General features: G+C 50.8%; 104 protein-coding genes, 3 tRNA genes and 1 pseudogene (1 of these 108 running past the window's edge). 60 read left to right on the forward strand and 48 right to left on the reverse strand.

Annotation, left to right across the window (positions count from 1 at the left end):
- Positions 1 to 420: 420 nt before the first annotated feature.
- From ACT6RZ_RS08750 to nudB, 3 genes are all read right to left on the reverse strand, one after another.
- Positions 421 to 849 (reverse strand): HIT family protein, encoded by a 429-nt coding sequence (locus tag ACT6RZ_RS08750; RefSeq protein WP_444701740.1) that lies wholly within the window; start codon positions 847 to 849, stop codon positions 421 to 423.
- Positions 849 to 1,946, reverse strand: a complete 1,098-nt coding sequence (gene nadA, locus ACT6RZ_RS08755; protein ID WP_444701741.1) for a quinolinate synthase NadA — start codon at positions 1,944 to 1,946, stop codon at positions 849 to 851. Before nadA ends, ACT6RZ_RS08750 begins: the two co-directional genes overlap by 1 nt.
- Positions 1,947 to 2,077: 131 nt before the next feature.
- Complete coding sequence (gene nudB, locus ACT6RZ_RS08760; protein WP_444701870.1) at positions 2,078 to 2,533, reverse strand: dihydroneopterin triphosphate diphosphatase; 456 nt, start codon at positions 2,531 to 2,533, stop codon at positions 2,078 to 2,080.
- Between the two features lie 201 nt (positions 2,534 to 2,734).
- Here nudB and ACT6RZ_RS08765 point away from each other — a divergent pair, with 201 nt between their 5' ends.
- From ACT6RZ_RS08765 to ACT6RZ_RS08775, 3 genes are all read left to right on the forward strand, one after another.
- Positions 2,735 to 4,012, forward strand: a complete 1,278-nt coding sequence (locus ACT6RZ_RS08765) for a TolC family protein (protein ID WP_444701742.1) — start codon at positions 2,735 to 2,737, stop codon at positions 4,010 to 4,012.
- 2 nt (positions 4,013 to 4,014) lie between these two features.
- Positions 4,015 to 5,181, forward strand: a complete 1,167-nt coding sequence (locus ACT6RZ_RS08770; RefSeq protein WP_444701743.1) for an efflux RND transporter periplasmic adaptor subunit — start codon at positions 4,015 to 4,017, stop codon at positions 5,179 to 5,181.
- A gap of 67 nt (positions 5,182 to 5,248) precedes the next feature.
- A complete protein-coding gene (locus tag ACT6RZ_RS08775; protein ID WP_444701745.1) occupies positions 5,249 to 8,341 on the forward strand; it encodes an efflux RND transporter permease subunit in 3,093 nt (1,030 codons plus the stop codon).
- Positions 8,342 to 8,728: 387 nt separating this feature from the next.
- On the opposite strand, the gene ispH is transcribed toward ACT6RZ_RS08775, so the two are convergent.
- Positions 8,729 to 9,706 carry a 4-hydroxy-3-methylbut-2-enyl diphosphate reductase gene (ispH, locus tag ACT6RZ_RS08780; protein ID WP_444701746.1) on the reverse strand — a complete coding sequence of 326 codons (978 nt, stop codon included), beginning with the start codon at positions 9,704 to 9,706 and terminating at the stop codon, positions 8,729 to 8,731.
- Positions 9,707 to 9,812: 106 nt separating this feature from the next.
- On the opposite strand from ispH, the gene purU reads away from it, so the two are divergent.
- Complete coding sequence (gene purU, locus ACT6RZ_RS08785) at positions 9,813 to 10,667, forward strand: formyltetrahydrofolate deformylase (protein WP_444701747.1); 855 nt, start codon at positions 9,813 to 9,815, stop codon at positions 10,665 to 10,667.
- Between the two features lie 72 nt (positions 10,668 to 10,739).
- Here the strand turns inward: purU and lysA are convergent, their stop codons facing one another.
- Positions 10,740 to 11,984, reverse strand: a complete 1,245-nt coding sequence (gene lysA / locus ACT6RZ_RS08790) for a diaminopimelate decarboxylase (RefSeq protein WP_444701748.1) — start codon at positions 11,982 to 11,984, stop codon at positions 10,740 to 10,742.
- Positions 11,981 to 12,115, reverse strand: a complete 135-nt coding sequence (gene lptM / locus ACT6RZ_RS08795) for an LPS translocon maturation chaperone LptM (RefSeq protein WP_379058604.1) — start codon at positions 12,113 to 12,115, stop codon at positions 11,981 to 11,983. The genes lysA and lptM overlap by 4 nt, the downstream gene beginning before the upstream one ends.
- A 167-nt stretch (positions 12,116 to 12,282) precedes the next feature.
- On the opposite strand from lptM, the gene ACT6RZ_RS08800 reads away from it, so the two are divergent.
- The 6 genes from ACT6RZ_RS08800 to ACT6RZ_RS08825 are packed head-to-tail and all read left to right on the forward strand — an operon-like array spanning position 12,283 to position 19,489.
- Positions 12,283 to 12,696, forward strand: a complete 414-nt coding sequence (locus ACT6RZ_RS08800; protein WP_444701749.1) for a type IV pilin protein — start codon at positions 12,283 to 12,285, stop codon at positions 12,694 to 12,696.
- Positions 12,697 to 12,713: 17 nt separating this feature from the next.
- Positions 12,714 to 13,223: a GspH/FimT family pseudopilin gene (locus ACT6RZ_RS08805; RefSeq protein ID WP_444701750.1), complete on the forward strand. Its 510-nt coding sequence runs from the start codon at positions 12,714 to 12,716 to the stop codon at positions 13,221 to 13,223.
- Positions 13,217 to 13,627, forward strand: coding sequence for a type IV pilus modification PilV family protein (locus tag ACT6RZ_RS08810; RefSeq protein WP_444701751.1), 411 nt, complete (start codon positions 13,217 to 13,219; stop codon positions 13,625 to 13,627). Before ACT6RZ_RS08805 ends, ACT6RZ_RS08810 begins: the two co-directional genes overlap by 7 nt.
- Positions 13,624 to 14,763 carry a PilW family protein gene (locus ACT6RZ_RS08815; RefSeq protein WP_444701752.1) on the forward strand — a complete coding sequence of 380 codons (1,140 nt, stop codon included), beginning with the start codon at positions 13,624 to 13,626 and terminating at the stop codon, positions 14,761 to 14,763. The genes ACT6RZ_RS08810 and ACT6RZ_RS08815 overlap by 4 nt, the downstream gene beginning before the upstream one ends.
- Positions 14,753 to 15,442, forward strand: a complete 690-nt coding sequence (locus tag ACT6RZ_RS08820; protein ID WP_444701753.1) for a pilus assembly PilX family protein — start codon at positions 14,753 to 14,755, stop codon at positions 15,440 to 15,442. Before ACT6RZ_RS08815 ends, ACT6RZ_RS08820 begins: the two co-directional genes overlap by 11 nt.
- Before the next feature lie 12 nt (positions 15,443 to 15,454).
- A complete protein-coding gene (locus ACT6RZ_RS08825) occupies positions 15,455 to 19,489 on the forward strand; it encodes a pilus assembly protein (protein ID WP_444701754.1) in 4,035 nt (1,344 codons plus the stop codon).
- A 393-nt stretch (positions 19,490 to 19,882) separates the two neighbouring features.
- On the opposite strand, the gene ACT6RZ_RS08830 is transcribed toward ACT6RZ_RS08825, so the two are convergent.
- Entirely contained in the window at positions 19,883 to 20,038 is a 156-nt protein-coding gene (locus tag ACT6RZ_RS08830; protein WP_444701755.1) for a hypothetical protein, read from the reverse strand.
- A gap of 322 nt (positions 20,039 to 20,360) precedes the next feature.
- On the opposite strand from ACT6RZ_RS08830, the gene ACT6RZ_RS08835 reads away from it, so the two are divergent.
- Positions 20,361 to 20,768 (forward strand): hypothetical protein, encoded by a 408-nt coding sequence (locus ACT6RZ_RS08835; protein WP_444701756.1) that lies wholly within the window; start codon positions 20,361 to 20,363, stop codon positions 20,766 to 20,768.
- Between the two features lie 4 nt (positions 20,769 to 20,772).
- On the opposite strand, the gene ACT6RZ_RS08840 is transcribed toward ACT6RZ_RS08835, so the two are convergent.
- The 5 genes from ACT6RZ_RS08840 to ACT6RZ_RS08860 all read right to left on the reverse strand — a co-directional run bounded on the left by ACT6RZ_RS08840 (position 20,773) and on the right by ACT6RZ_RS08860 (position 26,498).
- The gene (locus ACT6RZ_RS08840; RefSeq protein WP_444701757.1) at positions 20,773 to 21,276 is read right to left on the reverse strand and encodes a DUF1993 domain-containing protein; all 504 of its coding nucleotides are present in this window, start codon (positions 21,274 to 21,276) and stop codon (positions 20,773 to 20,775) included.
- An 11-nt stretch (positions 21,277 to 21,287) separates the two neighbouring features.
- Positions 21,288 to 21,890, reverse strand: a complete 603-nt coding sequence (locus tag ACT6RZ_RS08845) for an ATP-binding protein (protein ID WP_444701758.1) — start codon at positions 21,888 to 21,890, stop codon at positions 21,288 to 21,290.
- Positions 21,891 to 21,967: 77 nt separating this feature from the next.
- Positions 21,968 to 22,372 (reverse strand): DUF4160 domain-containing protein, encoded by a 405-nt coding sequence (locus ACT6RZ_RS08850; RefSeq protein ID WP_444701759.1) that lies wholly within the window; start codon positions 22,370 to 22,372, stop codon positions 21,968 to 21,970.
- 38 nt (positions 22,373 to 22,410) lie between these two features.
- Positions 22,411 to 26,157, reverse strand: a complete 3,747-nt coding sequence (locus ACT6RZ_RS08855; RefSeq protein ID WP_444701760.1) for a hypothetical protein — start codon at positions 26,155 to 26,157, stop codon at positions 22,411 to 22,413.
- Positions 26,158 to 26,216: 59 nt separating this feature from the next.
- On the reverse strand, positions 26,217 to 26,498 hold the full coding sequence (locus tag ACT6RZ_RS08860; RefSeq protein WP_444701761.1) for a helix-turn-helix domain-containing protein: 282 nt from the start codon (positions 26,496 to 26,498) through the stop codon (positions 26,217 to 26,219).
- A gap of 218 nt (positions 26,499 to 26,716) precedes the next feature.
- Between ACT6RZ_RS08860 and ACT6RZ_RS08865 the strand changes: the two genes are divergently transcribed.
- The 3 genes from ACT6RZ_RS08865 (at position 26,717) to ACT6RZ_RS08875 (ending at position 28,224) form a co-directional block, all read left to right on the forward strand.
- Positions 26,717 to 27,145: a hypothetical protein gene (locus ACT6RZ_RS08865; protein WP_444701762.1), complete on the forward strand. Its 429-nt coding sequence runs from the start codon at positions 26,717 to 26,719 to the stop codon at positions 27,143 to 27,145.
- A gap of 248 nt (positions 27,146 to 27,393) precedes the next feature.
- A complete protein-coding gene (locus ACT6RZ_RS08870; RefSeq protein ID WP_444701763.1) occupies positions 27,394 to 27,789 on the forward strand; it encodes an AbrB/MazE/SpoVT family DNA-binding domain-containing protein in 396 nt (131 codons plus the stop codon).
- A gap of 15 nt (positions 27,790 to 27,804) precedes the next feature.
- Positions 27,805 to 28,224 carry a hypothetical protein gene (locus ACT6RZ_RS08875; RefSeq protein WP_444701764.1) on the forward strand — a complete coding sequence of 140 codons (420 nt, stop codon included), beginning with the start codon at positions 27,805 to 27,807 and terminating at the stop codon, positions 28,222 to 28,224.
- Between the two features lie 162 nt (positions 28,225 to 28,386).
- On the opposite strand, the gene ACT6RZ_RS08880 is transcribed toward ACT6RZ_RS08875, so the two are convergent.
- The 7 genes from ACT6RZ_RS08880 to ACT6RZ_RS08910 form a co-directional block, all read right to left on the reverse strand.
- Positions 28,387 to 29,082, reverse strand: coding sequence for a hypothetical protein (locus ACT6RZ_RS08880; RefSeq protein WP_444701765.1), 696 nt, complete (start codon positions 29,080 to 29,082; stop codon positions 28,387 to 28,389).
- 791 nt (positions 29,083 to 29,873) lie between these two features.
- Positions 29,874 to 30,338, reverse strand: a complete 465-nt coding sequence (locus tag ACT6RZ_RS08885; protein WP_444701766.1) for a hypothetical protein — start codon at positions 30,336 to 30,338, stop codon at positions 29,874 to 29,876.
- A gap of 165 nt (positions 30,339 to 30,503) precedes the next feature.
- A complete protein-coding gene (locus tag ACT6RZ_RS08890) occupies positions 30,504 to 31,169 on the reverse strand; it encodes a hypothetical protein (RefSeq protein ID WP_444701767.1) in 666 nt (221 codons plus the stop codon).
- Complete coding sequence (locus ACT6RZ_RS08895; RefSeq protein WP_444701768.1) at positions 31,159 to 31,428, reverse strand: hypothetical protein; 270 nt, start codon at positions 31,426 to 31,428, stop codon at positions 31,159 to 31,161. Before ACT6RZ_RS08895 ends, ACT6RZ_RS08890 begins: the two co-directional genes overlap by 11 nt.
- Before the next feature lie 154 nt (positions 31,429 to 31,582).
- Positions 31,583 to 32,191, reverse strand: a complete 609-nt coding sequence (locus ACT6RZ_RS08900) for a hypothetical protein (RefSeq protein WP_444701769.1) — start codon at positions 32,189 to 32,191, stop codon at positions 31,583 to 31,585.
- Between the two features lie 40 nt (positions 32,192 to 32,231).
- Positions 32,232 to 32,825, reverse strand: a complete 594-nt coding sequence (locus ACT6RZ_RS08905; protein WP_444701770.1) for a hypothetical protein — start codon at positions 32,823 to 32,825, stop codon at positions 32,232 to 32,234.
- A gap of 12 nt (positions 32,826 to 32,837) precedes the next feature.
- Entirely contained in the window at positions 32,838 to 33,545 is a 708-nt protein-coding gene (locus tag ACT6RZ_RS08910) for a hypothetical protein (RefSeq protein ID WP_444701771.1), read from the reverse strand.
- 182 nt (positions 33,546 to 33,727) lie between these two features.
- Between ACT6RZ_RS08910 and ACT6RZ_RS08915 the strand changes: the two genes are divergently transcribed.
- From ACT6RZ_RS08915 to ACT6RZ_RS08935, 5 genes are all read left to right on the forward strand, one after another.
- Entirely contained in the window at positions 33,728 to 34,288 is a 561-nt protein-coding gene (locus ACT6RZ_RS08915; RefSeq protein ID WP_444701772.1) for a hypothetical protein, read from the forward strand.
- 42 nt (positions 34,289 to 34,330) lie between these two features.
- Positions 34,331 to 36,268 (forward strand): ATP-dependent nuclease, encoded by a 1,938-nt coding sequence (locus ACT6RZ_RS08920; RefSeq protein WP_444701773.1) that lies wholly within the window; start codon positions 34,331 to 34,333, stop codon positions 36,266 to 36,268.
- 5 nt (positions 36,269 to 36,273) lie between these two features.
- Positions 36,274 to 38,607, forward strand: coding sequence for an nSTAND3 domain-containing NTPase (locus ACT6RZ_RS08925; protein ID WP_444701774.1), 2,334 nt, complete (start codon positions 36,274 to 36,276; stop codon positions 38,605 to 38,607).
- Between the two features lie 89 nt (positions 38,608 to 38,696).
- Positions 38,697 to 39,608, forward strand: coding sequence for a DUF2971 domain-containing protein (locus ACT6RZ_RS08930; protein ID WP_444701775.1), 912 nt, complete (start codon positions 38,697 to 38,699; stop codon positions 39,606 to 39,608).
- A 14-nt stretch (positions 39,609 to 39,622) separates the two neighbouring features.
- Positions 39,623 to 40,426: a S1 family peptidase gene (locus ACT6RZ_RS08935; protein ID WP_444701776.1), complete on the forward strand. Its 804-nt coding sequence runs from the start codon at positions 39,623 to 39,625 to the stop codon at positions 40,424 to 40,426.
- A 101-nt stretch (positions 40,427 to 40,527) separates the two neighbouring features.
- Here the strand turns inward: ACT6RZ_RS08935 and ACT6RZ_RS08940 are convergent, their stop codons facing one another.
- The 6 genes and pseudogenes from ACT6RZ_RS08940 to ACT6RZ_RS08965 form a co-directional block, all read right to left on the reverse strand.
- On the reverse strand, positions 40,528 to 41,943 hold the full coding sequence (locus ACT6RZ_RS08940) for a tyrosine-type recombinase/integrase (RefSeq protein ID WP_444701777.1): 1,416 nt from the start codon (positions 41,941 to 41,943) through the stop codon (positions 40,528 to 40,530).
- Complete coding sequence (locus ACT6RZ_RS08945; protein ID WP_444701778.1) at positions 41,927 to 42,481, reverse strand: hypothetical protein; 555 nt, start codon at positions 42,479 to 42,481, stop codon at positions 41,927 to 41,929. The genes ACT6RZ_RS08940 and ACT6RZ_RS08945 overlap by 17 nt, the downstream gene beginning before the upstream one ends.
- A gap of 3 nt (positions 42,482 to 42,484) precedes the next feature.
- Positions 42,485 to 44,599 (reverse strand): hypothetical protein, encoded by a 2,115-nt coding sequence (locus ACT6RZ_RS08950; protein ID WP_444701779.1) that lies wholly within the window; start codon positions 44,597 to 44,599, stop codon positions 42,485 to 42,487.
- Positions 44,592 to 46,895, reverse strand: a complete 2,304-nt coding sequence (locus ACT6RZ_RS08955; RefSeq protein WP_444701780.1) for a hypothetical protein — start codon at positions 46,893 to 46,895, stop codon at positions 44,592 to 44,594. The genes ACT6RZ_RS08950 and ACT6RZ_RS08955 overlap by 8 nt, the downstream gene beginning before the upstream one ends.
- 95 nt (positions 46,896 to 46,990) lie before the next feature.
- A pseudogene (locus tag ACT6RZ_RS08960) lies at positions 46,991 to 47,905 on the reverse strand (YifB family Mg chelatase-like AAA ATPase); the annotation flags it as partial.
- A 38-nt stretch (positions 47,906 to 47,943) separates the two neighbouring features.
- Positions 47,944 to 48,243 carry an accessory factor UbiK family protein gene (locus tag ACT6RZ_RS08965; protein WP_444701781.1) on the reverse strand — a complete coding sequence of 100 codons (300 nt, stop codon included), beginning with the start codon at positions 48,241 to 48,243 and terminating at the stop codon, positions 47,944 to 47,946.
- A gap of 224 nt (positions 48,244 to 48,467) precedes the next feature.
- Between ACT6RZ_RS08965 and ACT6RZ_RS08970 the strand changes: the two genes are divergently transcribed.
- The 6 genes from ACT6RZ_RS08970 (at position 48,468) to ACT6RZ_RS08995 (ending at position 56,090) form a co-directional block, all read left to right on the forward strand.
- A complete protein-coding gene (locus ACT6RZ_RS08970; protein WP_444701782.1) occupies positions 48,468 to 49,415 on the forward strand; it encodes a TorF family putative porin in 948 nt (315 codons plus the stop codon).
- A gap of 76 nt (positions 49,416 to 49,491) precedes the next feature.
- Positions 49,492 to 49,830: a P-II family nitrogen regulator gene (glnK, locus tag ACT6RZ_RS08975; protein WP_018986930.1), complete on the forward strand. Its 339-nt coding sequence runs from the start codon at positions 49,492 to 49,494 to the stop codon at positions 49,828 to 49,830.
- Between the two features lie 15 nt (positions 49,831 to 49,845).
- A complete protein-coding gene (locus tag ACT6RZ_RS08980) occupies positions 49,846 to 51,249 on the forward strand; it encodes an ammonium transporter (RefSeq protein ID WP_444701783.1) in 1,404 nt (467 codons plus the stop codon).
- 128 nt (positions 51,250 to 51,377) lie between these two features.
- Complete coding sequence (locus tag ACT6RZ_RS08985; RefSeq protein ID WP_444701784.1) at positions 51,378 to 53,054, forward strand: ATP-binding cassette domain-containing protein; 1,677 nt, start codon at positions 51,378 to 51,380, stop codon at positions 53,052 to 53,054.
- Positions 53,023 to 54,351, forward strand: a complete 1,329-nt coding sequence (locus tag ACT6RZ_RS08990; RefSeq protein ID WP_444701785.1) for an HlyD family secretion protein — start codon at positions 53,023 to 53,025, stop codon at positions 54,349 to 54,351. Before ACT6RZ_RS08985 ends, ACT6RZ_RS08990 begins: the two co-directional genes overlap by 32 nt.
- Complete coding sequence (locus ACT6RZ_RS08995) at positions 54,348 to 56,090, forward strand: TolC family protein (RefSeq protein WP_444701786.1); 1,743 nt, start codon at positions 54,348 to 54,350, stop codon at positions 56,088 to 56,090. The genes ACT6RZ_RS08990 and ACT6RZ_RS08995 overlap by 4 nt, the downstream gene beginning before the upstream one ends.
- Positions 56,091 to 56,151: 61 nt before the next feature.
- On the opposite strand, the gene ACT6RZ_RS09000 is transcribed toward ACT6RZ_RS08995, so the two are convergent.
- Together ACT6RZ_RS09000 and ACT6RZ_RS09005 are read right to left on the reverse strand one after the other, a co-directional pair.
- Positions 56,152 to 56,796 carry a hypothetical protein gene (locus ACT6RZ_RS09000; protein ID WP_444701787.1) on the reverse strand — a complete coding sequence of 215 codons (645 nt, stop codon included), beginning with the start codon at positions 56,794 to 56,796 and terminating at the stop codon, positions 56,152 to 56,154.
- 22 nt (positions 56,797 to 56,818) lie between these two features.
- Positions 56,819 to 59,242 carry a penicillin-binding protein 1A gene (locus ACT6RZ_RS09005; protein ID WP_444701788.1) on the reverse strand — a complete coding sequence of 808 codons (2,424 nt, stop codon included), beginning with the start codon at positions 59,240 to 59,242 and terminating at the stop codon, positions 56,819 to 56,821.
- Positions 59,243 to 59,451: 209 nt separating this feature from the next.
- Between ACT6RZ_RS09005 and ACT6RZ_RS09010 the strand changes: the two genes are divergently transcribed.
- The 8 genes from ACT6RZ_RS09010 to ACT6RZ_RS09045 all read left to right on the forward strand — a co-directional run bounded on the left by ACT6RZ_RS09010 (position 59,452) and on the right by ACT6RZ_RS09045 (position 67,362).
- Complete coding sequence (locus ACT6RZ_RS09010) at positions 59,452 to 60,525, forward strand: pilus assembly protein PilM (protein ID WP_444701789.1); 1,074 nt, start codon at positions 59,452 to 59,454, stop codon at positions 60,523 to 60,525.
- Complete coding sequence (locus tag ACT6RZ_RS09015) at positions 60,522 to 61,115, forward strand: PilN domain-containing protein (protein ID WP_444701790.1); 594 nt, start codon at positions 60,522 to 60,524, stop codon at positions 61,113 to 61,115. The genes ACT6RZ_RS09010 and ACT6RZ_RS09015 overlap by 4 nt, the downstream gene beginning before the upstream one ends.
- Before the next feature lie 8 nt (positions 61,116 to 61,123).
- The gene (locus ACT6RZ_RS09020; protein WP_444701791.1) at positions 61,124 to 61,771 is read left to right on the forward strand and encodes a type 4a pilus biogenesis protein PilO; all 648 of its coding nucleotides are present in this window, start codon (positions 61,124 to 61,126) and stop codon (positions 61,769 to 61,771) included.
- Entirely contained in the window at positions 61,771 to 62,298 is a 528-nt protein-coding gene (locus ACT6RZ_RS09025) for a pilus assembly protein PilP (RefSeq protein ID WP_444701792.1), read from the forward strand. Before ACT6RZ_RS09020 ends, ACT6RZ_RS09025 begins: the two co-directional genes overlap by 1 nt.
- Positions 62,295 to 64,529, forward strand: a complete 2,235-nt coding sequence (pilQ, locus tag ACT6RZ_RS09030; RefSeq protein WP_444701793.1) for a type IV pilus secretin PilQ — start codon at positions 62,295 to 62,297, stop codon at positions 64,527 to 64,529. Before ACT6RZ_RS09025 ends, pilQ begins: the two co-directional genes overlap by 4 nt.
- An 82-nt stretch (positions 64,530 to 64,611) precedes the next feature.
- A complete protein-coding gene (locus tag ACT6RZ_RS09035) occupies positions 64,612 to 65,154 on the forward strand; it encodes a shikimate kinase (RefSeq protein ID WP_444701794.1) in 543 nt (180 codons plus the stop codon).
- On the forward strand, positions 65,142 to 66,221 hold the full coding sequence (aroB, locus tag ACT6RZ_RS09040; RefSeq protein WP_444701795.1) for a 3-dehydroquinate synthase: 1,080 nt from the start codon (positions 65,142 to 65,144) through the stop codon (positions 66,219 to 66,221). Before ACT6RZ_RS09035 ends, aroB begins: the two co-directional genes overlap by 13 nt.
- A 19-nt stretch (positions 66,222 to 66,240) precedes the next feature.
- Positions 66,241 to 67,362, forward strand: a complete 1,122-nt coding sequence (locus ACT6RZ_RS09045) for a deoxyguanosinetriphosphate triphosphohydrolase (RefSeq protein ID WP_444701796.1) — start codon at positions 66,241 to 66,243, stop codon at positions 67,360 to 67,362.
- A 167-nt stretch (positions 67,363 to 67,529) separates the two neighbouring features.
- Here the strand turns inward: ACT6RZ_RS09045 and dksA are convergent, their stop codons facing one another.
- Together dksA and folD are read right to left on the reverse strand one after the other, a co-directional pair.
- A complete protein-coding gene (gene dksA / locus ACT6RZ_RS09050) occupies positions 67,530 to 67,952 on the reverse strand; it encodes an RNA polymerase-binding protein DksA (RefSeq protein WP_379033123.1) in 423 nt (140 codons plus the stop codon).
- Positions 67,953 to 68,092: 140 nt separating this feature from the next.
- Positions 68,093 to 68,950 (reverse strand): bifunctional methylenetetrahydrofolate dehydrogenase/methenyltetrahydrofolate cyclohydrolase FolD, encoded by an 858-nt coding sequence (folD, locus tag ACT6RZ_RS09055; RefSeq protein ID WP_444701797.1) that lies wholly within the window; start codon positions 68,948 to 68,950, stop codon positions 68,093 to 68,095.
- An 82-nt stretch (positions 68,951 to 69,032) separates the two neighbouring features.
- Between folD and ACT6RZ_RS09060 the strand changes: the two genes are divergently transcribed.
- The 13 genes from ACT6RZ_RS09060 (at position 69,033) to ACT6RZ_RS09120 (ending at position 80,828) form a co-directional block, all read left to right on the forward strand.
- Positions 69,033 to 69,109: transfer RNA gene (locus ACT6RZ_RS09060), tRNA-Pro, on the forward strand.
- 37 nt (positions 69,110 to 69,146) lie between these two features.
- A tRNA-Arg gene (locus tag ACT6RZ_RS09065) sits at positions 69,147 to 69,223 on the forward strand.
- A 17-nt stretch (positions 69,224 to 69,240) separates the two neighbouring features.
- Positions 69,241 to 69,316 (forward strand) — tRNA-His (locus ACT6RZ_RS09070).
- A gap of 144 nt (positions 69,317 to 69,460) precedes the next feature.
- Positions 69,461 to 70,474, forward strand: coding sequence for a GGDEF domain-containing protein (locus ACT6RZ_RS09075; RefSeq protein WP_444701798.1), 1,014 nt, complete (start codon positions 69,461 to 69,463; stop codon positions 70,472 to 70,474).
- 125 nt (positions 70,475 to 70,599) lie between these two features.
- Positions 70,600 to 72,528: a type II secretion system protein GspD gene (locus ACT6RZ_RS09080; RefSeq protein WP_444701799.1), complete on the forward strand. Its 1,929-nt coding sequence runs from the start codon at positions 70,600 to 70,602 to the stop codon at positions 72,526 to 72,528.
- Positions 72,529 to 72,608: 80 nt separating this feature from the next.
- Complete coding sequence (locus tag ACT6RZ_RS09085; RefSeq protein WP_444701800.1) at positions 72,609 to 73,211, forward strand: hypothetical protein; 603 nt, start codon at positions 72,609 to 72,611, stop codon at positions 73,209 to 73,211.
- A 2-nt stretch (positions 73,212 to 73,213) separates the two neighbouring features.
- Complete coding sequence (locus ACT6RZ_RS09090; protein ID WP_444701801.1) at positions 73,214 to 74,932, forward strand: GspE/PulE family protein; 1,719 nt, start codon at positions 73,214 to 73,216, stop codon at positions 74,930 to 74,932.
- Positions 74,929 to 76,128 carry a type II secretion system F family protein gene (locus ACT6RZ_RS09095; RefSeq protein WP_444701802.1) on the forward strand — a complete coding sequence of 400 codons (1,200 nt, stop codon included), beginning with the start codon at positions 74,929 to 74,931 and terminating at the stop codon, positions 76,126 to 76,128. The genes ACT6RZ_RS09090 and ACT6RZ_RS09095 overlap by 4 nt, the downstream gene beginning before the upstream one ends.
- Positions 76,129 to 76,131: 3 nt before the next feature.
- Positions 76,132 to 77,634, forward strand: a complete 1,503-nt coding sequence (locus ACT6RZ_RS09100) for a hypothetical protein (RefSeq protein ID WP_444701803.1) — start codon at positions 76,132 to 76,134, stop codon at positions 77,632 to 77,634.
- Positions 77,634 to 78,257, forward strand: coding sequence for a hypothetical protein (locus ACT6RZ_RS09105; RefSeq protein WP_444701804.1), 624 nt, complete (start codon positions 77,634 to 77,636; stop codon positions 78,255 to 78,257). The genes ACT6RZ_RS09100 and ACT6RZ_RS09105 overlap by 1 nt, the downstream gene beginning before the upstream one ends.
- Before the next feature lie 42 nt (positions 78,258 to 78,299).
- A complete protein-coding gene (locus ACT6RZ_RS09110; protein ID WP_444701805.1) occupies positions 78,300 to 79,313 on the forward strand; it encodes a hypothetical protein in 1,014 nt (337 codons plus the stop codon).
- On the forward strand, positions 79,310 to 80,056 hold the full coding sequence (locus tag ACT6RZ_RS09115; RefSeq protein WP_444701806.1) for a type II secretion system protein: 747 nt from the start codon (positions 79,310 to 79,312) through the stop codon (positions 80,054 to 80,056). Before ACT6RZ_RS09110 ends, ACT6RZ_RS09115 begins: the two co-directional genes overlap by 4 nt.
- 19 nt (positions 80,057 to 80,075) lie before the next feature.
- Positions 80,076 to 80,828, forward strand: coding sequence for a HesA/MoeB/ThiF family protein (locus ACT6RZ_RS09120; RefSeq protein ID WP_444701807.1), 753 nt, complete (start codon positions 80,076 to 80,078; stop codon positions 80,826 to 80,828).
- On the opposite strand, the gene ACT6RZ_RS09125 is transcribed toward ACT6RZ_RS09120, so the two are convergent.
- Positions 80,816 to 81,061, reverse strand: coding sequence for a (2Fe-2S)-binding protein (locus ACT6RZ_RS09125; protein ID WP_444701808.1), 246 nt, complete (start codon positions 81,059 to 81,061; stop codon positions 80,816 to 80,818). The two genes, ACT6RZ_RS09120 and ACT6RZ_RS09125, sit on opposite strands and share 13 nt — an antisense overlap.
- 134 nt (positions 81,062 to 81,195) lie before the next feature.
- Here ACT6RZ_RS09125 and ACT6RZ_RS09130 point away from each other — a divergent pair, with 134 nt between their 5' ends.
- On the forward strand, positions 81,196 to 82,227 hold the full coding sequence (locus ACT6RZ_RS09130) for a serine endopeptidase (RefSeq protein ID WP_444701809.1): 1,032 nt from the start codon (positions 81,196 to 81,198) through the stop codon (positions 82,225 to 82,227).
- Between the two features lie 98 nt (positions 82,228 to 82,325).
- Here ACT6RZ_RS09130 and ACT6RZ_RS09135 read toward each other — a convergent pair whose 3' ends face one another.
- Positions 82,326 to 85,223, reverse strand: coding sequence for a valine--tRNA ligase (locus ACT6RZ_RS09135; RefSeq protein ID WP_444701810.1), 2,898 nt, complete (start codon positions 85,221 to 85,223; stop codon positions 82,326 to 82,328).
- Positions 85,224 to 85,364: 141 nt separating this feature from the next.
- Here ACT6RZ_RS09135 and ACT6RZ_RS09140 point away from each other — a divergent pair, with 141 nt between their 5' ends.
- The 5 genes from ACT6RZ_RS09140 (at position 85,365) to ACT6RZ_RS09160 (ending at position 93,790) form a co-directional block, all read left to right on the forward strand.
- Complete coding sequence (locus ACT6RZ_RS09140) at positions 85,365 to 85,838, forward strand: NfeD family protein (RefSeq protein ID WP_444701811.1); 474 nt, start codon at positions 85,365 to 85,367, stop codon at positions 85,836 to 85,838.
- 106 nt (positions 85,839 to 85,944) lie between these two features.
- Positions 85,945 to 86,784, forward strand: coding sequence for an SPFH domain-containing protein (locus ACT6RZ_RS09145; RefSeq protein WP_444701812.1), 840 nt, complete (start codon positions 85,945 to 85,947; stop codon positions 86,782 to 86,784).
- 187 nt (positions 86,785 to 86,971) lie between these two features.
- The gene (locus ACT6RZ_RS09150; protein ID WP_444701813.1) at positions 86,972 to 90,259 is read left to right on the forward strand and encodes a transglutaminase family protein; all 3,288 of its coding nucleotides are present in this window, start codon (positions 86,972 to 86,974) and stop codon (positions 90,257 to 90,259) included.
- 96 nt (positions 90,260 to 90,355) lie between these two features.
- A complete protein-coding gene (locus tag ACT6RZ_RS09155) occupies positions 90,356 to 92,893 on the forward strand; it encodes a circularly permuted type 2 ATP-grasp protein (RefSeq protein WP_444701814.1) in 2,538 nt (845 codons plus the stop codon).
- 9 nt (positions 92,894 to 92,902) lie between these two features.
- Complete coding sequence (locus ACT6RZ_RS09160) at positions 92,903 to 93,790, forward strand: transglutaminase family protein (RefSeq protein ID WP_444701815.1); 888 nt, start codon at positions 92,903 to 92,905, stop codon at positions 93,788 to 93,790.
- A gap of 26 nt (positions 93,791 to 93,816) precedes the next feature.
- Here ACT6RZ_RS09160 and ACT6RZ_RS09165 read toward each other — a convergent pair whose 3' ends face one another.
- A complete protein-coding gene (locus ACT6RZ_RS09165) occupies positions 93,817 to 94,725 on the reverse strand; it encodes an N-acetylmuramoyl-L-alanine amidase (protein WP_444701816.1) in 909 nt (302 codons plus the stop codon).
- Positions 94,726 to 95,022: 297 nt separating this feature from the next.
- Here ACT6RZ_RS09165 and ACT6RZ_RS09170 point away from each other — a divergent pair, with 297 nt between their 5' ends.
- Positions 95,023 to 95,682 (forward strand): HAD family hydrolase, encoded by a 660-nt coding sequence (locus ACT6RZ_RS09170; RefSeq protein ID WP_444701817.1) that lies wholly within the window; start codon positions 95,023 to 95,025, stop codon positions 95,680 to 95,682.
- Here ACT6RZ_RS09170 and tmpT read toward each other — a convergent pair.
- From tmpT to hpf, 10 genes are all read right to left on the reverse strand, one after another.
- Positions 95,675 to 96,343, reverse strand: a complete 669-nt coding sequence (tmpT, locus tag ACT6RZ_RS09175) for a thiopurine S-methyltransferase (RefSeq protein WP_444701818.1) — start codon at positions 96,341 to 96,343, stop codon at positions 95,675 to 95,677. The genes ACT6RZ_RS09170 and tmpT overlap by 8 nt on opposite strands.
- 60 nt (positions 96,344 to 96,403) lie before the next feature.
- Positions 96,404 to 97,666 carry a hypothetical protein gene (locus ACT6RZ_RS09180; RefSeq protein WP_444701819.1) on the reverse strand — a complete coding sequence of 421 codons (1,263 nt, stop codon included), beginning with the start codon at positions 97,664 to 97,666 and terminating at the stop codon, positions 96,404 to 96,406.
- A 206-nt stretch (positions 97,667 to 97,872) separates the two neighbouring features.
- Positions 97,873 to 98,175: a hypothetical protein gene (locus ACT6RZ_RS09185; protein WP_444701820.1), complete on the reverse strand. Its 303-nt coding sequence runs from the start codon at positions 98,173 to 98,175 to the stop codon at positions 97,873 to 97,875.
- Between the two features lie 81 nt (positions 98,176 to 98,256).
- Positions 98,257 to 100,287 (reverse strand): M3 family metallopeptidase, encoded by a 2,031-nt coding sequence (locus tag ACT6RZ_RS09190; protein WP_444701821.1) that lies wholly within the window; start codon positions 100,285 to 100,287, stop codon positions 98,257 to 98,259.
- Between the two features lie 141 nt (positions 100,288 to 100,428).
- Complete coding sequence (gene ptsP, locus ACT6RZ_RS09195; protein ID WP_444701822.1) at positions 100,429 to 102,180, reverse strand: phosphoenolpyruvate--protein phosphotransferase; 1,752 nt, start codon at positions 102,178 to 102,180, stop codon at positions 100,429 to 100,431.
- Entirely contained in the window at positions 102,181 to 102,450 is a 270-nt protein-coding gene (locus ACT6RZ_RS09200; protein ID WP_055830364.1) for an HPr family phosphocarrier protein, read from the reverse strand.
- 12 nt (positions 102,451 to 102,462) lie between these two features.
- A complete protein-coding gene (locus ACT6RZ_RS09205; protein ID WP_379033058.1) occupies positions 102,463 to 102,870 on the reverse strand; it encodes a PTS sugar transporter subunit IIA in 408 nt (135 codons plus the stop codon).
- A 23-nt stretch (positions 102,871 to 102,893) separates the two neighbouring features.
- Positions 102,894 to 103,775, reverse strand: a complete 882-nt coding sequence (rapZ, locus tag ACT6RZ_RS09210) for an RNase adapter RapZ (protein WP_444701823.1) — start codon at positions 103,773 to 103,775, stop codon at positions 102,894 to 102,896.
- A gap of 19 nt (positions 103,776 to 103,794) precedes the next feature.
- Positions 103,795 to 104,745, reverse strand: coding sequence for an HPr(Ser) kinase/phosphatase (hprK, locus tag ACT6RZ_RS09215; RefSeq protein WP_444701824.1), 951 nt, complete (start codon positions 104,743 to 104,745; stop codon positions 103,795 to 103,797).
- Between the two features lie 138 nt (positions 104,746 to 104,883).
- Complete coding sequence (gene hpf, locus ACT6RZ_RS09220) at positions 104,884 to 105,210, reverse strand: ribosome hibernation-promoting factor, HPF/YfiA family (RefSeq protein WP_379058759.1); 327 nt, start codon at positions 105,208 to 105,210, stop codon at positions 104,884 to 104,886.
- Between the two features lie 293 nt (positions 105,211 to 105,503).
- On the opposite strand from hpf, the gene ACT6RZ_RS09225 reads away from it, so the two are divergent.
- A complete protein-coding gene (locus tag ACT6RZ_RS09225) occupies positions 105,504 to 106,133 on the forward strand; it encodes a PEP-CTERM sorting domain-containing protein (RefSeq protein ID WP_444701825.1) in 630 nt (209 codons plus the stop codon).
- Positions 106,134 to 106,257: 124 nt separating this feature from the next.
- On the opposite strand, the gene alkB is transcribed toward ACT6RZ_RS09225, so the two are convergent.
- The 6 genes from alkB to ACT6RZ_RS09255 form a co-directional block, all read right to left on the reverse strand.
- Positions 106,258 to 106,893: a DNA oxidative demethylase AlkB gene (gene alkB, locus ACT6RZ_RS09230; RefSeq protein ID WP_444701826.1), complete on the reverse strand. Its 636-nt coding sequence runs from the start codon at positions 106,891 to 106,893 to the stop codon at positions 106,258 to 106,260.
- A 54-nt stretch (positions 106,894 to 106,947) separates the two neighbouring features.
- Positions 106,948 to 107,868 carry a hypothetical protein gene (locus ACT6RZ_RS09235; RefSeq protein ID WP_444701827.1) on the reverse strand — a complete coding sequence of 307 codons (921 nt, stop codon included), beginning with the start codon at positions 107,866 to 107,868 and terminating at the stop codon, positions 106,948 to 106,950.
- Positions 107,852 to 108,262, reverse strand: coding sequence for a hypothetical protein (locus ACT6RZ_RS09240; protein WP_444701828.1), 411 nt, complete (start codon positions 108,260 to 108,262; stop codon positions 107,852 to 107,854). Before ACT6RZ_RS09240 ends, ACT6RZ_RS09235 begins: the two co-directional genes overlap by 17 nt.
- An 87-nt stretch (positions 108,263 to 108,349) precedes the next feature.
- Complete coding sequence (locus tag ACT6RZ_RS09245) at positions 108,350 to 108,949, reverse strand: hypothetical protein (protein ID WP_444701829.1); 600 nt, start codon at positions 108,947 to 108,949, stop codon at positions 108,350 to 108,352.
- Between the two features lie 57 nt (positions 108,950 to 109,006).
- Positions 109,007 to 109,573, reverse strand: a complete 567-nt coding sequence (locus tag ACT6RZ_RS09250; RefSeq protein ID WP_444701830.1) for a hypothetical protein — start codon at positions 109,571 to 109,573, stop codon at positions 109,007 to 109,009.
- Between the two features lie 420 nt (positions 109,574 to 109,993).
- Positions 109,994 to 110,371, reverse strand: a complete 378-nt coding sequence (locus tag ACT6RZ_RS09255) for a DUF6232 family protein (protein ID WP_444701831.1) — start codon at positions 110,369 to 110,371, stop codon at positions 109,994 to 109,996.
- A 186-nt stretch (positions 110,372 to 110,557) separates the two neighbouring features.
- Between ACT6RZ_RS09255 and ACT6RZ_RS09260 the strand changes: the two genes are divergently transcribed.
- The 6 genes from ACT6RZ_RS09260 to ACT6RZ_RS09285 form a co-directional block, all read left to right on the forward strand.
- The gene (locus ACT6RZ_RS09260) at positions 110,558 to 110,713 is read left to right on the forward strand and encodes a PEP-CTERM sorting domain-containing protein (RefSeq protein ID WP_444701832.1); all 156 of its coding nucleotides are present in this window, start codon (positions 110,558 to 110,560) and stop codon (positions 110,711 to 110,713) included.
- A 495-nt stretch (positions 110,714 to 111,208) separates the two neighbouring features.
- On the forward strand, positions 111,209 to 112,441 hold the full coding sequence (locus ACT6RZ_RS09265; RefSeq protein WP_444701833.1) for an MFS transporter: 1,233 nt from the start codon (positions 111,209 to 111,211) through the stop codon (positions 112,439 to 112,441).
- Between the two features lie 16 nt (positions 112,442 to 112,457).
- Positions 112,458 to 112,814 carry a DUF4186 domain-containing protein gene (locus ACT6RZ_RS09270; RefSeq protein ID WP_444701834.1) on the forward strand — a complete coding sequence of 119 codons (357 nt, stop codon included), beginning with the start codon at positions 112,458 to 112,460 and terminating at the stop codon, positions 112,812 to 112,814.
- A gap of 281 nt (positions 112,815 to 113,095) precedes the next feature.
- Entirely contained in the window at positions 113,096 to 113,419 is a 324-nt protein-coding gene (locus ACT6RZ_RS09275) for a hypothetical protein (protein ID WP_444701835.1), read from the forward strand.
- A gap of 276 nt (positions 113,420 to 113,695) precedes the next feature.
- A complete protein-coding gene (locus ACT6RZ_RS09280; protein WP_444701836.1) occupies positions 113,696 to 114,775 on the forward strand; it encodes an efflux RND transporter periplasmic adaptor subunit in 1,080 nt (359 codons plus the stop codon).
- A gap of 22 nt (positions 114,776 to 114,797) precedes the next feature.
- A protein-coding gene (locus ACT6RZ_RS09285) for an efflux RND transporter permease subunit (protein ID WP_444701837.1) crosses the window boundary here: on the forward strand, positions 114,798 to 115,343 show its 5' end (the start). Its footprint extends 2,646 nt past the window's final position; 546 of the gene's 3,192 nt are visible here — the first part of the coding sequence; its start codon is at positions 114,798 to 114,800; its stop codon lies beyond the right edge, outside the window.

Below are 115,343 nucleotides of genomic sequence, written 5' to 3' on the forward strand. Positions count from 1 at the left end.
TAGCGCAGTCAGCGTGGGAGGGGTCGGCCAGCGTCTGTTCGAGTTCCGCGGTGGCTTGCGCAGTGTGCAAGCCGCTAGGGCGAGTTTCGTTGGACGCCCACGCTGATGAGCAACGCAGGAAACAAGCGGAAGCTAGGGTGCATTTCTTTTGGTTACGTTTTCTTTGGGCAAGCAAAGAAAAGTAACTCGCCTAGAGGCGAAAGAAAATGCCGAAACAGAGCTCGAACATACCTCAAACAGAGCGCTGAGCCATTCAAAGAAATACCGATTAGAACTTCACAGATAGAGCATCACTCACTTTGCAAGGTCGGCATAGTTTGTGAAAGCAAAGAAAAGAAACTTACGTAGAGACGAAAAGCAGCGGTAAAAGATCGCGATGAACAAACGTATATTACAAAAGTGTAGATTGCAAAAGTCTACCTAACCCTCTAGCGCACATTCCACCCGCTCCGACACCACCCTCTGCAACTGATCCCTAACCGCCTTACTCAGCCCTTGCACCTCGGAATCCCTGACTGGCTCTGCCCAATGGCTATTCGGAAAGTGCCTGTCACTCTCGAATCGTGGGATCACGTGCCAATGCAGATGTGGCGTCTTATTGCCTAAACTGGCCAGGTTGACCTTGTCCGGCTGTATGGTCTCCCGCAGTGCTGCCTCTACCGCAAACACCACGCGCATGGTGCGTGCGCGGTCTGCCGGGGGCAGGTCGGTCATTTCCTTGATATGCGCTGATAATTCGACACGGCAGTAAGCCGGGTAATCAGCATCATTGAGCAGCACTACGCGGCAGAAGTCATCCTGCCACAGGATATCTTGCGGGGCAGGCGCGCACAGCGCACAGTCTGTCATCAGGAGACCGCCAGCATTCTGTCCAGCGTCAATTTAGCCAGTTTGGCTTCATGTTCCGGTACTTTGATCTGGTTTACGACATTGCCTTCTGCCAGGTTTTCCAGGCACCAGGCCAGGTGTTGCGGGTCGATACGGGCCATGGTCGAGCATTCGCAGACGACGTGGCTCATAAACTGCACCAGTTTGTTTTGCGGTTTCATTTCTTCGGCCAGGCGGGTGACCAGGTTGAGTTCGGTGCCGACCAGCCATTTAGTGCCGGGCTCGGCTTCGCTGACGGTGCGCAGTATATATTCGGTGGAACCGACATAGTCAGAGTTGATACACACTTCAAAAGCGGTTTCAGGGTGCGAAATGACTTTGCCATCCGGGTGCTGAGCGCGGAATTGTTCGATATTCTGTTTGCGGAACATCTGGTGCACCGAGCAGTGGCCTTTCCATAACAGGATCTTGGCATCCCTGATCTGCTGCTCGGTCAGGCCGCCCATGGGCAGGTCTGGGTCCCACACCGGCATTTGCTCCAGCGGGATACCCATTTTGTAGCCACTCCAGCGACCCAGGTGCTGGTCGGGGAAGAACAGGATCTTTTCGCGCTGGCTAAAACCCCATTCCAGAATCTTGGGTGCGTTGGTGCTGGTGCAGACGATGCCGCCATGCTCGCCGCAGAACGCTTTCAGGTCGGCAGCGGAGTTGATGTAGGTGACCGGGGTGATGGTCTGGTCAAAGTCCAGCACTTTGCTCAGCTCGCGGTAGCTGCGCTCTACTTTGGCCAGGTTGGCCATATCCGCCATTGAACAGCCGGCAGCCAGGTCGGGTAATACGACGATCTGCTCGGGGCGGCTCAGGATATCAGCCACTTCGGCCATAAAGTGCACGCCGAGGAAAACGATGTATTCGGCATCCAGGCTTTCGCAATATTTTGAGAGCTTGAGCGAGTCACCTGAGAAATCGGCATGACGGTACACGCTTTCATGCTGGTAGTGGTGGCCGAGTATCACCAGGCGCTTGCCCAGTTTCTTGCGTGCAGCCAGAATACGCGCCTGACAATCATCGTCTTGCGCGGTTTGGAATTTCTCAAATTGAATGGTGGCAGTTTGCATGCTTTTCAGATGTCGGGCCCAGCCCGGCTTTCATAAAAATGGTATTTTACAGCCGATCACGATTTATCCAAATCGGATAAATCCAAATTAAGATTTATCCCAATCGGATAAATCCTAATCATATAAGGTACTCATAATACTAGATGGTGGCGCTCACCCAGTTTTTTCAAGGCGTCTTCGTTAGTCCAGCTAAATACTTTTTTGGCAGCATCGCGCCAGTCCAGCCATTCATAGCGCACATGCTCGTCTGCAGCCAGAGTCACCGCTAACGCAGAAGGGACACATAAACCAAACAGGTGCTCGGTATTTTCAACCACGCCGGGCGCATAACGATGGCGCCAGTGCGGGTAGATCTGGTAAACATTGCTGGTCTGCCAGTCCTGAAAATCATAGGCCAGCGCATCCAGCCCGGTTTCTTCCCTTACTTCGCGCACGGCGGCTTCTGCCGGGGTCTCATTGCCTTCTATGCTGCCGGTGACAGATTGCCAGTAGCCGGCTTTATCGGCACGTTCCAGTAACAATATCTGCAGCTCGGGCGTGTATATCAGGACTAGGGCGGAAACCGGGGTTTTGTAAGGCTGGGTCATGCGGACATTGTCCATGAAATGGGCCGCTATTGTCTATGCTTGTTGTCGTCACAACTGCCATGCGAAAGGCCGTTTTTTTGAAAGATTGTCGTAAGCGATACGCGGTATTATGATTGCAAAATAACGGCTAGCACATAAAGGGTATCTTCAATGCTGTGGCGTCAATCAAGGTTTGTTTGCTGTGTGTTGTTAGCGGTCTGGATGCCCCCCCTTTATGCAGAGAGTGCAGCGGTAGCCGATTTACAAACTATCCCGCTTGATCATTTGACCCTGCCGCAGGCCGAGCAGTTGTTTGCCGGTTACAGCCGCGAGCTGCTGGCCGCCAAACGCTCGCTGCAATCGGCTGAGGCAGATACCCTGATCGCCGGTCAGCGCCCCAACCCGGTCTTGTCTGTCGGTGTCTCCAGCCTCAACCTCAACCGTGGCCAGGGCAATAACAACCAGAATGGCAGCAACGGCCTATGGGACAAAACCTACAATTCCACGCTACAGGTCAGCCAGTTATACGAGCGCGGCAATAAACGCGAGCTGCGCACTTCTGTCGCTGAAAATGCGGTCAAAGCGTCTGAATTCGATTTAAAAGAGACTTATCGCAAGCAGGCGCTGGCAATGGCGACCGCTTATTATGACCTCAAGCTGGCGCAAGAGACGGTAGAGATACAGCAACTGAATGTAGGCCTGTATGACAAGACCTTGCAGGCAGCCGAGTTTCGTCTCAAGGCCGGCGATGTCGCTTCGGCTGATGTAGCGCGCATACGGGTAGATGCCCTGCGCGGCAAGAATGATCTGCGTCAGGCGCAAGCGGGCTTGCAGAAAGCGCAGGCGCAGCTGGCTTATTTGATCGGTAAAGATCAGGATGCGGCCGCGCTGTATGTGGCCGACCCATGGCCGACGCCAGGCGCCGAATCCGCCGTGCATGAGGGCGACACCTGGTTGACAGAGCGTTCAGATATCCGGGCCGCCGAGGTGCGCATGCAGCAGGCGCAAGAAGCCAGAAAACTGGCTGAATCCCTCAAAACCAGAGACCTGACCTGGTCACTGGCTTACCAGCATTTTCCCGGGCAAGAACCTGGGTCCGGGCCGGATACCGTAGGCGCAACAGTGAGTATCCCCTTGTTCACCAACTATCAGTATGAGGGCGAAGCGGCGCGTGCCGAAGTCGATTACAACGCCGCCACCGACGCCAGAGAACAGGTGAAAGCTGCGGCACTGGCTGAGATGCGCAGTGCCAAAGCCGACCTGGAAGCGGCCATCGATAAAAACCGTCGCTTTGACCAGAATATCCTGACCGAGGCGCAAAAAGCCTCTGACGCCGCCGAATTCGCCTATCAGCACGGCGCCATGAGCGTGATGGACCTGCTGGATGCCAGGCGTATCCTGCGCGCTCTGCAGCTCGAATCAGCCAGTGTCAAAGCCGATTATGCCAAGTCTCTGTTTGCCTGGCTGGCGGCTACCCATCAAGTTTTTAATACACCATGACCATGAAAACCACCCTATACCAGATGCGTTTACCCTTAATCCTGAATGCGCCTGAACGGCGATTGGCTGGCTGGCTGGTGCTGCTGACCGGCCTGGCGTGTTCAGCCCAGACCACACATGCTGCAGAGAAAAATGCAGCGACAGCGCGCGTAGCCAACGAGATCGTGCTCACAGCCGGGTCGCCACAGGTCGCCAGTCTGAAGGTGGAAGCGGTGACCGAGATCCCGGTGCCGGTGACAGAGCCGCTCAATGGCAAGATCATGCTCGATGAGAACCGCACGGCGCGCGTTTTTTCGCCGGTTGCTGGCCGCGCCATGGCGATCAAGGCGCAAGTGGGTGACCAGGTCAAAGCCGGGCAGGCCTTGCTGGTGATGGATTCGCCGGATGTGGGCGGCGCCGTGGCCGATGCCCGCAAGGCGCAAGTCGATCTGCAGCGTAAACAGCAGGTGCTGGATCGCAACCGCATGTTGATGGAAGGCGGCGTGCTTGCCAAAAAAGAAGTGGAGACTTCGCAGGCAGATTTTTCCCTGGCTCGTGCCGAATCAGACCGCGCCGTAGCACGGCTGAGAAATCTGGGTGTTTCCACGGCCGGCAATGATAATTATGCTTTACGCTCGCCTATCAGCGGCACGGTGGTAGACCGCAAGATCAACCCGGGTAGCGAGATCAGGCCAGATGCAGCCGACCCTTTGTTTATCGTGACTGACCCCACCAATCTGTGGGCCAGTATCGATCTGCCGGAACGCGACCTGAGCCGCATCACGCAAGGGCAGAAAGTCAGTGTGCAGGTGGATGCCTACCCGGATGAGGTGTTCAGCGGCGAGGTGAGAACCATAGGCGTGATGGTGGATACCACCACCAGGCGCATCCCTGTGCGCTGCGTGATCGAGAGTAAAGGCAAACTCAAGCCGGAAATGTATGCACGTATCACACCGCTGGATAACAGCCGGCACAAGGTCATACGCCTGCCCAATAGCGCGCTGATCACCGAAGGCCTGTATAGCTACGTGTTTGTTGAAGAGCGTCCGCTGCATTTCAGAAAGCGGGCGGTCACGCTGGATGTGCAGCGCAGGGAGTACGCCACCGTCAAGCAAGGCTTGCAGCCTGGCGAACGGGTAGTCACCGGCGGCGCTATCCTGCTGAATTCCGATCTGTCGGTGAATAAATAGCGTTGCCAGTCACGCCATCCTCAACCAAAGTCCGCTGCGCCATGCACCGGTACATTGAAAGCCAGACATGTTAAAAGGGTTAATCACTTTCTCTCTGCAACAGCGCGTGTTTCTGCTGATAGGCGCGGTGGTGTTGATGATATTCGGCTGGTTCGCGGTGCAGAACCTGCCGATAGAATCTTTCCCCGACGTGGAAGATGTACACGTGGTGATCGTGACGCAATCGCCCGGCATGGCGCCGGAAGAAGTCGAGCGCGTTGTCTCGTTACCGATAGAGCATGGCATGAGTGGTGTACCTGGCCTGACGCAGATACGTTCGGTCTCTATCACCGGGTTGTCGGTGGTGACGCTGACCTTTTCCGAAAACACCGCCGATTATTTCGCCAGGCAGCAGGTGCTGGAGCGCTTGCAGGGCGTGAGTCTGCCTAACGATCTGCAGCCGACACTGGCGCCGCTGACCACCGCGGTAGGCGAGATCTACCGCTACCTGGTCGAGGCACCAAAAGACATGCCGCAGCGCGAGGTACGTGCTATCCAGGACTGGAAGATCATCCCGCAGTTGCGCATGGTGCCTGGCGTGGCCGATATCACCAGTTTTGGCGGCGCGGTCAAAGAGTACCAGATCAAGCTGGACCCGCATCTGCTCAAAAAATTCGCAGTCAGCATAGACCAGGTCAACCAGGCCGTCAGCCATAACAGCAGTAATGCCGGTGGCGGCTTGATGCACAGGGGCGACGAATCGCTGGTGGTGCGCGGCATAGGCCTTTATCGCAATGTGGATGATATCGCGCAGTCTGTGGTCGATACCCGCGATGGCAAGCCTATCCTGATCGGCGATCTCGGTGAAGTCACCGTTGGCGACCGCCCGCGCTCTGGCATCGTGTCATTCAATCAGCAGGACGACATCATAGAAGGCATCATTCTGATGACCAAGGGCCAGAATGCGGCCAAAGTGATTGAAGCCTTGCGTGAGAAGGTGGTGCAGGTCAACCAGACCCTGCCAGACGGCGTAAAGATCGTACCGTTTTATGACCGTACCGGGCTGGTGGACCACACTGTGCATACCGTTTCCGAAAACCTGATCGTAGGCGCGCTGCTGGTGGTCGCCATCCTGATCATTTTCTTGCGTAACTGGCGGGCGGCCCTGATCGTCGCTTCGGTGATCCCCTTATCGTTATTGTTTGCGTTTATCGTCATGGATCTCCGCGGTGTGTCTGCCAACCTGATCTCGCTGGGTGCCGTCGATTTCGGCATCATCATAGACAGTGCAGTGGTGCTGGTAGAAGCGCTGATGGTGCGGCTGGCGGTGGCCGAAACAGACAACAATCCGGCCCATTCCGGCCTGGCCTGGCGCATGCAGACGCTGAAAAATACCGCCATCGATATGGGTCACCCTATCCTGTTTTCCAAAGCCATCATCATCACCGCTTTCCTGCCTATCTTTACTTTCCAGCGGGTGGAAGGCAAAATCTTCTCGCCCATGGCCTTTACCCTGAGTTTTGCCCTGTTGGGTGCTATTTTGCTGACCCTGACCCTGGTGCCCGCCTTGCTCTCCTACACCATGAAACGTGAGGATATGGCAGAAAAACATAGCACCTGGATGCAGAATATCCAGGACGCCTACCGTAAGATATTGCTCAAGAGCGCCAGCGCCAGAAAGCTGGTGGTGCTGGTGTCTGTCGCGGTGCTGGTGTTGGCGATGTTGTGCGCGCCCATGCTGGGTTCAGAGTTCTTGCCCAAGCTGGATGAAGGCAATATCTGGCTGACCGTGGATCTGCCTCCCTCTGCCAGTCTGGAGAAAACCAAGGAAGTCGAACGGCATATACGCCATATCCTCAACAGTTACCAGGAAGTCAGGCTGGTGGTGGCGCACGTCGGGCGGCCGGATGATGGCACCGACCCCAAAGGGCCGTATCATATGGAGATCCTGGCCGACCTCAAACCGCATAGCGAATGGCATTTCGCCGATAAAGAAAGCCTGATCAAGGATATTTCACGGCGTATCCATGAAATTCCCGGTATCCCGACCAATTTTTCGCAGGTGATACAAGACAGTGTAGAAGAAGCCTTGTCCGGCGTAAAAGGTGAGATCGCAGTCAAGATCTTTGGTCGTGACCTGAGCATACTCGAGCAGAAAGCGGCAGAAGTGGTGGATGCCATGAATAGAGTGCGCGGCGCCACCGACGTGGCCGCGGTGAGGATCTCAGGCAACTCTGAGCTGGACATCACGCTGAACCGCAGTCAGCTGGCGCGCTATGGCCTGCTGGTCGACGATGTCAACAACACCGTACAGACCGCACTGGCCGGCAATGCCGCCAATACCTTTTATGACGGCGACCGCCATTTTGATGTCACCTTGCGCCTGGAAAGGTCGTATCGCGACTCGGTGGATGATATCGATGAGCTGCCTATCGCACTGCCGAATGGCGCCGGCAGCATACCGCTCAGCGAAGTGGCCGAAGTGACTATCAAACAGGGTGCCTCGCGCGTCAGCCGCGAAGCAGGTTCGCGCATCGTATCCATCAAGGCCAATATCACCGACCGCGACCAGGGCAGCTTTGTGCAGGAAGCCATGCAGACAGTCAAGGAGCGCGTCAAACTGCCGCCTGGTTATACCATGACCTGGGGCGGGCAATTTGAGAACCAGCAGCGCGCGATGAAGCGCCTGATGGTGATAGTGCCGCTGTCTGTGCTATTGATCTTTGTGCTGCTGTTCTGGGCATTCAAGTCGGTGAAGAACGCGTTGCTGGTTTTGCTGATGATCCCGTTCGCGCTGGTCGGTGGTTTGGCCGGGCTGGCGGTGGCAGGCCTGCATTTATCTGTTTCTGCCGCGGTAGGCTTTATCGCGCTGGCCGGTATCTCGGTGCAGAACGGCGTGATCATGGTCGAGCAGATGAAACATCTGATGCGCGAAGGCAAACGTGCCAGCGAAGCGGTGATCGAAGGCGCGGTCGCACGCTTGCGCCCTATCCTGATGACCGCGCTCATGGCGGGCATAGGCCTGATGCCGGCCGCCCTGTCGCATGGCATAGGTTCAGAAACGCAAAGGCCATTCGCAGTCGTGATCGTGGGCGGCCTGGTCACAGCCACGCTGTTCACGCTGTTACTGCTGCCTTTGTTGTTCCCCATGTTCACTGACGAACGCCGCCGTAAAGTTTGAGTAGGCCGCCAGTTTGGTTTTTATAAGCCAAACTGGTGGTTTAAAACAACCGCTGCTCAGGCGCGGATTTGTTAATTCTGTTATTTAATGATAAAAATCAGAGGCTTGCGTCAGCCTTCAGCCTGGCATATTAAATGCTATCTAATTTATATACTATTTAATTGCAGGTGTGAGATCAGTGGTTTCGTCATCTCAAGAATCACGATGTGATCGAGTTATTGCATAACAACAATGAGCAATTTTTCCCCTAATTATCCTTTCCCGAGGATATTGCTTGAGCCCAGACCTAGTGTTTGGGTTTTTTTTGCCTGTCACCGCTGGCAGTGACGCACTGGATAACATGAGAACCTGGCGCAATTGGCGACCCGCTTCTGCAGAGCCTGCTGCTTAAGGGGTAGTGGGGGTTTGACGGCGTTTCTCAGCATTGACCAGGTTTTTCGGTAGCTGGAACACCACATTCTCGACCACGCCCTGCAGTTCTTCGACCTGGGCTGCACCCATGGCATGCAAGGCCTGTATGACTTCCTTGACCAGGACTTCAGGCGCGGAAGCGCCGGCTGAGATCCCTATTTTTGTTTTACCTTTTAACCATTCCGGCTGCAGCAGGCTGGCGTTATCCACCATATAGGCTTCCACGCCCTGGTTTTTAGCCACTTCACGCAAGCGGTTGGAGTTGGAGCTGTTAGGCGAGCCGACAATGATCACCAGGTCGCAATCCCTGGCCATGATCTTGACTGCGTCCTGACGGTTTTGCGTGGCGTAGCAGATATCATCGCTTTTAGGCGCTTTGATATTCGGAAAGCGCGTTTTTAATGCGTTGATCACTTGCGTGGCATCGTCAACCGATAGCGTGGTTTGTGTGACAAAGGCCAGTTTTTCAGGGTCAGCCACTTGCAGGGCAGTCACGTCCTCAGGCGTTTCCACCAGATACATGCCGCCGGCTTCGGATTGACCCATGGTGCCCTCGACTTCCGGGTGGCCTTTATGGCCTATCATGATGATCTCCAGGCCTTCTTTACGCATCTTGGCGACTTCGATATGCACCTTGGTCACCAGTGGGCAGGTCGCATCAAAAGCGGTCAGCCCGCGTGACTCTGCCTCTGCGCGCACCGCTTTGGAAACGCCGTGCGCACTGAAAATAACGATATTGCCTGCCGGAATCTTTTCCAGCTCATCAACAAAGATAGCGCCTTTTTCGCGCAGTTGGCCGACCACGAATTTGTTATGCACCACTTCGTTGCGCACATAGATAGGCGCGCCGAATTTTTCCAGGGCCTGTTCGACAATAATGATGGCGCGGTCTACCCCGGCGCAGAATCCGCGCGGGTTAGCGAGTACGATATTCGGTGAGTCATTTGTTTGCATAAATCAATTCCGTGTCGGAGGTCGCTGCATTTGCGCCAGTGTATGCCAAGGTCTAGCATGCATCAGGTATAATCGGCGTTTTGTTGCCAGTTACCCGCCAAAAGTTATGAAAAACACTGCTACTTTGCTGATTACCTGCCCGGATACCAAAGGGATTGTGGCGGCGATTGCGCAATTTCTGTATGAGCACAATGCCAATATTTTACACGCAGACCAGCATCAGGATGCGGAAAATAATCTGTTTTTAATGCGGGTCGAGTGGGATCTCAGTGATTTCAACGTGGCGGTGGCTGATTTTGAGCAGGCATTTGCCCCGGTTGCCCAGCGCTTTGCCATGACCTGGCAATTGAAACTTTCCGAACAAAAGACCCGTATGGCCATCATGGTCTCGCAATATGACCATTGCCTGGCAGACTTGTTGCACAGGCACCATAGCGGTGAACTGGCTTGTGATATTCCGCTGATCATCAGTAACCATAAAGACACGGAAAAGCTGGCGGCGTTTTATGGCATAGATTTCCATTATCTGCCCATGACCAGGGAAACCAAGCCTGAGATAGAAGCGCAACAATTCGCATTATTCGATCGCTACCAGATCGATCTGATCGTGCTGGCGCGTTACATGCAGATTTTGTCACCAGAGTTTGTGGCCAGGTACCCACAAAGAATCATCAATATCCACCATTCTTTCCTGCCGGCTTTTATCGGTGCGCGCCCATACCACAGGGCATTCGAGCGTGGCGTGAAACTGATAGGGGCCACCAGCCACTATGTCACCGAAGTGCTGGATGAAGGGCCTATCATTGAGCAGGACCTGGCGCGCATCTCGCACCGCGACCAGGTGGAAGACCTGATCCAGAAGGGCAGAGACCTGGAGCGTATCGTATTATCGAAAGCCGTGCGCTGGCATATAGAGCACCGCATCCTGCTCTATGCGAACAAGACGGTGATCTTTGACTAGCTGAATATCTGCCGCCAATAAAAAACCGAAGCTTGAAGCTTCGGTTTTTTATTGGGCATTCGCTACGCAGCGCTAGGGCAGGGTACGCTCCAGTTTAAACAGGTCGGCGATCTGCTCGCGTTCGCGGATCACATGTACCTGGTCGCCATCCACCAGCACCTCTGCCGCGCGTGCACGCGTGTTGTAGTTGCTGGACATGCTCATGCCATATGCCCCGGCAGAGTGTATGGCCAGGTAATCACCTTCGTCTATCGCCAGCTGGCGGTCATGGCCGAGAAAATCACCACTTTCGCAGACCGGGCCCACGACTTCATAGATCTGTGCCTGGGCTGAAGAGGCGGCAATGGTGGTGATGTTGTGGTAGGCATCATACAGCGCCGGGCGCATCAGGTCGTTCATGGCGGCATCGACGATGGCAAAGTTCTTGCTCTCGCCCGGTTTTAAATATTCCACTTTGGTCAGCAATACGCCGGCATTGCCAACCAGGGCACGGCCAGGCTCGAACAGCACTTTCACGCCACGACCTGCCAGTTTTTGCATGATGGCTGCGGTGTAGGTGGCAAAATCGGGCGGGGTCTCGTCGCTGTAGGTGATGCCTACGCCACCACCGACATCGATATGCCGGATATGGATATTGCGTTGTGCCAGGGCATCCACCAGGCCCAGCACTTTATCCAGCGCATCCAGAAAAGGCGATAACTCGGTGATCTGCGAGCCTATGTGGCAATCGACGCCATGCACCGCGATATTCGGCATGCTGGCCGCTTGCTGGTACAGGTCCAGCGCATCTTCAAACGCCACGCCGAACTTGTTGTTCTTGAGGCCGGTGGAGATATATGGGTGGGTCTTTGCATCTACATTCGGGTTCACGCGCAATGAAACCGGGGCGATGGTGCCGGTTTCGGCGGCCACCTGCTGGATACGGTGTAATTCGTTGATGGATTCCACGTTAAAGCAAAGAATGCCGGCTTGCAGTGCAGCGCGGATCTCGCTGTGCGATTTACCCACGCCGGAGAACACCACTTTTTTCGGGTCCCCGCCGGCGGCGATCACGCGTGCCAGCTCACCGCCCGAGACGATGTCAAAACCTGCGCCCAGACGGGCGAACAGGTTGAGGATGGCAAGGCTGGGGTTGGCTTTCACCGCAAAACAGATCAGGTGCTCATGCCCCAGCAACCCGGCCTGAAAACGCTGGAATGTGTCGGTCAGCGCGCTTCTGGAATAAACGTAGGTCGGGGTCTGGTGTTGTGCGGCGATATCGCGCAAAGCTACATTTTCGGCATGTAGCAGGCCATGTTGGGTATTGAAAGCAGTCACTGGGCAGGGGTTTTTGGTTGAGGTTGAGGGTACTGGCGTTCGGGAATATATAAATCACCCTTGAGCCCGCACGCGCTTAATTGTGCCAATAACAGGCTTAGCGCTAATAGTCGCGTCCAGAACGAAAGCATAATTCACAGTCCGATTTAAACAGACCTGCATTTTATCACTAAACCGCAAGCGCTTGATGGCGTGCGTGTGTGACCGCTTGTCGGCTGAACATCGCCGCTGGTCAGCCGGCGCTGGACATACGTCTGTACAGTTCGCATGATGGGCGCATCGTAAAAAAGGTGTCTATATGATGCGCAGCTCAGTGCAACACGGGTTCAGCCTGGTCGAAGTCATGGTAGTGGTCGCCATTTTGGGCATATTGGCCAGCATTGCCGTGCCTGGTTATCAGAATTACATCAGAAGCGGCAATTCGGTAGAAGCACCGGCCAACCTGGCTAATTGCCGGGTACTGGCAGAGCAGTTTTACCAGGATAATTACACCTACATCGGTTTTACCTGTAACCCGGCGGATGCCAGATTCTTTGATTATTCCATAGACAACCAGACGGCGACTACCTATACCCTGAAAGCGACAGGCAGGTCTGCGCAGAACATGGGTAATTTCGAGTTCACCGTTAATCAGGATAACGCCAAGACTTCAAAATACGAAGGTACCACCGGCAGCTCGTGCTGGTTGACCTCTTCATCGGGTAGTTGCTAGCTATGCAGCAAAGGGTTATGCCGCAACGCGGATTCACCTTGATTGAACTGATAGTGACGGTGGTCGTCGTCATGACGGTCTCGTTGCTGGCTATCCCTGCATTCCAGACAGCTATCGGCAATTCGCAGATCAGGTCGGTCGCCGAATCCATCAAGAATGGCCTGCAGCAGGCCAGGGCAGAGGCGATCAAGCGTAACGCCAATATCAGGTTCGTCCTGCAGCGTGATTCCAGCTGGCAACTGGGGTGCCAGACCGTTACCGTCACTTGCCCGGCTGTGATCAGCAGCAAAAGTGCGACAGAAGGTTCTTCTGCCAATATCAGCGCGGTGGCCGATAACAGCACCGCGGTATTTACCAGTTTTGGCACGCGAGACCCTGCCGTGCAGGACGGGCTGTCGCGCGTAGATATCAGCAATTCGCAGGTCACTGACAGCGAGCGCAGGGCGTTGCGCATCTTGCTGGCTGCCGGCGGCTATACCAAACTATGTGACCCCGCTGCTAAAGCAGGAGATGTGCGCGCATGCTGAGCCACTTAAGCAGAAGAACAAGCGTGCGCCGCCAGTTATCACAGCGCGGTTCAGTGCTTATAGAATCACTGGTGGCACTGGTGATTTTCAGTATGGGCGTGCTGGCACTGGTGGGCTTGCAAACGGCGATGATGAAGAACAGCAGTGATAATCGCTTTCGGGCAGAGGCGCAGCTGATCGCGCAAACCCACCTGGCCAATATGATGGCTTATGGCGGGGATGCTGCGACTTATATCAGCCAGGTCAACCGCGAAACGATCAAGACCGAGTTGCCCAATGGCACGCTGACTTTTTCACCGCTCACCAACAGCATGGTCAGTGTCACCGTCGGCTGGCAAGTGCCAGGCGGCGCGCCGCACCAGGTGAATGCTTCCAGTTATTTATTTGATGTGACTGCAGAATGACGCGCTTATTGCACACCCACCCACAGCAGAAAAAACTGGCCAGCCCGCAGGCAGGCTTGAGCCTGATCGAGTTGCTGATCGGCTTGCTGATCGGCCTGGTGGCAACTTTGGCCATCACCAATCTGTTCAGCGGGTTTGAAGCACGCAAACGCGTGATCTCCGGGGGTGCCGATGCCCAGTCCAGTGGTGTGCTTGCGCTTTATTACCTGCAGCGCGACGCACAGAATGCAGGGTTCGGCCTGCCCATGTATAACAGCTCAGACCCCTCACCTATGCGCTGCGCCCTCAACACCTCTATCAATCAGGCCGGGGTGGTGATCAATCTTTCACCGCTGGTCATCGTTGATGGCGGTGCCGGCAGTGATGTCGTGCGTATACGCTACGGTAACCCGGCCAGCGGCGGCGCCTCTGTGCGGGCGACGGGTAATATGACCAATCCGGCCCTGATCGGCCAGCTGATCGGCTGCCAGGTGAATGACATTGTGCTTTTTCATCAATCACAGGTCGCGCCCAACTGTAGTCTGGCCCGCATACAGAGATTGAATGCCGACCGCACTATCAATGCGCTGGTTGAACTGAATACTGCACCTACCGCCAACCCGGTGACCAATCTGAACGGGGTGGAGTGGGTGAAGTTCTCATGTCTGGGAGCGTGGAACCAGTATGAGTACAGCGTGAATGACACGCTGGAACTGACCAGAACCGGTGGTACGGCGAGCTCTGCCCCTTTCCCCAACAGTGTTGCCGTGCCGGTCGCCAGCGATATTGTGGCCTTGCAGGCGCAATATGGTGTCACTAATACGCCAGACGCTGAAGGTTTGTACCTGAACCGGGTAGACCAGTGGACAGATGCCAGCGGTAGTTATGGTCCAGGTATCACCCTGGAGGACCGCAACCGCATCCGCGCCATCCGTATCGCCGTGGTGGCAAGAGATGGCAATCTGCAAAAGGCGGCGGTCAGCCAGCAGTGTACCGGCAATGCGCCCGGCCTGAATAAAGTGTGCATATGGAAAGCCGATGCCACGCCCGCCAATGTTAATTTAAACCAGATCGAGCACTGGGAACGTTACCGCTACCGCACTTATGAAGTCACAGTCCCGCTCAGAAATCTGCTATGGAACCGCGATGCCTTATAAGCCATTAAGCTCAGCCTGCACGCACCTGCCGACCCGGCAACGGGGGCTGGTGTTATTTTTTGCCCTGCTGGCGCTGGCCGTCATGTCTATCGCATCGGTCGCCCTGATACGCAGTGTGGATACCAATGCCCTGTTGTCCGGCAATATGGTGTTCAGGCAAACGGCAAGCGCCACTTCTAATGTGGCCCTGGAAGGCGTCACCGAAAACATCTCGAAAAAAGTGTCTCTGGTCAACAGTATCAATCATTATCCGCAGCTTGGTTATTACGCGACTTGCAGCCAGTTCGATACGCAACCGAATGCGCTGATCTGCGATGGTAACCGGCTCACCACCATGACCTGGGACAATAGCAACAGTAGCCTGGTGCCTAGCCAGACCGATGGTAATGACGAGATACGCAACGGGGTAGACCGCCAGGGTAACGAGATACGCTATGTGGTTGAGCGCATGTGCAATTACAGCAATGCTGAAGTCAATTCCGGCTCAGCCAAGCTGGACGTCAGCCGCTGCCTGATGGCCAGTGCCAGCGGTTGTAACGATGGTTCATACAACGATGTCAACATGTCAAAAATCAAGGATTGCCCGGATAAATCCAGCTCACCGCTGTATCGCCTGACCTTGCGCATCGCCGGACCTAAAAATACCTTAACTTTCATGCAGTCGTTTATCTCCAATTAAAGAGGCGCAATGATGAATAGCAAATTTTGGATACAAAGGCTGATATGGGTGTGTCTGCTGTTGTCAGGCGTCGCCAGAGCTGAGTTCCTCGATCTGGCGACCATGCCGTTGCAGACTTCCGGCAGTTCGGATGTCAAACCTAACCTGATGTTCGTGCTGGATAACTCCGGCAGTATGGGCTGGGATTATTCACCGGACTGGGCCAACTCATCTTCCGACTGGCTCAGGGATAACGCTGATTACAATACCCAGTACTATGACCCGGAAGTGATTTATAGCCCGCCGCTGACCTACCAGGGCGTGAGCATGAATAATCAGACCAATTTCAGTGCGGTCGCCAATGAGGTGGATGAGCTGGGCAGAACCAAGAACGGTACTTCGGATCTGCGCAATAATGCTTTTTATTATGCCTTTGTTCCCGGCGAATATTGCTCAACCCCCAACCTCACCAGCTGCGTGATCTCCAAAGTGCCTACCGGGGTTTATACCTACCCGGCCGATATCCGCTGGTGTAACAGCAGTACTGCCGCCGCCAGGCGCACATTGTCCGGTTCACAGCGCTGCCAGAAGATACGCAATGCCAGTGCTACAGTGAATGACAGTAATACCTACACCTCATTGCGCCGGCCGCTTGCGACTTACACGCTGACCCTGACCAGGACAGCGTCTACCGCTACCGTGCAAAGCATCAAGATCAATAATGTGGAGATACTGTCGCAAACCGTCTCCAGCAACGGCAGTAACAACACGCTTGCCTCAGATGTGATGAGCAGGATATGCCAGAGCAGTTACACCGGCAATTGTAATGTGAGTGGCAATGTGGTCTCGCGCAGCAGCAATGTATTGACCATAGACACCCCGGCCGGTGACCCGGTGAATCCCGCTTCGCCTATCCAGGTCACCATGACCGGAGGCACGTTCAGCGCGCAATTAACCATAGATCAGACCAATGATATCCCTGGCAGCATGGTCTATGTGGGCATCAGCAATGGTGCGAGCTATTCTGCCCCGGGTAAAGCCGTCAAGGGCAGCGACAGGGCCGATTGCGCCGGCACCACCTGCACCTATAACGAAGAGATGATCAATTACGCCAACTGGTGGGCGTATTACCGCACACGCATGCAATCGATGAAAACGGCGGCCAGCCAGGCATTCAAGTCACTGGACGCGCGTTATCGGGTCGGCCTGGTGACCATTAACAGCCCCGGCTCCAACTATCTGGCGATCGCGCCTTTCAACAGCACGCAGAAGCAAGCATGGTATGACAAGCTGTTTGCGGTGGTCGCTAACGGCGGCACGCCGTTACGCACGGCATTATCCAGCGTAGGCAGGCATTTCGCCGGCAAAAAGACCCTGGGTAACGATGACCCGGTGCAATATGCGTGTCAGTCCAACTTTACTTTGCTGACCACCGATGGTTACTGGAACGATGGCTCCAACCCGGTGCGTATCAATGGCTCGACCACCATAGGCAACCTCGATGGCGGCAGTACGCCCAGGCCGCAACTGGACAGCAGCGGCAAGTCGAATACCCTGGCCGACGTGACCAAGTATTTTTACGACACCGATATCCGCGACAGCAGCCTGTCGAATTGCAACGGTGCGCTGGGTTCTTCAGTGTGCGGTACCAACGATGATTACCCCAAGCAGAATATGGTGACCATGACGCTGGGTCTGGGCATAGACGGTACATTGGTCTACACCGACGATTACAAGAATCAGGCCATGGGTGATTTTAAAGATATCACCTCGGGCGCCAAAAACTGGCCTGACCCCACCGCCAACGAAGATGGCACGCGTATCGATGATCTCTGGCATGCGGCGGTCAACGCCAATGGTACCTATTACAGTGCAAGCAACCCCAAACTGTTGCGTGAATCGCTAGCCAAAGGCTTGTCGGAAATCAAATCGGTGCAAGGCGCCAGTGCCGCTGCCGCGGCTAGTAGCCTGGCCCCTACCGACGGCGATAATTTTCAGTATGTAGCGAGCTACCAGACGGTGAAGTGGACAGGTAACCTGGAGTCGCGCACGGTGAACATCAACTCACTGGTCACCTCTGAAACCGCTGGCTGGTGTGTGGAAAGTGTAGCCTCAACCGCTTGCGCAGCCCCTAGCGTTGAAGCCAGGATCACCGGCAATGGCAGTACCGCCATTTATTGCAAAGCCACCAATTCTGACCAGTCCAAATGCGACAGCGCCGGTGGCATTTTGGGCGCGGTGCTGGGCACCAGCGAAACCTCATCCTGCTATGTGGAGATCTCCGGCAGTTGTAACGGCCGCCTGCAATCACAGGTTGCCAGCAACAGCCGCAAAATCTACTTCAACTCGAATAATGCGCTGGTGAGTTTTACTGCCGATAACTTGCCCGCTTCGCAAAGAACCGCACTCAACAATGGTTATCTGGCACTCAGCCAGATGCAAGGCTTGCCTGCCTCTGACCCCAAGATCGCCGATGCTGCCAAAGTGAACAAACTGGTAGATTACCTGCGCGGCAATAAGACCTATGAGGATAATAGTGGTAACACGGTGGCGGCCAATCGGTTGTTCCGCGAGCGGCAAGCCACCCTGGGTGATATTTCCCAATCCGCACCGGTATATTCCAGGGTGCTCAACGCCACCTATCTGGATGCAAACCACAAAGCCTATAAAAACGCTATGGAGACGCGCTTGCCTGCGGTATTCGTAGGCGCGAATGACGGCATGTTGCATGCTTTCAATGCCAATACCGGCGATGAGCTGTGGGCATTTATCCCTACGCCGGCCATCGCCAACCTGGCCAACCTGGCCGATAAGGAATATGGCGCGAATTACCATACCAACTATGTGAATGGCAGCCCGGTGGTGAGAGATGTGTGTATCTCCGGCTGCAGCGGCAGTGGCGCAGTCTGGCGCACCATTCTGGTTTCAGGTCTCAATGGTGGCGGGCGTGGCTATTTCGCGCTGGATGTGACTAACCCTAGCTCACCGACTTTGCTCTGGGAGATGCACACCCAGAACGGTTTAAACAGCAACCTGGGCTTTAGCTTTGGTAACCCTGTGGTCACCAAGATGCAGGATGGGCGCTGGGTAGTGCTGGTGACTTCCGGCTACAACAATGGCACGTATGCGCGCAAACTCAATGACGGTACTTTCGTCAATAATAGTCCTATGGGCGATGGCGGCGGTTACCTGTACGTCTTGGATGCCTATACCGGCTCGCTGGTGAAAACGCTGGCCACCGGGGAGGGCAGTGCGTCCAACCCTAGCGGTCTGTCCAAGATCGCCTCTTTTGTGGAGCGCATGTTTGAGAACAATACTGCTGTAAAAATCTATGGCGGTGATCTCAATGGCAATATCTGGCGGTTCGACATCAATACCAATGCGGTCAACAAGATCGCCACCTTGCGTGACGGCGGCGGTAATCCGCAAAAGATCACTACCAACTTCGAGTTGGGCAAAGTCGATAAAAACATAGTGGTCTTGGTCGGCACCGGCAAGTTTCTCGAACCTGCCGACTTGACCAATACGCCGCAGAATTCCGTCTATGGCTTCAAGGACGCCGGGCAATCCACCGCCATAGGGCGCAGCCAGTTAGTGGCACAAGCGCTGACCAGTGACCGTAAAGTGCTGTCTGCCAACAGGGTGAACTTTGATACCGGCTTTGGCTGGTTGCTGGATTTCCCCTCCGGTGAGCGCGTGAACCTGGATCCGCTATTGATCAATGGCATACTGCTGATGCCTTCACTGGTGCCTACCAGTGAAGCCTGTAGCGGTGCCGGTTATGGCTGGTTCAATTATTTCAACTACAAGACCGGCGGCTCGGTGCTGCCTAGCGGTATCGTTTCCGAGCGGCTGACAGCGCCTGCGGTAGGTTTTAATATTGTTTATGATAGCAAGGGTGTGCCGCATGTGATGGCGACTCTGAGCGATTCGCCAACACCGGGCGAGACCAAGCTGGGTGGCCAGATGCTGGGCAGGACTGACCCTGGTAACGTCAGCGTGATATTCAAACAAAGATCTAATCTCAGCTACGGCACCAAACAAAGCTGGCGTGAGCTCATCCCCTAGACGATAAAAAGCCCCTGATGAATTGCCTGTAGCTGGTCAGACACACGGTCTGCTGGCGGGCAGTTCATCCAGGGGCTTTTTACAGTGCGGTGTTACTTCACATTTTTGGCGAACACATACAGAATCACACAAATCACTACAACAATACCAATCAGCGCATAAATACCGATAGCTCCTGGAAACATAACTGCCTCCTGTCGTGATAGTTGAGGAAAGGTTTATTCTAGGGAAACATCAGACGACTGTCTATGCGTATATGGCCTACAAAAGGCGGTGTTTGATAGTCACTTTGTAGTCACTTGTTGCCAGCGACTGGGCGGGATCGCTGATAGATACAGCGATCAGTTCAAGAGGGCACTAAATGCGATCTGTGCCTGGTAAAACCAATGCAGCTTAAACTACTTCTAGCGAGAGTTCTGCAGGTTTGTAGATCGCCAGTATATTGTTGTCAGCCACGATGTCTTCCGCCAGGTACATGATGTCCTGCGCTGTCATCAGTTCCGGCATGCTAGCAGTGTAGGTCAGGGGTTCTTCCATCCAGTGATTCATGATTGTTTCCTTTATTGCGCATCTGTATAAGTCTAGTAACGTCATCTCGGATAAACTCTTGATGGCAAAGCCGCATAATTCACGCTTATTTACATCTGCTATTCATCCTGTTAATCAATAGCTTACAGCGCATGTATGAAGATTTAATGAAGCAAATGTGCAAGGCATGTGTCACAGTCTGGCCTGCTGGGGTAAATGCAAAAATGGGCCAAACGCAAAAATTGGTGCAACCAGAAAATTGGTGCAAACACAAAAATACGCGCAGAATGGGCAGCCTGTCACGCGCTCACCATAAAGGCCTCACTATGAAAGCATTTCTAATATGAAAACTATTCAGCTTGTTGGTATCGTGGCCGGGTTAACCATCATTGGTGCAGGGGTGCTCTACTGGCAAAACCTGACTGAAGACACTGACGACCAGCCGCTCAGCGCGCTGGCGCAGACGCTGAACCAGTGTGACCTGATCGCCGGCAAAGCCGCAGCCGGTTTGCCGGAGGCGCTGGCTTTTCAGAAGCTGGAGAAAATGGCCAGACAATCGCGGGTACTGGACAGGTGCATGCAAGACCGTGGCTATCAGCAAGACCCGGCCTGGGTAGCCAAGGCGAATGCGCGCGCGGGTGAGATCGCCCGGGCGCAAAATATTTCACCCGATGAAGCCTATGAAACCCTGCGCAGGCAGGCGATGCTGCAAGATGAAGCCGCTGGTGGCTACTGGCGCGTGCGCAAATAAACGCTTAGCGTTTTTGTCCCAGGTAATCGGTTTTGCCTAAAGGCACGCCCAGGTGGCGCAAGATGTTATAGGCGGTGGTGCTGTGAAAATAGACATTCGGCATCACCCATTTTTCCAGGTAATCAAGCCCGGTGAAGCTAAGTTCGGCTTTGCGTATGGTGAGTACGACTTGTTTGCTTTCAGCACCTGCCAATTGTGCCGGCTGGATCTGCGATAAAAAATCCAGGGTCTTGTCTATCCGGGCATACAGCATCTCAAAACTGGTTTCATCATCAGCATACTGCGGGATCTCTAGCCCGGCCAGCCTGGCGCCAGCGCCCTTGCTCATATCGCTGACCAGCTGCACCTGGTTGGTCAGTGGATACATATCGACAGACAGCCGGCTATTGAGCAGCACCTCTGGTGCTACTTTCTTCTGCTCTGCATACAGTTCGCCTTGTTGCAGTATGTGTTTCAGGTTTTGCAGGTTGCGCACCAGCGGCGCGATACTCACATCATATAAATGCATAATTCATATCCTCAATATTCATAACGACGGTATTGTAACGCTTCAGCGATATGTGCATCACTGATGGATGGGCTGGCCGCCAGGTCAGCGATCGTGCGCGCCAGTTTGAGGATGCGGTGATAGCTGCGTGCCGAGAGCGAGAATTTTCTCATGGCCGTTTGCAGCAGTGCATGGCTTTTGTCATCCAGCTGGCAATGTCTGTCTATTTCCAGCGGCCCCAGGGCGGCATTTGGCTTGTTCTGGCGCTGCATCTGCCGTTGCCTGGCCAGAACGACACGCTCGCGGATAATGGCACTGGCTTCGCCAGCCTGGCTATGGCTCAGCTCTTCCGGTTTGAGCGCCGGCACTTCTATATTCATATCGATGCGGTCCAGCAAGGGGCCGGAAAGTTTGTTCTTGTAGCGTGCGATCTGCTCCGGCGTACATCGGCAGCGCTGGTTATAGTGACCGTAATAGCCGCATGGGCAAGGGTTCATTGCTGCCAGCAGCTGAAACTGTGCGGGAAAGGTCGCTTGCCTGGCGGCACGGGAGATCGTAATGGTGCCGCTTTCCAGCGGCTCGCGCAGCACCTCCAGCACTTTTCTGTCGAACTCCGGCATTTTGCTTTTTACCACTTTTTACATGCTAAGTTGTCCATAACTGAACTAAAAGCGAAAATATCAGCAAATAAAAGACAAACCATTTCGACGTTTTAATTGGATTCGACGTATCTACCAACAGGGCAGTTTGATGGTCTCATATCGTTCCATTTATCAATTAATTTTTGCTTATTTCGGCCATGCCATTTTTTTATGTTGTTACGGAAAGGATCTAAGCCACCATTTAATTTAATACAGTCTTTAATTGTATAGTTGGCAGTTTCACCATCATAAATCACCCTAAAATGAGGTGGGGGATGCTCATTTGAAAAAATTTCAATCTTAAGCTTACCAATTCTATCAACTTGAGCTTCAAAAGCTTGGCGCAGTTCTTCACCCTCTTCAAGTTTCAAACTTCCAAGGTCAATTGGGCCAACAATGATAATTCCATGCTCAAAGTCCTTTTGAAGGTCTATGGCCAGTTCTTCACCGGCATCAATAACTATAAAATCATTCAAGATTGTTCCGCCTTTCTGACTTTTGTTGAAGTATATATTTAACTCTTTAATTTATTTTTTTCAGCACGGATATCTGCATCTCCTGCGTGACCAACCCATTCATCATAAAGACGATTTAATAAACCTTTTGTTCTTGAAAAACCCACCATCGAATCCGACCAGTTACGATATCTATCAGCAATATTCAGCTCCTGGATACCCCCTTCATAGTGCCCTCTGCTAAACACTCCTCTCATATTGAATCTTTCTATTGCAATCCCATTTTCTATCCATTCATTTCTCAAGTTCTCTATCACTATTCTGACTGATTTGTGAGGCCATAATTGATCAGAATCATCAATTGGTGAGTGTGCAAGAATGTGACCAATATATTGATCAGTTATATCTACTCTCTTTTTTAGTAAAGCAATTGACCTAACCTCAGTAATCCAATTTTCAAGGTGCTCAAAGTTAACATGATCACCAGACTGACCCGGAAGAGTTTTTAATGTGTTTAGAACATTAAAACTAGCTGTTGCTTGAGATTTAGTTGCTGGAGTGCTTTCAGGAGGTTCTTCCCCATCTGCAACAAAGACATTGCTAATTAACTCCATATAAAAGTTGGGATTTTCGGCGATATATCTATGTATAGATAAATCCTTAATATCATGATCTAGAGCGTTAATGTAAGCAAATTCAATCTTTGCTAAATCCTCAAGTTTGAGTTCAGGACGTAATCTCAAGTTACTAAGAATCTTCTCCAAATAATAACTGAACATATGATTCAGTAGCTTTGGGTTTGAATTGATCTCAGAAATTGCTGTACCTAATATCTGTAATATTTTTTGAGTTTCGACTTCAGGTGTTCGGTTATACAGGCTGTATATGACTTGGTAAGCTTTCCCGTAATTAAGAAATTTTTGAATAGCAGTATCTAAATCTTCCTTACTGCCTGTTACTGGTAAGTGGTTAAGAGATGTCCAATAAGCCATTTCGTCTTCCGGGCCCAATGATTCAATGAAGTCCCATGTTTTTTGATTTTGTGCCCAGTTAATAACTAATGACGTTCTTATTGATTGAATCATGCTAGGTAATTGAAGTATGAGTGACACGTACCGAGTCCATGCTTCTCCAAACTTAACTGATGCAACTGCGGATAACGTTGAAATTGCCTCCAAACTTGGCTCTTCATCATTTAATAAATATGGGGCCAATTGAGTATAGATCTCAATAGAAAAATCGCATTTTGCTAAAGTTTCGATTACTAAATGTTTGATTTTGGTTCTAGATATGAGGTCATATATTCCCCTTACACCACTGTGCTCAAATATAGTTAATACCGCTTCAATACGACTGCTCTCGGTCTTCTCCTCTAATTGATCTTCGAATTTCCCTACATGAGGCATCCAGTCATCGAATAGCCACGTGTATTTGATTAAAGGATCTTTAGGTTGATGAATCTCAACCACCGTTTTGAATTTCTGCAATTCAGAGTCTTCCAAGGCCCAGTCAGCTGTGCGGAAGAACTCTTGTCTTTTGACTTCATCTCTAAGCTTTGACCAAACGGAACTCTCTCGGGTTGATGTGTTTTGTTCCAAAAAAGTGTTAATTGTAGATAGTGCCTTATTTCGCTCGTCTGGCCCAAAATTTGATATATAACCAATCAAAGATGTAAGTCTTGATTCACTAGTAGCTGCAAGTTCAATAGCACGATTAACTATATGTCCTTGTGCTTTCCAAACAATGGCGTTAGTTAATACTTCCGGTTTTCTTGGAGTAACGTCTCGCAATCTAGGTTTTTGTGTTGGAAAGGAGGTGTCATGATTTGAAGGTATTAACTTAATCAATAATTCCCAGCCTAATTCCGCATTAATTTTAATTAATTGATCTAAGCAATCCAATCTATGGGCGCACTCTGCATATGTGTTTGGCGACCAAGGGAGCAAAATCTCTTTCAATGAATTAATTGGTCTGTTTGATGTAGAACCTCCCGGGTCTATTGAAGCAAGCCTCATCAACAGCTCGCACACTTTTGTAAGATGTTTCGGATCCCAAGCAAGTAATTCCAATGCCCAAAGCAAATAGGTGTGGGGGCTAGTTTTTGCAAAAATACTCTTGTCAGAGTCGTTGAACAAAGCCGAAACTTCTTTAGATTCGCCCTCGAGCAGCGACTCGAGGGCATCAAGAAAAGAATTTGGAGATGCCTCAGCGATTGTTGCCAATTGCTCTGAAATCGCGACAATAGTTTCATGGCGCCGTCCCCAACCTGGAAGAGCTTGGATTATTGAATCTACAAATGCTTGATTTGATGCACCAATTACTGAAAATCCTCCATCTTCAGAAATTGATACAATTTGGAGAAGCATGTTTGCTAGGCCATTTTTTAACCAAGTGCTGTATGATTTTGCCGGGTCTGGTGCACTGCTAAATGGAGCTTCAGGATCAAGTTCTGCAGCTTCTGCACCTAACACTTTTAGGACAGACTGCTTAAAAAGCTCTTGCTCTTTATTACCCATCAGCTGGTGAATAAAGTAAAAAGCATCTGCTTGCGAACGAGTTGCCCAAGTATCTTTTACTCTGTCTATAGGCGGATCCTCTAATAAAAGTAATGGCCTTAAATTAGACTCATACTCATCGTAAGTTGATTTCTGAGATAGATCCTTTAAAATTTCTTTATCAAGCTCTGAGGTCGTACTCCATGCACCCGCTAGAACTGCCGGAACCAATACTTGAGAGTTGCTTTTCCATTTTGGCTCTTCCATTACGCCATTTGGTTTAAGTCTTTGTAGTATGGTCAGACTTCTTCCACATTTCTTAGCAAGAAGATAAGCTTGCTCTTCCCCAATTCCCATAGTTTCGATTGCCTTCCCAAAGTTATGCGAAGATGGTCGGACTAATTTTAGATTGATGCTGCGACCTTGAGATCCGATAGCAGGCAAAATCACTCTTGCGTTTTTTGATAAAACTCCTGCCTCTAGAACAGCCTCACCCTTGAGAATTAAAACTAAGTCGGGGATGTTTGCAAGTTGTCTTGCCGCTTCCCTTGTTTCTACTATTAAGGTTCGCGATTCAGCAAAAACTCTGTCCTGCTCTGGAAGCGTACGAATAGTTCCAACAGAGAGTGCTATCAAGTCTTCAGGGGTTTCTGCACCAATCATAAGCATGCCGGGAGGAGCAGATAGATGGTCTTTTAATAGGCCTGTTAAATGTTCTTGCTCACAGATGGAAACTTGTTCAGTTAATGTAGGAGAAAATCTAGAGCTAAAAGACTCCCAGTATTGTTCAGTGCTCATTGCACCAAGTTGAGGTACAATTTTTAGATAGTTTTTTGCGTATTTTGATGCTACGGCTGGGTGAATTTGTAACCAAGCTTCTAGTTGAACCCCGTCAATGAAAAAAATATCCTTCCATTTACTTTTTTCCTTAAGTTCGTTTACAAATTCGGAAATTTTTTTGGTTGGGTGATCCCATGTATTTAGGTTTATTAATACGAGAGTATTTTCCTGCTTAACTCCGTCAATAGTTTGTTCATCTCTTTTTGTGAAGTCAGCTAGGGGCTTACTTGAGCCCTTGCTAACACCAAATTCCCATTTTGATTTTCCTTGAGGTATAAAGGTTGACGCATGATCTGTTTCCAGATCTCCATCAAAACCTCTTACTTGAGCTTTATCGCCACCTGGAAATCTAAAATAAGTTATCTCGGTGTGGGATGCATTGATGAGGTCAGCAATCATATTTACAAGCAATGCTCTAGCATCAGTCCTAAGTCCCCAATCTTGTAAATCTGTTGCAGATATCCACTTCATCAAAATCTCCCAATGATGTATAAAGCTAATAATTTAGATTAACCAATATTAAATATAAATTAGGGCTCTAATTTTTTTAAATCTTCCATTATTCTGCTCATCAACTCTAAAGCAGATGTGTCTTTATCATAAGCGAGATAAGACTGCACCACTATGGAAGCTGGATGTACATCCATAACTCTGGCTAATTGATCTAATTTTATCAGCGTTGGGCTTGCGATACCTCGCTCCAATTTACTTACATAAGTCCGACTTGATATAAGCCCAAAATCTTCCTGAGAAAATCCACGTCCCTTTCTCACTTTCATAAATACATTTCCCAAAGCTTTTTTGAGATCCATGACATATTCCAAATTTTGAGGAATATGAATAATGATTTTCTGAACACTATAGGACTACAACCTATAGTGTTCATTTTATAGTTGTAAGAAAAATATTTAATACACACAATTAACCAACATTTAATTGAAGTGTGATGTGAAAAGTAAGTAATAGATATAATAATTCTTTATACTTAATGAACACTATAGTGTTCATTTAAAATGTATGGGAAGCTAATATGTTTATTGCTCACAAAAATGACTACATTCCTTCATTCTTCGATGGTGAGTTCAATTTTTCAGGACTTGAGCTGCCGGCCTTTTTGCCGTGGTTTATGTGTGAAGTTCCGCAATTCGAAGAGGACAGTGAAGAAGCTGTCTGCACATCGACCTATTTGATTGGAGATGTAGATAAGCTATCTGAGTTTGCCATTACAAACAAAATCGATAAGACATACATCGTTAGTCCTGGATATATGACCAAGACTGATAATTGGTCTTTACTGAGATTGAAATCAGTTGCTCAAGCAACCTACAAAATTGATGACCATGAGAGTCGAATTTATAGGTTTGAAATAGAAGATGGAAAATTCATTGACCAAGATGTTAATGGCTTGAGTAAGCAGGATGTAAAACTGAAGTTTGAAACGATCTTACATTTCAACTGATTTCAAACAACCACTTACCGGAAGTGTAATTTGTGGATTCTAATCAGCACGAGGTGCTGATCAGATTTCAATCAGATTCATTGTGTTTTGTTAGCCTTGATACTGCAATAAAACTGGTAGAACAAATGGGATCCGACTCATTAGAGTCTCTTATTCATTTGCTACTACGTAACCTAGCTGTGGAAACTGATGTCATACGGAGTCGCTTTCCATTTAAGGAAAACATTTGCATTGTCAGGAGTTAAGTAATGGAAGATAACGATAACCAAATCACTGTTGTATTTGAAGAAGACACTGAATATTCAGTTAGCCTGGAAACAGCCACTGCCATGATGACAATTGTCGGAGCTCCTTCAATAGAGGCATTAATACATAATGCACTTGTGCAGTTCATGAAGACTCTTGAAATTGCATATCCCAAAGAGGATGAAATATCTACTTCCGAGCATTGGGCTAATGTTGCTCGGTGGCTTCCTAACGGTATTACATTGAGGGTGCTATCGGGTTTGTTTAGTGAAGAAGTCGTGAATGCAACTTCAGTTGGAAATGAATACACATTGCGTGATTTAATTTCAGATGTAAATGAAGAAAACAAACATGAACGCATCTCTTTTGGGCATCCAGTTGGAAAAGAATTACTATGAGTTAGTGAGGTGAAAATGGAATTCTCAATTCAAATCAATGTTGGTCAAACACCACAAGAAGCTTTAGAAAGTATTTTGGAGGACTTTCATAAGCACGAACAAGGTGAAAAATACGTTGCAAACCAGCTTGGAGTACTAAACTGGGATGAGTTCTATGCGCTGTTTTCGCCTAAAGGTCTCATGCTAGTTGATTCATTTGTTAAATCGCATAATGGCATTTGGCCTGAGCTCATACTTGACTGTCAGCCTTTAGTGACCAGTGATCAAAACTCGAACATCAGTGTATCAAAGCTCAAAGAGTTTGATGCAGCCGAGAATATTAAGAATGCTGCGGATGTCATGGAATATTTGAGATTAACAATTGAGGAAAATGACCCTGTTGCTTTAGCCGATGCTTTGAAGATGAAATTGAGGACCGATGGAATAAACAAGTGAATTGGAGTTAGTAAGCGCGACGCGTAAACTCAAAATGTGTCAACACTAAGTTAAATGCTTGCTCAATGTGATTTGAGTGCAAATCCTCACCCTGATTCAGACAAGTAACGGGCAGCTGCAAGTGGCGAAGCCAGCTTGTAGACGACCCGGTTGACTGAGATGCTAGGGGCCACCGCCAGCTATTATGTAAGGCTTGAGTGTAAGCTTGCCATCAGCGACATCCTGCGCGAAATCCTTCGCAATCTGTATGGCTCTTTTCTCTAGCTCGGCACCTATATTCGCTAGGTACTGTGCATGTCCCTCAAGTTTCTTCTGCTCTTCGAGAAGATTTGAAATTGGCATGACCCCATATTGCATGTTCGCTTTATCGTTTTCTTCAAACATGACCGCTCCCTGGGGCAATTTTTGCTTTCCCAAACTAGCCGTAAAGAAGATAAAAGAGTTATGGTCAGGTACTCTGCGACCTGCCCAGTGCGCGAACATGTGGCGCAAGTGACGATGCTGCACGAAGGTTTGAGCGGCTTTACGAATTCCCTCTGCGAGATCAATATTCCAGACACAGGTATCAGCGCAAGCAATAAGATGAGCTAGCGCGTCCTTGTCGTTGAGTTTCAGTGCAAATGTAGTTGGTTCTCCAAGCCTGATTTGAGTAAGACAATTGATCACGCGCCGGGCCTCGAGATCAGCGACGCAATAGGTCTGAATAAACTTTCCGATCAATTCGTAGTCGTGGCCTGAAAGCGGATGCGTGTCGTTCATAGTGTGACCAAGTGACATCCTTGCCTTCAGTAGCTCGTCCATTTCATCGCCAGCCTGAATTTGCGGTGCCGAATCGCGAGTCGATCTGTGGCTTGTCATGACAACCCCGAGCTCCTAACGTTTGACATGAGGGGCGGCCAAAGGCGCTAGCCTTTGGGCTTCCCTCTCGATGGAAGGGTTAGGCCTCGCTACGCGAATGTTTGAACTGTGCATATTCTCGCTAGGTTGCCGACTCGGAGCTTGTGTTCAGGATGCCCAGATAGCGTTGGCTCGGAAGATCCGGGAGTTGCCGTTATCAACGTATCGACGTTGTTTACTTGTAGTGCATCTCCACGGGCAAAGGCGAGACGGTACTCGTTTTGATAGCTGTACTCGGTTGTCTTCCGCATGACCATTCGCTCTGGCACGGCCCACTCCGCAAACGGGGCTTCACTTGGAGAGTAGTAGTCCACCGGCTGATGGAGCAGGCGACCATGCTTTACCCATCTGCGAAGCTTTAGGGCAGCTCGTATGCGGGCAATGAGTGCGACGGGATCATGGATCGTGACGCAGGCGTCAGCCCCGAATTCCTTGGCTAAGCTCTGCGAGAACTCTGTACTTAGGCAGAAGACAAAGATCTCTCGATCTTTGACGCTAGACTCAAATGCCCAAGGGAGAAGAGACTTTTCGCCTGTATCTACTTTGGTGATCTCCAGGCCTTGCGGTGGCTGGTACAAACGTCGTCCTTCATGTCTATCGCCCCGAACCTTGATCTCTTCGTAGTTGCGAAAGTAGGAAAGAGAGCGGAAGAGGATCTCGCCGTGACCTACGAATGCGTCTAAGTATTTGGACGGCATGTACTTGAAAAGCACTGGCACGGCGAGGTCTAAAGTTTGAATTAAGGGGAGCCGTTAGGCGTCCCGCTTGAATGATGAGTTAGAGATTTTATCTTCAGACATATTTTCGATATTGTAACCAAGATTTACACCATCATGAAATGCTTTGTCGTATTCTGCTTTTGGGATACCTAGGTATTCTTTTTCATATGGGTCGTGAAATAATTTATGAGTTATATTATTTCTTACTCGGTTGAAGCTAAGAATTTCATTTAACGTGCCTTCAGGTAAAGCCCCCGAAATAAATAAAGACTTTGCTATTTGATTAAGTGAGAGTTCGTTGGTCATATCCCAAGCTTTGCCGAAATTTAAATCTTGGGTTTCAGCTTTTGACTCTATTCGTTGTAGCAAGAGAAGCTCTCTAAGTTTAACCTCTATCCAGCCATGCAAAGTTTGAATAGCCTCTATGTAATATCCATCGTCGTATGAATCTTTGGCATGCTCAGCTGGCCATTTTTTAATCTTGATAAAATCTGTCACAAAATTCTCTATTTATCTCTAACGTTTGAATTAAGGGGCACGCTTTAGCGTGTCCTGCTTGAGTGATAGGTTAGAGATGGCTATCTTGACTACTCTGCACCCGAAATTAAAGTATCTCAAAATTCCTTATTTTAGGTTTCCGAATAAATTCGCCACCCGTCTGCATTACCTTAGATTTGTCCTAGAAATAAAGCAATTCCTTAATTCCAACATAGCCGAATTCTTACTCATATATTGCCATATACTATGGTCAAATAAAGCCCGGTCAACTTCGAGGTAATCAGCGGTCTCATTAATTACATTTTGTGCATGTAGATAATTTTTAACTTTGATATTTGCTAGAGCCAGAAAATTCAATAAATGTCGGTCTATTGCATTAGTCTTAATGCCAACCAGAATCTTAAAATAGTCCACTGTCTTCGGTCCTATACCGTGAATTTTCCTCAGTTTTGAGAGATTATCCTCAACCAATAACCATGCTTGCAGGTCTACTTCACTTTCAATTGACTCCGCCTCAAATAGATCGAGTACAGATTGAAATCTCATAGCGCGATCTTCACCACGCCAGTTCAATAAATCCGTCACGGTAATGGAATTCAAAAGTAGTTTAAGCGCCTTCGTGGTTTGGATTTCTGGATAAACAGCTAGAATTCGTAAAATTCTAGGTTTTACATTTGTGGAGTATTTATTATTAGCTTGCAGAACTGCGTCTGCGATAGTCGCACCAATGTGATTGTAGTTCCCATCTAGTTTTGTATAAAACTCAAATGACTTAAGATCCTGGACGAAGCGAATCAGCTTTTCCTTTTCTATATTTGAATCAGTGGTCATTTTTTTTGAACACTTCTTTAAATGGTCGATAGTGCTTCAAAACTTTCAGGATATTTGCAGCTGAAATAACCTCTGTTGTGATAACGCCATGGCCCATGTTTTCGATGATATTAACTGATCCGTCATCGTGCATGACGCACATAGCATCATCAATTACATCGAAATAAACAGCTTCGCTAGTCGATCTTTCTATTTCATCGACTCCCTCAGCAGGGCCGAGTTGTTCCAGTTTCTTAGAAAGTTGCATTGCTTTACTCATAACCAATCTCCATTAGTATTAGAAAGCCTACTAATAAAATCAAATGCAGTATCGAAATGTGATAATAAATTATCGCTAATAATTTATTATCATCAGAGTGATTTTATTCATGTTATAAAAAGGTTCTAGCTTGGTGTCTCAATCAAAACACATTCTACTTACCATTGCTTAAGCGACCCTGACTATCAAATTCAATCAAAAGATCGTGAATTCTAGCTACCTCTTCAACGATAGGCTGTAATTCGAATCGCTCACCTAATACTTGATATATTCCTTCATTCAAATAGTACGCTCTGAAGATGTGGTTAGGTACCCCCTCATCTTCAGGTTCATGAAGTATGAGACTTGGGAATATGTAGCCTACTATCACTTTCTGAAAATACAAATCCAAGCGCTCATCAAAATGCTCAATAGAATTTCTTAATCCTCTATTGAGAAGTGGACTGTCTTTTTTCACTGCAAAAACTCTAGTTAAAAATTGACCACGATCTTTGTGGATTGTCCTTTGAGCATCATTGCCTTTAACTCCATCTCTAGCCGGGAAGAAATATCTAGAGATTGCTGCTGAATGATTAATAACGTTTTGCAAGTGATCAAGTAATTCATCCTTCATCTCTTGAAGCTCAATTTCTTCTTGGGATATTTTCTGAATAATTAACTCAGCCTCATAGCATGACTGCAATGCTGAGGTTGTATTGAAAAGCATAGCGTGGATGTAGAACGCTTGATATGGTGCCCAAATTTCAAACTTTTCGTTACTCACTTGCTGCAATCTTTCTATCTAAATCCAATTGAGATTTGAGTTATGATTTTTTGCGAATTTGCTTAATTGATGTCCTGATGCTTGCAGCATCCATATGATGGAGATTGAGATCGAGGCAAAGTTTATAGAACTCATCTGCACATAATCTAGGTTCTAAGTTATAGCTTCGAACAAGTTGCCTCGCGCTAGAAGATAAAGGAGCAATATCGCCTGAAGTTATTTGGCCGCACTCTTTAACTGCATCGCTGAAACTGGTAAGAATTTTTGGCGGCAGATTTGCACCATGAATGAAGTAATGTAGATACTTTAAAAAATCGAGATGACGAATCATAGTTTCAAAATTGCCACTCTTTTGCATAAATGCATCTCTACGTGATTTTCTCGGTTCACTCAGATTATATTCTGGTTCGGTAAAGTACTTTATTCGTTCTAATGGAATGGCATCTCTATCTATGAAGCTGTTCAATAACTGAGATACTAATTCCCCATTTGCATCGGTTTGAACCTTGCCCTTCAATGCATGCGGGTTGAATTGGATCGAATCAATGAGTTCGATCTCCTCCGACTTTAATTCAATTGTAAATGGTCCTCGGTGCATGATTCTTAGGATAGCTGAACGAGTCGCAATAGCCAATTAGTGGCTAATCTATTGCCTGTCAAAATGCTCTGGATACAGCATATTTATCATAGAACACACGATATCAAAAGTATGCCTTACATCATCACGTAGGTGTCCTGACCCATGTGCTAGAAGATTTCTCAACTTCGGAAGATATTTGACGTAATTGGAAACCCAATCGGTTGCCAAGTCCTCTTCCGTTGGCTGAATATGTGAATCATCAAACTCATACTCATCAATACCTAACGCCATCGCTTGATCTAAAAGCTCTTTTGAATATCTTTCTTTTGCTTTTCTCTTGGCCCATTTAAAACGGCTTGGGAAAAGATCATTTCTTAATACGTTTTTAAGTTTTGCATGCTCCAGCAAACTGCCGAATCCTGGTGGAATTTCATCGCCATCTTTTTTCTTCCTGGTCCTTTCTTTCACAAATTCCGGAAATCGTTCTCTTAATGCAAACTCCAGTGTTGCGCACGCATGTTGTTCCGCAACCTGGTAAAACCTATAAACAAACCAAGAATACAGATAACAGTTTTTAGCCGTTTCAAAATGAATTTTAATTTCATCTGGTACTTGATCATTTAAAACAAAACACGTGATCAATTGGTGTTGCTCTTCCAACGTAATTCCACGATATTCCCCGGTTGTTAAATCAAACAATGTTGGGTCTGAAATACGTGCATCAGGAATTAAGGCTGTCAGGGGTGTTTTAAGTTTGTCAGGTTCTCGAATCATTTGACTTCTCTTCTGCAATTTCTGTGCATACCTTATCTGTAAGACATCTCTTCGGAGATGCCATTATTATTTCCACATTATCTGTGGATAAAACTATGGATTCAGTATGAGTAGGTTTTTTAAGTATATGATTGGCTTAATGTTTGTATGAATGAGTAAAATAAGAACAAAGGGAAGTTAGTATGCACGAGTTTTTTATGTTTTTAGCAGGGGCTGCCTTAGGCGGCCTCTTATCTTGGCTTATTACGCATCGTTATTATGTGAAAGCAGGGCAGGAGCAAAAACTAGAGCTAGATCGGTTGGCTGAGAAACTAAGATCTAAAAATACGCTTAGCGATTTTGAAGATAAATTGATTTCAAGTGAATGGTCAATGGAAATGATCAACGATGTTGCGGTTTGGGTTGCTAAAGATGACAACACCTTTCAAATCTCGCGTGGAGCCCGGACGCAAGACTTCCAAGAGCGCTGGACGAAAGTGCATCCAGACAATAATAGTGCTTCTTACCCTGTATATTTATCTATCAACAACAATACTATTAAAGAGCTGACATTCGTAGCGGTTGATGGAGGCAGAATATTCGTGCCGATTCCTGAGATTCGCCCAGTTGAAGTCAATGATGTTGAATACTTCTGGAATATGAATAGTTTGGAAATAAAAGTTTGTGACGTTGTTGGGTCTTATTACATTTATGAAAGCATCGCTGGTGTTGCCAAACGGTCAAAGATTACGCTGATAGATTGAGTTGATACGCTCCGAAAGTGTACTCATAAGAAAGAGAAAAATATGCTGATACAGTCTGTAGAAATCAAGAATCTCAGGTCTATAAAAGAAGCAATAGTTCCACTTGATTCATACACCTGTCTGCTCGGGCCAAACGGTGCAGGTAAATCTACGTTGTTATGTGCCCTTAATATATTTTTTCGAGAAACGAATAATTCTGCGACTGATCTTGTTTACTTAACATCTGAAGATTTTCATCACCAGGATACATCTCAACCTATTGAAATTACCGTTACTTTTGTCGGTCTTCAGGATGAAGCTAAGGTGGACTTCAAAGAATATTATCGACATGAAAAATTAATCATTTCGGCAATTGCTAAATTTGATGATACTGCTAATAAGGCAGAGGTAAAACAATATGGTCAACGCCTTGCGATGGGCGCTTTTAGTCCATTTTTCAAAGCTTACGGTGATGGCGAAAAGGTAGGTGTGCTTAAGGAAATATTTGCTCAGTTATGTGAGCAATATCCTGCAATTAGCAAAGCGAGCACCAAAGATGGCATGGCAGAAGCCCTAAGACTATATGAGGCTGAAAGGCCTGATGAATGTGCTTTAATTCCAAGCGAAGACCAATTTTATGGAGTTAGTCGAGGTGTAAATCGACTCCAAAAGTATCTTCAATGGGTGTATGTGCCGGCAGTGAAAGATGCTTCAGATGAGCAGTTGGAGAATAAAACTTCTGCACTAGGTAAATTGCTCGCTAGAACGGTAAGGTCTAAAGTAAATTTTGACGGTGTAATTGAAGAGTTGTTAAAAGAAGTAAGACAAAAGTATGAAGGAATACTTTTGTCTAATCAGCCAGCGTTGGATGAGATTTCCACATCACTTAAAAATAGACTTACGCAATGGGCACATCCAAATGCAAGTTTAAGATTAGCTTGGCATCAGGACCCATCAAGATCTATAAGAGTTGAAGATCCTTTAGCTAAAATCATTGCTGGAGAGAGTGGTTTTGAAGGTGATTTGGCCCGTTTTGGGCATGGATTCCAGAGGTCTTACTTACTTGCCTTATTGCAGGAGCTAGCAAGTATCGAAGTAGAAAATGCCCCACGATTAATTCTAGGTTGTGAAGAGCCTGAGTTATATCAGCATCCTCCTCAAGCTAAACATTTGGCTTCTGTACTTTACAAGCTTGGTCAAAATAATACGCAAGTAATTATTACCACTCATAGTCCATGTTTCGTAACTGGCGATCATTTTGAGACTATTCGTATGGTTCGACAAAATGACGAGCACAAATACTCCACTGTTAAATTTCTTACACATCAACAGATATCAGAACGATTTGCTACGGTAGTTGGTGAGCCATTACATAAGCCAACAGGTGGTATGGCTAAGTTGCATCAATCATTACAATCTACTTTAAGTGATATGTTCTTCACTCAAAGGTTAGTTCTTGTTGAGGGGCAAGAAGATTCCGCCTATTTACATACGTGGTTAGCACTCACGGACAAGATTGAAGATTATCGAAGAACTGGTTGCCATATTGTTCCAGCAAACAAAAAAAGTGAAATTATTAGAGCGTTAATAATTGCTCAAGGTTTATGTATACCTACCTTTACCATTTTCGATGCTGATGGAGATTCAAAAAATAAAGAAAGAGAACTACATGAAAGAGATAATCGAGCATTATTAAAGCTTTTGGAGCAGGATGAGGTAAGTGTATTTCCAGAGTTCACAACAATAACTGCTAACTCTGTTATCTGGCCAACTGATCTAAGCTCAATTGTTGATGCAGATTTGTTGTCAACATTAGGTATGGAAAGATTTAGTGAAATCAGTAATAAAGCTCACCATCTCTATGGACATGAAGGTGGTTTAAAGAAAAACACACTATTTATCAGTGCCAAATTGGCATTGGCATGGGAGTCTGGAGGACATTCCCCTGCGCTTGAAGCAGTGTGTAATCAAATCCTCCAGTTTGGAACTACAGGTGGCTAAAGTTTATGAGTAATACATACGATTTCCAATCCTTATCACCAGAGGATTTTGAGAGGTTGAGCAGAGATCTATTATCAAAGGAATGGGGCGTGCCTTTTGAGGTTTTTAAGCCTGGTCGTGATCAAGGCATAGATGCACGTTTTTATAATCCTAAAAATAATCAGTTGGTTATTATTCAATGCAAGAGGTATCAACCAACAGCTTTTACACAATTAAAAAATACTATCTCGAGTAGTGAAATACCCAAAATCAAAAAACTCAATCCCTCAAGATATGTATTAGTCACATCCGTATCTTTTGGTGTAGGTCAAAAAGACGAGCTCTATGAGTTGCTTAAACCATGGTGCAAAAGTCCTAGTGACATTCTGGGTACAAGTGAAGTTAATTCACTAATATCATTTCATCCAGAAGTTGTACGAGCACATTTCAAACTTTGGTTAAGTAGCACCGCTGTTCTTGAACTAATTCTCAATGCAAATATTTGGAACAGAACTAAAGCCACTTTAAAAGAAATTGAAAATGAATTATGTCGCTTTGTAATTCATGATGGTTTCTCTATTGCTGATGAAATACTCGAAACTCAAAAGCATTGCGTTATTGTGGGGCAGCCTGGAATTGGTAAGACAACTATGGCGAGAATATTACTTTCTCAATATGTAACTTTAGGATATGAAGCAGTTGTAGTATCTGGGGATGTTGAGGAAGTTTGGTCTGTGGCAACTGAAGCTATAAATAATAATAAAAAATTGGTAATTTTATATGATGACTTTTTGGGGCAGATTAGTTTTAAGCATAGGAAATTTGAGAAAAATGAAGAACATCGTTTCATACAACTTCTTAAAACAGTAAGAAATAGCGAAAACTTAAGATTTTTATTAACTACTAGAGAATATATATTATCAGACGCAAAGAGGCAGCACGCTGTTTTTGAAAAAGCGGGCCCGTTACTTGAGCAATTTACATTATCACTTGGACATTACACCTTAATAAATAAAGCTAGGATTTTATTCAACCATCTCTATTTTTCTGATCTTCCAAAGTCAAGATTGAAAGCTATAGTAAATAGTAAGATTTATACAAAGATAATCCAACACGAAAATTACAATCCTCGGACCATAGAAAATATTTGCCAAAACGAAAAGTTCAAGGACTTAGACGATGCGCAATTTCTTGAAAAAATAACTATGGAAATAAACGATCCTAGTCAAATTTGGGATCATGCATTCCGAAATGATATTCAACCGAATTCAAAGGTTCTTTTATATATACTTTGGTCATTTGGTGATTATGCGAGTTTGTCTGCTATTAAAGAGGCATTTGCTACTATTGTTCCTGGGGTAGCTGGTGAGACTGATGCTGATAAATTCGAAGAATCAATTAAAGAGCTAGATGGTAACTTTATTGTTACTGATAGATTTCCGTTTATTGGTAATCCTGAAGAGTTCGAAATAGAAGTCTCATTCCAGAATCCTTCTATACGGGATTATATAAATCGTAGAGTTATTGAAAACGCGGATAACTTTGTTAATGCATTAAGGTCATGTGTCAGATTCCAACAGGTTGAATTTATTTGCCAAAATCTTAATTTCATAAGTGATGTGTCAAAATCAAATGAATTGCTTCAAGCCTGTTATGACTATGCATTGAAGCTTATACATAATCCTGATGAACATGTTGTTTATAACTTAGGTCCTGCAAGGTTCTCTAAAAACTTATTAAAGTATTTGCCAGATAGATATAACTTCGTAATTAAAGTTGGTGACCAATTAGAAGAGCATAAAAGGAATTTTGAGTTAATAGAATCATGGGTGTTCGATACTGAAAAATGGACAGACCTAATTAATAAGAGCTCATTTTATTCAGCTTCTGAAGTGGTATCCACACTTCTTAAAAGTAAAACTCTAAATAATCTTCAAATAGAAGCCTGTGTAGATTCATTTATGGGGGCAATGTGGAATTATGCTAACCAAGTTCAATGGGTCCATGAATTAGAGAATGTAGTTTATTTCCTTACTGAGCACGATGAGCAAATAGAGTTTTCAAATGAAGATCTGGTAATAATGGTAAAGGATGCAGTTAGATTAGTTAACGATACGGATCGAGAGCATCTGCATGTGACGGACTTGGAGGACGAATTGACTGCATTAGATAGCTGTCAGTCAATGCTAGGACGCGATTTTGGTAACGAATTAAAAAGTATTAATGATTTACTAGAGGATGCTTACGATAGAGCCCGAGAGGAAGAAGAGGTTGATACGTCGACAAAAATACCAACTAAAATAATTAGAAATGAAAATATTGAAATTGATGATATGTTTTCAGTATTGTTAACCTATTAATAATGATATTGCCTAAACACCTTAGCCTCCTCTTTCAATGGCAATGACGTCCAAAGTGTCATTTGTTTTGAGTATTAAAACTTAGAAATATGCGTTATCCAACAGTCAAAAATTTATATAAATATCGTTCACTCAGGACAAGGCGTGGAAGTAAGTCCGTTCGAGATTCTCGTTTGGTATCTGCAATTTCAGACGAGGCAATTTGGATTTCTAAACCAAATGCATTTAATGATCCTTTCGATTGCAATCTACGTCCATTAACACTTGGTTTAGTTTTCGAAAAAAGATTAGCAGATCATTTTGCTAATGTAGAAGCAAATGTGGCTGATTATGCAAAGCTGCTATCAGATAATGTCGATGCAGTGGATTCATTATCTCAAGAAACAATTGAAAAAGTTTTGAATACAATTTTAAGCAATGATGCCCACCGCGATTTATTTAGGAAGTGGGGTGCTGAAGAAGTATTTGATTCGTTGTGGGGCCAATTTAAAAATAAAATTGAAAGTTTGGGAATACTTTGTTTGAGTGAGCACCCAGATAACCCATTGTTGTGGGCGCATTATGCAGATGAGCATAGAGGCTTTTGTATAGAGTTTGAGAGATCTGATAAGAACATGCTAGGGGATGGTAAATACACGTATCCAGTTAAATACTCTAACAAGTATCCGGAAATCACTATGTCTGACTTATTCGAATTTAATAATATTGATCAGGGAAATGGAAAGTCATTGGAAGAGACTTGTGTTGGCTCTGTACTACTGACTAAATCTGAACATTGGGCTTATGAAAACGAGTGGCGATTAATTGGTGAGGGTAATAACATGCTGACAGATTATCCGGGAAAAATTACGTCAATTATTTTTGGCTTAAGAATGCCTGAAAAAGATAGAAAGTTCCTGAAAAAGCTATACGGGAAAGACATAATATATCGTCAAGCAGTAATGCAAAAAGGTATGTTTTCTATTCTCATTGATGATTACCCTTCAAAAGATGAATATTAAGTGTTAATTGACAAATGCATTCAATAGATACTAATTTAAATATGCTTGAGCCGAGGACACCACTTACTCCACGTCAGCTGTATGAAAAATATTCTTCTGCAGTTATATACATTTCCGTTGAAGATAAACATGGTAATCAGTCAATTGGATCAGCATTTCATGTTGGTGAAGGAGTTTTTGTAACTGCACGCCATGTAGTGGACGAGAAGAAGATCATTGAAGTGGCATCTACTGTCCCTCGGAATGTTCCTGACGATGAGGGGAATGTTTCTATAAATGGTTATGAGACTATGTTCACAACTGTTTTACCATCTCACGGGAGTGTGGTTAAAGGTCCATTATTTCACCCAGATTCCGACATCGACATCGCTGCATTAGTCATTGAGGGCATTAATTGCTCGATCATACCTTTAGGGGGACATTTAGATGACTGGATAGACGACGAGGCATTTATGTTGGAAGAAGTTATAGTGCTTGGCTATCCACCCATTCCTCTTTCTGACAAGCCTAAGCTCATTGCAACCCGAGCGGAAGTAAATGCCGTTATCGACATGTATCAGGGCCGTCATCCACATTTCGTCATTTCCTCAACTGCGCGAGGAGGCTTCAGTGGTGGCCCTTGCATAATAAGCTGGGATTGCTTATTGGGGGTAGTTACTCGGTCTCTGGTGAAAAATGGTGAGGCAGTTGAATCAGGTTACATGGCCGTAATCACTGTAGAGCCAGTTTACGAATGTCTATCCCACCATAAGATATTGCCCTCCATTCAAGCAGAGGGTTTCGGGGGACTGTGGGGTGTGAGCGATAATGCAGAGTGAGATTCCTATGCGAATTTCTCGAATTGTGAACTGGATGCTAGCCTTCTAATTGATAAGCATATATGGAATGGTGATATCTGGGATCAATGATAGTTAGAACCTTATAACTTTTCAGGAGCTATTAGTGTTCTATTTAGATCAGCTTCAAATGCTCCAAGAAATTTTCCTAACTTCATTGATATCTCTGTATATGAGCCACCGTTAAGGAGTTCTTCTTTTAACTGATTAAGTGTGCCCTTGAATGAACTCACTGCATTTTTAGTATTAACAATGTCAAAAGTGGATTTGAAATTAGTTAACTCATCGAATGCAAGGTCAATATAAACGTCTAGAGACTTAAGGTTAGTATGGCCAGTAAGCTGCTGAATTTTTTGTTTTATAGATTCCATATCTAATAAGGCACGTCTAAAACTATCTGTGGTTTCAAACTCATGCTGCTCAATTAAAGCAACAAATAACTTTGTTATAAATCGATGCCTAAACATATGAGGGCATGTTTTTTCAGTAATTTCGGCTGCCTTGGATAAATATGAAACCTCTTGAGTAACGGTGTTTGCTCTTATTTTCTTTCCTGTTCTTTCACTTACTAAAAGATATTCATCGTCATTACTTAGACCACATGTTTTTCGAATAATACGCCGCCTATTGGTATCCATATAATCAAGTAAAAATTCTATATCGTGCTTAGCAATTGGAATTTCTCTAATATGAAGTTTCCTTTTTTTTACAGTAATCATTTTGAGCATTGGTTCAGCCATATTGATGGCATTACGCACACTGTTACATGTAAGTGAAGCTACTTCAGAACGCCGTCCACCAGTTATTTCAAGTAGCTTTAGCATGACATAGCGGCGTTTACGTAAAAAAATTGATGAACTTGTAGGAAGAATAATCTGCCTTAATTTTTCAATATTTATCGAACTAATAGGTAGTCTTTTTTTCTTGGGATCTGGACTAGGAAAGGATCTATGTGACCAATAGTTGCGATAAACCTTTGTAGGCCCCTTATTAACAGCTTCCTGTTTTATTTCAATTTGCTTTTCAAAAGCTCTTATTTGTCCATCAGGGCCAATCAAATTTGGATTGTGATATAACTTTCCGACTGTATGAAGGAAATCCAAGCAGTTAGTCCCAATTGCTATGACGGCATTGGCGTCGCGAACGAAAGCCTCAGGATTATTTTGATTTCTTTCGCCTTGTAGCATTGTTATGAATAAACAAAATTCGTTATCTGTTAGTTCATTAATCTCGATTTTATTGTAGTAGACGTAACGTAGGAGGTGGCTTATATTTGTCGCATAGCTTTTTATAGTGCCGCCCTCATTAAGTCTTGATAAACCTTTTTCGTAGAGGTTTAGAATATAAATATTTGCTGGCAGACACCATGAGCCATCTGGCCAACTCATCATTGGAATATCATTGGCTTTACGAGTATGGACTTTATGCTGAAGGTCTACGTAATGCGGCATCTCGAATTCATTAGAGGTGAGTGTGTAGAGTTTAGAGTTTTTCTTCATGTATGCTCACTAAATTAGTGTTGAGTACATTATTCCTAAGGCTCAGAAAATCTAGTAACTCTCTCTGCTCTTTTTTGCATAAAGTTAAAGTCGCATGATCAGCATTTGTGGCGTAATTTAATCCCTGAACTAATGATTTTTGGAAGGCTAAAGTTAATAGTAGTAAGTCGTTTCTAATTAGTAACAGTTCCTCATTTTGATGCTCGATTGTTGCTTTTAGGCCTGTTTTAGAGTCTTTTTTGGGCTGTTTATTCTCATAAAACTTCTTTTCAATTGATAACTGGGCAGCCAATCTAAGTTTATCAACAGTCTCATAACCGCCTTCAATAATAGTTTCCGCAGTTCTTTTTTGGGTATTGATAGATGAAGGATAAATACCTCTCGATTCATCAAGATATTTTGATAAAGCGCCCTGCGATTTAAGGGCGGCCAATACGTTTTCTTGCTCAAGATAGTTTGCAGGATGTTGATTAATTTCAGCTAACAAACTCTTCAATGCAAGCAATGACTGGTAATTCTTCTCAATTCTTTTATCCATATATCAATCTTCCGAAATTCTATTTACATGAATAGCAATTTGATAAGTTTTACCCTTGGGACCATCAAAAAAAATTGGTTCAATTTGGACTCTGTTATCTACCTGTAATTCTTCGATATATTCAATTAGTTCTGCGCTATCTAGTACACTGAAATGTTTAGTACCGAAATGCTTTTCAACTAATTCAGCAAGCATTGGAGATGCCAAAGGATTCGATTTAATCAACTCACATCCATAGTATGCTTTAGATGCGATAAGTACATGCCCAGGAGTTGTTTCGGTAATGTAATGATATAAGTGTTGAATATCTGTATGTCCAAGAAACCACTGCAAAGTATCCATTTTCCCAAATGAATTACCCCAAAAAAACAACATTGAAAAAAAACGTCTTAATTGGTGCTGGCGGAAGTAGTAACGCTCTCCTTCTTCATTTAAGGGTGTTTGAATGTAATCACAAAAAATCTCAAGATTACTGTTGTATCGACTAGTCGTTACAAGCACAGAATTGCCATTAATCAAACTAGGATAGGAGAAGAGTTGAACTTTTTGATTGGTTGCACCGATTTGACGAAGTTTCTCATGAAAATTTTCAATTTGTTCTATTAGTTTTACGACAACATCTGGAACTGGTCTAGCCTCTTTTACCCTAATTTCACCTGTGCCAGATTTTCCGTTGTCAAAGATAAGATTTCTTTTGTCCTTATCTAATACTTTCCCAGAAACAAGTTTTATTAATTCATCTTGTCTTCGGGCCATCAACGTTCCAACACAAAATTGCACAGCACCAAAATACACCCTCAAAAGCTCGTATAAGCCTTCATTTTTTCTCATACGGGTGAAAAAATCGTATGTAGAAATGCGATGCTCACTAGATTGATTCAGTCCGTTTATTTCTTGTTTAAGATTCCAAACTATCACGCCAATTTGTGAAAGTTTGGGCGTAATAAATGGACTCACATCCATATAAGGGCCGAATCTTTTTTTTGAGAGGTTTAATCTTTTGACATCGGTAATTACATTCAAAACGCTATTCAAAATATCTGGTCCGTAAGAGAAGCAAAATTCCATGGCTTTACGAAGTGAGTTAAGTACTAACTCTGGGGGAAGAGTTGCGTAGCGACCTTTAATCGATAGTGAAAAATGATTCTTGCCAGCTGAGCTAGTAAAAGCGTTGAGTGCACTGATCGGCAGTTGATCTGAAATTTCTTTTAATAAACCAAGAGAACGTAAAGCTTTTGTGTAATTGTTCCACACAGATTCATTTAGGATTTTCTCTGCATCGTTTCGAACCGGAGCGCGTTTAAATTCTTTCGCATACATGTCTAGTGGAGATAGAAGTAATTCAGGTGGGAGCATGCTTATGGATTTACCCCTCAAAGTATTAGGAAATAAAACTCTCCCTAATTTATCTGAGTCTGGAGCATAGCGATATGAATATACTTCCGAGTGATTAATATTGAAGACTTTATATTGGCCTCTGCTCCATAGTAAAGCTCTAGCAAGAACAATTTCTTCATCATTTAAGCTAAGTACCCGATCTTCAATGACAGGTATATCCGTACCTAATAATGGATTGTCTACTACCAGGTTAAGTAGTTTTTGAGTGTCTGTGACAGCTAACTCCGCGCGCAAATAGTTTTCAAGTTCGTACGGCCATTGGTAAACACCAATTGCTGACTCATTTGAACTTGCCAATTGAGCCATTAAATTTATAAGGTCATTTTCTGTAATATTTTTGAGTCCAAACAATGATAGTTTGAAGTGTTCTGAATTCAACAGTAGGTAATCAATTAATACAACAACTATTCTGATGTTATTAAACGCTGAACCCGAATGTAAAGAGACTACGCCAGTTACATCGTAATGGGTTTGAATGCATATCCATGATTTTAGTAAGTTTAAGAGAGTTTTATTTCTGGTCTCTGTGAGCAAACTCTTATCATCTAAACTGACATTAAAATCTAATGTGTAACTCTCACGTTTAGAAAAGCGAAATGTCCAAATATTTGCTTCGTAATTAGTTACTAAATACTGGCATTGCCTAAACTCTTCATGCCTGTTTGAATCTAGCAATTTTAGAAAACTCAGATCCTCAGGCGTTAGGTTCAGATTAATCATAGATAAGTTCTTGCATGATTAATGGATTTGAGAGCCTTCTTGCTTCATCAAGATAATTACGCAAATCAGGTCGATGTGATTCATTAAGTTCGATATAACTTACTAGATATTTAGTTAACTCAGCCCAATAGTTTGCTTTTGCATGAATAGAGCGTGTGGCTTGTTCAACTGCTTTTTGTAAACTAATCATTAGGGTCAATATTATTGAGTTCACTCCAAAATAAATATGATTTGATGCAGATTTAAACTCATTAACTGTATCTATATTTCCTCTTTCCGATGGCGGTAGTTTAAGTGCATGCTCTTTAAAGAATGCGTCGAGTTGATCTATGCTTTTGAAACCGCTGGCTTCAAATAACAATTCACTTTCTTTAAGTGACTCCACAATGATGGCGGTTTGAAAAATCCGTATCCATCTTTCCTGAAAGAATGCCAAAATTGGTTCTGGTAAATAGCGTTTTATTAAAAAAGGTTTTACCGTTGCATGGCCTAAAGCTATTGAGAAGTCTTCAATGCATTGGGTTTTAAGATAAATAAGAACAGCCGCACTTGCCCTCAGGGATGAAAGATTAAATTTTTCAATGTATTTTTTTCTATCATTTAAAGACAGGTCACTCGTGTTCTTTAGTGAGTTAATATTATTTAATCTACGCTCTTTGCAATGTGTTTCAGATGAAAGCTTGTTAATTCGAGTTGGGTATGTGAAACCTTGGGTGCATGTAAGCAGTAAATATCGCCAGTTATCATCATTACTTTGTTTTAAGTATTCCCTAATATGCGATGACAATTCAATAATTTGCTTTACAACTTTGGTTGTTATTTCATTGAGTATTACGATTTGTTGAGCTAATCGTGATCCACGTCTTTTTTTAACTCCAACTAATTTATAGTTCCCATCTGATTCAACAAACCCTGTTAAGCGACCATGCTTATCAAACAGTTCTAAGTTTTCTAAAAATGATGAAGTAATTACTGGGTGATTTGAAATTAATAATATGCAGTGAGGTAAAAAAGTCCCTGTCATGGGCATGCCGAGTGATTTTGCTGTTTGGGTTAGAGGTCGAGGCATAATTAATAATGCTTCTGGAGTAAGAAGATGATTTCTTTCAAAAAGTGTACGAGCTGCGTTATCCAGGTGATGTGGATTTGCTCTATCGGTCAACCATCTGTTTCCGTTATTAACTCCGGTTAAATTACCTTTAGTTATTATTTGGCCATTCAAACTAATTGACAAACTCGATTGGTATCTTTCCCAAACGTCATTAACCTGCCAAGTAGCCCATTCCGTAGCAATATCAACATCAGTTTGTATCTGTTTAAACAGCAACTTCAAAGCTTCTTCATCGCTAACGTTTAATGGAATATCGGTAAGGAGTTTTGTCTTTACTAGCTCTCCATTGCCATTTACGGTTACGTTTGAATTTGAGCCGATTAAATTTTTGGCGGGTGGTAATGGAAACTCCCCCCAAGGCTTACTAAAATACTCCGACTCGTTTAAATATGTTTCAACGAAAAATTTAAAATGATGACGCCATCTAGCGGTTATAGTGGAAATTTTCATGCCATTTCCATCATCAAACTCGGTGATTATGTAGAACTTGAGAAATTTTCTCCAAAAAGCCCCCATAAATTCTGGACAATTAAAATCTTCTACTTTAAGAGGTTCGGGATACGACGCAATAAAATTAATTAAGCTTCGTATGCATGGGATACGTGTACCAGCTCTTCCGCGCATGTAGTCCTTACATGCTTTGTAAAATGACTCCGTGAAATGCTTTCCAAAACGATCATAAAGGGGAAAAAGATTTGGCCAAGAAGTCGCTTGATTTTTATTTTCACAAGGCCATCCTCTCCAGATCCATAAATTGTCTTCGTTTAATTTGATTTTTTTGAATGCGTTAATACATTTAAATACATCATCGGTTATTTTGTTTTTGGTTATCTTCAATTGTGGAAATGGGAAAGCTTTTAATCTCAAAGCTAAACTTTTAATCAGCTTTATAAATACGATCAATAGATCATATTTACGTCCAATTTTTATATCGAATAGATCTGGATCATACATAGCTCCCACATATTGGATACACAATTTAGCGAACTTTGGTTTTCTTAAAGTTGATGAATTAAGTTTCTGATCTGTAATTTGAAGAAAACATTCAAATGTTCTTATGATCGAAGGAATATTGTTTCTGCTGCCAATATTAAAATCTAAACTGCATTCATTTATAAGCTGTATAACAGCTGGGCTTATAGCTTGAATAGGGTATTCAACGATACATGTTTTAGTGTTGATCATTGTCTGCATATTTTTAAAAATAAATATTCAATCAAACTATTGTTTATAAATGATTATTTTAAATATGGACAATTTCTTATAAAAAGTCAAATGACCAACTCATCAAGAAATAACACGCCATGGTGGGCAAGGCTGATTTCGCCGGGGCGCGGCACGCTGCCGCCGCCGACTAATGCCACCGCAGAAGCGGTATGGTGCGGCGCGCGAAGCGGACGTTGTTTCCAGCTGGCTGCAGGAAACTGGCTGTTCAATGACAATATCGCCGCGCTCTCCAGCGCCTCCTGCGTAGTCATGGCGGGCAATATGCTGATAAAGCGATGCGCCAGCATACTTTTGCCGGTGCCGGGCGGGCCGCTCATCAATACACTGTGCTGTCCGGCGGCTGCCAGTTCCAGCGCACGTTTGGCCCGCAGCTGGCCTTTCACTTCGCAGTAATCTGCCAGCATGGGCGCTGCAATGTGGGTCAGGGCTGGTTGCTGCGGCAAAGCCTGTTTTTCAGATAAATGCGCACACACCGCAAGCAGGCTATCCGCCGCATAAATAGTCGAGCCTTCGACCAGGCTGGCCTCGTATGCACTCTCTTGGGGCAGGATCGCGGCGCGGATATTCCGGCTGTCCTGCCGCAGTTGGTAAGTCATGGCTAGCGCGCCGCGTATCGGCCTGAGTGCGCCTGTGAGCGCCAGTTCACCGGCAATCACATAACTGGCTAAATGTTTTTTTGGCAGCTGGCCCGAGGCGGCCAGAATACCCAGCGCGATGGGCAGATCATAACGGCCACCTTCCTTGGGCAGATCGGCAGGCGCAAGGTTGACAGTGATACGCCTGGCGGGGAATTCGAATTGCGCAGTCAAAATAGCTGCGCGAACGCGGTCTTTACTCTCTTTGACCTCGGTTTCAGGCAGGCCGACGATGGTAAAGCTGGGCAAGCCGTTGGCTAAATGTACCTCTACTACCACTTCAGGTGCTTGCATGCCGCTCAGGGCGCGACTGTATAAAACGGCCAGACTCATGTTGCACTCCTGCTTAACGGAATGCTAACAATTGTAAATTATTTTTTACTTTCTGTTGCCTGTGCCTGCGCCTGACCTTGTTCCAAGGCGCTGATCTTTTGTTCCAGGTCACGTAATTGTTGCTGGGTGCGGGCGAGCAAAGCCGACTGGATATCAAATTCCTCACGCGAAACAAGTTCCATTTTGGTGAGCACGCCCTGAATTAGTGCATGAATGTTAGATTCAAGCTCTGAAATTGGGCTTGATTCAATTAATTGTTTGATTTTAAAAGATAATTCTTTGATTCTCTCGTTTGAAAACAGCATGGTGCAGCGCTCCTTTTTCTTTAATTCTAGCATGTCTGGCCGCTGGACAGCCAGGTTTTATCCGTAATTAATTTATATAAATCAATAAAAATCAATTACTTATACAAGTATTGATAGTTATATTTTTATATAAATATCATAACTATATGATTTTAAAGGTTTATATATATTGGCACATGCTTTGCTTAGTCGTCAATGTTGTTTCATTATCGTTTACAACAATTCGATCAAGACTTTTATAGAGAGAGGACTCATAGATGCGTCAATCTATTTTGCTTACTGCAGTATTAGGCACTTTGTCACTGGCACAAGTTTCCTATGCGGCTGAAGAAACAAAAGAGGAAAAATCTTCTTGGGCAGCGACAGCCAACATCGGCTTCGTGTCTGATTACTACGCGCGTGGTATTTCACAAAACTGGCATAAACCTTCTGTACAAGGTGGCCTGGACATTACGCACGACAGCGGCTTTTATGTCGGTGCCTGGGGTTCTAACGTCACACCTAACACTTTTCCTGATGCAACGGCTGAAGTCGATGTTTATGGTGGTTATAATGGTGCCGTACCTGGTATTGAAGGTTTAGGCTACAGTGTCGGTTTGATCGGTTACCTGTATCCAGGTGGTTCATGGAAAAAATACAGAGGCTCTGCTTCAACTGGACCAGATGGTGCAAACACTGTATTGACACCACGCGGTGGCCGCTGGGATACCGCTGAAGTCAACTTCGGTCTGGCTTATGGCTGGGTGAGTGCCAAGATGTCTGTGACCCTGACTGACTGGTTCGGTGCCGAGCGCGCGACCGGCTGGGATGGCAGCACCAAAGGCAGTACTTACTTTGAAGTGAACGCGAACTATCCATTGCCATGGTGGGACCTGACACTGGTTGGTCACGTAGGTCAGTTGAACGTAAATGGTAAACTGGATACAGAGTTTGCTAGCAATGGTAATTTGCCGAGTTCAAGTTTCTCAGGCGCTTCCAGCCCTGATTACACTGACTACAAGATCGGTTTGAGCAAAGCGTTCAAGATCGGTGCTTCTGAAGGCTGGAACGGCGGTATCTACTATGTAGGCGCCAGCAACAAACAGTACTGGGGCGAGAACGGTTACGGCGGTACCAGCTTTAACGGTAAAGGCGATAGCGTACGTGCACAGAGTAAAGATCTGAACGAAGGTCGTTTGGTGTTGACACTGACTCGTACTTTCTAAGTCGTCTGTAAACACAAGTGCTGTAAACACATCTGGCGGGCACGGTGCCTGCCAGAGTCAACAACAGGAGAAGCAAATGAAATTTGTGTCCGCAATAATCAAGCCGTTCAAGCTTGATGAGGTGCGTGAAGCTTTGTCCAACATTGGGGTACAAGGCATCACCGTCACTGAAGTAAAGGGGTTTGGACGCCAAAAGGGGCATACCGAGTTGTATCGTGGCGCCGAATATGTCGTAGACTTTTTGCCAAAAGTAAAACTCGAAGTGGCTATTAAAGATGACATGCTGGACCAGGTGGTGGATGCCATCGAGAAAGCAGCAGCGACCGGCAAGATTGGCGATGGCAAAGTATTTGTCTTCGATTTGGAACAAGTTTATCGTATCCGCACCGGTGAGACCGGTCCGGATGCGTTATAAGAGAGGGCTTCAGCTATGAAGAAAATTCTTTCTGTATTCTCGCTGGTCGCCCTGATGGGTCTGGCAGCAATTCCAGTCAGCTACGCTGAAGAGACTGTGACAGAGACTGTGACAGTGACGGAAACCGTGACGCCTGATGCTGCACCTGCAGCCGAAGCGCCAGCAGCAGAAGCCGCGCCCGCTGAGGCCGCCGCCGAAGCACCTGCGACGCTGGATGTCGGTAATACCGCCTTCATGATTATCGCAACTGTGCTGGTGATCCTGATGACTATCCCTGGTTTGGCACTGTTCTACGGTGGCCTGGTACGTCAGAAAAACATGCTCTCGGTATTGATGCAGGTGTTTGTGGTGTTCTCACTGATCTCTGTGTTGTGGGCGGCTTATGGCTACAGCCTGACCTTTACTGAAGGCAATATGATCATCGGTGGCTTAAGCAAGGCGTTTCTGTCTGGCATCACCACTGAAAGCCTGACTGGCACCATCCCTGAATATGTGTTCCTGACCTTTCAGATGATTTTTGCTGCGCTGACGCCTGCACTGATTGTTGGTGGTTTTGCCGAGCGTATCAAGTTCTCTGCGGTGCTGCTGTTTACTGCTTTGTGGGTGACATTCGCCTACATTCCAATCGCGCACATGGTGTGGGGTGGTGGTTACCTGGCCGAACTGGGTGCCAAAGACTTTGCTGGTGGTACCGTGGTGCACATCAACGCTGGTGTAGCTGCATTGGTCGGCGCATTGATGTTGGGCAAACGTATCGGTTACGGTAAAGAAGCCATGCCTCCGCATAACCTAGTGATGACCATGATAGGTGCTTCATTACTGTGGGTGGGTTGGTTCGGCTTTAACGTAGGTAGCGAACTGGCTGCGGATGCGACTGCCGGTATGGTGCTGGTGAATACACAACTGGCAACGGCTGCTGCAGTATTGGGCTGGATCTTTGCTGAATGGTTGTTCAGAGGCAAGCCTAGCATGCTGGGTGCTGCTTCAGGTGCTGTTGCCGGCCTGGTTGCGATCACTCCTGCATGTGGTTTCATCGGCCCTATGGGTTCTATCATCCTCGGTTTCACGGCCAGCTTTATCAGCCTGTGGGGCGTGACCAAGCTGAAAGGCGCACTGGGTTACGACGACTCTCTGGATGTATTCGGCGTGCACGGTCTGGCTGGTATCTGGGGTGCTGTAGGCACTGGTGTGTTGATGGCACCTGGCTTGGGCGGTGTGGGCTACGCTGAAGGCGTGACCATGGGCGGCCAGGTCACTACGCAGATCATCGCGGTGGTAGTGACACTGATCTGGACTGGTGTCGTGAGCGTGATCCTGTACAAAATCGTTGATGTGGTGGTTGGTCTGCGTGTCAGCGAAGAGTACGAGCGCGAAGGCCTGGATACAACTGAGCATGGCGAACGTGCATATAGCTTGTAATCATCAGAATTAGCCGCCTGTGACCGCAGGCCGGCTAGGGAAAACGGCTCTTTCAGAGCCGTTTTTTTTTGAACTTAATGCAGTGCAGGGTTACCAATGCAGTGGGCCTGAATTACAATAACTTTATTATGGCAAAAGCACAGTCGGAATTAACGCCTCTTCAACGAGTTTCCCAACTAATCAGTTTTGAAAAGCAGGACATCCTGTTATTGGTTTACCTCACCATGGGCTACGGCCTGTTGGGCATCGCGACGCCTGTTGCGGTGCAAACCATGGTCAATCTCGTCACCATGGGCGGTGTACTGCAACCGCTATATGTGGTCGGCTTTATCCTGTTTTGCCTGCTGGCGCTTTCCGGTGCCATTTATGCGATCGAGAGTTTCCTGGTCGAATTGATACAGCGCCGTATCTTTATACGCAGCAGCTTGCTGATCGCGCAGAACACCCAGCAGATCCATATCTCTGTCTATGACAAAAATAACCCGGTAGAGCTGGTCAATCGCTATTTCGATATCCAGACGGTGCAGAAATCGGTGGCGACTCTGCTCACCATAGGTCTGACCGCCTTACTGCAAGGCCTGATAGGCAGCATAGTGCTGCTTTTTTACAGCCTGTATTTCGGCATCCTGGTCATCATCATGCTGGTGGTGCTGTGGGCGGTGATCTTCTGGCTGGGCAAACAGGCTGAGCTGACTGCGGTGCAGGAATCCAAGGCCAAATATACGATGGCGGCCTGGCTGGAGAATATTGCGCGTAACAAATGGCTATCCAAATTCTATGGTGCCAGACAACGCACGCGGGATACGACTGAACACCTGGCTGAATATTACCTGGATGCCAGAAGTGCACATTTTAAAGTATTAATGACGCAGCTTATCAGTGCGGTAAGTATGTATGCGGTGATAGGCACAGCCATGCTGGTGCTGGGCGGTACGCTGGTGATCAAGGGGCAGATCAACCTTGGCCAGTTTGTGGCAGCCGAGCTGATCATTTTTGGCGTGCTGTCGGCTTTTGTGCGTTTTATCACCAAGCTGGAATATTTTTACGACCTGCTGGCGGCGGTTGATAAGTTGGGCGTACTGGAGACATTGCCGGTGGAATCCTCAGGCCAGCATAGATCGAATGGCGATGGCTATCACCAGTTGCAGGCGATAGACCTGAGCTTTAACCATCACCACCAGACCGCGCTGGTCAACCAGCTCAACTTTACTGTGCAACGCGGGCAAAGCCTGGCGGTTCTCGGCGCCCTGGGCACAGGTAAAAGCACGCTGCTGGAACTGATCGCCGGTATGCGGCAGCCTGAGCAAGGGCATCTGACCTATAACGGCATCGATCTGCGGCAACTGGATCTGAACCACCTGCGCGACCGTATCGGGGTGGCGAACAAGATGGAGTGGCAGCAGGGCAGCATACTGGAGAACCTGCGTCTGACCAGGAACGAGATAGAGATCGATGAGATCATAGAGGTGTTGCAAGTGCTGGGCCTGTGGGATGAGATCAGCAAACTGGAACGCGGTATAGACACCGAACTCACCGATTATGGTGCACCCATGTCTTACACCCAGCTGCAACGGCTGATGCTGGCGCGCGCCATGATAGGCGCGCCTGACCTGATGATCATAGATGGGCTGCTGGATGGCCTGGCCCAGCATGAACTGGAACAGGTGCTGACCGTGCTCAAACGCTATGAAGCCAACTGGATGCTGATCGTGACCACGCGCTTCAAGCATATTGCGCAGCAATTCCAGCAGGTGGTCACGCTGGATGCCAGCAATGGCAAGTCAGGGGCTGGCCATGCTCAATAGTTTGCAAACCTCCCTGATGCGCGATGTGGAGACGCCAGACCGGCTGCGGCTATGGATCAGGCGTATGGCCTGGCTGTTGCTGGTGCTGCCGGCGCTGTTTATGTTCCTGCCCTGGCAGCAAAACGTGACCGCGCTGGGCAAAGTCACCGCTTATTCACCTTCAGAACGCGTGCAAACCATAGATGCGCCGGTCAGCGGGCTGATCAATCGCTGGCATGTACAAGAAGGCACGCAGGTGAAAGAAGGCGACCTGCTGCTGGAGATCAGCGATACCGACCCTAATTTCAAGCAGCGTCTGGAAGCGCAGCGCGATAATCTGCAAAGCAAGTTCACCGCCAAGCAGGACGAATTGAGTGCCTATGAGCTGCAAAAGCAAAGCCTGACTTCTGCCCGCGATGCCAAGATCTCGGCCGCGCAATACAAGCTCGATGTGGCCAACCAGAAGATACGCAGCAGCCAGGAGGCGGTCAATTCTGCCCAGGCGACCCTGGATGCAGCCAGCTTGCAGGTGGCGCGTCTGCAACGCTTGTTTGGTGACGGGCTGGTGTCTAAACGTGACCTCGAAGTGGCCGAGCGCGACCATATCATTGCCAGCCGTAACCTGAGTGCGGCGCAGGCACAATGGCAATCGGCCAAAGCGGAAACCAGTTCTGCCGGTGCCGATATCCAGCAGATACGCTCGGATACCCAGGCCTACCTGGATTCGACTTCGGCGACCATCAACAAGATCAAAGGCGAAATGGCGGATAGTGAAAACAGTCTGCATAGCTCCGAGATCTCCTTGGCACGGCAAAACATGCAAAAGATCGTCGCCCCGCGTGACGGCACTATCTTCCGCCTGCCGGTGAACTCGCAATCGCAAATCATCAAGCAGGGCGACCCTTTACTGGTGATCGTACCGCATACCTCGCAACGGGCGGTCGAACTATGGGTAGATGGCCGCGACGCGCCGCTGATCACGCAGAAAAGTGTAGTCAGGCTGGAATTCGAAGGCTGGCCTGCCATTCAGGTGCCAGGCTGGGCGCAGGTCGGCGTTGGCACGTTTGAAGGCGAGATCTCTTTTGTTGACCCTACCGATAATGGCAGCGGGCATTTCCGCATCATGGTGGTGCACAAACCCGGTTCACCAGAATGGCCTTCACCGCGCTTTCTGCGGCAGGGCATCAGTGCCAAAGGCTGGGTATTGCTGGAACGCGTGACCATAGGCTACGAGATCTGGCGTTTGCTGAACGGCTTCCCGCCACGTATCCCGCATGAGCAGGCACCGTTGAACACCGGCGCAGGCAAACCGGCATGAAGCGCAAAGTCGGTTTCAGGCAGTGGTCACTCCCTGCCAGCCTGTGCCTGCTGATCAGCATAGGCAATCTGGCCTGCGCTGAAGAAGTCAGTGATACCCGCACCCGCCAGCGTTTGCAGAAACCCGAAGGCCGGACACTGGAAAACTACAGCCAGCAACCGGCACAGCCGCTGCACGACGCCATCAAGCAGCAGCAACGCAGGCCGGCCGTCGCCGTCGACCTCAAGCGCGCGCTGCAACCGTTTGATAACCCCGAAGACGATAGCATGCTGCCCGAAGCATCCGGCCAGCAGGTCACCATCACCGATATCCGTCAGCGTGCACTGCAAAATAACCTGCAGGTAAAAGTCGTCCGTATGGACCCGGAACTGGCCAGGCAGTCATTGCGCGAAGAGCAGGCCAAGTTCGATCAGGTGATTTTTGCCTATGCCAAATACGCTGAAAAAGACACTCCGGCCATGTCAGGTGACAAGGTGATCTTCAAATCTGACAATCCGCTGCTGGATGGCGAACTGGCGAAACTGAATCTTGATGCGCAGAAAAAGGAATACTGGGATGTAGAGGCCGGGATCAAGGTGCCGTTGCGTACCGGCGGCACCGTGACCCTGAGTGCGCCGCTGGAAAACCGGCAAAGCCTGGGCAAGTTCGCCAGTGACCAATACCGCAGTGCCTTGCGCTTTTCATTCAGCCAGCCTTTATTACGCAACGCCGGCCGTGATGTCAATGAAGCCAGCATACGCATCGCCGAGCTGGATAGGGATGGCGTGCAGTTACGCACGCGTTTGCAGACCATACGCATAGTGGCGATGGTGGATAAGGCGTATTGGGAGTTGTACGAGGCCTGGGCGGCGCTGGATGTCAGAAAGAACCAGTTCGAGTATGCCAGCCAGAATCTGTCCATGGTGAAACGCCGGGTACAGGAAGGGCTCACTGCGGCAGTGGAGGTCAATCGCGCCGAGATAGGCGTGGCTGACCGTATGGAAGCGCTCATCGTGGCAGAAACCAACCTCAAGCTCGCCCACCGCCAATTACAGTTTTTGTTGAATGATCTGCCAGACGACCAGGAAAAGCAATCACCCTGGGTGCCGGCGACCCCGCCTAATCTGGTCAGGTTCGAGTTTGATCGCGCGCACCTGATCCGTGACGCACTGGATAGCCGTATCGAGTTGCTGGACCAGGAGCTGAAACTCAGCGCAGACCTGATACAGATCGATTATTTGCAGAACCAGACCTTGCCCATGTTTTCGCTGGATTACCAGTATGGCGCACTGTCAGGCTCTGGCGAGCGCTTCAGCGATATCGGCCAGGACCTGTTCGAAGGCCGCTATCGCGACTGGTCAGTTGGCCTGAAATTCGAGATGCCGGTCAGCAATGAGGCGCGTAAAGCCAAGCTGGACAGGGCGGTTGCGCAGCGCATGCAGCGCCTGACCACCAAGACCCTGCAGACGCTGACAGTGAAACGCGAGATCCATGATGCGCTGGATAAGATAGACCAGAACTGGCAGCGTATCATTGCCGCGCGCCAGCAGGTGCTGATCGCCGGCATCAACTACGAAGCCGAGCTCAAGCAGTTTAATGAAGGCCTGCGCACCATGACAGAAGTGCTGGAAACGTTGACCCGCCTGGGCGAAGCGCAGCTGAAAGAGATACGCGCCATCAGTGATTACCAGATATCGCTGGTCGATGTGGCTTTTGCCACTGGCACCGTTTTAGGCCACGGCCAGATCAGCATGCAATAGCGGGTGTGCCGCCAGTGATGGCCAGCCAGGGCAGGCCGGTTCAGCCTGCAAGCGTGGCTGGCTAGGTCGGCTCTGCCGGGGGTCGCGCACGCACCATCTCGCTGAATTGCGATAGATTCATACGCTGTATGCCTGACTTCTCGCCGTTCTTGCGTGGCGCCGAACGTATATCATCCGCTTCAAAAATACTGATGCGCTGCGTACCAAACCGTGTCTCCACCAGCACCACCGGCACCCGTTTGCGCACCAGTTCATGCTTCTGCTTGCCTGGCCGATCTGACATGCGGTAGTGCTGTTCATCGCCATGGTAGGGGATATTCTGGTTGAGCAGATAGATCTCCAGTTCTTTGGCGCTTTCGGCAAACACATGGATATCGGTATCGGCATAAGGCCCGGCGGTGCCGTCCAGCACCGGGCCGGTCAGGTGCGGATTGAATTTCTGTAATAATTGCATGGTCAGCAACGCTGCCTGGCGCAGGTCCAGCAAGTGGGCAGCGTCTGCCTCATCTGCATACAGCGCATGATATTCACGCAGGGCTGAGTCTATCTCGGCATTGGTCGGCAATGGTGCATCCTGCTGTATGCCCAGCAGTTTCACCGCCTTGCGCTTGGCACGCGCATAGTCGCTAATGCCTTCTTCAAACATCAGCCTGGCTGCCGATTGCGCGATTTCCTGGCGCAGATCACTTGGAAAGTCGTCAAACATAAGCGCTTTCAACAATCAGTATCTAGTTAGGACTCAATAGTTTTGCCGCAGGGTTGGCCGGTACTTTTCTGTCCTCATCACCGCCGGAATGCTCTCCGATCAAACGTTCCAGAAACGAGGGTTCATCCTGTTCAGGCGCCTGCTCGCTGGAAGGGTCGAATAATCCTGGCAGGTTTTCAGGCTGCGATTGCGGCAAATGCTCTTCATAAAAGTATTCATAGATGCCCTGGTCATCTTCGCCAACTTGCGCGCCGGTGTAAGTATCCACTTTCAGTTGCAGGATGCCCTCGGGCACTTTGTACTGGTAGATAGGCACACCTTTCAGTGTGTCCTGCATGTATTTGATCCAGATCGGCAATGCGGCACGGCCACCGGTCTCGCCACGGCCCAGGTTGTGCGGGTTGTCATAACCGACCCAGGCCACTGCGACTTCTTTCGGGTGGTAACCGGCGAACCAGGCATCGAACTGGTCGTTGGTGGTGCCGGTTTTACCGGCGATATCCGGGCGCCGCAGCGACAAGGCGGCACGTGCCGTACCGTCGCGCACCACATCTTGCAGCATGGTGGTGATGATAAAGGCATTGCGCTGGTCTATGACCCGCTCTTGCGAGATATGCTTGCCTGGTTGCACTGCCATCACCACTTTGTCACGGCTATCGGTGATCTTTTCGATCAGGTAAGGGTGTACCTGGTAGCCGCTGTTGGCAAATGTGGCATAGGCGGCCGCCAGTTGCCACGAAGTGGTAGATCCCGCGCCCAGGGCCGTCGATAGGTATGGCGGGTGGTCTTTAGGGTTAAAACCGAATTTACGCAGGTAGTTTTGCGCATAGCGCGCGCCTATGGCATTCATCAGGCGGATAGAGATGGTGTTCTTCGATTGTGCCAATGCCTCACGCAAACGCATGGGGCCTGCGTATTTTTCATCGTAGTTACGCGGCTCCCAGTTGCTGTTGCTGCCGGTTTCGGTAGAGGCAAAGCTGATAGGCGCATCTTCAAATACGCTAGCCGGTGAATAACCTTTGTCCAGCGCAGCAGAGTAAATAAATGGTTTGAAGCTGGAGCCAGGCTGGCGACGGCCCTGCGTCACATGGTTATATTTGTTGCGCTGAAAGCTGAAACCGCCTATTAGGGCATTGACCTGGCCGGTTTCCGGGTTGAGCGCAATAAAGCCGCTTTCCACCTCAGGCAATTGCACCACCATCCAGTTGTCGTTCTGCTGGTAGACGCGGATCACTGCACCAGCCACCAGTGAAGTCGGGGTGCGTTTGGCCGGCGGCATATGGTTTTTCACCAGCAACAGGGCTTTGTCCTGCAACTTGAGCACCGTGCCGCGCTGAGTGACCAAAGTGAGCAGGTTGGGTTCGACCTTGGTGACCAAGGCGGGCACAAACTGGTTATAAGTGACAAAATCACGCAGTAATTCCCTGGCTTCCGAAGCCCGCATTTTGCCAGATGGCAAAGAAATGACTTTTTCCGGCCCACGGAAACCATGGCGTAATTCAAAGTTGATGATGCCCTGGATCACCGCGGCATTGGCTGCTTCCTGGTGCTGCTTGTGTATGGTGGTATAAACCTTGAAACCGCTGCTATAGACTTTTTCGCCATAGCGTTTATACAGGCTGGTGCGGACGATCTCGGCCACATATTCGGCCCCCAGCGCCTGCACCATGCGTTTGGAGGACTGGAACTTGAGCGGCGCCTGCATGGCAGTCTCGAACTCGCTTTGCGAGATCATTTTGTAACGGTGCATATCACGCAGCACTTCATGCTGGCGCCTGATCGCAAAATCGGGGTGTATATAAGGGTCGTATTTGCTGGGCGCTTTTGGCAGGCCGGCCAGCAGCGCGGCTTCGGCCAGGTTGAGCTGGCGCAGGTCCTTGTCGAAATAGGTCTTAGAGGCTGCGGCAAAGCCATACGCGCGCTCGCCCAGGTAGATCTGGTTCAGGTAGAGCTCGAGGATCTTGTCTTTGCTGATGGCGTTTTCTATCTTGATCGCCAGCAGCGCCTCTTTGATCTTGGTCCACATATTGCGTGGCGTGGTCGGGCTGCTGAAAAAATTCTTTGCCACCTGCATGGTGATGGTGCTGGCGCCTTCATGGCCGCGGCCGGTCAGGTTGTTGCGGATAGCGCGCAGTATGCCGGTGGTATCAATGCCGTTGTGCTGGTAAAAGCGCCTGTCTTCAATCGCCAGAATGGCGTCCTTCATGACCTTGGGCGTTTGTTCTATAGGTACGAAGGCGCGTCTTTCCTGGCCGAATTCACCGATCAGATTGCTTTCGGCATCGTAAATGCGCAGGGGGAGTTTGGGGTGGTAATCGGTCAGTGCTTCCAGTGATGGCAGCGAGGGGTAGAGGATGCTAATCATCAATACCAGTAGTGCCGCGACGATCAAACTGCCGATGAGGGTGATAAAAAGAAAAGACTGTAACCAGCGTTTTGAATTCATGCCTAGTGTTGCCATCGTGAGAATTACCCCTGAATTGTAATCTTTTTTTGCTGATTCATTGGCAGTTAATTATGGAATCATGCAAATAGTCGGGGATAGGCCGCTGCTGCGCGATTGCAGTATTTGCCGTCATGCAGCAAAAAAGCTAGGGGTTGGCACGTTTGATGCATACCCCTTTAAGAATTTAATACAATCTAAGGGCGATTCAGTTGAGTCTGGGCTTTTTACAACGAAAAAAAACCAGTTTTATCGGTGTGGATGTCAGTGCGACCGCTATCAAGATGGTGGAGTTGTCGGCGATAGGTAAACACCAGTTCCGACTGGATGGTTACGCCAGCGTCGCCCTGCCTAAAGGCGTGATCAGCGATGGCAATATCAATGACCTGACGCAGGTGGCAGACACCATACGTTCGGCCTGGCGATTGCTGGGTTCACGTGCGCGCCAGGTGGTCATGGCTTTGCCGGCTTCTGCCGTGATTTCAAAACGCGTGATCATGCCTGCCGGCCTCAGCGATGAAGACCTCGAATTGCAGGTTGAAGCCGAGGCTAACCAGTACATTCCGTTTCCGCTGGAAGAAATGAACCTCGATTTTCAGGTGCTGGGGCCTATAGGCAAAAGCACGGATGAAGTTGAAGTGCTGATCGCGGCCGCCAAGAAAGAAAGAATCGATGACCGTGTCGCGATCGCGGAAGAGGCTGGCCTGAAAGTCAGCATCATGGATGTGGATGCCTATGCCACCGAAACCGCCTACCGCCAGATTTTCAAACAGTTGCCCGAGCACACCAAAAAAACCGTCACCATGATTCTCGATATCGGCGCCCATGTCACCCATATCAGCGTCATGGTCGGCCTGCATTCGGTGTATGCGCGTGAACAGGCATTTGGCGGCGCCATGCTGTCACAGGAGATCCAGCGCCGCTTCGGGCTTTCTCCTGAAGAAAGCGAGATCGCCAAACGCCAGGGTGGATTGCCGGATTCTTATGAACAGGAAGTGCTGCAACCGTTTTTGCAGACGCTGGCGGGTGAAGCGGCGCGTGCCGTGTCTTTCTTCACTAATTCTACCCAGTACAACAAGGTGGATCATCTGCTACTGGCAGGTGGTGTGGCGGCGACCACAGGCCTGGCGGCGCTGATACAGCAAAAAACCGAGATACACACGCTGGTAGCCAACCCGTTTCATGGCATGACACTGGTGAACAAGATCAAGGCCAGCCAGCTGGAAACCGATGCCCCGGCGCTGATGATCGCCTGTGGCCTGGCATTGCGCGGGGTGGACGCATGATCAAAGTCAACCTGCTCCCGCATAGACAGATACGCCGTGCTGAACGCCAGCGTGAATTTGGCCTGATGGCCTCGCTGGTCGCCATTGCTTCTGCAGCCATCCTGTTTGTCAGCTGGAGTTATGTAGGTGCACAGATCCGCAGCCAGCAGGAGCGTAACCAGCGCCTGCAGGATGAAATGGTGCGCCTGGATAAAGAGATCGCGGTGATAGTCACGCTCAAGGATCAGATCAAGCACGTGCTCGAACGCAAGCAGATCGTCGAAGGCTTGCAGAGTGATCGCAACCAGGCGGTGCAGATCCTGGATGAACTGGCCAGGCTGTTGCCGGAAGGCGTGTCGCTGAAAAGCATCAAACAGTTTGAAAACGAGATAGAGCTGAAAGGTGTCGCCGACACCAATGCCAGGGTCGCCTCACTGGTGCACAACCTGAGCGACTCAGCCATTATCCATAACCCCAATCTGGTGGAGATCAAGGCGAGCACTAACCAGCAAGACCTCAAGCAATATGAGTTCGTACTCAGGGTCATGCTTAAGTCTGAACAAGCGGATGCCAGCCAGGCCAAGCAGAAGCCTGCGGCAGCAAAAGGATAAGGCGCATCATGCAACTTTCGGATTTTAACAATATTGATTTAAAAAACGCCGGCAATCTGCCAGTGCCCATGAAAGTGGTGTTGCTGAGCATATTGGCAGCCGTGGTGCTGGTGCTGGGCTATGTGTTCCTGCTCAACCCTGACCTCAAGGAATTGCACACCGAAAAACAAAAAGAGCAGGGCCTGCGCGATGAATACCTCGTCAAAAAGATGCAGGCGCTGCGCGTGCCAGCCTATGAGCAGCAAGTGCTGGAGATCCAGCGCACCTTTGGCGTGTTGCTCAAGCAATTGCCGGATAAATCAGAGATGGATGGCCTGCTGACAGACATCAACCAGGCCGGTTTGAGCCAGGGTTTATCGTTTGAGGCCTTTGTGCCGCAGCCGGAAGTATTTGCCGAGTTTTATGCAGAAAAGCCTATCAGCATCAAGGTGCTGGGGCGTTATCACGAACTGGGTGCTTTTGTCACCGAAGTGGCCAAACTGTCGCGCATCGTCACTTTGCACAATCTGCAAGTGCAGCCTATGGCCAAAGATGAGAAGCAGCCACATAAAGACATTCTGGTCATGGAAGCGGTGGCCAAAACTTACCGCTATCTGGATGCGGAAGAAGTTGCAGCACGCAAGGCACAAGAAGACGCCAAGACAGGTAAAAAATGATGCGTATACCCACCCTGACTATGATCAGCCTGAGCCTGTTGCTGGCAGCATGCGGCGCCGCTAAAGAGGATGATCTGACCCAATTTATGAATGAAGCCAACCAGGCGCCGGTGGCCCCGATAGAGCCATTGCCGCAGGTGCAGGGTTTTTCACCCAAGCAATATAACGCCGATGCTGTGTTGCATGACCCGTTTGTGCCACGCAAGGCGGCGGTGCAGCACACGTTTCAGCCTGACCTCAAGCGCCACAAAGAACCGCTGGAAGCTTATCCGCTGGAAAGCCTGAAGTTTGTCGGGGTGATGAGTAAAAAGAGCAAGACCTTTGCCACCATACAAACGCCGGACAACATGGTTTACCAGGTCAAGCCAGGCAATTACATGGGCGAGAAGCTGGGGCTGATCACCGCGCTGGCAGAAAACCAGCAGACATTGAAGTATGAATTAAAAGTTAAAGAGACCATTCAGGACACGGTTACTGGTGAATGGACCGAGCAAATGACGACATTGGAATTGCAGGAACATCAATGATGAAAACACTTATATCTTTTGCTACACAGCTAGCATTACTTTTCGTTGGGATGACAACGCAAGCGGTGATGGCCGCCGACATGCCGGCTGGCAATAACCAGCTGCAGGCGGTTGAGGTGACCACGCTGCCAGGTGGACGGCTGAACGTGCAGCTGCAGATGGCACAGCCTTTGTCGGCAGCACCGGCCAGCTTTACTTTGACCAATCCGCCCAGAGTGGTGTTTGATATCCCGCGCACCAGTAATGCGACCGGCAAGAATGTGGTGACTATCAATCAGGGTGCGTTGAAATCGGTACAGGTCGCGCAGGCGAATGACCGTAGCCGCATCGTGCTCAATCTCTCCAAGCCGGTACAGCATCAGTTGCAATTGCAGCAAAATACCCTGTTGATCGCGCTGGCGCAGGATAGCAGCGAGCTGGCACCTGCCACGGCGGCGGTTAAACGCTACACCGAACCAGCTGCGGTGGCGAATCACCGCATCCAGAATATTGATTTTGTGCGTGGCAAGAATGGTGAGGGCCGCATCCTGGTCGACCTGTCTGACAGCCATGTGGGCGTGAATGTGCGCAATGCCGGTAAGACCGTCGTCATCGATTTCAGCAACACCGAGTTGCCTGAGTCGCTGCAGCGCCGCCTGAATGTGATCAATTTCAACACGCCAGTGCTGTATGTCGACGCCTTGCGCCAGAACAACCAGGCGCAGATCGTGATCGAGCCGCAGGGTGACTGGGAGCAATCCGCTTATCAGTCTGAACGCAAACTGGTGGTGGATATACGGCCAGTGGTCAGAGATCAGAATAAGTTGATCCAGGGCTCCAAGCAGGGCTATGCGGGTGAAAAACTATCACTTAACTTTCAGCGCGTGGATGTCAGGGATGTATTGAAAGTGATCGCTGACTTCACGGGTAAAAACATCGTAGTCAGTGACTCTGTCTCTGGCAGCGTCACCATAGGCTTGAAAGATGTGCCATGGGACCAGGCGCTGGATGTGATCATGCAAAGTAAAGGCCTGGGTATGCGTGTGAATGGCAGTGTCATCTCCATCGCCCCGGCCGAAGAGTTCGCAGCCAAGGAAAAAGCGCAGTTAACAGCAAACGCAGAGCGTGAAACGCTGGAAACATTGCGCACTGAAGTATTCTCGCTGAAATATCAGAAAGCTGCCGATTTCAGGAATATGTTATTGGGTGGCGGGCCTAGCATGACGGGCGGCGGCGCTTCAGCCGGTGCTGCGGTGGGCGGTACCAGCGGTTCTGCCGCAGGGCGTATGAACCGCATCCTGTCACAACGCGGTAGCGTCACGTTCGATGTGCGTACCAATACCATCTTTGTGCAGGATACGCCGAGGAAGCTGGATGAGATCCAGGCCATCATCAATAAGGTCGATGTGCCGGTAAAACAGGTCATGATAGAGTCACGCATGGTGATCGCTTCGAATACTTTTTCCAAAGCATTGGGCGCACGTTTTGGCATCACGCAAACCGGCACGCCAGGCAGCAACACCAATATGACAGTGAGCGGCTCTTTAGGTAACAGGTTCACTGAGGTGTCGGCCACCGGCGTAGCTACCCAGGGCACGCATAGCGGCAGTATTCAAACCGCCAGCAGCAATGGCAGCACCTTGACCAGTTCTGACGGCTTGCCGGACCTGATGTCCAACCTGCCAGTCACCAATGCCTATGGCGGCATCGCCCTGAGCCTGCTTAAATTGTCAGCCAATCTGTTGTTGAATCTTGAATTGTCAGCCCTGGAAGCAGACTCCCGCGGTAAAGTGATCTCCAGTCCGCGCGTGACCACTGCCAACCAGCAAAAAGCACGTATCGCGCAAGGTGTGGAGATCCCTTACCAGACGGCTACCAGTAGCGGTGCCACTGCGGTCAGCTTTAAAAAGGCTGAGCTAAGCCTGGAAGTGACACCGCAGATCACGCCGGACCAGAAGATCATCATGGATCTGGATGTGCGTAAAGACAGCCGTGGCGAGAACTTGCCTGGTGGGGTGGCGATCAATACGCAAAACGTGCAGACACAAGTGCTGGTAGGCAATGGCGAAACCGTTGTTCTTGGCGGTATCTACGAGCAGGTATCACGCAAAAGTACCGACAAAGTGCCGTTCTTTGGTGATCTGCCGGTGGTCGGTTATGCGTTTAAACGCAACACCAAGCAAGAAGACAAGACTGAATTGCTGATCTTTATCACGCCTAAAGTGATGGATGAAACGCTGGCTTTAAACTAAATTGCCGCTTGCAAGCCCGGCTGTTACTGACAGCGGGCGTGCTTTGCCTTAAAATGCCCAACTGGATCGGTTGGGCTTTTTTATGAGCGGGCGTATACCAAATAATATTTTTTTAATCGGTTTGATGGGTGCGGGGAAAACCACAGTTGGCAAATTGATCGCCAAAAACCTGGGGAAGACCTTCTATGACACCGATCATGTGATCGAGCAGCGCACCGGCGTTAAAATCCCTACCATCTTTGAACTGGAAGGTGAGGAGGGGTTCCGCAAGCGCGAGACCGCCACGCTGGAAGAGCTGGGGCAGCAGGAAAATATCGTGCTGGCCACCGGCGGCGGTGCCATCATCGCGCCTGAAAACCGGGCGATACTCAAACAGTATGGCTATGTGATTTATCTGCGTGCCAATGTCAACGAGCTGTACCTGCGTACGCGCAATGATAAGAATCGCCCCTTGCTACAGAATGTAGACGTCAAGGCCAAGCTGGAGCAGCTGTTTCATGCCCGCAACCCCCTGTATACAGCAACTGCCGATCTGATCGTGGATACCGGCCATCAGCCGGTGGCTGTCATTATCCAAAAAATTGAAAGCGTATTGCACGCGCTGGAGCCCTCATGCAAACCTTAACTGTTAGCCTGGCTGACCGTAGCTACCCTATACATATCGGCAATGGCCTGCTGAGCCAGGCCGAACTGATACTGCCGCACCTCAAGCGCAAACAGGTCGCCATCGTCAGCAATACCACCGTCGCGCCTTTATATATGCAATCGCTGGCTCAGCCTTTGCGTGACGCCGGTATCAGTGTCATTGAGATCATCCTGCCGGATGGCGAGGCTTACAAAAACAGCGAAACGCTGCAAACCATTTATGATCATTTGCTGGAAAACCGCTGTGAACGTAACACTACCCTGATCGCATTGGGTGGCGGCGTGATCGGTGACCTGACCGGATATGCGGCGGCCACCTATTTGCGCGGTGTGCCGTTTATCCAGGTGCCGACCACTTTACTGTCGCAGGTAGATTCCAGCGTCGGCGGCAAGACCGGCATCAACCACCCGCTGGGCAAGAACATGATAGGCGCGTTTTACCAGCCCAAGCTGGTGCTGGCCGATATCGACACCCTGAAGACCCTGCCACAGCGTGAATTATCCGCAGGCGTGGCCGAAGTGATCAAATATGGCCTGATACGCGATGCCGATTTTTTTGACTGGCTCGAAACCAATATGTCTGCGCTGATGGCCCTGGATACTGCCGTGACCAGCTATGCCATATACCGTTCTTGCCAGAACAAGGCCGAAGTGGTGGCCGTGGACGAACACGAGCAGGGCGAGCGCGCGTTGCTCAACCTGGGCCATACCTTTGGTCATGCCATCGAAAACGCCATGGGTTATGGCGTGTGGCTGCATGGCGAAGCCGTGGCGACCGGCACCATCATGGCGGCTGACCTGTCACAGCGCATGGGCTGGCTGAATGCTGCCGAAGTGCAACGCATCAAGAGCATCATGCAGGCGGCCAAATTGCCGATAGAAGCACCAGACTTTGGCGCTGAAGAATATCTGCGACTCATGCAACTGGATAAAAAAGTATCTGATGGCCGCATACGCCTGATCTTGCAACAGGCGATAGGCAAGGCGGTGATCACCGCTGATTATGATGCCGATAAACTACAGCAGACCCTGACGCTGGCGGCTTAACAGAAAATAGAGAACAGTCATGACCTTAGCCAGCTTTGCCGCTCATCCCGAACAAACGCGTGGCCGCAAGGTCGTTGAGCAGGAGTCGCCCACGCGCAATGTGTTTCAGCGCGACCGCGACCGCATTATCCACTCTACCGCTTTCCGTCGCCTGGAATATAAGACCCAGGTGTTCGTCAACCATGAAGGCGACTTGTTCCGCACCCGTTTGACGCACAGTATCGAAGTCGCACAGTTGACGCGCGGCATCGCGCGCACGCTAGGCCTGCATGAAGACCTGGCCGAAGCGATCGCGCTGGCGCACGATCTGGGCCACACACCATTCGGCCATGCCGGGCAGGACGCGCTCAACCATTGCATGCGCGATTTTGGCGGGTTTGAACATAATCTGCAGTCTTTGCGGGTGGTCGATCTGCTGGAAAACCGTTATGCCAGCTTTGACGGATTGAACCTGAGCTTTGAAGTGCGTGAAGGCATACTCAAACATTGTTCGCGCAAGAATGCCGAGCAGCTGGGTGATGTAGGCGAGCGTTTTCTAAACAAGCAGTCACCCAGCCTGGAAGCGCAGGTCACCAATTTTGCCGATGAGATCGCCTATAACAACCACGATGTGGATGATGGCTTGCGCTCCGGCCTGATCACCATACAGCAGTTATCAGGCATACAGCTGTTTGCCGAGAACATGGCCGAAGTGAAACGCCTGTATGGCGAGATCGAAGAGAAGCGCCTGATCCATGAGACCGTACGCCGCATGATCAATGTGCTGGTGGTGGATTTGTGTGAGCAGAGCCAGCAGGCCATCGCCGCGCTCAATCCGGCGGATATCGCAGATGTACGCAATGCAACGTATCTGGTCGGCTTCAGCCAGCAAATTGCCGATAAAAACCATGAACTTAAGCAGTTCTTGCGCAAGCATCTGTATCAGCATTACAAAGTCAACCGCATGAGCGCTAAAGCCAGCCGCATCATTGAAGAGTTATTCACTGCCTTTATGCAGTCACCCAAATTAATGCCGGATGAGCACCAGCTGGCTGCCAAGCAGGACCAGGCACGCGCAGTCGCGGACTATATTGCCGGCATGACAGACCGCTACGCGATCCGCGAGCACAAGCGGCTTTTTTCTGTGGAAGAAAACTGGTAAAGCGCAAACTGGTGAGGCGCAAGGGGTGCGGCAATGGCTGTGAATAAGGGCTGAGGCACCCAGGCTGAGCGAGATCGCCAGCTTGATGGCAGCGCGGGTGGAGCGTAAAACAGGGATAAAAAAAGCGAGTGGCCGTTGTGCGCACTCGCTTTTTTTCTGGCAGTCAGCTATTTAGCGACTTGCCTTTCACGCATCTCATCCAGCGTTTTGCAGTCAATGCAAAGTGTGGCTGTTGGGCGTGCTTCCAGGCGTTTCAGACCGATCTCAATGCCGCAGCCTTCGCAGTAGCCATAATCGCCGGCATCAATGTTACGCAATGTTTCGTCGATCTTCTTGATCAGCTTGCGTTCACGGTCACGGTTGCGTAATTCCAGAGCCATGTCTGATTCCTGGCTGGCGCGGTCGTTGGGGTCCGCAAAGCTGGTCACTTCGTCCTGCATGGTGTGCACCGTACGGTCAATATCGTGACTGAGTTCAGCTTTCCAGTTATTGAGGATTTTTTTGAAATGATCCTGCTGTTTTTTGTTCATGTACTCCTCACCGGCTGCTGGCTGGTAAGGGACAAAAGATTTGTTAACGGTGTCTGCCATGATGGTTCCAAAGGACGAAACTACTTGATATTACTGCCTTTACGGCGCTTTTTACTGCATTACGTTAATCAATAATCGCGCGAGTTTACACCGATTTTATGGGCTTGCAAAGCTTCTTTGTCAGCCGGCGGCATTGCCGGTTAAGCCTGCTCCCTGAGTTCCAGCGCCTTCAGCGTATTTTCCATCAGGGTCGCCACTGTCATCGGCCCCACCCCACCGGGTACCGGGGTGATATAAGCCGCGCGTGACTTTGCCAGCTCGAATTCAACATCACCGGCCAGTTTGCCATCGGGCAGACGGTTAATGCCGATATCCACCACAATGGCGCCGGACTTGATCCATTCCCCTTTGATCAAACCAGGTTTGCCTGCTGCAGCCACCACCAGGTCGGCGCGTTGCACATGGGCTGCCAGGTCGCTGGTGTGACGGTGGCAACTGGTCACCGTGCAACCCGCCAGCAATAACTCCAGTCCCATAGGGCGGCCCACATGGTTGGAGACCCCGACCACTACCGCGTCCAGCCCCTTCAGGTTGATGCCGCTGGCTTGCAGCATTTTTATCACCCCGTAAGGCGTGCAGGAGCGTAACTGCGGCTGGCGTACGGCCAGTAACCCGATATTGTAGGGGTGAAAGCCATCTACATCTTTGGCCGGGTCTATCAGGGCCAGAATGGCAGTCTCATCAATATGATGTGGCAGCGGCGATTGCACCAGGATGCCATCGGTGCCCGGGTCCAGATTCAAGGTCTGGATCAGGCTGAACAAGTCATCCTGTGAGATGGTGGCAGGTAAGCGATGGGCTTGCGAAACGATGCCCACTTTCTCGCAGGCCAGCTGTTTGTTGCGTACATAAATGGCAGAAGCCGGATCATCTCCGACCAGTACCACCGCCAAACACGGAGCACGTTTGCCAGCCTTCAGGCGTTGATCAATGTTATTTTTAATATCGTCTAACAGTTGATTGGCAATTTGCTTGCCATCAATAATGTGTGCGCTCATGAGCAAAAAATCATCGTTAAAAATAGAATTTTATCACATCAGGATTGACACGATTTCGGAAAATCGGTTATATTCCTGCTTTCGGCGTGTAGCGTAGTCTGGTAGCGCGCCTGCTTTGGGAGCAGGATGTCGGGAGTTCGAATCTCTCCACGCCGACCAGTTTCTCTGGTTTGCCCAATCGTCATGTAACACCTATCTGCTCGTAGCTCAACTGGATAGAGCACCAACCTTCTAAGTTGGGGGTTACAGGTTCGATTCCTGTCGGGCAGGCCAATGTAATAGTCTCTATGGTGGCTGTAGCTCAGTTGGTAGAGTCCAGGATTGTGATTCCTGTTGTCGTGGGTTCGAGCCCCATCAGCCACCCCATTATCTTCCTGTCGTTGTCCTCCTGTTTAAATCAGATCCAACACTAGCTTAAATCCAAAGATTAGTCGTTAATACTGGCTCTGATCACAAATAAGTCATCAGCTTGCCTCTGCTAAAGTGTTCAAAAATCCTTATGTCGAACACATGACTACTCAATTGAATCTGAGCGAATTTATGCAGACGCTGACTGACCTTACCAAGGTCAGGGAGAGTCTTGCGCTGGATCCAGCCTTGCTTTCGCTCATGCAGCACTGGTTAAGTATTTTCGCGGCGCAACCGCAGCCTATCAGGATGCAGGTGTTATCGAGGCGGCAGCTGGTTTCGGTCATCTCTACACTGGGCAGCGGTGAGGTCACTCACGCGGCGTTTGACGGCTGGGTGCCGGAAAATTATGCCTTGTTGCTGAACTATATGGACAAAGGCTCGCATCAATATGAGTGCCTGGAAACAAGTAGCGGCAAACTGCATATATTTCCCCTGCAACAGAGTATTGCGCACAAACATGCCATTTTGCTCATTCAGCATGAAACGCTGGATGAGGAAGCGATCAGCCTGATCAAGCAGTGTCTGGAAATGTTTCATCACTACGCCAGCCTGATCATTGAGAACGAGCGTGATGCATTGACCGGGCTGCTTAATCGCAAAACCTTCGATCATTGTGTGAGCAAGATACTGCTGAATGATTACACGCCAGAATTCAAATTCCCTCTGCATCATTTCCTGGCGATCTTTGATATCGATTTTTTCAAGAAGATCAACGACACCTACGGCCACCTGATCGGTGACGAAGTCCTGATCCTGCTTTCGCGACTGATGCAGGAGACTTTTCGGGAAGGCGATCTGCTGTTCCGCTTTGGCGGGGAGGAGTTTGTCGGTGTCTTTTCTTGTGCCGATGAAAACGATATTACGGTTTTGCTGGAAAGATTTAAAGCCACTTTAAATGCGCATGTCTTTCCGCAGGTCGGGCATGTTTCCATGAGTGTGGGCTGTTCGCGTATGGCGCTGAATGTGTTGCCAAACACCGTGCTGGAGCGCGCAGACGAGGCTTTATACTATGCCAAAGATCATGGCCGCAACCAGATCTGTTTCTATGAAGAGCTGGTAGAAAATGGCCTGCTCAGTGACAGTACCATTCAAGGTGAAGTCGAACTGTTCTAAGCTAATACCCGGCTTCCCTCCATAAAAAACTGGCGGTACCCATCTGCCATTGGTCTGATGATTTGACATTTGTTATTAACTGTAATTAATATATGTTAATAATAATCAAGTGATCGGGGGCGTGGATGCGTTTTTCGGCCATACTGCTTGTATGTTTATGGCTGACAGCATGCGCCACCCATGCCGTTAATGACACTCATCGTCATCCGACTTTACACCTGCCTGAACACACACCTGATGCCGCGTTAGCAACACCGCTAGCCCCTTATCCTGAAGTTGAGACCTATGAAGTAGCGTCCGCGCAGGTGCCCAGACCGCCTTTAAAATCGGCGACACCGACCATATTAGTGAATCTTGTCGTCCACGAGGCGCCGGTGCAGGAAGTGTTGCAGGCGCTTGCCAGAGAAAGCCAGCTCAACATGGATATCCATCCTGGCCTAAGAGGTAAAGTCTCCTTACATGCAGTGCAGCAGTCTATCCCGGCGATCTTGTCGCGCATTGCCAGGCAGGTGGATATGTATTACGAGTGGGGCAACGGTACCTGGTCGATCGCGCCTGACATGCCGGTGTTGCGCAGTTATCGCTTGAATTATGTGAATATGACGCGCGATACCAGCGGTTTTATCGGTGTCGCCAGCGAAATCAACAGTACCGGCAGGCCTGCGACCAGCGCTGGCCAAAATAATAATAGTGTCATGGTACAAGCGCAGCCAACCGCAGGTGGCAATAGCAACAGCTCACGCACGGCAGTCGCCACACAATCCCGTTACCATTTATGGGAAAGCGTGGTGCAAAATATCCAGGCCTTGCTGGAGGAGACGGATAAAGCCAGCATCGCCAGGGACGAGGTGGTGGAAAGTGCCGTATCCAACCCAGGCCTGGCGCTGCCTGCCACTGAAGCAACGGATGGCATGGAGGCGTCACGCACTACCGCCGAAAAGAACATAGTGCCAGCGCAGACATCTGTGCAGTCGGAGAAGGCGCAGCAAGCCCATATACGCTGGCGTGCTTCACGGCTGATCGCTAATCCCGAGACCGGCATATTGACGGTACGCGCTTCGCATAGCCAGCAGGCGCAAGTGAAATCCTATCTGGAATCCGTCATGCAGGTGGCGGCCAGGCAGGTACTGATTGAGGCGACCATAGTCGAAGTCGAGTTAAGCAAAAGCTTTCAGATGGGCATAGACTGGAGCCGCTTGTCTTCATCAGCCAGGCAAAGCGGATGGCAGGCGTCGCAATCGCTAGGCAGCGAGGCCGCCCACTTCAATAGCGATACTCGTAGCTGGGAAGCCAACAACAGTAAAAATGCACTCGGCCAGAACAATGGCAACGTGGCGTTTATGTTTGGCTACCTGAACCCCTCCAGCCGCTTTGGCAATCTGAGCGCCAGCGTCACCTTGCTAGAACAGTTTGGCAAGACGCGGGTGCTTTCCAGCCCTAAATTAATGGTGTTGAACAACCAGACCGCCATATTAAAAGTGGTGGATAACCTGGTGTATTTCACGATTCAATCGCAGATCTCGCAAAGCAGCAGTAATAACGCGGCCAACCTGCAGTCGGTGACCACCATGGCAAATACAGTCCCGGTGGGATTGGTGATGGCCGTGACGGCCCAGATCAACAGCCAGAAGCGCGTCAATCTGAATGTCAGGCCCACCGTCTCCAAAGTGTTGCGTTACATTGAGGACCCCAACCCGCAATTAGGCAGTGGCAGTACGCGCATCGTGAGTAGCATTCCCGAGATACAGGTGCGGGAAATGGAATCGGTACTCAATATCGCCAGTGGCAATGTGGCGGTACTTGGCGGCCTGATGCAGGAAGATCAGCGTGATTTCAAGGACAGGGTGCCGGGATTGGCGAGTATCCCTATCATCGGTTACGTGTTTCAAGGCATCAATCAGGCAGCGAGGAAAACCGAGCTTGTGGTGTTCCTGCGGCCAACCGTGATCGGCCTGGCAGATGTGAAGACCGGGGACTTGCAGCCATTCGAACCATTGTTGCCGGAATCCTTGCCTGCCGATGAGTTTGATTTAAGGGTAGAGGAATCGTTGTGAATCCCTACGCCACGATCAGGCAGCAGCTGCTACGCAGCAAGCGATATCAGACGTACCGACGTATTTATCGTGGGTCGCTCATGAATACAGCATTTACCAGCAGTGACAGATGCTTGCTGGCAGTGCTTTGGGTCGGGATCCTGCTGATTGGGTTGCCAATAGTGCAGCATGTTTTTCTGGCTGCCGAGACACAGGTGCCGGATCAGCCGCCGCCACTGATGACAGGCGATATACCTGCCATGCCCTTGTTGTCAGAAATGAATATGCAAGCAAAAAGCGCTGACTCATTGTTTAAGCCAGCCAAGCAGCCATTGCCTGAAGCCCCCGCACCACACGCGCAGGCTGACAAGTCCGATCGCACAGCGAACGTGGTACCTCATCTACCGCCCTGGCAATTGCAGATCCTGCGTCCGCCGGTAGCAGAAGCGCTGGTGCTGACTGAAATCGCCGACGGATACAGGCATTTGCGATCCGGGCATCTGCCTTTAGCCAGGCAAGCCTTTCAGATCGTCTTGACCCACGATACCCATAGTGTAGAGGCAATGGAAGGCATGCTGTTGCTAGCCCGGCGATCGGGAGATGGTCAAAGCGAGGCGGACTACCTGGAGAGGTTGAGACTGGAGATCCCCTTTTATGAGCATGACCCTGTGAGCCATGCTTACTCCGACCAGGGTCAGGGCTAGCCATGTGGAGCACAGCAGACAAGAACTCTCTGGGTGACTGGATGCTGGCCAAGGGCATGATCACAGCAGACCAGCTGGATATTGCCTTGATAGAGCAGCGTAAAAGCCAGCTGCCACTTGGCCAGCAACTGGTGCGGCTGCATTTCGTGACCGATGCCATGGTCAGGGACGTGCTGGCCCAGCAGCATGCGCAGGAAAGTATCGATCTGTCGCAAGTGATCCCTGACCCTGAAGTGCTGGCATTGGTGCCTGAAGCATTTGCCAGGCAACATCGCCTGCTGCCGCTGGATCTCTCTGCAGACAAAAAAGCGTTGCGGGTGGCGATGGCAGCCATGAACCAGATCGCGGTGCTGGACCAGTTACGCTATTTAGTCAAAGGCGAGCTACAGCTCAAACCAGTGCTGGCGACTGAGGCACAGATAGAACAAACACTGGACAAATGTTATGGGCATCATCTGTCACTTGATGAGATCCTGCACGAGATAGAACACGAGGCTGCGTCCACACCGCATGTTTCACAGCCAGACGTGCGGCCTGTCATCCGCCTGGTCAATGCAGTATTGATAGATGCGGTCAAGCAAGGTGCATCGGATATTCATTTTGAACCGGAGCAGGCGTTTCTCAGGATACGCTATCGCATAGATGGCGTGTTATGGCAGATCCGCAGCCTGCATGACCACTATTGGCCCGCCATGTGCGTGCGGCTCAAGATACTGGCCGGCATGGATATCGCCGAGCAGCGTACCCCGCAGGATGGCCGCGTCAACCTGTTTTTATGCGGCAGCCAGATCGATTTCAGGGTTTCCAGTCATCCCACTCTGCATGGTGAAAATATCGTGCTGCGCGTGCTGGACCGGCAGAAATCCATCATTCCTCTCGAGGCGATGGGTTTGCGCATGCCGCAATTACAGTTGCTAAAACACCTGCTGGAAAAGCCGGAAGGATTATTGATCCTGACTGGCCCCACCGGCAGCGGCAAAACCACCACGCTGTATTCCATGCTTGGCCACCTCAACCACCAGCATGTCAACATCATGACCCTGGAAGACCCGGTGGAATATCCGCATATGCTGATGCGGCAGACCTCGGTCAATGAGGCGAACAAGGTTGATTTCGTCAACGGCATCCGCTCCATATTAAGGCAAGACCCCGACATTATCCTGGTTGGCGAGATACGCGATGAGCCAACCGCCGCCATGGCGATCCGTGCGGCCATGACCGGGCATCTGGTGATGACCACCTTGCATACCAATCATGCGATTGCAGCGTTTGCACGGTTACAGGATTTTGGTATCAGACCGCAAATGATGGCAGGTAGTCTGGTCGGTGTGGTTGCACAACGCCTGCTCAGGCGCTTATGCACGCATTGCAAAATACAGGTGCTGCCAGATGCCATCACGCAGGCATGTTTGCAACGCCTACCCCTGCGCGATGCGCCAGACGACATGCCTGTTTATCAAGCGGGTGGTTGCAGCCATTGCCGCATGAGCGGCTACCGCGGGCGCCTGGCCATTATGGAGATCCTGCCTATGCATGCTGCGCTGGATGAAATGCTGGCCAGGCAGACTGTAATGGCGGAATTACAGCAGCAGGCAAGTGTGTATGGCTACACCACACTGGCAGAAGAGGGTTTGCAACAGGTGCTGGCAGGCGAAACCAGCCTGGAAGAACTGCGCCGGGTAGTGGATATCAGTGCTTATCTGCAGTGGCCTCAGGCATGACCAGTTACCGCTACAAGGCGATAGACAGCCGCGGACGCCAACAACGCGGCACATTGCACGCTGCAAGTGAACAGGCGCTGCAACGATCCCTGCAACAGCAAGGGCTGGAGTTGCTCACCGCCAGCATCACGCAGCATTCGGCCTGGCTGCAACCACGTATCCAGGCGCAGCAGCTGATACTGTTCTGCGTGCAAATGGAGCAATTGCTGCATGCGGGTGTGCCTTTGTTGCAGGCATTGGAAGAATTGGCCGGACAATGTGAACATCGCTTGATGGCTGAGGCCATGCGCGCCTTGCAGCAGGAGCTGGAAGCCGGAAAATTGCTTTCGCAGGCCCTGCAGGCACAAGCGCAAGTGTTCCCTGCCTTGATCTGTCATTTAGTCGCCGCCGGCGAGCACACCGGCCAATTGCCAGAGATCTTCGGCCATCTGGCGCAGACACTGCAATGGCAGGCTGACCTCATCGCGCAAACGCGGCGCGGGCTGACTTATCCAGCCCTGTTATGCGTGATGGTGTGTGTCGCCGCCGCGGTCATGCTGACCTTTCTGGTGCCGCAGATGGTGGGTTTCCTGCACAGCCTGGGCCAGGAGTTACCGTGGTCCACCCGCCTGCTACTGGGCCTGTCTGACTGGGTGGTGGCTTATGGTGGTGTCATGCTGGTGGGTTTGCTGCTGCTGGTGGCAGGCTTGCGCTTCACCATCAGGCGCTCGCCGGCCTGGGCGCTCTATTGGGACCAGCAGTTGTTGCACCTGCCGGTGATAGGCCGTTTATGGCAACAACTGGTGTTGACCAGGCTGTGTCGCTTTCTGGGGCTCATGTACCACACGGGTATCCCGCTGCTGCAGGCGCTCGAATGGTGCCAGCCACTGCTGCATAACCGCGCCATGGCGCAAGCGCTGCACCAGGTGCACCAGCGCGTGCAGGCCGGTGAGGGGCTGGCGGGCAGCTTCGCTGCCACGGGCATGTTCCCGTCACTTTTGGTACGCATGATACGGGTAGGGGAAACCACAGGCGCCCTGGACCGTATGCTGGCACAGCAAGCCGCTTTCTATGACAGGGAGGTACAGGCGCAGATGCAGTTGTTGCTACGCTTGCTGGAACCAGTGTTGACCATGGTGCTAGGGCTGATGCTGTTGTTTCTGATGGCAGCAGTCATGCTGCCAGTCTACGATAGCTTTGCAACGTTGCGGTTTTAAGCCATGGCGCGATACCAACTTGTGGTACTGGTGGGGGAGACTGAATGGCGGGTGGTTCATTTCAGAGGCTGGCGCTATCAGGCCTTGTATGTGTTTAGCGCGGATGCGGGCAACCGGGGTTTGCTGCTGGATAATCTTGGACGATACCCCGGTGCAAACCTGTATTTTCTGACTGATCTCGCCGAGGAACACTATCATATTGAAACATGCCCGCCTGTGCGTGGCACGGCCAGAAAACAGTTGCTGGCGCGCCGGCTGGCGGCGTGGCCATTTGCACAAGGCCTGCATGCAGTGCACAGGGTGGGCGGCACACCAGGGCAGCCTCAGGCAGAGCGTTACATGTTTGCAGCCATACATAACCAGCCATTGAGTCAGTTGCTACAGTCGCAGGCACTGCGCGTGCAGGGTGTGTATACCCAGGCTTTATGTAGCCCTTGCTGGGTAAAAGATTGGCAATCCGGGCAGACGCAGTGCCTGATAGGCTACTTTGAAAAACAGCAACTCCGTCTGCGTTATTTATATCAGTCACAGCTTATGTTTAGCCGCTTGATCACGCTAGTGCCAGATGCATCCCTGCACCTGCGTATCAGCAGTGAGATTGCCCAGACCAGGCTGTATCTGCTGAGCCAGCAATGGCTGCAGGAGGGCGAGCCACTGCAGTTGCTGTGGTTGAGTGACGATGCAGAGTGCAATATATCCACATCCAAAGAACTAGCCGATGTCATTCAGCAAAGCAATCTCTCTTATGCAGAGTTGATGCGCCAATCAGGCTGGCCGCTTTTGCCCGGTGGATTGGCGGTGATGGACTGGGCCGCTATTCAAGTGGTGTTACATAACTGCCGGCTGCCAAATCTTGCACCGAAAGCCGCGTTGCTGAACGCCCGTGTGATACGAGCTAAACGCATGATCACGCTAGCGGGCGTGTTTATGATTTGTTTATTTGTAGTGGCGAACTGTATGAGCCAGCAAGCCCTGCAAAAAAAGCAATCCGAAATCCGGCGAACGCGAGCCCTGTTGCAGCTTTGGCAATCGGCCAAACCCGCCTGGAAGGTCGCAGACGCGGATCTGCCACGCTTGCAGGCATTCTCAGAGGCTGTACAAGGTCTGGAAGCTGCAGAGAACTTCCCTGATCGGGCACTCACCATCCTGCAGGCAGTGGTGAAAGGGCAGACAGTCTGGCAAGTGAATAACGTTGACTGGGGTTATGGGTACACACCTGCTTTAGGACATATGCAGTCTGCACTTCCAGACAAACATTGGGCAGAAACCGTCACCATCAGGTTTTTCAGGCAGAAGGCCGCGCATCCTGCAGAGGTGCATCAGGCGTGGCAAGCGCTGCTGGAGAGCTTGCGCCTGCACCCTGACATCCTTGAGCTAAAAGAGATCAATGATTTAACTGCATCAGGCGGTCCGTCACAGCAGGGAGATACAAGGCTATCACTGTCACCTGATCACCAGCCATCACTCATCGTAAGATTGCGCCCGGCAGAAAGTACTGGAAGATGATGTTTAGTCAATATTGGTCTGCCCTGCGCTTTTTTTTACTGGCCTGGTTACTGGTGTGCTTGTTGGGTTTCGCGGTAACAGGTTTCAATCTTGTGGGGCAAGTTAACACAAGCAACCAATTAGCACAGCTTGAACAGCAACTGCATGCTACCCGGCAGCAGGTGATGCAACACGCACGCTATCAAGCGTATGTCACCTTTTATCTTGCCCACCGCACACGCTGGAAACAGCAGAAGATGAACCAGCCCGCAGATCGGCAACAATGGGTTGCGACCTGGCTTGCACTGCAACAGCGATGGCATTTGCCGCACATGCAATATGACATCCAGCCTGCTATCACGTGTGAAGGTGCCGCCTGCGATCCATACTGGCCAGGCAAGTCTATGGCCGGATTGGCTATGACAGTGACCCCGGTCAGGATGCGCTGGTCAGTCCACCACGAAGCAGAGGTGCTGGAGTGGTTGCAGCGATTGCAGCATGTGTATACAGGTATGTTTGTGTTACGGGGCTGTAGCTGGACGCTAGAAGAATCCACCGATCTGATCGCAGCGCAATGCGAATTGCAGTTGTTTAACTTTCCCCAGATGTGGCCTGTCTCGTCGGACGCGATATGCTGCGATTAAAGCGATCTCAGACTGGCATCACTGGCGCTGGCCCAGCAGGCCTTGCTGGCCTATGCCTATCAGCCGCTGGTGGCGACCAGGCCATGCGGAAAGAACTGCGCGCGACCGGGTGATCTGCCTTGCCCGGACCGTGATAATGACGGCATTGCAGAAGTCAACTGCAGTAAAACCTCTCGCCTGGGGCGCTTGCCCTGGAGAACCTTAGGCCTGGGCGATATTCGCGATGGCAGTGGCGAGCGCTTATGGTATGCAGTGTCAGAACGTTACAAAAACAATACGCGCGTCTTGCCCTTGAATACTGATACCCCGGGCAGCTGGACTGTGCGCACTTTGAACGGCATGGTGTGGGATGCGACCCAGGGTAGTGGCGTGGTCGCCGTCATTATTGCCCCCATGCAACCGTTGCTACGTAAAGATGGCTGGCTGCAGCAACGCGATGTACTCAGCAGCGAGGAGGCCAGACATTATCTTGATCTGTCCGGGCTGGGAGACAATGCCAGCCCGGTAGAGCATATGGCCCAGGGTTTTGTGCAGGCGCCGGCTTCGCTCTCTTTTAACGATGTGGTCTGGCCAGTCACAGCCACCCTCATGCATAGACGCATGCAGCAACAGGTACTCTCGGAATTAAAACGGGCGTTTCGCTGTATCGGTCGTGCCTGCGCTGGTTTGCCACTGTCGGCGGCCATGGCTGACCGCAGCTGCCTGGGCGATCAGTCTTTAAGCGCCGGCCTATGTTTACCCGCCACTTCCGGCCTGGGCAGGCTGCCCCTCGCTGCCGACGCAAATTGGCCGTTGGCTTTGCAGCAGATGCTGGATGGCGATGCCATGCATCACTGGTTCCAGCAAAATGGCTGGCGAGAGCAGGTGTTTTATCAGCCAGGACCACAGCGGGCGACACTGGTCGTCGCCGGCGAAAAGTTACTGCCACAAATGCGCCTCACTGAAACTGACAAAAGCAGTTTTGCCGCCTATCTGGAGGCGGCAACGTTGCAAAAGTTACAGATCAAGGATGCGAATGCCATCGACATGCCCAGTAACGACAGTATGGAACCATGAGTACTGCCTTGAAGTATCAGACGGCCAGCAAGCCGCGCCACCAGGTTTGCAAACTCGCGCTGCAAGGCTTCAGCTTGTTAGAGCTGGCGATAGCACTGGCGGTGCTCAGCCTGATGATGGGCTGGTTGATGACGCCATTGCGGGTACAACACAGCCTGCAGCACTACCAGCAAACAGAACAGCGGCTACAGATGGCGCAGCAGGCCCTGCTGGGGCACGCGATCATTCATCATTATCTGCCATGCCCGGATACCGATAACCCGCCCGATGGCTGGGAGAATCTGCGCGCCGATCAAAGCTGTGTTGATGAAGAAGGCCTGCTGCCGTGGATGCAGCTAGGCCTGGTGGCCACCGACGCCTGGGGACGTTACTTCCGCTATCGCGCAGACAGAACATTCAGCCAGCATACGCAGTGGTTTTCAGTCATTGACGCTGAAGGTGCCAGCAATATCCAGGTGGTGGGCGATAGCGGCGCGGCGACCAGCAACCCCAGTCGCCCGGCGGCCATCGTGCTTTCGCATGGCGAAAACGGGCTGGGTGGCATACAATCCGTGTCTGGCGGTGTGAGTCACACGATGGCCGCGCCTGTGCATGCAGATGAGCAGGAGAATGCAGATGGCGACCTCTTTTTTGTGGACAAAGCCAGACAACAAAGCGGGGATGCAGTGTTTGATGACAGGCTGGTCATGCTGTCACCCAAAGTGCTGATCCAGCAAATGGTGCAGGCACAGCGCCTGCCCTGAGGGAAGTGATATATAAAGTATGCAAGACGATTTATTGCTGCGCTATAGCCGGCACATCATGCTGCCGCAGATCGAATATGCGGGCCAGGAGGCGCTGACACTGAGCCACGCACTGATCATAGGGGCGGGTGGGCTGGGTGCGCCGGTCGCCATGTACCTGGCGGCGGCGGGCGTAGGCACGCTGACCATCTGTGATTTTGACCAGGTGGACATGACCAATCTGCAACGCCAGATCATACATACCACCGCTGCCGTCGGGCAGAATAAAGCCTTGTCAGCGCAAGCGACCATCGCACAGTTGAACCCGTCTATCACCGTTGATCCCGTCCTGGTCCGCATGACCGAACAGCAAGCAGCTGAACGCATTGTGGCTGCCGATGTGGTGATAGATTGCTCGGATAACTTTGCCACCCGCTATCTGTTGAATCAATTATGTTTTAGCGCGAAAACACCGCTGGTCTCCGGGGCTGCGATCGGTTTTGAAGGGCAACTGAGTGTGTTTGATTTCCGGCATGCCGAGTCGCCCTGCTACCATTGCCTGTACCCCGACGTTGGCGATGACCAGGAATTACGTTGTGCCGATAACGGCGTATTTGCGCCGCTGGTGGGTATGATAGGGTCAGCTCAGGCGGCTGAGGCGATCAAGGTGTTATTGAATATAGGGCATAGCATGCAGGGCAGATTGCTGTTGCTGGATGCTTTAAGTGCCGAATGGCGTAGTATCAAGTTAAGCAAAGACCCGGCATGCAGGGTCTGCGGTCACTCCGGCTGATCAGGTGCTAGCGGCGGTGCGGCCGTCGATGTAGCCGTCGATTTAGCCAACAATGCCTTCACCAGTTCGCCTATATCCCACTCACAGCCACCGCAGCCGGTCAGCGCGCCGGAATAACGCGAAATGGCGTTCAGATCCTTGCCTTGCCTGACCAGCTCCTGAATCATGCCGCGCGTGGTGCCGCTGCAACTGCACAGCACTTCATCGGGTGAATCTTGTTTGAGTTCAGCCATTGCCAGCCAAGGTATTAAAACCGCATTTTACCGCCTGTGTTGCCCACATACCAGTACCGCCTGCCAAACAAGCTGCTTGCCGCAAACCTGAAACCCCGTTAGCATCGTTGGCTATCCCTGTTAAAGGCAATGTCATGAGCAAAGGCGTCCGTTTATCCGAAAAATGGTTTAACCGTGCTTTATGGATGGTGGCCATTATATTTGCCTGGTTTCTCACCGGCCTGGGCCAGAATGTCATAGGCGATCTGCCGCGGGTAGAAACCAGCTACACCACAGAGCATTTCGTCAATCACCGCAAGATCGATCCCTTGCGTACCGAGCTCAAGGTGCTTGCCAGGCAGCGCCAGACATTGGCTGATCAACTGGAGCAAGTCAACTTGCAGTTACTTATCCGCCAAAAAGATTACCAGGCGGCGCGCAGTCTCTTTGATAACTGGGTAGCCACCCGCGATGTGACCAAACAGGAGGAGCAGGACGAAGAGCTGGTCAGCCGCACCCGTGCCCTGGATACGCTAAAAGTACTGGAGCGCGATTCTGAAAAAGCGGTAGAAGATATCCAGCAGAAACAAACCGATATCTCCCAGCGCGAAACACAGCTGGACACGCAAGTGTATGCACTGGAAGATGACGCGCGCGAGCGGTTTGACGAGGCCTACCAGTCGCAGGCAACGCGCGTGTTTTTATACCGGCTGTTGCTGACCTTGCCTTTGCTGGCCCTGGCCGCCTGGCTGTTTGCCAACAAGCGCAAGTCTCAATACTGGCCGTTTGTCTGGGGTTTCATACTGTTTGCGCTGCTGGCTTTTTTTGTCGAGCTGGTGCCTTACCTGCCGGATTATGGCGGCTATATCCGTTATCTGGTGGGGATCATAGTCACAGTCGCCGGTGGCAGATACGCCATCGTGGCGCTACAGAATTACCTGGAGCAACAAAAGTCCACCGAAGCACAACCCGAGTTCAAACGGCGGGAAGAGCTCAGTTATGACACGGCGCTAGCCAGGCTGGCTAAAGGCATCTGCCCCGGTTGTGAGCGCAGTGTAGACCTTAAAAACGAGCAAAATGATTTTTGCAACCATTGTGGCATCTGCCTGCACAATTATTGCGTTGCCTGCCACTCGCGCAAGAACGCGTTTGCCAAGTTCTGCCATAAATGCGGCACCGCGACCTGAACGGGGCACTGGGGTTGAGTACCTGATGCTCACTTAAACAGGCTGCGGCCTGAGCACTGGCCGCAGCATTGCCAGCTGATCAGGTGTCTGCCCGAAAACTACTTCAGCTTTGCCAGTTGCGCCTGTAATTTTTCCAGGTTGGCGCTGAACTCAGCCAGCCGGGCTTTTTCCTGCGCTACCACCGCAGCCGGGGCGCGCGCGACAAAACTCTCGTTGCCCAGTTTGCTATCGGCTTTAGTGATCTCGCCTTGCAGTCTGGCGATCTCTTTGCCCAGGCGCTCTTTCTCGGCGGCCACATCAATCTCCACTTTCAGCATCAGGCGGAAGTCGGCGGCCAGCATGACGGGAGCATCAGCCTCTGGTAATTCGGCGACGATGGCGACATCTTCAAGCTTGGCCAGCGACTTGAGGTAAGGCGCGAATGCCGCCAGTTGCCCGGCATCACCGGCCGCGATCAACGGCACTTTCGCCGCCGGCGAAATACTCATCTCGCCACGCAGGCTACGGCAGGCTTCCACCGCGGTTTTCAGTGTTGCCACCCAGGCTTCGGCTGCTTCATCGATTTTTTCCAGATCGGCTTTAGGGTAAGCCTGCAACATAATACTTTGCGTACCGCGTGACTTGTCTTTCAACTCTGTCATCGGTGCTACTGTCTGCCAGATCTCCTCGGTCACAAACGGGATGATAGGGTGGGCCAGGCGCAAAATGGTTTCCAGCACGCGCAGCAGGGTGCGGCGTGTCGCGCGCTGCTCGGCTTCGCTGCCACCCTGGATCTGTACCTTGGCGATTTCCAGGTACCAGTCGCAATACTGGTCCCAGACAAATTCGTAAATCGCCTTGGCCGCCAGGTCAAAGCGGTAATCGTTGAACGCGCGTTCCACTTCGCTTTCGGTGCGCTGCAACAGACTGACTATCCAGCGGTCAGCCTGACTGAATTTGCGGCCGCCATCGTCGCAACTTTCCACGCCAAAGCCATTGTCCTGGCCTTCGGTATTCATCAGCACAAAGCGCGTCGCGTTCCACAGCTTATTGCAGAAGTTGCGATAACCTTCGCAGCGTTGCAGGTCGAATTTGATATCGCGTCCTGGTGAAGCCAGGCTGGCAAAGGTAAAGCGGAGTGCATCGGTGCCATAAGCGGCAATGCCTTCGGGGAATTCCTTGCGCGTACGTTTCGCTATCTTTTCCGCATCTTTAGGGTTCATCAGGCCAGTGGTGCGTTTGCTTACCAGCGTTTCCAGGTCTATGCCGTCTATCAAATCTATCGGGTCCAGCACATTGCCCTTGGACTTGGACATCTTCTGGCCTTCGGCATCGCGGATCAGGCCGTGTACATACACATGCTTGAACGGAATCTTGCCGGTGATGTGCTTGGTCATCATCACCATGCGCGCCACCCAGAAGAAAATAATATCAAAACCTGTCACCAGCACTGACGATGGCAGAAACTGCTGTAAAGCCTGATTCTGTGCATCTATGGCATCGTCGCCGGTCCAGTCCAGGGTCGAGAATGGCCACAGGGCAGATGAATACCAGGTATCCAGCACATCATGGTCGCGGGTCAGTGCGCCGCTGTAACCCGTTTTTGCTGCCTGTGACCTGGCTTCCGCTTCATCATGGGCGACATAGACTTTGCCGTCATCGCCGTACCAGGCCGGAATCTGGTGACCCCACCATAACTGACGTGAGATACACCAGTCCTGGATATTGTTCAGCCACTGGTTATAGGTGTTCACCCAGTTTTCCGGGTAAAACTTGATCTCGCCATTGGCCACCACTTCCAGCGCTTTTTCAGTGATGCTTTTGCCGTCTGTACCAGGCTTGCTCATCGCAACAAACCACTGGTCGGTCAGCATGGGTTCTATCACCACATTGGTACGGTCACCACGCGGTACTTTCAATTTGTGTTTTTCAACTTTCACCAGCAAGCCAGCAGCTTCAAGGTCAGCGACCACCTGTTTACGGGCAGCAAAGCGCTCCAGGCCGGCCAGATTGGCAGGCAAGCTGATCGCGGCTTTGCTGCTGCCATCGGCGGCATACACTTCAGCTGCCTCTGGCACAAAGCCTTGCAGGTTGAGGATGATGATCTTGTCCAGGCCATGGCGCTGGCCAACCATATTGTCGTTAAAGTCGTGCGCCGGCGTCACTTTCACCACGCCGGTACCGAATTCTTTATCCACATAGTCATCGGCGATCACCGGGATCTCACGCGCACACAGCGGCAAGGCAACGGTTTTGCCTATCAGGTGCGCATAACGCTCATCTTCGGGGTGCACCATCACCGCCACGTCACCCAGCATGGTTTCCGGGCGCGTGGTTGCGACAGTCAGCTGGCCGGAGCCATCCGCCAGTGGATAGTTGATATGCCACATGGAACCGTCTTCTTCTTCCTGCACCACTTCCAGGTCAGACACCGCCGTGCCCAGCTTCACATCCCAGTTGACCAGGCGTTTGCCGCGGTAGATCAGGCCTTCGTTGAACAGGCGCACAAAGGTTTCGGTCACTACTTTGTTGAGGCCGGCGTCCATGGTGAAACGCTCGCGGCTCCAGTCAGGCGAAGTCCCCAGGCGGCGCATCTGCTTGGTGATGGTGCCGCCGGAATATTCTTTCCATTCCCAGACTTTTTCCAGGAATTTCTCGCGCCCCAGATCATGGCGGCTGACGCCTTGTGCATCCAGCTGGCGCTCCACCACTATCTGGGTGGCGATGCCAGCGTGGTCTGTCCCTGGTTGCCACAGGGTATTGTCGCCACGCATACGGTGGTAACGGGTCAGCGCATCCATGATGGTCTGGTTAAAACCATGGCCCATGTGCAGCGTGCCGGTGACGTTAGGGGGTGGCAGCAGGATACAGAAGTTATCTTGGACCTCAGGGTTGAGGCCGGCGGCATAAAAGCCTTTGCTTTCCCAAAAGGCATACCACTGGCTTTCAATGGTTTTTGGGTCAAAGGATTTGGCGAGTTCGCGTGCTGGATCAGTGTTTTGTGTAGGGGTAGTCATGCGCCTGATTTTACCATAGGCCGGTGTGCGCTTTGTTGCCTGTGCCGGCCTTTGCCGCAGATTCTATCGCTCAAACTATGTAAAGCAGATAACGGCTGTCATATCTGCAACTGGCAGACAATGCTAATATGCCACACTGTATTGTTAACCTGGGTGCATGAAGTGGGGGTATTTGACATGGATATGATGTGGATATGGTGTGGCCTGGGCCTGATCTTACTGTGCCTGGAGATGCTGTCCGGCACTATGTATCTGTTGTGGCCAGGCATGGCCGCGCTGGCAATGGCCTTGCTGGCCTGGTTGTTACCTGCATTCAGTCCGGCGTGGCAGATATTTATTTACGCGATCTTTTCAGTGCTGGCGGTAGCCATCTGGCGCAAGCGCGAAAAAACCCAGCCGACGCCGCGGGTAGGGCAGGCGCAGGGTGAGGAGATAGGCCGGCAGGGCACTATCGTACAGGCCGTCAGCCCGGCCCAGCCCGGTCTGATCCGCTTTAGCCAGGGCGTGATGGGCAGCAAGGAATGGTCAGCAGTGGCGGATGTTGAGATCGCCATCGATCAAGCCGCCAGAATAGTGGCGGTGGAAGGCAACAGCTTACGCGTGGCGCCGGTTTAACAGCGCGCCACCTAAAGTTTTTACGAGTTGAGTTTTTACGAGTTGAGTTTTTTCACGAGTCGCCTGGTCATATGCGGCTCAAACATTGTTAATTGAAGGAGTACACATGGAAATCAGCATCATCGTGTTGATACTGGCAATCATTGCCATCGTCAAAGGTGTTCGTATCGTGCCGCAAGGTGAAGAATGGGTGGTTGAGCGTCTGGGTAAATTTGCCGGCATCATCAGCCCCGGTTTGCATGTGATCAATCCGGTATTGAGCCGGGTCAGCTACAAGGTCACCACCAAGGACATCATCCTGGATATCCCCGAACAGGAAGTGATCACCCGCGATAATGCAGTGATCCTCGCCAATGCGGTGGCTTTTATCAAGGTTTCCAATATTGAACGCGCGGTGTATGGCATTGAAAACTTCAGGGAAGCGATGCGCAATATGGTGCAAACCAATCTGCGTTCTATTATAGGCGGCATGGATCTGAATCATGCCCTCACCTCGCGCGACCGCATCAAGACTGAACTCAAGATCGCCATCGCCGACGAAGCCCTAGATTGGGGCCTGACGGTAAAAAGTGTAGAGATCCAGGATATCAAGCCTTCAGCCAATATGCAGCACGCGATGGAACAGCAAGCCAGTGCCGAGCGTGAACGTGTGGCCGTGGTCACGCGTGCCGAGGGCGAGAAACAATCGCTGATCCTCAACGCGGAAGCACGCCTGGAAGCAGCGCGTAAAGATGCAGAAGCGCAGATGGTGGCAGCCAATGCCTCCGCAGAATCGATCAAGATGATTTCTGAAGTGGTCAAAGAAAACAATACTTCAGCGACCTTTTTGCTGGGCGACCGCTATATTCAGGCGCTGCAAAAGATCAGTGGTTCGAACAACAGCAAGATCGTGGTGCTGCCTGGTGATGTGGTCAGCGCGGTGAAAAACCTTGTAGGCAGTAAATAACAAACAAGTAAGCAGCCAACTGTTTTTTTGTTAGTCTGACCCCGAACGCGGCGAATTTTAATCAGTTTGCCGCGTTTTTTATTTCTATTGCAATGGCCCCACTTCTGAGTGTTGCCTGATCGCCAACGACAACTGGCATATTTCCTGCATCTCACTGCTTAAAACAATCATACACAGAGGGGTCGCAGTGGCAATTCGCGTGGCGCTACATCACCGCACCAGTTATACCTTTGACCGCCTGGTCAATCTTTCTCCTCACGAAGTCCGCCTGAAGCCAGCCGCGCATGCGCGCACGCCAGTACTGGCCTATTCACTGACGGTGACCCCAGAGCAGCACTTTATCAACTGGCAGCAAGACCCTTACGGTAACTATATCGCGCGTTGTGTATTCCCCGAAATGGTGCGCGAACTCGATTTTACGGTCGATTTGGTGGCGGATATGACCGTCATCAATCCGTTTGATTTTTTTGTCGAGAAATATGCCGAGCAATATCCATTCAATTACACCGAACAGCAGGCATTCGAGCTGACCGCCTATCTGCAGCCGGATGTGCCAGGCCTGTTACTGCAAAACTGGATAGAAAAGATACGCAGCCAGGTGATCAGGCCGGGCATGGGCATCGTTGATTTCCTGATGGGTGTGAACCAGTGCCTGCAAAACGGCATAGGCTACACGGTGCGCCTGGAGCCCGGCATTCAAACGCCGGAAGAAACCCTGCAAAAGCTGACAGGCTCGTGCCGTGACACCGCCTGGTTGCTGGTGCAGATCATGCGCCATCTGGGGCTGGCAGCACGCTTTGTCTCCGGCTACCTGATCCAGCTGAAAGCCGATGTGGCAGCGCTGGATGGCCCTAGTGGGACGGATAAGGATTTTACCGATCTGCATGCCTGGACCGAGGTCTTTATCCCGGGTGCGGGCTGGGTAGGGCTGGACCCGACTTCAGGCCTGATGGCGGGCGAGGGCCATATCCCGCTGGCCTGTACTGCGCTGCCCTCATCCGCCGCGCCGGTGGTGGGTTACACCGATGTCGCTGAGGTCACCTTCAGGCATGAAATGACAGTGACACGCATACATGAAGACCCGCGTGTGACCATGCCTTATAGCGAGCCAGACTGGCAGGCCATCGTCAAACTCGGTGACGAGGTCGACGAGCAACTGCTGGCTATGGATGTGCGCCTGACGCATGGCGGCGAACCCACCTTTGTGTCTATTGATGATATGGATGGCGCGCAATGGAACACGCTGGCGCTGGGCGAGCATAAACGCGAGCTGGCCGGCAAGCTGGCATTGCGCCTGAAATCGCAGGTGGCTGCGCATGGCTTTTTGCATTACGGCCAGGGCAAGTGGTATCCCGGAGAGGCCTTGCCAAGATGGGCTATCAATATCTATTGGCGCCCGGATGGCAAACCTGTCTGGCACGATGCCAGCCTGTTTTCTGCCGAAGGGGTGGATGATGGCTACACGCTGGTGCAGGCACAGGCATACACCAATCACCTGGCGGATATGCTGGGCTTTCCGCAAGCCTGTGTGATCCCGGCTTATGAAGATGCGCTGGCGCTCACCCTGCAAGAGCAGCAGTTACCCGACAACCTGGACCCGCTGCAAGTGGATCTGACTGACAGCGCCGAGCGCAAGCGCCTGGCGCAAGCGTTGAATCAGGGTCTGGGCACGGTGGTGGGTTTTATCATGCCGCTCAAGCCGGACGAAAAGCGCAAGGCCGGCGCATGGCTGACCAGTAAATGGCCGTTACGCCGCGAGCATCTGTACCTGCTGGCGGGGGATTCGCCCATGGGTCTGCGCCTGCCACTGGCATCGCTGCCCTGGCAACTGCCTGCTGATGTCGAACCTGATTTCCCGCTGGACCCGTTTGCGCAAACCGCTGCCCTGGGCGAAAGCTCGGCGCCTGTGGTGCGCCTCAAACATAAAACCGCACAGCCCTCGGCGCGTGAGGTGATACACACCGCCTTGTGTGTGCAGGTGCGCAAGGGCAGGCTATATGTGTTTATGCCGCCTGTCACTCGCCTTGAGGACTATCTGGATCTGTTGAATGCGCTGGAGCAGACCGCCAGCGACCTGAAACTCAAATTGTGGCTGGAGGGCTACACACCGCCACGTGATAGCCGGCTCAGGCTGCTGAGTGTGACGCCGGACCCGGGTGTGATAGAAGTGAATATCCATCCTTCGCGCAGCTGGCAGGACCTGGTGAGCAATGTCAGCATGCTGTATGAGCAGGCGCGGCTATGCCGGCTGGGCACCGAAAAATTCATGCTGGATGGCCGTCACACCGGCACCGGGGGCGGCAATCACGTCACCCTGGGTGGCGAAACCGCAGCGGATAGCCCTTTGTTACGCCGTCCTGATGTGCTGCGCAGCCTGATCACTTACTGGCAACATCATCCGGCGTTGTCCTATCTGTTCTCGGGGACGTTTATCGGCCCCACCAGCCAGGCCCCGCGTGTGGATGAGGCGCGTGACGACAACCTGTATGAACTGGCTATCGCCTTCCAGCAAATGGAAAAAGTGCTGACGCCGGGCAAGGAAAGCAAGCAGCCCTGGCTGGTGGACAGGCTGTTGCGACATTTGCTGGTCGATCTGACTGGCAATACGCACCGCGCCGAGTTTTCCATTGATAAACTGTATTCACCCGATGGCCCGACCGGGCGACTGGGGCTGGTAGAGTTCCGCGCTTTTGAAATGCCACCCCATGCCAGGATGAGTCTGCTGCAGAGCCTGTTGCTGCGTGCGCTGGTAGCGCGTTTCTGGAAGCAGCCTTACACCGGCAAGCTGGTGCATTGGGGCACAGAGTTACATGACCGCTGGATGCTGCCGCAATTTATCGCGCAGGATATGGCAGATGTGGTGAATGATCTGCGTGCAGCCGGTTATGCCTTCGAGCAGCGCTGGTTTGAGCCGTTTATCGAGTTCCGCTTTCCGCGCTATGGCACGGTGGCCTATCACGGCATTGAAATGGAGTTGCGGCAAGCGATAGAACCGTGGAACGTATTAGGTGAAGAAGTCTCTGCCGGGGGCACGGCGCGCTATGTGGATTCTTCCGTCGAACGCATGCAGTTACGCGTGCGCGGCCTGACAGAAGGCCGTTATACGGTCACCTGCAATGGCCGGCCCTTGCCCTTGCAAGCCACCGGCGTGGCCGGTGAATATGTCGCCGGGGTGCGCTTTCGCGCCTGGCATCCCTGGTCGGCGTTGCACCCGACCATAGAAGTGCAGGCGCCATTGGTGTTTGACCTGGTAGATACCTGGAACCAGCAGTCACTCGGTGGCTGCACTTATCATGTCGCGCACCCTGGCGGCCGCAATTACGATAGTTTCCCGGTCAATGCCAATGAAGCCGAAGCGCGGCGTTATGCGCGTTTCTGGGCGCACGGGCATACGCCAGGCACTATAGCTATCGTCAAGGAAGCAGCTAACCCACGGTTTCCGTTCACGCTGGACCTGCGCTGGCAGGCCAGTTAGGAACCTAGTATGCGACAATGTCCTCTATGATGAGTAGTTGAGTCTCACGCTTTAACCGGATTTTTTATAACTGGATTTTTTATATAGATCATCAGCATGCAAACAGTGCTTAACCAGCTGTATTTTACTGACCGCTACAACGAGCTGCTGGATAGCAATGGCCAGTTGCGCCCGCACTGGCAGGCGCTGGTGGCGCAGCTGGAGTCAGAAGCGCCCACCGCGATGCGCCAGCGACAGGAGGCGGTGCAGCGCCAGGTGCGTGACAATGGCGTGACCTATAACGTCTATGCCGATACCCATGGCGTGCAAAGACCGTGGGACCTGGATGTGCTGCCGCTGATCATAGACCAGGATGAATGGCAGCATATCGCCGCTTCAGTCGCGCAACGTGCCACCCTGCTGAATAAGGTATTGCTGGATGTCTATGGCGAGCAGCGCCTGCTGGAAAGCGGGCAACTGCCGCCGGCGCTGGTTTATGGCCACAGCGGCTTTTTACCGACCTGTGTCGGTATCCCGCATTACGACAACATCGCCCTGCATAGTTATGCCGCTGATATCGCCCGGGCACCCAACGGCCAGTGGTGGGTGGTGGCTGACCGCACGCAGGCGCCCACCGGGGCCGGCTATGCGCTGGAGAACCGCACCATTATCTCTGGCGCTTTCCCCGAACTGTTCCGCGACCTGAATATAGAGCGCCTGAGCGGTTTTTTTGCCAGCATGCGTGACAGCCTGGCGTACTGGGGGCACAGGGTGGCGGAGAACCAGGCGCTCACCGTGCCCGAGATCACGCCTTTGGGCGCCGGAGAGCCGCCGCTGGTGGTGATTCTGACGCCTGGGCCATACAACGAGACCTACCACGAACAGTCATTCCTGGCTGGTTACCTGGGTTATCCGCTGGTGCAAGGCAGCGACCTCACCGTCAGGAATGGCGTGGTCTGGTTAAAAACAGTGGCCGGGCTCAAGCCTATACATGCCATCTGGCGCCGCATTGATGATGATTATTGTGACCCGCTGGAGCTGAATGCCGAATCGCTGCTGGGCGTGGCGGGTCTGGCGCAGGTGGCAAGGCTGGGCAATGTCATGATCGCCAATGCCCTGGGTTCCAATCTGCTGCAATCGGGTGCTTTGCTCGGTTTTTTACCCAAGCTCTGCCACTCGCTACTGGGCGAAGAATTACGCATGCCTTCCGTTGCTACCTGGTGGTGCGGCGAGCCTGCGGCGCTGGAATATGTGATTAATAACCTGGATTATCTGGTCATACACCCGGCATATCCGCAGGTGCAATCGTCACCGCTGTTTGGTGAAGATTTAAACCCCGAACAAAAACAGTCATTGATCGCCAGGTTGCGCGCGCAACCTGACCACTATATCGCGCAGGAACGACTGGATATTTCGCATGCGCCGGTGCTGGTCGATCACCAGCAAGCGCAGATTAGTTCGCTGGCGGTGAGTTTAAGGGTGTACGCATTTGCCACGCCCAACGGTTATGCCATCATGCCCGGCGGCCTGGCACGCGTGGCCAGTGGTAAAGATGCGCGTGAAGTCACCATGCAGCGCGGCGGCACCAGCAAAGATACCTGGGTGTTGTCGCACCACAACCAGCCACCAGTCAGCCTGTTGCGTAAAACCAATTCCAGCCGTGACCTGGTGCGCGAGAACACCTATCTTTCCAGCCGCATGGCAGAAAATCTGTTCTGGTATGGCCGCTACTGTGTGCGCAACCTGCAAAAAGCCATCATGTTGCGGGCGACCATACGCGCTCTGGTGGAATACACGCCTGACACCCGCGCCGGTGAGTGGGCCACCATGCAGGGTTTGTGTCAGTGGTTCGATCTATTGCCCACCGCTAAAGACGAGCAAGCCCTGGCAGCGTGGCAACCATGGACAGATGACGACATCGCACCTTTGCTGATAGAAGCGGTGTTCTCGCAGCAATCCGCCAGCCTGGCGACCAGCGTGCAACAGTTGTTCCAGCAGGCGTTCAATCTGCGCGAGCGTATCTCCAACGATCACTGGCGCACGGTGAATACGCTGTCGCGCCAGTTCATCACCCGTCATCCGCAGCCCAGCCTGCAAGATGCCATGGCGGCGATCGAGCTGGCGATCAATCATTTTGTCACCCTGACCGGCTTTGCCATGGACTGGATGACGCGCGACCTGGGCTGGCGTTTTATGTCCCTGGGTCGCCGCATCGAGCGCCTGCAATTCATGTGCGTGTTGCTCAGCCGCGCCTTGAACATGCCCGAGCAGAGTAACCTGGAGTGGTTGCTGCAGGTGACCAATAACCTGGTGACTTATCGTGCCCGTTACGCGGCGCAGCCGGAATGGTTGCCGGTGCTGGATCTGTTATTGATGGATGAGAACAACCCGAACGCCATCGTGTTCCAGATCAGGGGCTTGCTGAAATACCTGGAAGAAATGGACGCCCAGGATAATGCCGGCGGCATTGCCGGTGAACTGCGCGATTGCTGGCAAGCCTTGCTCCAGCTGGATGCTGACCAGTGTTTCCACGCCGCCGACCTCACGCTGGCCGGTTGGCTCAATCGCACCTATCACGTCACGCAGTCGTTGTCGGACCGGTTGAATCTGCGTTTTTTCAGCTATACCAGTCCGCATGCGACGCCGGGCTATTAAGAGACAAACATGCGCTATCAAGTCGAACACCGCACCATTTATAGCTATGATATCCCGGTGATACAGTCACAGCAGCTGTTGCATATGATGCCGCGCGAAACGCCTTATCAGCAAAGTGTTTCTTACACCCTGGTGTGTGAGCCGCAACCGGCCGAGCAATCGCGCCGCCTGGATTTTTTTGGTAACCATAACGATTATGTGACACTGCTGACCCCGCACCAGTCATTGCAAGTCACTTCGCGTTTTCAGGTGGATGTGCTGCCACGCCCGACCATGGCGGCATTCACGCAAAGCCCGGCCTGGGAACAGGTGCAAACCACCTTGCAGTCGCAAAGCAGCCAGCATATAGAGGCCATGCGCTATCTGTATTCCACAGTCAAGGTAAAAGGCAGCGAGGCGCTGGCCGATTTTGCGCGGCACAGTTTCACTGCACAGCGGCCATTGCTTGAAGCGGCCATGGCACTGACGCAACAGATCTACCAGGAGTTTGAATTCGACCCGCAAGCGACTGATGTCGCCACGCCGCTGGATGAGGTGCTGAAAGGCAAGCGCGGTGTCTGCCAGGATTTCGCCCACCTGATGATAGGTGCCATGCGTTCACTAGGGCTGGCTTGCCGCTATGTCAGTGGTTACATACTGACGCATCCACCCGCAGGCCAGCCACGCCTGGTGGGCGCCGATGCTTCGCATGCCTGGGTCTCGGTGTATTGCCCGGTGTACGGCTGGGTCGATTTTGACCCGACCAATAATTGCCTGGTGCAGCACGAACATATCACGGTGGCCTGGGGCCGCGACTTTGGCGATGTTTCGCCTATGCGCGGCGTGGTGCTGGGTGGCGGACAGCAACAACTCGACGTCAGTGTCACCGTCACGCCGCTGGAATATGCGCTGACCTGAGTGCTGGTTGAAATGACACCGCACAGTCAGCCATAACGTTTTTTATACTCCTCCTTCAATAGCTTTCTAAATTCTGTCATGGTCATGGACAAGGCGCCACCAGGGTCATTTTTACGCCAGTGGCCTATGCCTTTTGGGCCAGCCACTTCATCATGACCCAGCACATAATCAAAGTCGAACACCTCAGGGTTATTCGCTTTTGCCCATAGCAGGAATTCGATCAGGCTTTGTTCCTGGGCGCTTGTGTAAGGTAAATAGGCACCGGCCAAAATATTGTCGCGGTTCTGGGCGATCACGCGCACCTTATCCGCGTCCAGCGGTTGTTTGCGGTCTTTGTCCCAATGGGTGTAATACTTGCCCTGATGCGCTTCCAGCCTGCCAGGATTAGTGATTTCGATACCGACCAGAAAGTTGGAAACGCTGCTGCGTTTTTCACCGGCTATCATCCATGCGCTTACGCCGGCATGGTTGCCCCACTGGTTGAGCGGGTTGGCCTGCACAAACTTGCCATCCGTGCCTATGCTGCAAAAGAAATAGTTGCTGCCGGAGATGGCGTCAATGGCATTCTGCAGGCCCTTGCTGTATTGGCCGGCGGTAAAGTGCACGATCGCGCCGTAAGGGTAGCCCCTTGGGTATTCACCCTTGGCGGCACGGCGTATATCAGTGCGTATCAGTGCCTCCGGGTACCACAGCTTTTTTTCGCCTGGCGGATAACGCTTTTTTTCGGCTGATCCTCCCTCTGCTGTTTTTGCATCCGGCTGCTGGCTAGGGCGGTCAGGTTCGGGCGGTGCAAATTCCTGCGGTATCGGCTCTCCTAATAACTGTGAAATGATTTCAATCTGGCTCAGGGCCAGCGCATCGACTTTAGGGTCGGCGGAGAGTCTGGCGATCTGCATGGCTGACCATCGCAGGGTATATAGCTTGGCTTTATCCATTTGAGGCTCCTTGAAAGTGCATTGTTATCGGCTTGCGGCGCAAATGCGCGCGGCAAGTTTTCATGGCAGGACTTTTCATCACAGGACTGGGCATAACATGGGCAGTACGCACTGGCGCATGCCGGGTTTATATTAGCCAAGCTTGTTTTACACAGATAGCTTGCGGCTCTTTTTTGCGCCTGCAAAAAGCAAGTTGTTGTTATTTAGTCTGTTTTTTAGTGATAGCGGCATAGCCAGGCAGGCAATCGCGTTAAAATAGCGGTCTCTCTCTTTTTTCTGACCTGCCGAGAAGTTGAAGTGATTAAAGCAGCTATTTTCGATATGGACGGTCTGTTGATCGATTCCGAACGCATCATCATGCAAGGCTGCATACAGGCTGCCGCCAGCATAGGCATCACCTACACGCAGGCAGAATATGTAGAGCTGGTCGGTCGGGTATGGGCCGATTCCACGCGCCTGATGACCCAGCAACTGGGCAGCGAAGAAAACTTTCAGCATGTGATGCAGGGTCTGAACACCTATCTGGATGCCTGCAACCATGTGTTTCCGCTCAAGCCGGGCGCGCACAAGTTACTGCAGTTTTATCAGTCGCAAGGCATCATCTGCAGTGTGGCGTCGTCATCGCCCACCCCGCATATCACGCATCGCTTGAGCCACACCGGCGTGCTGGATTATTTTAGCCATGTCACCAGCGGGCAGGAGGTCAGCCGCGGCAAACCCAACCCGGATATTTATCTGCTGGCTTTGCACAAGCTGGGCTTGCAAGCCCATGAGTGTATCGCGTTCGAGGATAGCGAACTGGGCGCGCAGGCGGCGATCGCCGCCGGCTTGCGCGTGGTGGTGGTGCCGGACTTGAGGCAGCCCAGCGATCTGGTACGCACGAATGCGCATCAAGTCGTGGACAGTTTAGAACATTGGCTGCAAAACCATCCATCGCTGGCAGGCTGCGTTATTTAGTTGGGTTTAATAACCAAAGCTTCTCTTCGGCCGGATATTGCCCTTTTAAACCGGTAGGCAATCGCTCATCTGCCAACAGGCTGATACTGTAGCTCTCCCCATAATGGGCGCTGATTTCATCAGCGCTGACATTGAATGGTGGTCCTGGCAGCAAAGATTGGTCGTAATGAAAGCTGATCAATAACTGTGGAGCGCTGTTGGTGATATTGAGCAGGTGGTTGCTATAGGTAACGCGCAAGTCTGCTGGCAATGCGATAAGTGCAGCCCTGTCATAAATCGCATCTACCTGACCGAGCAAGGCTTGGTCTAGCGCAAAAAAATCGCCCTGGAAGATATCAATTTTGACTGCCTGTGGATCAACCGCAGAATAATGCCGTAGCGCACCTGACTGGGTGATGGTCGGTGTTAGCCCTAACTCGGCAAATAATGCATCTACCGCCAGCTGGTTCAACTCGGCGCCGACCACGTGTATGCCTTGCGCCAGCAGCCAGTGTATATCCAGCGTTTTGCCGCACAAGGGGATAAAGATACGTTGACCTGCCTTGAGTGCCAACGCCCGAAAATGTGCGGCTAACAGCGGGTTGACTGACTGCAGGTGAAAACCGATCTGCTGGTTTTGCCAGCGCTGGTGCCAGAAATTGTGCTCAGATTGCATTGCCATCACGCCTTGGTTGTGTGGCACATAGTATAAAGCAGCCGCCACCCACCAGTTTATTTTCGGTTATTTTTGCCCGGCGTGGCTGAGTTTGGCCTGTGCCTCCAGCACGCCTTCTTCCACACCCGCCGCTTCGGTCAGTTTGGCGACATTGTCACGCGTGAAGAAGCCGTTAAAGCCGTTATAGCGTTGCACGTATTCAATGATCAGCGACGAGTGTTCAGAGGCGTTGGAGAATATCTGCTTGAGGCCTTCCTCCTTGGAACCTATCACATCCAGCAAAAAGCCTTTGCCCTGGGCGGCGATCGCATTCACCACAAACTCGATATTTTCCATGCCGTCACGCGAGCCATCTTTGACCGACAGGGCGACATGATGCAAACGCGGGCCATAGTTGCGCACAAAGGTCTCGGTGGGCGAAGGCAGCTTTTCCAGATGGTTGACGAAGTAGGGCGTATTGTTGGCAGTAAACACCTTGGCCGGGCTTCTGGTTTCAGAAAAGCCATGCACGCTCTTGGTCACATTGGTCGAGGAGTTCTGGTCCCAGATATTGTAAGCCCCCCAGAAGTAATAGCTGGACCAGGATAGATACTCGAGGATGGCCACTTCGCGGTTCTGGCTATACACCCGGGTGGCCAGGTGGTCTACCGGCAGGATCAGATCATCAATGCGCAGTTTCGCCTGCAGGTTCTTGGCTTCATTGTAAGCGGCGTGTACATCCGCACGTATGGTGCTGATGCCCAGCGCATACACACGCAGCTCCCCCGGCTCGCGCTTCATGTAACCGATGATGTTGTGGGTATAGGGCGAAGGTTTGCTGATGGCGACATTGCCTGGCAATTCCAGCTTGCGCACTTCGTCCTGGGTAAAAAAACGGAACTCGCGCTCCTCCTGCAGTTTGACCACCTCATGCATATTGGTCACACGTATGATCTCGCCCATATAACGGCTGTTGGGTTTGCGTGCACCTACCGGGTAGATTTCATTCAGGGAGCGGAAAATGCCGCGAAAGTTGGGGTCTTTGACCTCACGCACCAGCAGGTCAGGTGAATCCAGGTCTATGCGCATCACATGCGTCCAGTGCTGCTCACTCTCCAGGGTGACCAGGTAGTGATACGAAGTCATCAGCGACAGTTCCGCGATATATTGAATCGAATGGTCGGGGTCCACTGTGATCATCAGGGCATCGATCTCCTGAATCATATCGGTCAAACCAAGCTGATCACGTTCCTCCAGCAATTTTTGCAGATATTCCTCAAAAAAAGCCGAGTTCTGTTTATCGCCATGACGGGCAAACTGGAAGGAATTAAGCGTAGAAGGCGTATTCATAGGCGGTTCACCAGGTTATGCATACCGTTATTAAGCAAAGCTTGTACCTATGACTGAATATTGTATGGATAGTGCAAAAAAGTCTTTTTTGGGCCGAATTTGTAGCGATATTGCAAAAGTCTTAGCAAGAAAAACAAACAGGGCACTAGAAAGTGCCCTGTTTTAGTGCCAGCTGGCGCCAGAAGTTAGCGCGTAACGCGATAGTATCAGCGCGGTTTCAGCGAGCCGCGACGCAGGATAGGGTCGTCAAATGCGATACAGCGCCCGACACCTAAAAAGCTGGGCCGCATGCCCAGCGGGCAACCATTGCTACGCTCAAACTGTTCTACCTTGACCTTGGCCACTTCGGCTTTTTTGGCATCTTTAAACTCCCAGTAGCCATTGGCGTGCAATACCACCTCGTCACCTTCGGCTGTTTTGGCGTGTATATCATCCGCTTCTTCTTTGGCGGCGTAAGCTAAGCCAGGGATGAGCAGACCAAGAAAAACAAATAGATACAAACGAGACATTTTTTATCCTTGCAAGAGATTTAACCGTTTAAGTGTATGGCGTGAAAAAGCTAGGTACGTGACCTGGCTTGATATAAGCAATTAGCTCGCCATGCCATTATGTCTGAGCAAGGCATCCAGGCTGGGCTCGCGCCCGCGGAAGGCGACGAAGGACTCCATTGCCGGGCGTGAACCGCCTTGCGCCAGTACTTCATTCTTGAAACGGCTGCCGGCTTCTGCCGACAGTACGCCCAGTTCTTCAAACAGGCTGTAGGCATCGGCAGACAGCACTTCGGCCCATTTGTAGCTGTAATAACCGGCCGAGTAACCACCGGCAAAGATATGGCTGAAACTGTTGGGAAAACGGTTCCATGCTGGCGGGCGTAACACCGCCACTTCGTCACGTACCTGTTCCAGTATATCCAGTGCCGTTTGCTGGCTGTCCGGGTCAAAACTGCTGTGCAGACGCATATCGAACAGCGAGAATTCGATCTGGCGCACGGTTTGCATGCCGGCCTGGAAGTTCTTGGCAGCCACCATTTTATCGAACAGCGCGCGCGGCAATTGCTCGCCGCTTTCAACGTGCGCAGTCATATGGCGCAACACTTCCCACTCCCAGCAGAAATTCTCCATAAACTGGCTGGGCAATTCCACGGCATCCCATTCCACGCCTTTAATGCCGGAGACACTGTATTCATCCACTTGCGTCAGCATATGGTGCAGGCCGTGACCGAACTCATGGAACAGGGTGATCACTTCGTCATGCGTGAACAGGGCAGGTTTGCCAGACACCGGCGCCGAGAAATTGCAGGTCAGGTAAGCCACTGGCAGTTCAATGCCGCTGGCGGTTTTACGACGGGTGATGCATTCGTCCATCCAGGCACCGCCGCGTTTGCCATTGCGTGCGTACAAGTCCAGATAAAAGTAAGCGATAGGCTGGCGTTGCTGGTCGCTGATCTCATAAAAACTGGCGTCTTTGTGCCACAGCGGTGCATCTGTCTGGCGCACTTGTACGCCAAAAATGGTTTCGACTACTTTAAACAGTCCGGCTTTGACTTTATCTTCGGGGAAATACTGTTTCACTTCCTGGTCGGAGAAAGCGTATTTCTCCTGGCGCAGTTTTTCGCTGACATAGCCGACATCCCATGCTTGCATCTCGTTAAAGCCCAGTTTGCTGGCATATGCCTTCAGCTCGGCCATGTCTTTTTCGGCATAAGGCCGGGCGCGTTTTGCCAGTGTATCCAGAAAGTCGGTGACCTGCTGCGGTGCGTCGGCCATTTTGGTGGCCAGTGACAGTTCGGCATAATTCTTAAAGCCCAGCAGCTGCGCTTCTTCGCGCTTGAGTTTCAGCAGGTCGGCGATCAGTGGTGTGTTATCCCATTCCGGCTTGCTGAATTCTGAAGCACGCGTGGCGTAGGCGCGGTACAGCGTTTCGCGCAGCGCGCGATTGTCGCAATATTGCATCACCGGCATATAGGATGGGAAATGCAGGCTGAACAGGTAGCCTGTCTTGCCTTCCGCTTTGGCGGCTTCGGCCGCGGCTTGCAAGGCGTCTTCGGGCAAGCCGTTCAGCTCGGCGGCGTTTTCGACGATGTGTTTGAAGTCGTTGGTGTTATCCAGGATGTTTTCTTCAAACTTGCTGCCGGATTTGGACAGCTGTTCGGCGATCTCCTTGAAGCGTGCTTTTTCGGCGGCCGGCAATTCGGCACCGCCGAGTTTGAAACCACGTACTTCGTTCTCTATGATCTTCTTTTGCGCCGGGCTGAGCTGCGCGAATTCGCCACTGGCCTGTATGGCTTTATATTTGTTATACAGGCGTTCATCCTGGGATAGATCGCTGTAGAAATCTGTCAGTTTGGCCAGGTTGTCGTTATAGGCTGTACGCAGTTCAGGCGTATTCACCACCGCGTTCATATGGCCTACCGGCCCCCAGCTGCGTGAAATTTTTTCAGAGAAGTCTTCTATAGGCTGCACAAAATTATGCCAGCTGGCCTGTTCGCCTGAAGTTGCCAGCTGCTCCACCAGGGCGCGGCCTTCGCTGATCAGCTGCTCTATCGCCGGCGATACGTGTTCTGGTTGTATCTGGTTGAATTTTGGCAGGCCGCTAAAACTGAGTAATGGATTCGTGCTCACAACATGTCCTTTAATGAAATGCGATATCGCTAATGGTCAGATGGCTCATTGGCCCTAATGTTCGCAGTTTGGTGATTGTATATTCTGATGATGGTGATGAGTTTTGTTAAATCAAGCCATGGGCGGATGTCTTTGGCCTGCTCAGGCAAACTCGCCATTGAATTTTCTGATCAGCGGTTCGATTTTCTCCAGGTCGCTCAGTGACAGTATCTTTTTCGCCTGTCTGGACAATATCGCTTCTTCACATTGCAGTATCTGTGATTTCACGCTGAGTATCTGCGAGGGATGCATGGACAGTTGCCGCATGCCAAGGCCTACCAGCAAACGTGTCAGCTTGATATCTCCCGCCATCTCGCCGCATACCGAAACTGGTTTGCCATACTTTTCCGCCGCCTGTATGGTCAGCTGGATCAGTTTTAATACGGCCGGATGCAAGGGGTTGTACAAATGCGCCACCGTGTCATCGGCCCTGTCTATCGCCAGGGTGTACTGGATCAGGTCATTGGTACCTATGGACATGAAATCCAGCTCCTGCGCGAACGCCTCGGCGTTGATCGCGGCAGCCGGGATCTCTATCATGCCACCCAGGCTGATCTGCTCATCAAACGGGATATTCTGCTGCGACAATGAATCTTTGGCGCGCTGCAACAGCAGCTTGGTCTGCCGCAGTTCGGCCAGGGTGGAGAGCATGGGGATCAGTATCTTGACCTTGCCGTAGTGCGAAGCCCGCAACAAGGCCCTGAACTGGGTATGGAAAATATGCGGTTCAGACAGGCAATAGCGTACGGCGCGCAAGCCCAGTGCCGGGTTGGTCGCGGTGACGATCTCGTCAGAATGTAATTGTTTATCGGCGCCTATATCCAGGGTGCGGATAGTGACCGGATGGCCTTTCATGGCTTCGGCAACGTGTTTATAGGCTTCAAACTGCTCCTGCTCGCCCGGCATCTCACTGCGGTTCATAAACAGGAATTCGGTACGATACAGGCCTACGCCCACTGCACCCGAAGCCTTGGCGCTGACCACATCTTCTGGCACCTCAATGTTGGCCAGCAGGTCTATGGCAATGCCATCCACGGTGACGGCTTTGGTGGTTTTGATGCGTTGCAGTTTTTGCTGCGCCAGTTGCCACTGGTTCTGCTTGAGCTGGTATTCAGAAAGCACTTCAGGGTCAGGGTTGACGATCACCACGCCCTGGGTGCCATCGACTATCATCAGCTCGCCATCGTTGATCAGGTCACGCGCACGCTGCAAGGCCACGATAGACGGGATATTCAGGCTGCGTGCCAGGATGGCGGTGTGCGAGGTGATGCCGCCTACATCGGTGATAAACGCCGCAAACTGGTGATGCTTGAACTGGATGGCGTCGGCCGGCGAGACATCATGCGCGACCAGTATCATGGCGCGTTCCTGTCTGGCCTGCTGTTTCTTTTCGCTGGCGTCCAGCTGGTCGCGGCCTAGCAACACCTTGATCACGCGCTCCACCACCTGCACCACATCGTGTTTGCGCTCGCGCAGATAGGGATCTTCGATCGCCTCGAACTGGGCGACGATATCGTCCATTTGTTGCTTGAGCGCCCACTCCGCATTACAGCGCTCATTCTGGATAATGGCTTTGGGCGCCTCGGAAAGCGCCTTGTCACTGAGCATGGCCAGGTGGGTATTGATAAATGCGCTCAGCTCGGCAGGTGCGCTGGCCGGCAATTGCTGTTTGATCTGTTCCAGGTTGTTCTTGACGATAGCTATCGCGCTTTCAAAACGTGCGATCTCTACCGGGACAGCCGTCGCCGGCACTTTAAAATGGACGACTTCGAGTAAGGCATGGGAGATCAGGTGGGCATGGCCGATAGCAATGCCACTGGAAACCCCGACACCGTGCATGCTGAAACTGGTCAATTATTCACCCTCGCCGAAATAATTGTTGATCAGGGCCTGCAAGGCAGTGATCGCCTGTTCTTCATCTGCGCCTGTGGCTTCGATCTCAACGATGCTGCCCTTGGCAGCAGCCAGCATCATCACGCCCATGATGCTTTTGGCATTGACGCGGCGGCCGTTTTTTTCTATCCAGACTTCGCTTTTAAATTGGCTGGCAGTCTGTGTCAGTTTGGTTGAGGCGCGCGCATGCAGGCCGAGCTTGTTGATGATTTCTAAAGAAATTTTGGCCATAGGATGTTGGAGTTATTGTGTGTGATGACAAGTTGTTTTGGTAAAGTGGACCACCCCTTCGCGGCCACCGCTCAGGGCTTTGTCTATGCAGGCGTGCAGGCCTTCATGACGGTAATTGAGCACGCGCACCAGCATGGGCAGGTTGACGCCGGCCACGCCTTCGGTCGCATCCGGCGTCAGCAGCCGGGTGACTATATTGCACGGCGTGGCGCCATAAATATCCGATAACACCAGTACGCCCTGGCCGCTATCCAGTGTTTTCACCAGGGCTTCGGCTTTGGGCAATATCAGGGCTGGGTCATCGTGATTGGATATTTCCAGATAATCCAACTGGGCCGGGCGATTTCCCATGACATGGGTTGCGCAATCAATCAGGCTCTGGCCGAAACTGCCATGCGCAATAATCAAAACACCAATCATAGTCTACTTTCAGAGTTCGTTATTTAAGGGGATACCACCACAGCCACATCCTGTAATTCCCGATGCCGGATCATTACCTGGTGCAGTTGCTTGAAATATGCCCCCAATTGTTCCACCAGAAAGACGGAACGGTGTTGCCCCCCTGTGCAGCCTATGCCAACCGTGACATAACTGCGATGGTCGTGATAAAAGCTTGGTAGCCATTTTTCTATATAGTGCTGAATATCATGCTGCATTTCAAGCACCATGGGTTCATTTTGCAGAAATTGCTGTATCGGCGCCTGTTTACCATTATAAGGGCGCAAAATCAGGTCGTAATGCGGGTTGGGCAGGCTGCGCACATCAAACACAAAGTCGGCATCGAGCGGGATGCCATGTTTAAAGCCAAACGAAATAAACGACAGCACCAGGTTGTGCGGGCGTACTTCCTGAAAGCCCTGTTCTATCTGCAGCATCCAGTCACGGGTGTGGTTGCGCAAGGCATTGGATGACAGGTTGCTGGTGTCGACATGGTGGCCTATATTACTCAGGCCAGACAGCAGGTCGCGCTCGTGCGTGATGCTTTCTGCCAGCGCCTGGCTGGGAGTGCTCAGTGGGTGTTTGCGCCGTGTCTCTGAAAAGCGTTTGACCAGCGTTTCATTGTTGGCATCCAGATACAGCAGGTGAAACTCTATACCCTGCGTTTTCAGCGTTTGCAGGATATCCGGCAGCGACTCGATCGCGATACTGCGGCTATCGATGCTGACCGCCACTTTGGCCGAGTTCTGGTCAGCCACATGGTTCTGGATATGCGGTAGCAGGGTGGCCGGCAAATTATCGATACAGTAATAACCGCTGTCTTCAAATACGCGCAGCGCAATGGTTTTACCCGAGCCGGATAAGCCAGTCACAATCACCAGTTGCATCAGCGTGACCACCTGTTTGTCATCGTAATTTGCTCTCTCTCAGCATGATTTGTTTTTGCCGCTGCGTCAGTTGTTTGGTCGCATTGACGCCACGCAATAACAACATATGGTTACGCACAGCGGCTTCTACAAGTACCGCGATGTTGCGCCCGGCGGCGATGGGGATGATGACTTTGCTGATCTCAACATCCAGCAGGCGTTCTGTGTGGCGGTTGGCGCTCAGGCGGTCCAGTTCCAGCGGGTTCATTTCATCGGCCAGCTCCAGCTGTATCATCATATCCAGCGGCTTGGTCGGTTTGACCGCATTATCGCCATAGAGTGCGCGTATGTTCAGAATGCCCAGGCCGCGTACTTCGAGGAAGTCCTGCAATAGCTCAGGGCAGCGGCCCTCTACGCGCTCTGGGGATATGCGGTAAAAATCGACGATATCATCGGCGACCAGACGGTGGCCGCGCGAGATCAGCTCCAGTGCCAGCTCGCTTTTACCGATGGCGGCACTGCCGGTGATCAGCACGCCGAACCCCTGCACCTCCATGAACACGCCATGCAGGCTGGTGGTTTCTGCCGTTGCTACCGCCAGATAATGGCTGAGCAGCTCCATCAGCTGCGGGCTGATCATGGGGGTGGTGAATAAAGGCACCTGGCTTTGCTGCGCGGCTTCCAGCATGGTGGGCGGCACCTGCTCGCCGTTGGCGACCACCACCATGGCTAGGTCGGTTGAAAACAGGTTGGTCACTGCCTGTTGCAGCGCAAGTATGCTCAGGCCGCCCAGATAATCCATTTCTGCACAGCCCAGCACCTGTACCCGGTTCGGGTGGACAAAATTCAAATGGCCAACCAGTGCCAGTGAAGGTTTGGTGACGGTGCCGGAGTTGAGGATTTTTTTGCCGCCTGATTCGCCAGCCACCCATTTCAATTTGAGTTTTCCGCGAATTTGCTTGTACAAGTCGGCCACTGAGATTTGTGCCATGTATGGTCCTGAACCAATTGCAACAAAGAGACTGGGCTTATTTTACAACTGAAAGTTGTTGCTGGGGAGTGAAACGAGGTAAAAGTGAACCGGGAGGGTGAATTCTCTACCCGGAGGGTAGAGAAGTTGAAACAAAAGTTAAGCGCTCAACTGGTGCTTCACAGCACCGCCAGATTTATGATGGTCGCCGTGTTTTTCCTTGTGTTTCAATACCTGACGGTCAAGTTTGTCAGTAAGCATGTCGATGGCGCTGTACATATTCTCATCGGTGCAGGCAGCGTGCAAGTCGTTACCTGGAACATGTAGCGTGGCTTCAACCTTTTGGGCGAGCTTTTCAACAGACATGGTGACTTTGACATCAATCACGTGGTCGAAGTGATTGCTGATGCGCGAAAACTTGGATAAAACATACTCGCGCAAAGCCGGAGTGATTTCTAAATGATGTCCTGTAAGTTGTAGATTCATGACAAACTCCTTTGGTTTAAAGATCCCATCCTGTTCTCAATTGCCTTATCAACTGGGCGGCTGGGACAAGTTCAGTGTACTCCTTTGAAATGCAGATGCAACCCGGAATAGCGCCCGATTCTTGATCTTAATCAGCAAAATCACTGGTTTTTTTGCCCCAAATGTTGTGATTTCGCCCACCCGGAAAAGTAATTTAAAGTCAGGCCCTGATTACCTGAACGGGCTAATGACAAGCACTCGATCAGCGGAGTAAAGTGGCTGTTCGTGATAAAAAATATTTAAGGGGATAGCTAATGCGTAAAGTTTCAGTAGCCAGTTTTCTAGTACTGGCCTTTGCTGCTGTAAATGCACAGGCCGCAGCCGTAACCTTGATTAATGATGGATTTGAAGCTTCATGGACAGGAACCACTTTAGTCGGTTCAGATGGTAATTGGACTTTTAACTATGGAACCACTGGCCCTAACGTTGGTTGGACTTTTGGAGCAGGCACGGGTGTTGCCACATCTAACTTTTTAGCAGCGCAGGAAGGCAGTCAATATGCTTTCTTGCAAACGGCTACCGGCTTTCTTAGCCAGACTTTTAATGTGAGTCAGGCTGGGAATGCTGATCTTTCATTTTTTTATGGCTTACGTCCTAACTATGCAGCTGGTCAAGCGCTGGAAGTGTATTTGAATGGTGATTTGTTAACGACTCTTTCAACGCAAACTGGCTGGACCAATGGCAATCTGTCATTAGGCTTTCTGAATGCGGGTAACAATACCATTGCTTTTAAAGGCACGGGTGGTCTGGGCGGTGATACCACTGTTTTTCTGGACAGAGTGGCAGTGAATATCACCAACGTACCTGAGCCGACCTCAGCGTTGATGCTGTCATTGGGTCTGGGTGGTCTGCTGTTAGCCCGCCGCCGTAACAGCAACGTTTAATCAGCGCTGTTCAGTAGCAAAAGATACCTGGCAGGGGTTTACATCGCCAGGTATTTTTATTTGATGGTTCTGGTTTCCATTCGGCGCCTTGCTTATGCTGTGCTTGCCAGTGCAGGCCTTTCTACTAGCGTGCTTTTCTCAAGGTGAGGTTGATACGTTGGGCCCCCAGCAGCGGGTGCGTAGCGGCTTTCACCTGTGCCACGCCATGATAAAAGCGTCGGCTGGCGCCACCCCACACCACTATATCGCCATGCTGTAACGGTATTCTGACCGGCTTGTCGCTACGCTTGCCACCGCCAAATAAAAAGGTGGCCGCAATACCCAGAGACAGCGAGACGATAGGCTGTGAAAAATCCATTTCATCTTTGTCCTGATGCAAGCCCATTTTGCTGCCTGGCGCATACACGTTGATCAGACAGCTATCCGGCACAAAATCAGGGTAGCCGGCCCTGTTTGCCGCTGCCGCCGCCAGTTGTGCGATGACAGGCGGTATCGGCGGCCATGGCAGATGCGTACCCGGCTGGTGTGCGCTGTAAGCATAGCCTTGGCTGTTGCCCACCCAGCCCCAGTCACCCATGCTGCTGGTGCGCACTGACATCAGACCCATAGGCGTCATCATTTGTTGTGCCGGGTGCTGGCATAGATGCTGCTGCACGGCGGGCCAAAGCGCATCCATCACCGGCAAGGCAAAACCGGGTAACCAGCAGGCGCCTGTGGCAAGCGGCACGAATTCGGGTCTTTGTTCGGAAAATAAGTCCATAAGGTCACATTAAGCTAAGGCACATTTAGCAGACACAGCCGGTGTGTTGCTTGATCAGTGCATCCATTCGATACGCACATTCTTTTCCCGCGCCAGTTTTTCCATGCGTGGAATGGCACGCTCAAGCCGGATCAGATAATCTGCAGCCGTCTCCTGATGAAAGCCCAGCACCATGACTGTATGGTGGGCATTCACCAGCTGCTCGAATAACTGTACCAGCTCTTTAGTGTTGGTGTAGTCCGCCAGCGCGGCGTTGTCCGGGTATTCGATCAGATTCATGCTCAGCGCATATGGCTGCTGCAGCGGTGTGCTGTGCGGATGCAGTTTTTTCAGAAAACGTATCATGCTGCTATCCTGGTGCCAGCGTCCGCTGAGCAAACTGGCAGGGACATTCGAGCTATCCCAGACAAAACGGTTCGCTTCCAGCGCTGCCTGTAGTTTTGGCCCGAACTGCCAGCCACCGGCACGAAAGTGGCGTGGCCGCTGAAAGCCATTGGTGGTCAGCAAGTCACTGCTACATGCCACCAGTTTGGTTAATTCCTGCTGGCTGTAAGCGTATTCCAGACTGACCGAATAACCACAGCTGGTGTGAGCGCAATCCTCCTGCGCATCTGCAATCGATGGCGTTGCCTGAAAGGTGACGCCGCAATGTTCGACCAGAGAGCGCATGGCATGCACATGCAGGCCTACCGTATCATGCGCGAGAAAAGTGCTGCGGATATGGCTGCCTGTCTGTGCGCGGTTCACGTCCGGCTGTATGAAATAGGCCGGATTGATCAGGTGCAACAGGGGGATATACGGAAATTTTTCGCGAAAGGCACGCATGCTCTCCAGGTTATCCTCTTCCAGCGACAGCCCTTCCCAGTCTACCGTGACCCATAGCTGCATGCTGTCTGCAGACATGCCTGGCAAAGGCTGCAGCAATCCCAGCAGCATCAGCAGAGCCAGTAATGTATGGCTAAGGCGCTGCAGCATCTTTGTCCTGAACAGGCTGTTTCAGGGCCTGGTTGTGCCTGACGCCCATCCACCAGAACAAACCGCCGCCCAGCAGGGCCGTCGCCACGATAAACAGGCCCTGCGACTGAATCTGCCGCAGCGTTTCCTGCTTGTCCAGCGGGCTGAGCATAAACAGGAATGCGATCGCCGCACAGACCAGTGCAGCCATCATGCAGGCTTTAAGTCCCAGCCATTGTTTGCGGTAGAGCAACCAGAATAAAGGCAGGCCTATGACCAGCACGAAAGGGTAGGTGAGGTAAGCGATCATCAGGCTGACCACCAGTGCATCTGCATATGGCTGGCCGCCGAATAACACACACATGCAAGTGATCGCCAGGGCCGGCGCAATCAGGAAAGCTGCGATCACTCTCAATATGCTTGTCTCCTAGCGCGTGGCAGACTCCTGCACCAGCGGCCTGATATTCACACTCTGGCCGTCTGAGAGTTCAGGCGGGCCAGACTAATCCTGGGGACATTTTATCGTGTGATTGACCATTTTGCCATCTACCAGTTGTATGGTCTCTTCGCCGAGACGGCATTTCTTTTCGGCGTCCATTTTCCACGCGTTCTTGTAGATCTCGGTGTAATTGACCCTGTCCCATGACCATATCGACTCACTGCCGTGCGTCTCGTCGGTGTAGGCTTCCTTGATCTTTCTGTAACCGTTCAATTTCTTGTCCAGCACTTCAACCACACGGGTGGCCGGCATATGCCAGAGCAGTTTTGCAGTACTGCCTTTGGCCTGCAACAGCCAGACCGGGCAAGTTACCGCGTTGCACAAACAGGTGTGGGCAGGTTTCACCAGATAGGCCCTGGTCGATTTATTCAGGCTGATGAGCTCGGCTTCAAACAGCTCATGCGGTTTGGCCTCCTGGCAGCTTGCCATAGACTCGCGGCTGGGCTGTTTGCTCAGATAGTTAATGAGATGAGTGGGGATCTTGGCCGGATTCTTGAAGCGTTCTTTGCTGTCAAAAGTATCATCTGCCTGGGCAGTCGCCGAACCAATCAACAGCAAGCCCAGGGTTGCGATGGTAGTAAATGATTTTATGCTTGCTAACATCTGTCGTTATGCCTTTTTGCCTGATACGCCGCTGATATAAGGCGCAATCAATAAGAATTAAATTTTAAGACAGTCATTCGATGTCTTGATCCACTTGCCGTCTTTCAGTGCTTCGATTTCTGCTTCGTTACATTCCCGCTCCGCATTCCACACCCAGACCTGATTGTAGATCTCCTGGTACTCGGCGCCATCCCACACATAACGCACCTCGTAACCATGGCTGAGCAAGCCGCCTGACACCTTGATGTCGGGATAGCCCCTGGTTTTCCTGTCCGAGAATGTGAGCAAGCCCGCCATCGGCGATTCGAAAATCAGTTTCGCCACCGCAGGATCAGGTGCGGGTGCAGCCGCAAACACCCACATCGGGCAGCCGTCGCTAGTGCAAAAACATCTTGAGCGTGGTTTTACGACCAATGCTGGCACCGATGAGTTCAAATCCACTGTTTTTGCTTCAAACGCCCTGCTGATATTTGCCGCGTGAGCTTTGCACTCGGGAAAGCCGCTTTGGATCTCCTGTGCCAGATAGCTGAGTACAGGCGCAGGGATCACCGCCGGCTGATTGATCGCCTGGTCAGCACTGATATAGTCGCCGGCGAGCATGGGCGATGATAGTGTAAGCAGCATCAATGTACTGGCAAATAAAAATAGGCGCATGCTGATGATTGTGAGTTTTAACAGGGTCGCGGCAACTTCGCAGTCGCTATCGCCTGGCCGGGCTGCTGATAAAAATGCTTATTATAAATGCTGTAGCGATACGGTCTTCTATTATCTCTGCAGTTCTGTGCAGGCACACCGGCATGGGTCTGGCTGTTTTTGCAGAGATGCACAGATCTATGTTTGCAGCAGGTGGGTGAAAACCTGGGCGTGACCATCAATGCATGAATAGCAATGCATAAATAGCAATGACAGTACGCAAATGGGTGCTGAGTCGTTATGCCGCCGCCAGCATCACCGAGCATATAAGCAAAAAAAACCTCTAGTTAAGCTAGAGGCGAGGAGGAGGGTGTATTCGGGGGATCCGATTGAATTTTGTGCTGCGTAGTGCTACTCTGGCGACCCTCTCAGGGCGATAGCCACATTTAACGCTGTCAGAACATTCTCAACGTCCAGAATATTCTCGCCTATAAAGGCCTGTATATCTCCGGCCACAGTATGAATCACCACTGCATATTTAGGCGTTGCCAGCAGCCAGACCATGCCGCCGTAGACCATGGAAAAAAAGCCTATGTAGGGCAGGTTGCCATTGCCGAACAGCAGTGCCAGACCACCCAGCAGGCACACTCTGGCAAAGGTGAGCTTGGGTTTAAGCGTTTTGGACTCAACAGTGGTGACGTTCTTGATCGCGATAGGCGTGCCGTTCACAATAAAGCGGGTATTGCTGACGCTGATGCCCTGATGGCTAAAGTAAATGGATTCTTCCATAAGTCACTCCTGTGTTGTCATCCAGATGTGTTAACATTATATTACTATAAATTAACGCATAATAACAACCCATAAAAGCAACTATATAGTCCTTTAGTCTTAGCCAAAGCGGGTCATTGTTGTAGCTTTGCGCTCCTCATAGAATATCCTTGGCCTTACCTCTAACAATAACAAGAGAATAATAATATGTTTCAAAAATTGATTTTACTCATCACCATGATCACTTCCATGGTCGCGAATGCGGACCCAGCTTCCAGTTCACCCGTGCCTGAGCCCGAGAGCATCAGCTTGATGTTGCTGGGATTAGGGCTTATCGGTGTGATCGTGTTCAGGCAGAAATAGGCCAGGCGGCGCTGGTATCGCCAGGCCCTATTGAGGTGCGCTTTACCGGCTTGTTATTCAGAGAATGTGAGCATTGCGATCACTGCCAGCAATAAGGCACTTGTGATCGGAAATACCTTGATCATTAAATATGTCTGCCATAGCAACCTGAGTATTATGAGTAGCCCTGACCAATACAAGAAACGCATGATTATTTTTATATAATTATTCATGAATATTCTGCCTATCGAGTTCCGAGAGCCGATATGCCAGTTTGACTATGGCCGCTGGTTTCATTACAAGTCGCTTGATTAAAAAAGAGGGCGGGTGCGCCCCATCTATATCGGCAGAGTCGCACGAGGTCAACGACGGCTCATCAGCGAATAGACTTCGCATACTGCCTGATTCACCGCACCCGCACGCTATTGTAGGATAATCCGTGGCACTCACATAGCACAGACTGGCAAAGGATTGCTGACTATCAGGGCGCCAGGTCGGATAGCGTATAATGCGCACATGTCTTTATCCGTTCGTCAGATTCTGGCCCATCAGGGCTTTGCCTTCCCCAAGTTGCTCGCTTTTCGTATCATGATGGTGCTTTCTTACCAAATGATGATGGTCGCCATAGGCTGGCATATTTACGAACTGACGCACGACCCGTGGTCACTCGGGCTGATAGGCCTGGCCGAGGTGATCCCCTACATGAGCAGCGCCTTGTTTCTCGGCCATGCGGTCGATCACTACTTTTCACGGCGCGGTTTTGCCATAGTGTCGGCGCTGTTTCTGGCGTTGAATGCCGCGATGCTGGTGCTGATCACCCAGCATCAGCCCGCGCATACTGTGATGTGGATCTATGCCACAGTCGCGCTGACCGGCTTTGCGCGTGCGCTGATCTCGCCCAGTTATAACACCCTGTTTGCACTCATCATCCCGCGCGCCTCTATCGCCAGGGCATCTGGCATAGGCAGCTCCATGTTTCAGATCGGCCTTATCGTCGGCCCGGCGATAGGTGGCTTGCTGGTGGGTTTTGCCAATAAATACGTGGCCTATGAAATATCTGCCTTGCTGGCGCTGGGCGCTGCAGTGGCGGCGATGACCTTGCGTGTGCAAGAGCATCGCAGCCATGCACCGATGAAGGTTTTCGCCAGCATCGCCGAAGGTTTGCGTTTTGTCAGGCGCACCCAGGTCGTGCTGGCAGCGCAGTTGCTGGATATGTTCGCCGTGCTGTTTGGTGGCACGGTGGCCATGCTGCCTGCCTTTGTGCATGACGTCTACCACATGGGCCCGGAAGGCTTGGGTGTGTTGCGCGCTGCGCCGGCGGTGGGTGCCATCGTCACCGGCATCTGGCTGGCCAAAAAGCCCATACATCAGCATAGTGGCCGCTGGTTGTTGCTGGCGGTAGCCGGGTTTGGTCTGTGCATGATCGCTTTTGGCTTAACCAGTACCTATTGGCTGGCGATAGTGATATTGGCGATTTCCGGCACCATGGATGCGGTGTCGGTGATCTTGCGGCAAACCATTTTGCAACTGGCGACCCCCGACGGCATGCGCGGGCGGGTGTCTGCCATTAATGGGATCTTTATCGGCTCTTCCAATGAACTGGGCGCGTTTGAATCCGGCCTCACGGCCAGACTGATGGGGCTGGTGCCGTCGGTGATCTTTGGCGGCTGCATGACCATTGCGGTGGTCGGGGTCACCGCTGTTAAAGCACCAAAACTGCGCGATCTGCATCTGTCGGAACTACATTAACCAGCGGCAATAGCCTATGCGCGATCTGGATCAGTTGTTTCAAACATTGCAACGCTCCACCTTTCGCGCCAGCTTTCATCTGAATGTCAGGGATATGCAATATCTCAGGCAAAAAGGCATGGCGGTGGTGCTGGATCATGCAGAAGCCTTTATCGCGGACAGGCTGGCACCGGCAGTAATCGCTAATGAGGGGCAGCAGACGCCCATGCGCGGACACCCGGTCTTTGTCGCGCAACATGCGACGGCGACCTGCTGCCGCGGCTGTTTATCAAAATGGCACCGTATCCCGCAAGGCAGGGCGCTCACTCTGGATGAGCAGGCCTATATCGTGGTGGTGTTAGAGCGCTGGCTGTTACCGCTGCTGTCTGATTAACGCCGGGTTTTCGCATACCAACTCTCGCCCCACCTCCTGCAAAACACCCTGCAAAGCGCAATAAATGCCGCGAACCTGACAGTCAGCTTACAAACGGCCGATTTGTGCGAACTTGGCGTGCTTGCGGCTTGTCATTTGCCATGTAAAAGCGTTTAATGTAAGTATTGTAAAGCCCGAAAAACACATTTTGACAGCGGCTTTTTGAAACACTAATTCATCATTGAAAACCCTCATTACAGAAACCTGATTCTTTTCCGTTAACTGACTTAATGCATAAACATTTGAATACAGCCGCAACACAACTCAGACTGTGGGTAGTCACAGTGCTGCTGACTGTACTCGGCTTTGCATTGGTCGCTGAATTCTCCGACCATTCCAGCTACAGCGATGACACCGTCAGGGTGCGCGTAGCCGAGATCGTTGAATATACCGGCGATGGCGAATCTCCGCTCACATCGCCGCTCTACCTGATCCCTCCTGCCGCAAGCATGACGATTGCCTGCGTGCTCCCTTTTGCGTTGCTGTGTCTCTCTCGCCGTCGCGTGGCCCCACGCCCGGTGGTTGTCCGTCACCTGCATTCGCGCGCACCGCCTGTTTCACACTAAGGTGTCACCCGCGTTTGCGCCTGGCATGGCGCGCGCTGAACCTGCACACCCGCCCTGCTGTATCCGCCTCTACAGGTAAGCGCTTGCTTGCGCACCAAACAAGCAAACCAGCCAGCAACATCACCTACATCATGCGGATCAGGCAGCCCTGGCAGGCAGTGTATCAGCCCACAGGTTCATCGCTCATGCCAGCGCAAGCATACGGCCCACCTGTGCGTTGCCTTACCCTTTCTTTATTTTCTGATACACACAAACACTATGATTAAACAGCACTCAATGATTAGGCACCTGGTTGTTTTAGGCTTTATTGGCACTGTGCTCAGCGCTTGCCACCAAGAAGAAGAGCACAAGGAGGCACCGCCCAAGCTGGAAGTGACTTCCCCCTTGCGCAAGGACACCAGCATCACCAAGGAATATGTCGCCCAGATCCATGCCATTCAGCATATTGAATTGCGCGCGCTGGAGCGTGGCTACCTGCAGGATATATTTGTCGATGAAGGGCAGGTGGTCAAACAGGGCCAGCCCATGTTCAAGATCATGCCTAATGTGTATCAGGTGGAGTTGCTGAAAGCCGAAGCCGAGACCAAGACCGTGCAGATCGAATACGAGAACACGCGCGCACTGGCCGAGAAAAACATCGTCTCGCCAAATGAGCTGGCGCTGGCTAAAGCCAAACTGGACAAAGCCAATGCCGAAGTCAAGCTGGCGCAGACGCATTTGAACTTTACCGATATCAAAGCGCCTTTCACCGGCGTCATGGACCACCTGGCCGCACGAAGAGGCAGCCTGATGGACGAAGGCGACCTGCTGACCACTTTGTCTGATAACAGCAAGATGTGGGTGTATTTCAACGTGCCTGAAGCCGAGTACCTGGATTACATGGCGATAGAAGGCCGCGATGAACACCGCAAGGTCAAACTGAAAATGGCCAATGCGCAAGAGTTCAACCAGGAAGGCACCATAGAAACCATAGAAGGTGATTTTGACAATAAAACCGGCAATATCGAATTCCGTGCCGTGTTCAACAACCCTGACCGTGTGCTCAGACATGGCGAGACCGGCAACATTCTAATGAATGTGCCTTTCCCGAATGCGTTGCTGATCCCGCAAAAAGCCACCTTTGAAGTGCTGGATAAAACCTATGTTTACGTGGTGAGCAAAGCCAACAAGCTGGAACAGCGCCTGATCACCATCGCTGCCGAGCAGCCACATCTGTTTATCGTCAAATCTGGCCTTAAGGAAGATGATCGCGTGTTGATCGAAGGCCTGCGCCGCGTGCAAAACGGGCAAACCATCGCGGTGAATTTCCAGACACCTGAGCATGTGTATTCCCATTTAGACCTTTACGCCGAATAGTCAGCCAGAAAGCGAATCCCCCATGCTAAGTATTTTTATCAAAAGACCGGTCATGGCGATCATTTTGTCGCTACTGATCGTGTTTTTAGGCTTTCTTTCCATCAAGTCACTGCCGACTTCGCAGTTCCCCGATATTGCGCCGCCACGCGTGATCGTCTCGCTGGCTTATCCGGGTGCGAGTGCCGACGTGCTGGTGCAATCGTCACTGATCACCATAGAGCGCGCCATTAACGGCGTGCCGGGCATGAAATACATCGTGTCTGATGCGACCAGTGCCGGTGAAGCCACCATACAGGTGATCTTTGCCCTGGGCACCGACCCTAATCAGGCCATGATCAACGTCAAGACACGTATCGACCAGGTGATGAGCCGTTTGCCTGACCTGGTGCAACTCGAAGGTGTGGTGGTGGAGCGTGTGCAGCCCAGCATGCTGATGTACATCAACCTGTTCAGCAAGGATAAGAACGCTGACGAGAAGTTTTTGTATAACTACGCCAACGTCAACGTCATCCCCGAGATTCAGCGTGTGAACGGTATCGCCAGCGCCAAAATTTTGGGTAGCCGCCAG

It is taken from the genome of Methylophilus sp., from assembly GCF_052437885.1.
In the GTDB taxonomy this organism is placed as follows: Bacteria; Pseudomonadota; Gammaproteobacteria; order Burkholderiales; family Methylophilaceae; genus Methylophilus.

Coding starts and splice junctions, on each gene's coding strand:
- ACT6RZ_RS08750 (WP_444701740.1), bottom strand. CDS start 849: ATGACAGACTGTGCGCTGTGCGCGCCTGCCCCGCAAGATATCCTGTGG.
- nadA (WP_444701741.1), bottom strand. CDS start 1,946: ATGCAAACTGCCACCATTCAATTTGAGAAATTCCAAACCGCGCAAGAC.
- nudB (WP_444701870.1), bottom strand. CDS start 2,533: ATGACCCAGCCTTACAAAACCCCGGTTTCCGCCCTAGTCCTGATATAC.
- ACT6RZ_RS08765 (WP_444701742.1), top strand. CDS start 2,735: ATGCCCCCCCTTTATGCAGAGAGTGCAGCGGTAGCCGATTTACAAACT.
- ACT6RZ_RS08770 (WP_444701743.1), top strand. CDS start 4,015: ATGAAAACCACCCTATACCAGATGCGTTTACCCTTAATCCTGAATGCG.
- ACT6RZ_RS08775 (WP_444701745.1), top strand. CDS start 5,249: ATGTTAAAAGGGTTAATCACTTTCTCTCTGCAACAGCGCGTGTTTCTG.
- ispH (WP_444701746.1), bottom strand. CDS start 9,706: ATGCAAACAAATGACTCACCGAATATCGTACTCGCTAACCCGCGCGGA.
- purU (WP_444701747.1), top strand. CDS start 9,813: ATGAAAAACACTGCTACTTTGCTGATTACCTGCCCGGATACCAAAGGG.
- lptM (WP_379058604.1), bottom strand. CDS start 12,115: ATGCTTTCGTTCTGGACGCGACTATTAGCGCTAAGCCTGTTATTGGCA.
- ACT6RZ_RS08800 (WP_444701749.1), top strand. CDS start 12,283: ATGATGCGCAGCTCAGTGCAACACGGGTTCAGCCTGGTCGAAGTCATG.
- ACT6RZ_RS08805 (WP_444701750.1), top strand. CDS start 12,714: ATGCCGCAACGCGGATTCACCTTGATTGAACTGATAGTGACGGTGGTC.
- ACT6RZ_RS08810 (WP_444701751.1), top strand. CDS start 13,217: ATGCTGAGCCACTTAAGCAGAAGAACAAGCGTGCGCCGCCAGTTATCA.
- ACT6RZ_RS08815 (WP_444701752.1), top strand. CDS start 13,624: ATGACGCGCTTATTGCACACCCACCCACAGCAGAAAAAACTGGCCAGC.
- ACT6RZ_RS08820 (WP_444701753.1), top strand. CDS start 14,753: ATGCCTTATAAGCCATTAAGCTCAGCCTGCACGCACCTGCCGACCCGG.
- ACT6RZ_RS08825 (WP_444701754.1), top strand. CDS start 15,455: ATGAATAGCAAATTTTGGATACAAAGGCTGATATGGGTGTGTCTGCTG.
- ACT6RZ_RS08830 (WP_444701755.1), bottom strand. CDS start 20,038: ATGAATCACTGGATGGAAGAACCCCTGACCTACACTGCTAGCATGCCG.
- ACT6RZ_RS08835 (WP_444701756.1), top strand. CDS start 20,361: ATGAAAACTATTCAGCTTGTTGGTATCGTGGCCGGGTTAACCATCATT.
- ACT6RZ_RS08840 (WP_444701757.1), bottom strand. CDS start 21,276: ATGCATTTATATGATGTGAGTATCGCGCCGCTGGTGCGCAACCTGCAA.
- ACT6RZ_RS08855 (WP_444701760.1), bottom strand. CDS start 26,157: ATGAAGTGGATATCTGCAACAGATTTACAAGATTGGGGACTTAGGACT.
- ACT6RZ_RS08860 (WP_444701761.1), bottom strand. CDS start 26,498: ATGGATCTCAAAAAAGCTTTGGGAAATGTATTTATGAAAGTGAGAAAG.
- ACT6RZ_RS08865 (WP_444701762.1), top strand. CDS start 26,717: ATGTTTATTGCTCACAAAAATGACTACATTCCTTCATTCTTCGATGGT.
- ACT6RZ_RS08870 (WP_444701763.1), top strand. CDS start 27,394: ATGGAAGATAACGATAACCAAATCACTGTTGTATTTGAAGAAGACACT.
- ACT6RZ_RS08875 (WP_444701764.1), top strand. CDS start 27,805: ATGGAATTCTCAATTCAAATCAATGTTGGTCAAACACCACAAGAAGCT.
- ACT6RZ_RS08880 (WP_444701765.1), bottom strand. CDS start 29,082: ATGACAAGCCACAGATCGACTCGCGATTCGGCACCGCAAATTCAGGCT.
- ACT6RZ_RS08890 (WP_444701767.1), bottom strand. CDS start 31,169: ATGACCACTGATTCAAATATAGAAAAGGAAAAGCTGATTCGCTTCGTC.
- ACT6RZ_RS08895 (WP_444701768.1), bottom strand. CDS start 31,428: ATGAGTAAAGCAATGCAACTTTCTAAGAAACTGGAACAACTCGGCCCT.
- ACT6RZ_RS08910 (WP_444701771.1), bottom strand. CDS start 33,545: ATGATTCGAGAACCTGACAAACTTAAAACACCCCTGACAGCCTTAATT.
- ACT6RZ_RS08915 (WP_444701772.1), top strand. CDS start 33,728: ATGCACGAGTTTTTTATGTTTTTAGCAGGGGCTGCCTTAGGCGGCCTC.
- ACT6RZ_RS08920 (WP_444701773.1), top strand. CDS start 34,331: ATGCTGATACAGTCTGTAGAAATCAAGAATCTCAGGTCTATAAAAGAA.
- ACT6RZ_RS08925 (WP_444701774.1), top strand. CDS start 36,274: ATGAGTAATACATACGATTTCCAATCCTTATCACCAGAGGATTTTGAG.
- ACT6RZ_RS08930 (WP_444701775.1), top strand. CDS start 38,697: ATGCGTTATCCAACAGTCAAAAATTTATATAAATATCGTTCACTCAGG.
- ACT6RZ_RS08935 (WP_444701776.1), top strand. CDS start 39,623: ATGCATTCAATAGATACTAATTTAAATATGCTTGAGCCGAGGACACCA.
- ACT6RZ_RS08940 (WP_444701777.1), bottom strand. CDS start 41,943: ATGAAGAAAAACTCTAAACTCTACACACTCACCTCTAATGAATTCGAG.
- ACT6RZ_RS08945 (WP_444701778.1), bottom strand. CDS start 42,481: ATGGATAAAAGAATTGAGAAGAATTACCAGTCATTGCTTGCATTGAAG.
- ACT6RZ_RS08950 (WP_444701779.1), bottom strand. CDS start 44,599: ATGATTAATCTGAACCTAACGCCTGAGGATCTGAGTTTTCTAAAATTG.
- ACT6RZ_RS08955 (WP_444701780.1), bottom strand. CDS start 46,895: ATGATCAACACTAAAACATGTATCGTTGAATACCCTATTCAAGCTATA.
- ACT6RZ_RS08965 (WP_444701781.1), bottom strand. CDS start 48,243: ATGCTAGAATTAAAGAAAAAGGAGCGCTGCACCATGCTGTTTTCAAAC.
- ACT6RZ_RS08970 (WP_444701782.1), top strand. CDS start 48,468: ATGCGTCAATCTATTTTGCTTACTGCAGTATTAGGCACTTTGTCACTG.
- glnK (WP_018986930.1), top strand. CDS start 49,492: ATGAAATTTGTGTCCGCAATAATCAAGCCGTTCAAGCTTGATGAGGTG.
- ACT6RZ_RS08980 (WP_444701783.1), top strand. CDS start 49,846: ATGAAGAAAATTCTTTCTGTATTCTCGCTGGTCGCCCTGATGGGTCTG.
- ACT6RZ_RS08985 (WP_444701784.1), top strand. CDS start 51,378: ATGGCAAAAGCACAGTCGGAATTAACGCCTCTTCAACGAGTTTCCCAA.
- ACT6RZ_RS08990 (WP_444701785.1), top strand. CDS start 53,023: ATGGCAAGTCAGGGGCTGGCCATGCTCAATAGTTTGCAAACCTCCCTG.
- ACT6RZ_RS08995 (WP_444701786.1), top strand. CDS start 54,348: ATGAAGCGCAAAGTCGGTTTCAGGCAGTGGTCACTCCCTGCCAGCCTG.
- ACT6RZ_RS09000 (WP_444701787.1), bottom strand. CDS start 56,796: ATGTTTGACGACTTTCCAAGTGATCTGCGCCAGGAAATCGCGCAATCG.
- ACT6RZ_RS09005 (WP_444701788.1), bottom strand. CDS start 59,242: ATGAATTCAAAACGCTGGTTACAGTCTTTTCTTTTTATCACCCTCATC.
- ACT6RZ_RS09015 (WP_444701790.1), top strand. CDS start 60,522: ATGATCAAAGTCAACCTGCTCCCGCATAGACAGATACGCCGTGCTGAA.
- ACT6RZ_RS09020 (WP_444701791.1), top strand. CDS start 61,124: ATGCAACTTTCGGATTTTAACAATATTGATTTAAAAAACGCCGGCAAT.
- ACT6RZ_RS09025 (WP_444701792.1), top strand. CDS start 61,771: ATGCGTATACCCACCCTGACTATGATCAGCCTGAGCCTGTTGCTGGCA.
- pilQ (WP_444701793.1), top strand. CDS start 62,295: ATGATGAAAACACTTATATCTTTTGCTACACAGCTAGCATTACTTTTC.
- ACT6RZ_RS09035 (WP_444701794.1), top strand. CDS start 64,612: ATGAGCGGGCGTATACCAAATAATATTTTTTTAATCGGTTTGATGGGT.
- aroB (WP_444701795.1), top strand. CDS start 65,142: ATGCAAACCTTAACTGTTAGCCTGGCTGACCGTAGCTACCCTATACAT.
- ACT6RZ_RS09045 (WP_444701796.1), top strand. CDS start 66,241: ATGACCTTAGCCAGCTTTGCCGCTCATCCCGAACAAACGCGTGGCCGC.
- dksA (WP_379033123.1), bottom strand. CDS start 67,952: ATGGCAGACACCGTTAACAAATCTTTTGTCCCTTACCAGCCAGCAGCC.
- folD (WP_444701797.1), bottom strand. CDS start 68,950: ATGAGCGCACACATTATTGATGGCAAGCAAATTGCCAATCAACTGTTA.
- ACT6RZ_RS09075 (WP_444701798.1), top strand. CDS start 69,461: ATGACTACTCAATTGAATCTGAGCGAATTTATGCAGACGCTGACTGAC.
- ACT6RZ_RS09080 (WP_444701799.1), top strand. CDS start 70,600: ATGCGTTTTTCGGCCATACTGCTTGTATGTTTATGGCTGACAGCATGC.
- ACT6RZ_RS09085 (WP_444701800.1), top strand. CDS start 72,609: ATGAATACAGCATTTACCAGCAGTGACAGATGCTTGCTGGCAGTGCTT.
- ACT6RZ_RS09090 (WP_444701801.1), top strand. CDS start 73,214: ATGTGGAGCACAGCAGACAAGAACTCTCTGGGTGACTGGATGCTGGCC.
- ACT6RZ_RS09095 (WP_444701802.1), top strand. CDS start 74,929: ATGACCAGTTACCGCTACAAGGCGATAGACAGCCGCGGACGCCAACAA.
- ACT6RZ_RS09100 (WP_444701803.1), top strand. CDS start 76,132: ATGGCGCGATACCAACTTGTGGTACTGGTGGGGGAGACTGAATGGCGG.
- ACT6RZ_RS09105 (WP_444701804.1), top strand. CDS start 77,634: ATGTTTAGTCAATATTGGTCTGCCCTGCGCTTTTTTTTACTGGCCTGG.
- ACT6RZ_RS09115 (WP_444701806.1), top strand. CDS start 79,310: ATGAGTACTGCCTTGAAGTATCAGACGGCCAGCAAGCCGCGCCACCAG.
- ACT6RZ_RS09120 (WP_444701807.1), top strand. CDS start 80,076: ATGCAAGACGATTTATTGCTGCGCTATAGCCGGCACATCATGCTGCCG.
- ACT6RZ_RS09125 (WP_444701808.1), bottom strand. CDS start 81,061: ATGGCTGAACTCAAACAAGATTCACCCGATGAAGTGCTGTGCAGTTGC.
- ACT6RZ_RS09130 (WP_444701809.1), top strand. CDS start 81,196: ATGAGCAAAGGCGTCCGTTTATCCGAAAAATGGTTTAACCGTGCTTTA.
- ACT6RZ_RS09135 (WP_444701810.1), bottom strand. CDS start 85,223: ATGACTACCCCTACACAAAACACTGATCCAGCACGCGAACTCGCCAAA.
- ACT6RZ_RS09145 (WP_444701812.1), top strand. CDS start 85,945: ATGGAAATCAGCATCATCGTGTTGATACTGGCAATCATTGCCATCGTC.
- ACT6RZ_RS09155 (WP_444701814.1), top strand. CDS start 90,356: ATGCAAACAGTGCTTAACCAGCTGTATTTTACTGACCGCTACAACGAG.
- ACT6RZ_RS09160 (WP_444701815.1), top strand. CDS start 92,903: ATGCGCTATCAAGTCGAACACCGCACCATTTATAGCTATGATATCCCG.
- ACT6RZ_RS09165 (WP_444701816.1), bottom strand. CDS start 94,725: ATGGATAAAGCCAAGCTATATACCCTGCGATGGTCAGCCATGCAGATC.
- tmpT (WP_444701818.1), bottom strand. CDS start 96,343: ATGGCAATGCAATCTGAGCACAATTTCTGGCACCAGCGCTGGCAAAAC.
- ACT6RZ_RS09180 (WP_444701819.1), bottom strand. CDS start 97,666: ATGAATACGCCTTCTACGCTTAATTCCTTCCAGTTTGCCCGTCATGGC.
- ACT6RZ_RS09185 (WP_444701820.1), bottom strand. CDS start 98,175: ATGTCTCGTTTGTATCTATTTGTTTTTCTTGGTCTGCTCATCCCTGGC.
- ACT6RZ_RS09200 (WP_055830364.1), bottom strand. CDS start 102,450: ATGGCCAAAATTTCTTTAGAAATCATCAACAAGCTCGGCCTGCATGCG.
- ACT6RZ_RS09205 (WP_379033058.1), bottom strand. CDS start 102,870: ATGATTGGTGTTTTGATTATTGCGCATGGCAGTTTCGGCCAGAGCCTG.
- rapZ (WP_444701823.1), bottom strand. CDS start 103,775: ATGCAACTGGTGATTGTGACTGGCTTATCCGGCTCGGGTAAAACCATT.
- hprK (WP_444701824.1), bottom strand. CDS start 104,745: ATGGCACAAATCTCAGTGGCCGACTTGTACAAGCAAATTCGCGGAAAA.
- hpf (WP_379058759.1), bottom strand. CDS start 105,210: ATGAATCTACAACTTACAGGACATCATTTAGAAATCACTCCGGCTTTG.
- ACT6RZ_RS09225 (WP_444701825.1), top strand. CDS start 105,504: ATGCGTAAAGTTTCAGTAGCCAGTTTTCTAGTACTGGCCTTTGCTGCT.
- alkB (WP_444701826.1), bottom strand. CDS start 106,893: ATGGACTTATTTTCCGAACAAAGACCCGAATTCGTGCCGCTTGCCACA.
- ACT6RZ_RS09235 (WP_444701827.1), bottom strand. CDS start 107,868: ATGCTGCAGCGCCTTAGCCATACATTACTGGCTCTGCTGATGCTGCTG.
- ACT6RZ_RS09245 (WP_444701829.1), bottom strand. CDS start 108,949: ATGTTAGCAAGCATAAAATCATTTACTACCATCGCAACCCTGGGCTTG.
- ACT6RZ_RS09250 (WP_444701830.1), bottom strand. CDS start 109,573: ATGCTGCTTACACTATCATCGCCCATGCTCGCCGGCGACTATATCAGT.
- ACT6RZ_RS09255 (WP_444701831.1), bottom strand. CDS start 110,371: ATGGAAGAATCCATTTACTTTAGCCATCAGGGCATCAGCGTCAGCAAT.
- ACT6RZ_RS09260 (WP_444701832.1), top strand. CDS start 110,558: ATGTTTCAAAAATTGATTTTACTCATCACCATGATCACTTCCATGGTC.
- ACT6RZ_RS09265 (WP_444701833.1), top strand. CDS start 111,209: ATGTCTTTATCCGTTCGTCAGATTCTGGCCCATCAGGGCTTTGCCTTC.
- ACT6RZ_RS09270 (WP_444701834.1), top strand. CDS start 112,458: ATGCGCGATCTGGATCAGTTGTTTCAAACATTGCAACGCTCCACCTTT.
- ACT6RZ_RS09280 (WP_444701836.1), top strand. CDS start 113,696: ATGATTAGGCACCTGGTTGTTTTAGGCTTTATTGGCACTGTGCTCAGC.